This is a genomic window from Asaia bogorensis (genome assembly GCF_900465345.1).
In the GTDB taxonomy this organism is placed as follows: Bacteria; Pseudomonadota; Alphaproteobacteria; order Acetobacterales; family Acetobacteraceae; genus Asaia; species Asaia bogorensis_A.
Genome location: NZ_UEGO01000028.1, coordinates 1 through 111,599, shown reverse-complemented (window position 1 = coordinate 111,599; position 111,599 = coordinate 1). Strand labels below are relative to the sequence as shown.

Here is a 111,599-nt window from a genome sequence, read left to right as displayed (position 1 = left end):
AGTTGTCGGGTGGATCAGAAGACCTGGTGGCTATGGCGGGAGACTTCCACCCGATCCCATCCCGAACTCGGCCGTGAAACGCCCCAGCGCCTATGATACTGCATCTCAAGATGCGGAAAAGTCGGTCGCCGCCAGGTCCCCTGATCCACCCCACAAAACACACCACCACCCCCGCGGGGTGGAGCAGCCCGGTAGCTCGTCAGGCTCATAACCTGAAGGCCGCAGGTTCAAATCCTGCCCCCGCAACCAGTGAATAAGCGTCTGAAAAGACTAAAGAAAAGCCACCCAGAAGGGTGGCTTTTTTTGTGCCCAATTCCTCGCGCAGGAAACACATAGGAAACAAACGGAAAAGTAATCAGGCGCGTTTTTGTCGGTTTTCACGTTCGCGTGATGTATCAATGAACGCATTGTCCGTCGGTTTGCCGGGTCGGGGGAAGTCCAGCGTGACATTGTTGACATAAGCCCCTAGATCCAGATCGCGCGAAACGAATTCCGAGCCCTGGTCGACCCGGATCGTCTTCGGGTAGCTCCGTCTTGAACGTCGCGATGCACTGATCGTTGATGGTGGCAATGTTGTTCGATTTGGGTGATCGCGCAAGAAATGCTGGAAAAATAGGATGCTCATCTTTCCAGTTTTCAGAGATTTTCCGGCAGTTTGAAAGCTTCGCATCGCTCGCTATAGCGGTCGGTTAGATAATCGGTCCGATCCCGCAGCAGCCACGTAAATTTCATCAGCTCTTCCATGACATCCACCACGCGGTCGTAGAGTGGTGACGGTATCATGCGGTCATCATCGGCGAATTGCGTATAGGCCATCGGCACGCTGGACTGGTTGGGAATTGCGAACATCCGCATCCAGCGTCCCAGAACCCGTAGGGCATTCACCGAATTGAAGCTCTGCGATCCGCCGGAGACCTGCATGACCGCCAACGTACGCCCCTGCGTCGGACGAATAGCCCCTTCGGACAGGGGCAGCCAGTCGATCTGGTTTTTGAAAACAGACGTGATGGTACCGTGTCGTTCAGGGCTGCACCAGACCTGCCCTTCCGACCAGATCGAAAGCTCGCGCAGTTCCTGAACCTTGGGATGGGTGACGGGTGCTGAGTCCGCCACCGGAAGGCCAGTCGGATTGAACACTCGCGTCTCTGCTCCCAGCAGTTTCAGGATACGTTCTGCTTCCAGCACAAGCAGGCGACTGAAGGAGCGGGAGCGCAGGGAGCCATAAAGCAGGAGGATACGTGGTGGATGCTCAACACGTGGCTGAGGCTCAAGTTGAGCAAAATCGACCTGCTTAAGATAATCTGAATTAAGGGCAGGTAGGTCAGGAGCAGTCATAGCGTCATCGGTTCCTTTAATCGTCATGGCTGTTTCACGACGGGCAGCCAGCAGGCGAGCGCAGCAAGCGTAATCAGTAGGACGGGCGGCGTGAGGACCAGCCCGACCTTCATGTATTGCCCCCATGTGACCCGATAGTTTTTGGAGGCCAGCACATGCAGCCACAGCAATGTTGCCAGACTGCCGATCGGGGTGAATTTGGGGCCGAGATCGCAGCCGATGACGTTGGCGTAAACCATCAGGTCACGGGTCAGTGGCGTGATGTCCTGCGCCTGCCCGATCGCCAGTGCGCCGACCAGCACACTGGGCATGTTGTTCATGACCGAGGACAGGATAGCCGCCACAAAACCGGTGCCGATCGTGGCGATAAACGGCCCTCGGTGGCCAAGCCAGACCAGGGCTGTCGCCAGATAATCGGTCAGCCCGGCATTACGCAGCCCGTAAACCACCAGATACATGCCCAGTGAGAAAATCACGATCTGCCACGGCGCACCGCGCAGCACGCGGCGGATGGGAATGACACCACCATATCCCGCGACCCCCAGCAGGGTGCCGGCGGCCAGGCAGGCCACGATACAGACCGGGATATGCAGCGGGGCGGTCAGGAAATAGGCGGCCAGAACCAGGGCCAGCAGGGGAAAAGCCGCGCGGAACACATGGCGGTCACGAAGGGTCGTGGCAGGTGCGGGCAGTTCAGTAACGGGGTAGGTCTGGGGCACCTGCCGCCGATAAAAGAGCCACAGCACGGCAAGTGTTGCACCAAGGGCGGCCAGATCGACCGGGACCATGATCGCGGCGTAACGGTCAAACGGAATGCCGAAGAAATTGGCGCTGACGATGTTCACCAGATTGGAAATCACCAGTGGCAGGCTGGTGGTATCCGCGACGAAGCCCGTGGCGATGATAAAGGCCAGGGCGGCGGCGGGGCTCAGGCGAAGCTGGGTCAGGATGGCGATGACAATGGGCGTGAGCAGCAGGGCCGCGCCATCATTGGCGAACACGGCCGCGATGGCCGCACCCAGCACCACGATCAGAGGAAACAGCGTGCGGCCCCGACCCTTGCCCCAGCGCACCACATGCAGGGCGGCCCAGTGGAAGAACCCGGCCTCATCCAGCAGAAGCGAGATGATGATCAGTGCGATAAAGGTAAAGGTCGCGTCCCAGACGATGTGCCAGACGACGGGGATATCGTGCCAGTGGATCACGCCTGTCGCCAGGGCAACAGTGGCACCAGCCATCGCACTCCAGCCGATGCCCAGACCGCGCGGCTGCCAGATGACGAATACGAGCGTGGCAATGAAAATAACAAGGGCTAGCATCAGACGATCCGCTTTCCGGCCTCATCCACGATCTTCTCCCCATCCTCTTTGGAGAATGCGCCACGCTGCGAAGAAGGAAGGATATCCAGCACCGTCTCGGACGGGCGGCAGAGCGCGACACCGAGCGGGGTGATGACGATGGGCCGGTTGATCAGGATCGGATGCGCCATCATGGCGTCGATCAGCGCATCGTCGCTCAGGGCTGGATCATCAAGGCCGAGTTCGTGATAGGGCGTGCCCTTTTCGCGCAGGATCGCGCGCACCGGTACCCCCATGCGGCCGATCAGATCGACCAGTTCGGCGCGACTGGGTGGGGTTTTCAGATATTCGATGATCCGGGGCTCCTCGCCGCTGTTGCGGATCAGCGCCAGCACGTTGCGCGACGTGCCGCAGGCCGGGTTGTGGTAGATCGTAATGGTCATGGGCAGGATTCCGGGGACGGACAGCAGGAGGACAGGGTCGCGACCAGGGGCGCGCAGAGTTCGGGACTGCCCGCACAGCAGTCCCTAACCAGGAAAAGCATCAGGTCGCGCAGGCGTGCCAGGCAGGCGCGATAGACGATCAGTCGGCTGTAGCGCTGTGAGGTCAGCAGGCCAGCGCGTGTCAGGGTGGCGAGATGGGCCGATATGGTGTTCTGCGGCAGATCGAGCTGACGGGCGACTTCACCGGCAGGCAGGCCGTCCGGTTCATGGCGCACCAGCAGACGAAAAATTTCTAGTCGCGTAGACTGCGAGAGGGCATTGAGCGCGGCGATGGCAGAATCGGTATCCATATATCAACTATCATGGATATATTGGGCGGGGTCAAGGGCGCTACACAGGTCTCACTTGACACCTGTTTCTGCGTTACACGCCGAACAGGTGTCCGATGCCGCCGGTGACGATCATTGCCATAATACCCCAGAACGTCACGCGCAGCGCCGGGCGCAAAGGGGCTGCGCCACCGGCGACTGCACCAACGATACCTAGAACGGCGAGAACCACGACGGATGTCAGGGAGACACTCCAGGACACCCAGGCCACGGGGGCCAGAACAGCCGCCAGAACGGGCAGCACCGCCCCTGACGAAAAGGCAGAAGCCGAGGCGAAGGCCGCCTGGATGGGTCTGGCCGCTGTGGCTTCCGAAAGGCCCAGTTCATCTCGGGCATGAGCGCCGATGGCATCATGCTGCATGAGGGCGACGGCCACCTTGTGGGAGAGATCTGCATCCAGCCCACGCTGCTGATAGATCCCTGCCAATTCAGTCACTTCTCCGTCCCAGTCCGTGGCCAGTTCCTGTTTTTCACGGGCGATGTCGGCTTGTTCTGAATCCCGCTGGGAGCTGACCGAAACATATTCCCCGGCCGCCATGGAGAGGGCGCCAGCCACAAGCGCGGATAATCCTGCGATGAGGATACTGCCGTGTGTCGCGTGAGAACTGGCAACACCAACAATCAGGCTTCCGGTGGAGAGTGTTCCATCATTAGCGCCGAGGACGGCGGCGCGCAACCAGCCCAGTTTCTCGACAGCATGACGTTCAGCGAGAGGATGAAGTCGCGACATAAGATTATCCGTTAGCAATCTGAATTGTGTTCACGAATAGGTCTTCAATTTCCGCATGACAACAAATAATTAATTCTAATACTGAGAGTTATTTTCAATAGAATTTATTATTTATCATTCCTGTTTGTTCAGGTTCCTGTCAGGTTTGGTGTGATATGAACTACAGTTTCTTCACCATTATCTGGGAGAAGGTGCATGCCTGACGCGATGCCGGATATCACGCAGACCCTGCGCTATGACAGGCCGACGATCGTCCTTCATTGGGCGACTGCCTTTCTGGTGCTGTTTCTGTTCGCTCTTGGCGAAAGCTGGGGCTGGCCTGCAAAACCGATTCACCATCTGATGGTCGTTGCGCATCTGACAGCGGGTATCCTGCTGACGGCAATCATGGGGTTCCGCATTGCCTGGCGCCTGACGAAAGGCCGGCATCTATCGGACCTTCTGCGGCCGCTCGACCGTCTCTTTGCGCTGGGCGTGGAATATACGCTCTATGTCCTGCTTCTGGCTGAAATCGTGCTCGGCTACCTCTGGCGATGGGGGGCAGGGCAGGCCATGAGTTTTTTCGGCCTCCTGATGCCCACACCATTTGTTCGCTTCCCCGTGCCACTTCTCCATTGGATTCAAAACATCCATCACTGGAACGCATGGTTGATTGTCGCGATTGCCACAGCGCATGGCATGGCGGCGATTTTCCATCAGGTCATTCTGAAAGACGGTGTTTTAGGACGTATGCTGCTGCGTGGAGATCAAGGCTGTTCACACAAAAGCCGTAAGGCCGTGCTTTCTTCCTGAACTTCATATGGAGGTGCCTATGACAAAACGATTCACGACAACTCTCCTGTCAGTCAGTCTGCTTATGACCTGTTCCGCTGCCTATGCAGACCCTCCCTGGGCACGCGGCGAGCATGATCATGGTGGTCATGACCATCATGGTGGGGGACATGGCTATGGCCACATGAAACACTGGCAGAGAGGCGACTATTATTCCGGTCCGCGTGAGCAGCGCTGGATGGTCAGTGACTGGCGCGGGCGGCGGGGACTCTGGGCACCTCCCGCGGGTTACTACTGGATGCAGTCAGGCGGACAGTATCTTCTGATGGCCGCAGCGACCGGCCTTATAGCAGGGGTTGTTGCTGCGACCGTTGGTTCCGCAGCGCCAGCCTATCCGACAGCACCGGGTTATGTTCCGCCTTATTGAGGGAGAGATAATTACGATTCTTCGCTAGATTTATGTAGACTTTTTGTGATTGATGAAGTCGATCATGCCAGCCTGACGCTCTTAAAATGCGCATGATATCTGTCTCGCACCTATCCGGAAGACAAAGGGGCCAACCCGATGACCATCGTGCCCTTCGGCGCAGCGCCAGAACGTCAACGGATAGCCGCAGCATGGGAAGTGCTGTTCATCTTCCTCAGGCTGGGCGTTACCTGCTTCGGCGGACCGATCGCGCATATCGGGTATTTCCGTGACGAATTTGTCGTCCGGCGCCGGTGGCTTGATGAGCGCGCCTATGCGGATCTCGTGGGACTCTGTCAGTTTCTGCCCGGCCCGGCGAGCAGTCAGGTGGGATTTTCCATTGGCCTGATGCGGGCGGGCTATCTTGGTGGCGTCGCCGCGTGGACCGGCTTTACTCTGCCTTCGGCGTTCGCCCTTGTTCTCTTTGCCTATAGCGCGAGCGCACTCGAGGGGCCGATTGGCCTCGGCCTTTTGCATGGATTGAAGCTCGTCGCCGTGGCAATCGTCGCACAAGCCGTGTGGGGCATGGCACGAACACTGTGTCCGGATCGGGTCCGTGGTTCCATCGCGGTGATAGCCGCACTCATCATTCTTTTTGTCACCTCGCCCTTTGCCCAAATCGGCGCTATTGCCCTCGGGGGCGTTGTCGGCCTGTGGTTCTGTCGCGCTCTTCCGACGTCGGACAGCGGACATGTCGCCGTGCCCGTATCGCGCCGTGTCGGGGCTGCTGCGCTTCTGGTCTTTGTGGTGTTGCTCTTCGCTCTCCCTATTCTCGGAGGCCATGGCGCGCCTGGGGGATTTTCACTGTTCGATGCCTTCTACCGGTCTGGCGCACTCGTGTTTGGCGGCGGTCATGTGGTGCTGCCATTGCTCCATGAAGCCTTTGTGACACCAGGTCTGGTCAGTGACGACGCCTTTCTTGCCGGTTATGGCGCTGCACAGGCGGTTCCGGGACCACTCTTCACGTTTGCCGCCTATCTCGGTGTGATCGTCAAGTTGCCACCCCACGGTGTAGCGGGTGCCTTCCTGGCTCTGCTCGGCATCTTTCTGCCAGGGATCCTGATCCTCATCGGGGTATTACCCTTCTGGGATTCCTTGCGTAGTCGTCCAGCAGCACAGGCGATCATGCGAGGTGTCAATGCCGCTGTGGTGGGCCTGCTGGGCGCTGCGTTGTACACGCCGGTCTGGACGAGCGCCGTCAAATCGTCGGGCGATTTCGGGCTTGTGCTTGTCGGCTTTGTTTTACTGACAGTCTGGCGGGCGCCCCCGCTGGTCGTGGTCGCTATCAGTGCAGTGGGAGGAATTGTTTTGGGACAAGCTGCGTAGTGAAAAGTCAGGCATGGACTCTACGGTCAAAGTGAAATGCGCGGTGTGGATACTTCATCTTCAGTATTCTGGTGCAATACTTGGCAAGCGCTGGGGCGTCTGGGAATATTTGTTCGGATGATTGCCGAGACAGCGAAAAAATCCGCTGAACCACAAACGGTCATAATTGATGCGACCTAATCTTATGGCGCACTGCACGACCTCGAGTCTGCATATACTATGGAGAAAAAAGATTTTCTTTCCGGGATTTTGATGGATAGAGCCTCAGAGTTTCTGGTCTGTTCAGATGCACTCCTCGATCTCGCTGATCTGCAATCGAACTGTCACCAGAACACCTCTGGTCGTTCCTGGAATAGGCGAACTCACGGTCATATCGGCATGCAGTTGCTGTGATATCTGCCGCGCGATCGCCATGCCGAGACCGCTGCCTTCGGCATCTGTCTTTCCTCTGACGAAAGGCTTTTCCATATCCTGCAATACGTCAGATGTAAGCGGTTCGCAATCATTACAGATCAGGACTTTATGATCTTGCGAGATGACCACACTGACGGCTTGTGCAGATGTACCATGAAGAACAGCGTTTTCGAGAAGGTTGCGAAAAAGGATGCCTGTTGCATCCATATCGCCCTGGATCATGAGATGAGATAATCCCGAAAATTCAATCGGTTGGTCTTTTTCCCGTTCAAGTTCTTCTGCGAGAAAGCGAATGACAGGCACCAGATCGAACATGTTTCCTGCCAGAGCGATCCCCGATGTTGCGCGTGAAAGCTGAAGCAACTTTTCCATCATCCGGCCAATTCTGCGGGCCTGCTGCATGATGGTCGTTATCCGCTCTTCATAATCCGATCCTATAAGGAGTTTTCTGAGAACCTGAACCTGGGCAAGAAGCCCACCCACCGGATTACGCAGTTCATGCGCTGCATTGGCAGCAAAGGCGCGCTCGGCTGAAAGCGCCATTTTCAGGCGTTCCAGCAGGAGATTGACGGCGGAGTGGATGGACACAAGTTCTTCGGGAAGATCCAGTGGCGGAACAGGGGCCAGATTCGATCCTCCCCGGCTCCTGATTTCCTGCTGAAGGCTGGTCAGAGGACGCATGGCGCGACGGACACGCCAGCGGACCAGAAGCCAGATCGCAGGGAAAAAGATCACCATTGGCAGGACTGAAATCAGAATGGCCCGCCTGACGGCTTCATTTCTGTGAAAAGTTGGCTCACCCACCAGAATGTAATGGCGACCAGACGCTGATGGCACGATATATACCCTGAATAACGGGATGTTGTAAAATCCTGGCTTCAGACGTGGTACGAACAGCGTCTCCGGCGCATTCTGCGACCTGACCTCAAGGCGACCGTCCGGCGTGGTGATCTGGTAGGCCAGTGTCCGCCGGTTCACTCCGGGGAGCTGCGCGATCTGACCACCTGGAGTGGCGGAACCCGGATCGGTTCTGTCCAACTCACTGATAACAAATTCCAGACGTTCGGCCACTTCCTGTAGCGAGTTGTCGAGACGCTCCGTGACTTCGTAACGGGTAAAGGCCGCAACAAGAATACTGAGAAGCACCAGTGCACCAAGCACGATGATCAGTGTCCCAGACACGATACGGGACGCCAGGCTCCAACGCTTCATCGGGACGCATTCTCCGCGAGACAATAGCCTCTACCCCTGACTGTAATGATCAGGCCCGGTCCAGTTTTTTTCCTTATCCTGCTGATGAAAACTTCAATGGCGTTACTTTCCACGTCGTCACTGAGGCCATACAGAGCATCTTCAATCTGCTCACGACTGCACACAGCGCCGGGACGACGTGCAAGAAGTTCGACAATGGCCCATTCACGCGCAGATAGATCAACTGTCTGGCCATCACGTTCAAGCTGACGGCGCGAGAGGTCGATCCTGATAGTATCAATGATGACCTCGTTGTCTGGCAACGCCGCGTAACGCCTGGCAACAGCGTCGATGCGAGCAACGAGTTCATCGAGATCATAAGGTTTGACAATATAATCATCCGCACCTTCTGATAGCCCCGCTATCCTGTCACTGACCTGGTCCTGAGCTGTGGTGATCAGGATGGCCAGAGACGAACAGTCCCGCCGGATTTCCCGCAGTAGATCCCGACCATTACCGTCTGGAAGACCAAGATCCAAAAGCAGGAAATCATAAGAAGAGGCGATCAGGGCCGCACGAGCATCGGTTATGGTTTTAAACCAGTCGACGACATGTCCTGCCTGGCGAACGCGGTCTCTTACCGCCGAGCCCAGGGCGGGTTCATCTTCGATAATCAGGATTTTCATGAAATACGATTTTTCATAACACGCGCGTACAGGGAGGGCAGCACAAGAAGCGTCAGAAGTGTCGAGGAGATCAGACCACCGATGACGACCGTAGCCAGCGGGCGCTCGACCTCGGCGCCAGCACTGGTTGAGACCGCCATGGGGATAAAACCCAGACTGGCGACCAGAGCCGTCGCCATGACCGGACGGAAACGCTCTTCCGCGGCTTCATACGCGGCACGTGCAGCTTCCCGGCCTGCTACACGCAGGGAATTTATGGCGGTGATAAGTACCACGCCGTTCAGCACAGCCACACCGAACAGGGCAATAAATCCGATCCCGGCCGAGACACTGAATGGCAGGCCACGCAGAGCGAGAGCCAGAATACCACCTGTCGCAGCAACTGGCAGATTGACGAAAACAAGCCCAGCCAACCAGACGGAATTCAGCGCGATAACGAGCAGGGCAAAAATCAACACCAAAGCAATCGGCACGACAACTCCCAGACGGGCCATGGCCGAGCGCAGATTCTGGAACTGACCCGCCCACACGATGCGATAACCGGGAGGCAGGATGACTTTTCTGCTGACCGCCTTCTGCGCCGCTGCAACGAAGGAGCTGAGGTCACGTCCGCGCACATTGGCCTGCACAATCAGACGACGGCGGATATTGTCCCGGCTGATACGGGGAGGACCGTCCTGCACCGTGACCTTAGCGACCTCTGAAAGCAGAACCGCCCCCCGCCCATCGGCGCGGCGTATCCTCAGACGGGCGATCTGGTCGCGGGTGCCAGCCTGGGCAGGATCGAAACGGACCTGCGTGCTGATCAGGGCGTTACCGACCGTGACGGGCCGTCCAATATGACCGCCGACCGCTTCAACCATGTTCAGAAGCTCCTGCTGGGAAATACCCAGCCGCGCCGCCTTCCGACGATCAATGTCGATATGGATGAAAGCAACGGTACCGTCTCCCTGTGGAGCCACGTCAGCCGCGCCGGGAATGGTTTTCATGACGCTCGCGACCCTGTCCCCCAGACGCACCAGCGTAGCGAGATCATCGCCATAGATCGAGACGGCAATCTGGGTCCTGACACCGGACAGGAGATCATCCATCCGCATCTGCACGGGCTGGCTCCATGACTGTTCCATTCCGGGTAGTTCAGTGCCGAGCACCTGACTCATCGCCGTGACGAGCCCCTCCTGTGTATGCGCCGTGGTCCACTGTGATGGCGGCTTCAGAAAGATGAAACTGTCTGTCTCGTTAACCCCCATCGGATCGGTAGGAATGGCCGATGTTCCCGTATTGCTGACAACGCTGGTGACCTCGGAAAACCGGCGTAGGATACGCTCCTGAAGGCTGACTTCTTTTAGAGCTTCGGGCAGTGAAATGCCGGGCAGTCGCGTCGTCGTCACCGTCAGGGCGCCCTCGTCGAGAGACGGAATGAACTCGCCACCCAGATGCAGACCAACCCAGACAGAAAATGCAAAAATCGCTAAAGTCGTGCCAAACAGGGTCCGTGGCCGGTTTTCGCACCAGTTCAGTAGGGGACCGTAACCACGACGAAGAAAGGCAACCAGACGGGTATCTTCATGGCGGCCAGAAGACTTCATCACCAGAGCTGCAATCACCGGTATCCCGACTACACAGTAGAGCAGTGAGGCCAGCAGGGCCATGATGACTGTCTGCGCCATGGGCCGGAACATCTTGCCCTCGATATCCTGCAATGTCAGGATCGGCAGATAGACCATCACAATGACAAGAATGCCGAAACTCACGGGCCGGAGCACTTCGGTGGCCGCCGAGACCACGAGGGTAGCCAGCGGCGTATTCTGTCCGCTGGCCCGGTCGCGCGCACGATGGGTCATGAGGTTTTCCACCACGACCAGAGAACTGTCGACGATCATGCCGAAGTCGATGGCGCCGAGGCTGAGCAGATTGGCGGAAATGCCGAACCATCGCATTCCTGCCATCGCACAGACGAGTGCAAACGGGATGACGGACGCAATAACCAGAGACGCCCGCCAGTCACCGATGACCACGATCAGGACACTGATGACCAGGAGTGCTCCAACAACAAGATTTTCCTTCACGGTCCTGATGGTGCTGTCTGTCAGGGTCGAACGCACGTAATAAGGATCAAGCGTCACACCTTTGGGAAGAGACTGACGAATGCCGGGAAGTGCCGCGTCGATGGCGGCTAACGTGGCGTCGGAACTCGCTCCCATGCGCATCATGATGACGCCTATGACGATTTCACCCTGACCATCCCGCGTGACGGCGCCAAGCCGTGTTCGCGGCCCCATGGAAATGCGTCCGGCATCCCGCAGAAAGATTGCCGAACCGTTGGCGTTGGTTCGGACGGGAATGGACCCAAAGTCATCAAGCGAGCTAATCAGGCCGCGTCCGACAACGATCTGCTGTTCCTCTCCATGCTCGATCCAGCCGCCGCCCGATGCGGAGTTGTTACCGTCCACCGCCCGGAAAACGTCATCGACCGACACACCGAGTGCAAGGAGACGTGCCTGATCGAGAGCGACCTGAAACGTCTGTTCGGCGCCGCCATTTACGTTCACGTCCACGACGCCTGGAATCAGCTTCAGTTGAGGCGCGACAGTCCACGTCATCAGGCGGTTCAGATCCATCAGCGAATAGCCATCGCCTTTGATCTGCAACTGCATGATTTCACCAAGGCCTGTCGCGAGCGGCCCGATGTTCACGCTGACCCCCGGCACGGATATCATGCCTCTCGCCTGCTGAATCCGTTCTTCCACACGGGCGCGATCGAGATTGATATCTGTCTCATCCGCGAACTGGATGTAAACGACCGAGACCCCGGAGCGGGAGACCGAACGGAGATCGGTCATTTCCGGGATACCCGCCATGCTGGCCTCGATTGGAAAGGTGATCAGCCGTTCGACTTCTTCCGTAGCAAGGCCCGGAGCAACAACAGAAACGAGCACCTGCCGGGGCGAAATGTCGGGCACGGCCTCCACGGGAAGGCCACGCACGATCATACACCCGGCGATGAACGTCAGGCAGATTACCCCAAGGACCAGCCAGCGTCGGGTCTGCAGGGCGGAGAGAACGCTACGCATGACGCTCTCAGTCTCCATCATTCATATCTGACACCAGCATCACCGCCTTCAGGGCGAATGCGCCTTGCGTCACGATCCGCTCACCTGCGGAGAGGCCAGAGGTAATGACTTTCTGTCCATTGCCCGTAACACCAACATGCACTTCCTGTGGTCGAAACCGGTTTGAACTCACCGGCACAAACACAGTGCTTACGCCGTTGATTTCTGTGACAGCGTTCTCCGGCACAATGATGCCTGCCGTCTTTTCGCGTGTTGGCAGATGGGTATTGAGGAACATGCCTGGATGAAGACTGCCATCTGGATTGGAGGCCGTGCTTATGACGCGGACGAGGCCTGTGACCGGATCCGCCATGCTCCCTACTGAAGTTATTTTCGATTTCAGTAATGTCGTCCCTGTGTCCGATGTGAGTTCGGTGGTCTGCTCGCCGCCCTGGACCACCTGAGCGGCATCCTGAGGCAGGATGTCAGAAACAATCCATACCGATGACATGTCTGTCAGGCCTATCAGTTCCGTCGCAGGGGAAATGTCGTCAGCAATGCCAACGAACACGCTCTGTACTTCTGCTATGGTCGGCGCAATGATTGACGAAGTCTCGTCCAGCGGACTGGTCTGGGCTTTATCTGATTCCGTAACGGAGTTGTATTCTTCTTCAAGTTGATGCTTCAGCGTATCTACATCAGCCTGTCGGGCTATAACGTCGTCTTTTGCTGCCTGGAATACGGCCAGGCGGCGCCTGGTCTCTCCTGCTGCAACTGTTGTTCCTTCCAGTTCATGCCCCCGGTGGTAGGCTGACGCTGCATTCTGAGAGGCCGCATACGCTGTCGTCAGTGCCGCCTGTGCTCTTGTCATTTCAAGGCGGACCAGGTGTAATGAATGATCCTGATAGGTAAGAAGCGTCTCTCCTTTGTGCACATGCTGACCAGGTACCACAGCAACATTCAGAACTTTACCGGACCCTGCCGGGTGAATACGGACGACATGCCCCGCCTCGGCTGTGACGGTTCCCATTGCATCCAGATTTTTTGCGAGTGTACCACTCCTTGCGATCGAGATTACCAGAGCAGAATTCTTCTGCGCCGCCTCTCCCATTACGACAATCGGCGCACTGTCGGCGGCTCGTGCAGGCGACACAGTAATGCGAAAAATAATCATGACACAGAGTAAATATTTCCAGTCTTTCATGGAGGCAGATGAAGTAGTCACTGGAATTCTCCTGCGGCGATCAATGTTCGTATGATGGCGGCGTGCCAGGCAACTTCCGCCTGATTGCGGAGCTGCAAAGCACTGCTGGCAGCGGATCTGGCTCGTAACAGTTCGACCAATGATGTCTCACCGACCTGCCATGATCGATTCATCTCATTTGCGCGACTGTTCATATTCTCAGCGGACAGAACAGAATTTCTGAACATGTCTTTCGTGGCCGTCAGATGAGAAAAAACCTGAGCAAGTTCCTGCCTGACATTGCGGCGAGCCTGCTGCTCCTGACTGATAGCCGCTGCCAGCTTGTTGCGGGCGTCCGCTTCCATGGGGACGTTGCGGACATCGCTGGGAAGCGGGATGGAAACTGTTACCCCCACGCGGTCGTCCCACGGGCTGCCATACTGTTTTTCGTGAATTGCAGCTACGCCAACTTCAGGGTTCGGCATGAAGGAGGCTTTGGCGAGATGCACGCCAGCTTCCGCTGTATGCACGGCCTGACGGGCGGCTCTGACGCGAGGATCATTATTTTCGAGAGCTTCGGCAGAGAAGAGTCCGTCATGCGCTAACGCCACATTGTCAAAAGAGAGGATATCGGGGACGGCCGGGCGACCCAGCAAGATACGAAGCGCTGAGGTCGCTGTCTCGACCTGCTCTTCCGCCAGAGAATATTCGCTGGCGGCGTTTGCCACTTCAGATGACACGATCTGCTGATCGGCAAGAGGCATCTCCCCGGCATGTACACCACGACTTACAGAAGCATGGATTTTCTCCAGCATCTCTTTCTGGATGCGTGCGATTGCCAGCCAGCGCTTGGCTATAATGACGTTGGCTGATGAATCCAGAACTTTCATAGCCACCGTCATTCGCGCCACATGTAGACGTTCCTGAATGGTCAACGCTTCGGCTCTGGCGACTCCAACGGTCGCACTGCCTTGTCCCGGAAGCCAGAGCGGCACAGACACTCCCCCTTGGTAGGTTGTGTATCCTTCGTTGCTGCCTATGGCATGATCATCGAAATACTGACCCGAGACAGTTGGGCCGCCGGCAAACCAGGAACCGGCTGCTTCTGCTCTTGCTGCTGCTGAGCGATAGTTTGTATTCAGTTCAGTCCGACTGGGATCGGCAGCCCACGCTGCTTCAACAGCTTGGGCGAACGTAATATTTTCTGCTTTCGCTTCTGAAAGTAGAATAGGGGAAAGTAAAATAAATAAGATATAATATATATATGTATGTTTTATATTTTTTCTCATTTTTTTTGATCTGGAGCGCGAACCCAGATAATAAACATCACGATCACACATAAAATTATGCTGCCTGTATGTATTAACACGTGAAAAAAACTGCGACATGTCCGATATCATACCAGATGAAGCTGACAGTTCGCTGAACGGCATCACTGAAATGAATACAGCAGAGAACATAAGTGGTGAGGGGGGGATATTTAAGTCGAAACGGATGCATTCAACCCTATGCACGGAAAATAGACGGATATCGGTATTTTATGCCAAAGAGTATATTCGCTGATGGAAAATTTTTTCGGATTTTTGTTTGAAATAGAAGATTGACTCCGAAGAATTCGATGTTTTTATCTTCCTTTTGAGAGGCTAAGGCAAATTGGCTCTGGGGTCGTAGACTACTTATTGGACTGTTTTAACTACAGGTCGTTTACCTGTGCTTTACGCTTTCTGTCGCCTTTGCGCACATAGCACGGATGGTTGTTGACCTTATCCTACCGGAAAAGTGGGTGGGGGGGTGTTTCGGTGTGAACACCAGAGTCAGAGGGCTGCGCGAATTTTCGTGACGGGTTGAGAGGGTAGGGGAGAGTCTCCTGTCCGCCCGTCATGGAGTTTTTCGCCATGGCGACCACTATTCCCAAAATCAGCCTCAGTTCGTCCCGTGACATCCCGTTCAATCGTCTGGTGCTGTCCCAGTCCAACGTGCGACGCGTGAAGTCCGGCCTGTCGATTGAGGAACTCGCCCGCGACATCGAGCGCCGCGGGCTGCTGCAGAGCCTGAATGTCCGTCCCATGCTTGATGGCGAAGGGGCCGAGACCGGCACTTACGAAGTCCCAGCCGGCGGACGGCGCTTTCGCGCGCTCGAACTGCTGGTGAAGCAGAAGAAACTGGCGAAGACCGCCCCGGTGCCCTGCGTGGTGCGCGAGGCCGGGTCGGCCATTCTCGCCGAGGAGGACTCTCTGGCCGAGAACGTCCAGCGGCTGGCCCTGCATCCGCTGGACCAGTTCCGGGCCTTTCGTGACATGCTGGAGAAGGGCATGTCCGAGGAGGAAATCGCAGCAGCGTTCTTCGTCGCACCGGCCGTGGTTAAACAGCGTCTGCGGCTGATGACCGTGTCCGACAGGTTGCTTGAAATCTATGAGCAGGACGGGATGCGGCTGGAACAGTTGATGGCCTTTTCCATCAGCGATGATCATGTCCGCCAGGAACAGGTCTGGGAGATCGTGTCCCAGAGCCATAACCGCGAGCCCTACGTCATCCGCCGCATGCTGACGGAAAAGACCGTCCGGGCATCGGACGCGCGCGCCCGCTTCGTCGGGCTGGACGCCTATGTCACGGCCGGTGGCCACATCATGCGCGACCTGTTCGAGGCAGACGACGGGGGCTGGCTGCAGGATCCGGCCATTCTGGACCGGCTGGTCATGGAAAAACTGCACGCTGCCGCCGAAGATATTCGTGCCGAGGGCTGGAAATGGGTGGAGACGGCCCTGTCATTACCGTGGGGGCACACACGGCAGTTCGCGGAAATTGATGGCACGGAAGTGTCGCTCTCCGACGAGGAAGCCGCCCGTCTCGAAGTCCTGCGTGCGGAGCAGGAAACCATCGAGGCCGAATATGCCCAGGCCGATGAATATCCAGACGAGGTGGATGCAAGGCTGGGCGGGATCGAACAGGCCATCCTTGTCCTGGAGGAACGACCTCTGGCGTTCGATCCTGCCGACATGGCGCGGGCAGGCGCTTTCGTCAGCCTCGCCAGCGATGGCACATTGCAGGTGGAGCGGGGCTTCGTGCTGCCCGAGGACATGCCGACCGAGCCCGAAGAGACCGATCATGCTGCGTATAATGGGCGGGATGAACGTCTTGCTGATGATGGCGGTGACGGGGGCAGAGGGGGAGATAGCACTTCTCCCGACGTTGAGCCCGAGGAAGAAGACGGGATCAAACCACTGCCTGACCGGCTTCTCACCGAACTGACGGCCTGGCGCACGCTGGCCCTGCGGGATGCCTTTGCCAGCAATCCGCACATCGCCCTGACCGAATTCCTGCACACACTGGTACGCGATGTTTACTGGCAGACACCGGGGGCTGACTGCCTTGAAGCCTATGTCCGGGAAATCCCGCTGCCCGTTCATTCACCTGACATGCCGGGCAGTGTGCCAGCCCATGCGCTGCGTCAGCGTAACGAGGGCTGGAAGCACGATCTGCCTGAGGACGAGGATGCGCTGTGGCGCTGGATTGCTGGGCTTGATGATACCAGCCGCATCGCCCTGCTGGCCCATTGCCTGTCCTTCGGCGTTAACGCGCTTTATGAGCGCATGCCCTCCTATGGCGCGGTGTCGCAGCGCAGCGTGACCGAGCGCCTCAAACGGGCAGACCGCCTGGCATCGGCCCTTAGCCTTGATCTGGTGGAGGCGGGCTGGCAGCCGACCGTCGAGAACTATCTCGGCCGGGTGACCAAGACGCGTATCCTGCAGGCGGTGCGGGAAGCGCGCGGCGATGAGGCGGTCGAGCGCATTGCGCATCTGAAGAAGCCCGACATGGCCCGCGAGGCCGAGCGACTGCTTGATGGTTCGGGCTGGCTGCCTGAGGCGTTGCGCACGGCAGGAGGCGCAGAGCAGGTGCCGGTTGAAACGGCAACGATGGACGCTATCGCTGCCGAGTAGCCTTTATGAGGTTTGGAACTTTGAGACAGCGGCTTCCGGTGCCCGGAAGCCGCTTTTTTCATGTCCGGCGCCCCGGAAAGAGGGAGAGGGCGGCTTCGCCTTTTGTGCCGAATAACCGGCATAGAGGAGAGTTTTCCATGACCACGACCACCATCCTGCCCCCTGCGTCCCGTGGCGCCGCGTCCGGTGGCTTCCGCATCGATCCGTCGCGTGGCGAACGCAGCGCCCGCGTCTCGTCCGAATGGTTCTCGCGCCCCGATGACGAGCGCTACCTGTCCCTGTCAGCCTTGCATGCCGCCACGCTTGCCCGTGCAGATCGCGCCACGGCCCGCACGGTGGAAAGTCGCGGTATTCGCGTCGAGGCCTCGCGCGATAATGCCGAACGCCTGACGCTGACCGTGCCGGGACAGAATGAGCCGATCGCACCCACACACTGGGCGTTCGGCCAGATGTGCAGCCTGGTCGGCGCGCCGTCGTCCTACCTGCGCAATCTTCCAGCGCCACTCGCGGCGATCAACCTGCAGCATGGGCTGCTGTCGCACCGCGCCGAACTGGTCAAAACACTGGAGACGGAAGACGGACGCGTGGAACTGCGCGCTGTAACTGGTCCGGATTACGGCCGCATCTGGGACCATGAACTGGTGGGCGCGGTGCGCAAGATCGCGGGGAATGGCACAGGCGATACAAACTGGAAGGTGCCCGGTGTGATCGACTGGGCCACCATGACCCATAATCCCTATGTGGATATCACCAAAGAAACCACGACGCTCTATGCGTCAGACAGGGATGTGTTTCTGTTCCTTGTTGACGACACCCACCCGATTGAGGCGGGACGCTTGCCCAATGGTGATCCCGATCTCTATTTTCGGGGGTTCTATGCCTGGAATTCGGAAGTCGGCAGCAAGAGCCTTGGTATTGCGTCGTTTTACCTGCGCGGAGTGTGCCAGAACCGCGTTTTGTGGGGCGTGGAAAATTTCGAACAGATCACGATCCGGCATAGCAAGTTTGCGGCTTCGCGTTTCGTGCACCAGGCCACGCCTGCGCTGCGGAATTTCGCCACGGCCAGTCCGGCCTCGTTCATCTCGGGCATTCAGGCCTCGCGTCGGGCGCTGGTGGCAAAAACCGATGAGGATCGGGAAAGTTTCCTGCGCCGTCGCGGGTTCTCGAAACCGGAAACCGCGAAGATCATAGAAACCGTGCTGCATGAGGAAGGGCACAAGCCCGAGAGCGTGTTTGATTTCGTGCAGGGCATCACGGCGCTGGCCCGCACCAGGGCCAATCAGGATACGCGGCTGGATCTGGAAGAGAAGGCCCGCAGGCTGATGGAACGGGCGTCCTGAAAAACGACTGCACGCTTTTCCGCCAATACGGGGTCGGTACACAGAACGGACCCAGATATACGCTCTCATGACTGCCATCCGAGATGCTGACCGAGTTTAGTCCTTCGCTGGCCGCGAGACCAGCGGTCGCATTGACCTTGGCGGGTGTGCCGCGGGCGCCTGATCGACGACGATTGATCACGCTCTCATCCGCGGGTTGGTTACCGCACTACCCGTATCCGTCGCTGGGCCTATCCTCCGTCTAAGTTCGGGCGTCGGACGAACCTGCCCCACCGTACACCGTGGATTGCCCATCACAGTCGGGTGCCCGCGGCACGCCGGCCAAGGCTATGCAGATGGTGCGCTGGCGCCTCCTCTCACTGCTGGTTGGAAGATCAAGTGGCGACCGCCGGTGGTACGCGTCGGGCGATGTCCCAAGCATAGCCGACCAGTTCACGCGCGATCGCGGTGGTTACCTTGGGCTGGGGCTTGCCTGCGGCCGCGAGGCGACGGTAGCGCTGGCAGAGACGAACCTGCGCCTTCCATCCAATCGCCTGGATCTCTTCGGGCAAGTCGATGACGCGCTCACGATAGCGGCGTTCCTCGCGAGCGGGCAGTCGATACGACCAGCCAGCCTCGATCAGCATGGTGCGTGCCTGCGCGTTACCCGCGCGCGTGATCCGACCACGCTTGGTCCGGGCACCGCTAGAATGCTCGGACGGCACCAAGCCGACATAGGCCATCAACTGCTTGGGATTGTCGAAGCGGGTCAGATCACCGACCTCGGCGACCAGCGTCGCGGCGCTGACCAGCCTGATGCCGCGCAGGACCTGAAGATTGCGGACCAGCGGCGCGAAACGCCATGCATCTACCGCGTCGCCCAGCGCCGCCTCGAGCCGTCCAACCCGCGCCTGCGCCTCGAGCACCCGCTTCTGCATCTCCTCAAATGCCAGCTGCTGATGGGGGAAGTCGAACCGCTGTTCGGACAACCACCGCCAGTACATCTTCGTCCAGGCCGCCTTGCCGCCGAAACGACGATCGTGCCGCAGCAAGAAGCTGCGCACGGTCTGTTTGGCCCCGGTGGCATCTTCCTGTGCGCTGCGTCGGGCGCGGATCAGATCACGCACCGCCTCGTGCGCTTCGTCCGGAACCCAGATCGCGGTAAGCTCGCCAGCACGCAACAGTCGGGCCAGCGTCATTGCGTCACGCCGGTCGGTCTTCACATGATCGCCCGGCCGTCGTGGCATCATCGAGGGGGCGATGACGATACAAGCCTGCCCAAGTTTCGTCAGCAGCCGGTGCAGGCCATAGCCGCAAGGGCCAGCCTCGTAGCAGACGCTCAACCTCACGCCCGGCGCCGTCAGCCGCTTGACCAGCTTTCTGACCGCGTCGTCCTCGTTGGCGACCGTGCCAACAAAACGCACCTCGCCTCCGCGCTCTCCATCGGCAACCGCGACCGCGATGGTTTCCTTATGCACGTCCAGACCGACGTATTTCACTGCTTCCGTCATGACTCGCCTCCAGTGCTGACAAATCCATCGTCAGCATCTCAGATTTGAGCCCCCGCGGCTCCGGCAGTCATGGGGTCTAAGGTTTTGCCGTGCCTTCGACGGCGCGCATCTGGCGAAGCGGTCTGAGCGCGGTGGATGGCGCATCGGGATCGGTCCAGAGGTAATCGCCGGTGAGATTGATATGCTGCCAACCGAGCGGTGATAGGTGTTGCAGCAGGTCCGGCGGGACCGGCCGGCCGAGGTTGGCGAGATGCATCCGGGCGGCTTGCAGGTAGGTCGTGTTCCACAGGACGATGGCACCGGCGACGAGGTTCAGCGCGCTCGCCCGATGGCTTTGGGCTTGCAGCGCATGATCGCGGATACGGCCGATGCGATGGAAGAAGATGGCGCGTTTCAGGGCATTTTCCGCTTCTCCCTTGTTGAGTTCGCGGGTGGCGCGGCGACGCTGTTCGGGCTGCTCGATCCAGTCGAGCGTGAACAGGGTACGCTCGACGCGACCGATCTCGCGCAACGCCAGTGCCAGGCCGTTGGCGCGTGGATAGGAGCCGAGCCGTTCCAGCATGATCGAGGCGCTGACGACGCCTGTGCGGATCGAGGTTCCCAGTCGCAGCACGTCGTCCCAGTGTGCCTCGATCAGACCTTCGTCGATGCGGCCCGCGACCAGCGGCGCAATATCGGGGCCGGGTTCGATGCCGTTAAACAGGTGCAAACGGCGTGCGGCGATATTCGGGATACGCGGCGCGAACCGGAACCCAAGCAGATGACATAGCGCGAACACATGGTCGGAGACGCCCCCGCCATCGACGTGATGCTCTTCGATGTGCAGATCGGCGCCGTGGTGGAGCAGCCCGTCGAGCACCTGTGCCGCCTCGCTCGCCGAAGCGGAGATAACTGTGGAATGGAACGGCGCGTAGCGATCCGAGACGTGGCTGTAAAAGGAGACAGCCGGCTCTGTCCCCTTGTGCGGATTGACTGCGCCGGTTGCCTGGGCGCGGCGGTCGAGCGGAAAGTTCTGACCGTCTGAGCTGGACGAGGTGCCGGACCCGAACAGCGCGGCCAGCGGCGCGGTGTGTTGGGCGTCGACAAGCCGGGCGAGCGCGCGACCGTAGGTTTCCTCGCGCAGATGCCACGAGGCGAGCCAACCGAGTTGGCGCTGGGTCACGAGATTGCAGGCTTCCGCCATGCGCGTATGGCCCAGATTGGTGGCATCGGCGAGCACCGCCGTGAGGATCGCACGTGGTTCATCCGCGGCACGGCCACTTTGCAGATGCGTGAAGCACTGGCTGAACCCGGTCCATCGATCGACTTCGGCAAGAAGGTCGGTGATGCGGATCGCGGGCAGATGCGCATAGAGCGGCGCAAGGGCGGTATCGGATTCCTCGGGAGTAATCGCCTTCAAGGGCGAAATCCGCAGCCTGCCCAAGCTGAGCTGCACGTCTTCCAGCGCGTCCGTCTCCGCCTTTCGCTCGACCTCGGCCAATCGACGGGCGAGGCGGGCGCGTCGTTCGGCCAGCCAGATATCGGCCGTATCCGGTGCCGGTATCGGCAAGGGGCCGGCCGCGCGCATGTTGGCGAATACGGGGGCAGGAATGAGTTGCTGCTCGACAGCACGATAGCGTCGGCTTCCCTCGACCCACATGTCGCCGGCGCGAAGCCGGTCGCGAAGCTCGACCAGCACGCACAATTCATAGATCCTGCGATCGGGAATGCCGGTGCCGATCGCCCGACGCCAAGCTTGCCGGATGAAGCCGACTGGCGTGCCTGCAGGCAATTTGCGCAGATGACCAAAATGAAGGTCGCGCATGATCGCGACCGCTCGCGCGAGCGCATGGCAGGCTGGCACCGCCCCGAATGTGAACGAGGCGATGAACGAGGGACCGACCTGTCGGAGGACGGGGTAATTGGTCGCGGCGACCGCGACGGGATCGACCGAATCGGGGCGGATCAGCTTGCGGGCTTCATCGACCTCGCGGCCGAGATCATTCCATCCGATCGCTGCCTCGACCGCAGCGCCGATATCGCCACCTGATATCTTGGCGGCGAGCAAGGCAGCGCCGAGTTGGGCAAGCAGCCGGATTTTGCCGTTGATGGTGCGCCGGTTGCGCTTGAGTGTCGTGTCCGCGCTGTTCTGTTCGCGCCGGAACATCTGCCCAAGCAGGCGATCGAACATCAGCACCGCATCGTCGGTGAGGGTAACGATGGTTTCGAGGATGGTCGCCACCAATGTGGCGCGACGCCGCGTCGCTTGCAGCGTCCGAACATGTTGCGCGGTCAGCCGCACGCCTTCCTGGCACAGGCGTCGGAGGCGCTCGGGATGGACGCCTACGGCGATATCCGGATCGATCCCGATGGCCCGAAGCAGTGTCAGTCGCTCGATGATGGCGGCGAATGTCTTTCGGCCGGGCTTGCCGGGTGACTGCCGCACCCAGGCCAGATCGCTCAAGTTCGTGCCTGTGTGGGGCAGGAGAAGCGCATCGAGCAGCCGGCGCTGTCGAGCATCGAGTCCTCGGGTCAGATGCTCGGCGACATGGCGTTCGGCATCGAGCAACGCCTGTGCGACCATCCGCTCGACCGAACTGATGCCCGGCACAATGATGCGCCGTCGCCGGCACTCATCCAGCATCACGCGCGCCAGCCTAGCCCCGCTGGTCGTCGTCAGCGCGATCGGCAGGAGCCATTCCTGCAACGTCGTTCGCAGCGGCCGACTGAGCGGCATGAAGCCGAATGCATCGCGCAGTGCATCGAGCTGTTCGTACCGGGTCGGGCCGCGCGTCGCGTAGTCGGCCAGCACCTCGGGTCCGACCTGCAATTGCTCTGCGACGAACGCGAGCGGCGTATCAGGGATCAGTTCACCGGGTCGCAGGAAACGGCCAGGATAGCGCAGCGCGCAAAGCTGGATCGCGAAACCCAGCCGGTTATGCGGTCGCCTCCGGCGGACGATGATGGCCAAGTCGTCCCGGCTCAATGTCCAGTGCTGGACGAGCAGGGTTTCGTCGTCGGGAAGCGCGAGCAACGCCGCGCGTTGCTCGTCCGACAGGACGGCGCGACGCGGCATCGGCTTAGACCTTGGCCGGTGCGGTCCAGCCGATCCGGGCAAGCGTGCCGAGAAGGGTCGAACGCGGCACCTTGAAGGTCCGGCAGACGGACGCCTTGCTGGCCCCGCCATCCAGCGCGGCGGTGATCCGCTCGAGCGTTTCGGCGTCGATCATCGGCGGGCGGCCACCTTGGCGTCCCCGGCGTTTGGCAGCAGCCAGTCCCGCCATCACCCGTTCGCGCGTGAGCGCACGCTCATATTGTGCCAATGCACCGAACAGCGAGAACAGCAATTCGCCGTGCGGCGTGGTCGTATCCATCTGCTCGGTCAGCGACCGGAACGCGATGCCGCGCGCCTTCAGATCGGTGACGATCGTCAGCAGGTGCGGCAGCGAGCGTCCGAGCCGGTCGAGCTTCCACACGATCAGTGTGTCGCCCGCGTTCAGATAGTCGAGGCAGGCTTTCAGGCCTGGTCGGTCGTCGCGCGCGCCGGATGCCTTGTCGGTATGGAGATGCCGATGATCGACCCCGGTTGCGACGAGCGCGTCCCGCTGGAGATCGACCGTTTGGCGGTCATCGGTCGTTGACACCCGCATATATCCGACCAGCATGTACGACAAACCCTCGAAAGCATGTTTTCGAACACCCTATCAAAGCGACAGGGTTTGTCGATCGTTATGGGCTGAGGCGGGTATGGTTCGGCAAAAGCGCAGGTCCGGAGCGTCGCCTATCACCTGTTTGCCGTCACGCGTCTGCTGTCCGTATGGACGCAAGTAGAAGGCACGCTGATGCCGCAAGAAGCACCAGGTCCTTCAACAGGAACTGTCCGGTTCCGGCCGAAATCGCCGGGAACCCGCCAGCGGTCGGCTCGGCGACGCCAGGCGTGCTCAGGAAAAACGTCAGTGTCACGGCATAAGTCAGGCATGACATCGCCGCGCCGAGAGCGGAGGCCGTCTTGTTGAAAGCACCGATAATCAGCGCAGCGGCCGTCGCGAGCTCGACGGTGCCTATAAAATAGCTTCCACCCTGCACCCCAAAAACGGCCGGAATCCAGCTCATGATCGGACTGTTCTTCATCAATGGCGCGATGCCCATCGCTTCATAGCTCGTGAATTTCATGCAACCGAACCAGAGAAAGATGACCACCAGCGCCCAGCGCAGCAACGCGAGAGACCCGCGAGAGCCGGTCGTCTTTTCAGCTATGTGTAATGTCGAAAACATGGTGCCTCGCTTTCATCATGGCGCATGACCTGCCTTCATGCTTAGACAGGCGTGATATATGCGCTGCGCATACACTATACGCCGTCAATGAATGAGGCAACCCTTTGAACGTACTCTCGGACCGGCTCGTCAATCTGTTCGGCGCCCTCGCAGTGGGCATCACCGATCGAATTAAGAAGGCGGCATTCGACCCGACGATACCCGGCGGTGGCGAAACCACCGCGGCGATCGTCGTCATCGGTCACGCGACCGGTCTTTCGATCGACGAATTAGGACGGGTGCTAGGCTTGTCCCACGCGGGGACGGTGCGGCTTGTCGATCGATTGGTTGCAGCCGGGTTCGCCGTTCGATCCAAAGCGCTACGGGACCGTCGTGCAGTAGCGCTGATGCTCACTGAGGCAGGCGAGACTCGCCTATCTGCGATCCTGCAACGAAGAAACGAGACTTTATCCGAAATCCTTAGCCATGTCTCGAATGCTGACCGCCTCGTGCTGGAACGTATTGCCGAGACAATACTTGCGCAGATGTCTGACGACGCTGTCTCGGCGCTGACGATATGCCGGCTCTGCGACGAGAGGCGATGCTACAACTGTCCGATGGATGCCTTTGGAATGCTGGAGTCGTCGACGCATAGAGTCGACCCATAAGTGCGCGCAGAGACGCTTAGACCCCATGACTGCCGGAGCCTTGGAGGCTCGAATCTGAGATGCTGATGATGGATTTGTCAGCAGCGGAGACGAGTCATGACGGAGGCAGTGAAATACGTTGGTCTGGACGTTCATAAGGAAACCATCGCGGTCGCGGTTGCCGATGGGGAACGCGGAGGCGAGGTACGTTTCGTCGGCACGGTCGCCAACGAGGACGATGCGATCAGGAAGCTGGTCAAGCGGCTGACGGGACCGGGTGTGACGTTGAACGTCTGCTACGAAGCGGGACCCTGTGGGTATGGCTTGCATCGGCTGCTGTCGAAGCTGGGACAGAATTGCATCGTCATCGCCCCCTCGATGATGCCGCGACGCCCGGGCGACCATGTTAAGACGGACCGGCGTGACGCGATGACCCTGGCGCGGCTGCTACGCGCCGGCGAACTCACCGCGATCTGGGTGCCGGACGAAGCGCACGAGGCGGTACGCGATCTCATCCGCGCGCGACGCAGCGCGCAGGACGATGCCATCGGGGCCAAGCAGACGGTGCGCAGCTTCCTGTTGCGGCATGATCGTCGTTTTGGCGGCAAGGCGGCTTGGACGAAAATGTACTGGCGGTGGTTGTCCGAGCAGCGGTTTGAGTTTCCCCACCAGCAGCTGGCATTCGAGGAAATGCAGAAGCGGGTGCTGGAGGCCCAGGCACGGGTCGCGCGCCTGGAGGCGGCGCTGGCTGAAGCGGTGGATGCGTGGTGTTTTGCGCCGCTGGTCCGCAATCTGCAGGTCCTGCGCGGTATCAGGCTGGTCAGTGCCGCAACGCTGGTCGCCGAGGTGGGCGACCTCACCCGCTTCGACAATCCCAAGCAACTGATGGCGTATGTCGGCCTGGTGCCGTCCGAGCACTCCAGCGGTGCCAAGACCAAGCGGGGCCGGATTACCCGCGCGGGCAACGCGCAAGCACGGACGATGTTGATCGAGGCGGGCTGGTCGTATCGGCTGCCCGCTCGCGAGGAGCGACGCTACCGTGAACGGGTCATCGACTTGCCCGAGGACATCCAAGCGATCGGGTGGAAGGCGCAGGTTCGCCTGTGCCAGCGCTACCGTCGCCTGGCGGCCACCGGAAAGCCCCAGCCCAAGGTGACCACCGCGATCGCGCGTGAACTGGTCGGCTATGCCTGGGACATCGCCCGTCGAGTGTCGCCAGCGATAGCCGGCTGATCCACACAGAACAATTCCAGGAGGAGGCGCCAGGGCACCAACTGCATAGCCTTGGCCGGCGTGCCGCGGGCACCCGACTGTGATGGGCAATCCACGGTGTACGGTGGGGCAGGTTCGTCCGACGCCCGAACTTAGACGGAGGATAGGCCCAGCGACGGATACGGGTAGTGCGGTAACCAACCCGCGGATGAGAGCATGATCAATCGTCGTCGATCAGGCGTCCGCGGCACACCCGCCAAGGTCAATGCGAACGCTGGTCTTGCGGCCAGCGACAAGGTAAACTCGGCCAGCGTCTCGGATGGCAGTCATGAGAGCGTATATCTGTGCCCGTTCTATGTCCTGACCCCAATACGTTTTTACGAGCCCGGCCCCTGCGCCGGGCTTTTTCGTTTCGGGGGTCATTTCGATGGCTGATTTTTTCACGCATTTTTCCTGCGTTCTCGACGTGGGCACGGTGGACAATGCCGCAAAGGCGCTCGATCTCTACAACGCGTTCATGGATGAGTTGGCGGCGGAAGATCCGCCCTCTGACGGGTTCCGGCTTTCCGTAGAACCGGAATATGGTGGCACCAGGCTCTGGATGCGCGATGACGTGACCGGGGATCCGCAGCAGATCGTGGAATTCGTGCTACGCTGCGCACGGGCATTCCGATTGCGGGGGCGATGGGGATTTCAATGGGCCAATACGGCCTCACGCCCCCGGATCGGCGCGTTCAGCGGCGGCGCGCATCTGCTTGACCTTGGCAGCCGCAGGACGATTTCATGGATGACGACCGATCGCTGGCTGGCGATTGCTGTGGATGGAGGCAATCCCGATACAGGAGGGCAGGGCGATGATCGGACATGATGCGGGCGATCTCGCCCGCCGTCTGGCGGAGAACGCAGAGGCGGTGTGCCGTCGGTATCTGTCCGCCGGTCGCCGTCACGGCAATTACTGGTTGGTCGGAGATGTGCACAACACGCCCGGCCGGTCGCTGTTTGTCCGGCTGCATGACACCGCCAATGGCAGGGCCGGTAAGTGGATGGATGCGCAGTCCGCCGAGCATGGCGATCTGCTCGACGTGATCCGCGAAAGCCTCGGTCTGGTGGATTTCCGCGACGTGGCCGATGAGGCGCGTGCGTTCCTCAGCCTGCCACGTCCCGACCCGGCATCGTCGTCACAGGATCGTCCGGTCCGTGACCGTGGCTCCGCCAATTCGTCGGAAGCCGCGCGTCGGCTCTGGGCCATGTCCGGGTCGATCACGGGCACGCCCGTAGAAACGTATCTCCGCAGACGCGACATGACGCTTTTGCACGGAACCGAAGCCCTGCGCTTCCATCCGCGCTGCTTTTACCGTCCGGACGAGCACAGTCCGACGCAGACCTGGCCCGCCATGATCGCCGCCGTCACCGATCTCGAAGGCCGCGTGAGCGGCGTGCATCGCACCTGGCTGGCGCGCGACGGACGTGGCAAGGCGCCTGTCGAAATGCCACGCCGGGCGATGGGCGACCTGCTCGGCCATGCCGTGCGCTTTGGCACGGTGTCTGACGTTCTGGCAGCAGGCGAGGGGATCGAGACGGTGCTGTCACTGCGGCAGGTTCTGCCCGATCTGCCGCTGGCCGCCTGCCTGTCCTCGGCGCATCTCGCCGCCATGGCGTTTCCGTCCACGTTGCGCCGCCTCTACGTGCTGCGCGACGACGACCCGGCCGGAGACCATGCGGCGGCGACCCTGATGGCCCGGACGCAGGAGGCCAGGGTCGAGTGCCTCGTGCTGTCATCGCGTCTGGCGGATTTCAACGATGATCTGCGCTACCTCGGGCGTGGCGCGATGCGGGCGCTCCTGCATCCCCAGCTTGCCCCGCAGGACGTGGTGCGGTTCCTGCAACCCGTCGCGCACTGAGGCGGGCCGGGAAGGGAGAGTGCGGGTCTTCTTCTTTCCAGTGTGGCGCGTGGCTGTCCTGTTTCCGGATAGGGCGCGCCTGCGGCCTTTCGTGGAGGGGAGCGGGCGTCAGCCAGACCGGGCCTGCAATGGCGGAGCCGGCTATTTTCCGCCGCGCGGGACTGCGTCCGCGCTTTGCATCGCGAAGCAAAATAGCCGGCTCCTTGCCATCCTTCACTGCGTTGCGGCCGCGCGTTGCGCGGTTCCGGCCCGGCCTTCGTCTGCCGCTATCCGCCCCCGGAAAGGCCGCGAGGGGCGCGGCCAGAACCGGAGGACAGACCCATGACCCGCACACAGGACGATTTCGAACCCGCACACGCCACCTCTTCAACCGCCCACGTGCTGGCGGAACTCCAGCTTTACGGCCACCGTCCCTTCGAGGATGAGCCGGATCCGAGGCCCTTGCCCGACGCCAGCCAGATCGAGGGCGCGGTTACCGATATCTTCGATGCCCTGTCGGCCACGCTGACCGACACACGGTTGGAGCCCGATCTCGAACCGCTGCTCTGGTCCACCGTCAATGTCTTTCACCGCATGGTCGGGCAGGTCGAACGCGATCTTGACCGCAACGAGACGGCGCAGAAACGCAGCCAGCAGGAACAGGATGGCAGCGAGATCCGCTCGGTGGAACTGGAACGCCTCATTGCCGAGGGGCTGACCCTGCTGGAACGACGCAACGCCTACGAGATATTCCGCGACCTCGCCTGCGACCAGTTCGAGCGCCTGACCATGTCGCCCTGGCGACCGCGCTCCGGCTCGCTGGTCAGTCGCAGCACCCTGACGGCGTCGATGATCGACAGCCGCGATTTCCTCAATGCCCGCCGCAAGGCCGAAACCGAACTGCTCGTGCCGCCGGGACCAAAAGTCGCGGTGACCGGCGGTCTCGATTACGAGGACCATCATCTGATCTGGAACCGCCTCGACAAGGTGCGCGAGAAGCACCCCGACATGGTGCTGCTGCATGGCGGCTCACCCAAGGGGGCGGAATTTATCGCCTCCCGCTGGGCCGATCATCGCGAGGTCGCGCAGATCGCCTTCAAACCGGACTGGAACCGGCACGGCAAGGCTGCCCCGTTCCGGCGGAACGATGCCCTGCTGAAAGTCCTGCCCGTCGGCGTCATGGTGTTTCCGGGATCGGGCATTCAGGACAATCTGGCCGACAAGGCCAAACAGATGGGTATCCCCGTCTGGCGGTTCCGCAAGGACAGTGGCGCGTAAGCGCCATTGTCTCTTTCGAGCATATCTCTAAAACGATAATCGCTGCTCCCGATTTTTCGCATGACGCCGATCGATCAGAACTGTCCGTCGGGCTCCCCGTTGCCCGCGCTGCCGGTTGAAGCAAACGGGGTTGATCGCGCCGGAAGGCCCCGCCCGGAGAGATCGGGTGCGGGGCGTGACCTTTTTCCCCATTCCGGCTGCAGGGACGATGGATGAGGGAGCGGTGGTCCCCTTCCTTATCGGTGAACAGATCGAAACAGCCATGGCGAAGGAGGGATCGTCCAGCGGGCAACTGGCTGGCCCGCCTTCGTTGGAACGACGGGTCCATAGGATGCGGCCCGAACCGTTCGCAGCAGGGACGCGGCAGTCGGGGGCGGGTGTCAGGCCGTGATCCGCGCCACCAGCATGGAAGACGGTCGCACCGGGCGAGCGCGATATCCTCCTGTGTCGCACGTTTCCCACCTGTCGGACCGGTCATGCCGGCATCGTCTCTCCATGGGGCTGGCGGGTCCGCACACCATGGCCTCTGTCGGATGGCTGATCTAGCCGAAGACCGGCTGTGCCTCGATCGGCTGGCCGCAACGGCGTTCCAGAACTTTCTTCCCCTGTCGGCTACGCCGCCATTCCTCGCGAGCCAAGAAAGTTCCGGCCCTGCCGTCCTCCGCTGCGCTGCGGCCCTGAAGGGTGCTCTGCCGCTCGCCTCCGGCTGGTCGATCGCCATCGAGGCCACGGTGGTCGCGGCCCGATAACAGCATGGAGATACGACAATGGCTAACATCGGTTCCTTCAAGAAAGTGGGCGAAGGCTTCGAAGGCGAAATCGTCACCCTGGCCCTGCAGGCCCGCAACGTCCGTCTGGTGGCTGAAACCAACCGGGCCAACGACAACGCCCCCAACTACCGCGTCTACCTCGGACGGGTCGAACTCGGGGCCGCATGGACCCGCCGCTCCAGCGAAGGCCGCACCTATCTGAGCCTGAAGCTGGACGATCCTTCCTTCGCCGCCCCGATCTTCGCCAACCTGTTCACCGACGAGGAAGGGGAAGGCTACACCCTCATCTGGACCCGGCCGCGCAGCCGGAACGGGGAGTAAGCTCCCCACCACCAACCCCGCCCGGTCTTACCGGGCGGGGCCTTCCCGGTTTTCTTTTCCCACGTGCTTTTCCGGGGCGCGGGCGGCAGCGCTGGTCGCCCGACGTGAGACGCAGGAGGAATAGGGGGCTTTCCCTTAGCCTTCCCATTGTACCATGCGCGAGGGCGAACCGCGTCAAGGACGCATGGTCCCCCCAATTTTGCCCGACGCACCCCTGCGGGCGCGCCGAACAAAATCGGCTCCCCCACGCGCCGGCGAGCCGGTCGCCTGCGGCGATCCCTGACCCGGTCCGCCCCGGCATGAGCCGTCCGTCCTGTCTTCAAGAAATGAAAGGAGCAGGACGATGACCACGTTACACGACCACATCCAGATGCTGCGCGCCGAACTGACCAGCTTTTACCTGAGCCGCCGCGAGCGCCGGCAGATCGAGCGCGAACTCAAAGAGGCGCTTGCCCGACGCGATGCCGAGCCCCCCGCCTGACGGGGGGCTTCGCAGCCCTTCTTCTTGTGGTCAGCCCAGCTTTCAGTGCTCACGATATCGTCATGGTGCCATCATTCAAGGAAGCACTGCCTCGTTTTCCAACACGCGTACCAAAGGCAACCCGGCTGACAGATCCACCTGAAAATAGTGAGCTTTTATCGAAAAACAGTCGTGCTCGTTGGCAAATCGAAGGAGGGTCTATTAAAAACATTCCGGTTATGCATCATCTCGGGATGCAGCGCTTTCCTCGCGGCATCTATGACGTGCTCTGGCCATCTCGGTAGTTCTGGCGGGGAATGGGAGAGAACTGCCATGGACAAACAGCCCGACTGGCACGATCCACGTTTTCGCTCACATCTGCACCACCTCGATGCGCCCGGGCTTGCGCATGAACTGTTGCGCCGGATTCCTGCTTACGTCACGGGATATCAGTCTCTTGGTCGGCAACTCGGGATGCTTAGGAGTATTCGTTCGCGACATGAACTGGTGGAGCAGTTTGCTCGCCACTGGGGGTTATCCTGTACCGGCTGAACCGGAAATCCCCGCATGGATAGAACCGGCGCTCTGGGCTCCGGAATTTTATCCCGGTGTCACAGTCATCGTGGAAGCACCTACTGGCTTTGATTCCCGTAGGTTGCCAGTCATTCTCTTTGCGTCCATGGCCACAGAACGACAGGGATTACAGAGCAAATCTTTCGCCCTGCATCACGACGGAAACACCTACCGTGTCCAGATCCGTGATGCGAAAGCACGTGATCGCGCTGCAGTCCTCATTCCTCTGGACGGAGGTGAAGAACTGCGGATTGCAGAAGTGCGCAGGTTCATTCGCTATCTTTCCGGAATGCCCGTTCCGCCTTTATCCCGGGCGCTGGGGCTGCCGCTTTACCGTGCGCGTTTTATCGCAGATGCCATCTGTGCCTATGCCGGACGACGAACTGGTGCCTCCCATCGCGATATCGGTGTGGTTCTTGATCCGTCCGTAAGACACATGAACGCACGGCAATGGGACACCTCTTCCCAGCGTGGACGTGTTGGGCGCCTGCTGCGTAAGGCAACACGGCTTGCCGAAGAGCGCGAATATCTCACCCTTCTCAGACCAGCCCGTTTCCGTCTCTCCCGGTAGATTGCTTCACCGTCCGGACGATGCCGCCCGGCACGTACGCCCATAGACGGCCCCAATCTGCGTACGTCCCCGCCACGACAGTTCCCGTCCACGCTGCGCCCAGTCACGCCCGAACCGACGGAGGCCAGCATGACGCCGTCACACCCGCGTCAGGACAATTTTCTCGACGAACAACTGCTCACTACCCCACAGGCCGCCCACCGGCTGAACATCTCGCCACGAACGCTGGAGCGCTATCGCTGCCGGGGTAGTGGGCCCGTCTTTCGCAAGATGGGCGGCCGGGTTCTCTATCATGTCAACGACATCCGGCACTGGATCGAGAATGTCGCCTGCAAATCCACATCCGAAGAGTCCTATGAAAAAGCCCGTGTGATCGGAAGCCGCAGGCTGGAGCGTCGGCCATGAGTGCGCGTCCGGTGCCACCGGTTCTCTCGCCCTGCCTGCTGATCGATCTCATGTCATGGCCGTTCTTCAGCCTGAGCAAATCCCCCCGGCATGTGCCTGTCAGCTTTGTCATGGGGCGTGTCACCATGCAGGTGTCAGGTCGCGATGACGGTCCGATGGCAACCATATGGGATGCCGATATCCTGATCTGGGCTGTGTCCCGGCTGGTGGCCGCGCGCAGGCAGGGTATTCCGGTCTCACCGCGCGTGCAGGGCAGCATGAGTGAGGTGCTGCGCTTCACCGGGCGCGACCCGGCTGCCATTCGTTATGAGCGCCTTCGGACGGCGCTGGACCGGCTGCACGGAACCCAAGTGACGACATCGCTGCGCCAGACCCGTGACGGCGCGCAGAGCTTCTCGTGGCTGATCGCCTGGCAGGAACGGCGTGGAGAACTGGACCTGATCCTGCCCCAATGGCTCTGCGATGCCATCGGTCGACGGGGCGTGCTCACGCTTGATCCCCGTTACTTCGCCCTGACCGGCGGGTTCGAGCGCTGGCTGTATCTCCTCGTTCGCCGTCATGCCGGTCGGCAGTCCGATGGCTGGGCGTTCGATCTGCCCCATCTCTACCGCAAATCCGCATCCCGCTCTCCTTATCCCCGGTTCGTTTTCGAAATCCGTCGCCTTATCGCGGCGGACACCCTTCCGGGCTACCGCCTGCGTCTGGAGACCGATGCCAGCAATGTGCCGGTTCTCCGCTTCTCCCCTGATCCCAGCAAAGAAACTTACCCACAAGAGCTTGTGGATAACCATGTGGAGGACTCCTGATGCCCATCGACCTATCAGGAATCGGATTCTCGACCTATCAGGAACGGGAAATCCCTCTAACAATTTGGAATAAAAGGAGAAATTCGCGCTCTCTAAAGGTACTAAATATTATAACTATTCTGTACTTGTACACCGCGCTGGAGCGCGTGCGTGAGTCTTCGACTATCATAAAAACCGACGATTCTGTCGCGACATTTTCCGACAGTTCTGCGCAGTGGTCCATGGCGGCGGGCAGATGCGGCGGTATGGAGCGGGGGATTTGGTCATGACCCTCCTTTGCGGCGATTGCCGGCTCCTGATGCCTGATCACGGGCCTTTTGATCTGATCATCGCTGATCCGCCCTATGGCGAGACATCGCTGGCGTGGGATCGGCACGTGCGTGGATGGCTGCCGCTGGCGGCAAAGGCATTGAAGCCTCACGGCTCGCTCTGGGTCTTCGGCTCTCTGCGCAGCTTCATGGCTACCGCGCCGGATTTCCGGGCGGCCTGCTTGAGGCAGGCTCAGGAGATCGTCTGGGAGAAGCAGAACGGTAGCGTCTTTCATGCAGATCGTTTCCGTCGCGTGCATGAACTGCTGGTGCAGTTCTATCCGGAGGCTAGCCCTTGGCGCGACATCTACAACGTCGTTGCCACGACAGACGACGCGCGGGGGCGGGTGGTGCGCCGCAAGATGCGCCCCACCCATACCGGCGCGATCGGTGCGGCATCGTATCGCAGCGTCGATGGCGGCCCCCGTCTTGCCGGTCGCCGCTACGTCGGTTGTGAGATCGACGCCGAGATGGCGCAGCGCGCCCTTGATCGTCTCGCATCCCTTCTTCCATTCCCTGCCGGAGAACGCGCATGATGCACCCATCGTGCGAGGTGCTGACGCATCTCGAACTGACCTGGCTTGAGAAGCGCATCGAACAGTGGCTTCGCTTCGGGCACGCTCTGGAAACACACCCGATCGATCGCTATCGCCGTCGTCTGAGCTTTGCGCCCGGTGCGGTCTTCGCCCTGTTGCGCTGGACGCAGGCGGATTGCGGGACGACAACCTGCTGCATCGATATCATCAGGGCGCCGCTGGCTGGCGAGCCGCGCGACCGCCTGCCGTTCGTGCCCACAGGTGCGGAGCGTCTGCTGCTGTTCACGGGCTGGCCGCAGGTGCGCGCCGTGCTGTCTGTGATCGAGACGGTGGAACGGCAGGGCATCAATCCCGTCGATGTTGATCCGGAATACTGGCGGCAACTCGGGCGGTCACGGCCTGATGGTCAGGGTATGTCCGGCTATACCGCGACCCGACATGCTGCGTGGCTGCGTCGGAGGGCCGTGCCATGACGCGGCGGGGCTGGTTCTTCACCACGTATTTCGCCGCACTCGGTGTCGGTCTGTCGATGGCGCTGCATCCGACGCCGCGGCTGATCTGGAACGTGACCGCCAGCGTGCCCGTAGGGCTGTATCGTCTGCACCCGGTGCGGGCTCCTCATGTCGGGGATCTGGTCGCACTCCACCTGCCGGAACGCGATGCGGACATGCTGGCGCGGGGCGGGTATCTGCCGCGCAGTGTGCCGTTGCTCAAACCCGTGGCGGCGGTCGGCGGACAGACAGTCTGCCGCTCCGGCAGTCACATCACCATCGACGGTCGGGCTACGGGTGATGCGTTGCCTGTCGATCATCGGCATCGTCCCTTGCCCGTCTGGCAGGGCTGTCACCGTCTCGGTGTGCGTGAACTCTTCGTCATGAACACGCACGAACCTCGCAGTCTCGACGGGCGGTATTTCGGTCCTCTGCCGGTCAGCAGCGTGATCGGACGCGCGACACCGCTCTGGGTTGGTGCAGGCCCTGCGCCTGCCACCAGCCCGCCTGCTTCTCATACCTCAGAGGATTACTGACATGGCGCAGATTGGACTCTTCACGCGCACGGCTGATGGCTTTTCCGGACGTCTGCGCACACTCGCACTGGATGCCGAACTGACGCTGGTGCGTGTCGAGACACCGGACGGCGGTAACGCACCGGATTATCGCATCCATCTCGGTGACAGTGCCGAAGGCCCGGAAGTTGGCGCGGGCTGGACACGCACCGGCGAACGGGCTGGCGAATACATCGTCGTGGTGGTCGATGATCCCTCTTTGGCACAGGGCCTGCGCGCGAGCCTGTTCCAGTCGGGCCGGGGGGGACGGGTCTGGCAGCTTGTCTGGAACCGCCCGCAGAAACGTCAGGGAGCACGAGAATGATGCGCCTGGTTGCAGGAGCAGGACGGGGTGGCCGCAATGCCAGCACGCGCATCCGGTTCAGCCTTGCCCGGTTGTGCTGCACAGGGCTTACGGCTTCGCTGGTGGTTCTGATGCATCCTGCCAGCGCGCAGGACATCGAGGGAATGATCCGTCAGGCGGCAGAGCGGGTTGCCCTGCCACCCGAATGGATACGGGCGGTGATGCAGGTCGAAAGCGGTCGTGATGCCCACGCCATCTCCGCCAAAGGGGCGATGGGCCTCATGCAGATCATGCCTGCGACATGGCAGGAGTTGCGGCGCGATCTTGCGCTCGGAAGCAATCCTTTCGACCCGCAGGACAACATCCTTGCCGGTGCCAGCTATCTCCGCCTGCTGCACGACCGCTATGGGGATGCAGGATTTCTGGCGGCCTATAACGCAGGACCCGGCCGTTACGAGGCCCATCTTGCAACGGGTCGGCCGCTCCCACACGAGACACGGACCTACGTTACCTCCGTCGCTCACCTGCTCGACCGGCGCACGTTTCCTGCGAGCGGTCTGCACGAAGCCGGCGTCTCCGTTGTGCGCGACCAGCCTAAAGAGACGCTGTTTGCCGGCCATTTCCCGCACACGCCCCGGGCATCAGTCGGCATGTCCGAGGCGCTGTTCGTGCCCGTCTCCATGGAGCAGGCGCCATGATCGGGCACGCGCCAATGCCGATGGTGCGGTGGGCCGGGAAGACGGGGGAACGGCGATTGCTCTGGGGATCGGGTCTTTGGGGGCTAATGCAAGATAAAAGCCACAAGGTGCGGCATGGTTGGGGAGGGCGGTTTTTCTGGGGTTTTCACAAGGTCATTTTCCCATCCCAAGGTGTCCGATCGCGTGATTGGCTTGTTTTCAATGTGTTAGCGCAAGGTCGCGGTCTTTATGGCCCGCGATGACGATTTCCGGGTCCGGCCGGGCCGCATCCGCTCTCCCCGTGCCCGCGAGAGACGGTCTTTCATTGGACGCGTGCTGGCTGCCACCAACCGGGCGGGGGGCATGGGCCGTCCTGGCTCGGGGCGCGCCGGAAAGGGACCGTCCACTTTCGGGCGGGGCAGGGGCGCGGCAACTCGCGCCAACCGTCTTCTGTCTCGTCGCACCCGGCTTGCCATAGTCAAGGCGCGAGTGGTCCGGCATGGCGTTCGGGCGAGCCTGCGTGCCCATCTGTCCTACCTCCAGCGCGAGGGCGTGACGAAGGACGGCGAGAAGGCGCGGTTGTTCGGGGCAGAGCGCGACCATGTGCCCGCACGCGAATTCGCCGAGCGAAGTCAGGACGACCGGCATCACTTCCGCTTCATCGTGGGACCAGAGGATGCGGCCGAAATGGCGGACCTGAAAACCTTCACGCGGGAACTGATGACGCAGGCCGAACAGGATCTCGGCACGAAGCTGGATTGGGTTGCCGTGTCGCATTGGAACACCGACAATCCGCATATCCACATCATCGTGCGGGGCAAAGACCAGGACGGCGAGGATCTGGTCATCTCCAAGGATTACATTCGCGAGGGACTGCGTGCCCGCGCCCAGAACCTGGTCACGCTTGAACTCGGGCCGCGCACCGACCATGAAATCCACCGCAACGTCGAGCGTCAGGTCGAGGCGGAACGCTGGACCCAACTGGACCGCCAGTTGCAGCAGGACGCGAACCAGCACGGCATCATCGACATGGCGCCGTCGCCTGACCGGCAGCCTGACGCGTTCGCGGTCATGAAGGTCGGGCGGCTGCGGCGACTGGAACGGATGGGCCTTGCCCATGAGGTTGGGGGTGGACAATGGCGGCTGGAGGAAACGGCGGAAGCCACCTTGCGCGAGATGGGTCAGCGCAATGACATCATCAAACGCATCCACCGTGGTCTGAGCGAACAGGGGATCGAACGGGCCTCGTCGTCATGGGTGCTGGCCGGGGAAGACCTGGCCGAGCCGATTATCGGGCGTCTGGTCGCACGCGGTCTGGATGATGAGATGAAGGGAAGCGCCTATGCGGTGATCGACGGTGTGGATGGGCGCACGCATCATGTCCATCTGCCATCACTGGAAGCGGCTGGAGATGTGCCGCACGGTGGGCTGGTTGAACTGCGGACCTATGAGGATGCAAAGGGGCAGCGGCGGGCGACACTTGCGGTGCGCTCCGATCTGTCGATCGGGGAGCAGGTGCGGGCGCAGGGCGCGACATGGCTGGATCGGCAGCTTGTCGCCCGTGAACCGGTGGCGCTGGGAGAGGGTGGTTTCGGGGCGGACGTCCGTGACGCGCTACGCCAGCGCAGCGCTCACTTGGTCGAGCAGGGGATCGCACAGCAGGACGGAGCGCGCGTGCGCTATCCGCGTGGCATGGTCGCCTCCATGCGGGCGCAGGAAATGCGGGACGTGGCCGGGCGTCTGGCCCGCGAAACCGGTCAGCCCATCCAGAGTGTCGAGGCCGGCGAGTATGTCAGCGGAACTTACCGGCAGCGCCTGACCCTCGCATCAGGGCGCTTCGCCATGATTGACGGCGGCCTCGGGTTCCAGCTTGTCCCCTGGACGCCATCGCTGGAGAAACAGATCGGTCGTCATGTCTCGGGCGTTGCGCGGGAGGATGGAGGCGTGGACTGGTCGTTCGGCCGGAAACGGGACATGGGGATCGGGATTTGATGGTGTTCGCGGCTTTGGAAATGACCAGACCGATTGGTTTCACGAATGCTACGCCCTTACGGTTTTCATCCACCCAACCATAGAACAATCCACAGACGTTCCTATGGTTGGGTGGATTTCAACATTGTATCGACAAGGACGGAATATTTCGATGTGTGCCGGGCTTATCTTGTGCGTGATGATCCATGCTGTGGCTACATAATCGGGGATAGAGGAAGGTCTGCTTCGTGGTAAAAATTTTATACTGGAAACTAAATTTACGTTTTACGTGGCCATTTTGCGTGCTGGTCGTCGATTACGTAGGAATGCGCGTGTTGGCCACTCTCCAAATCTTTAAGATGTGGATTATCCTCAGAGGAGGAGACGTGTCCGTGTATCAAGGTGTCAGGATCCTGTCTGGGCCAGACGAGCAAAGCTATAACAACGCCCGCTGCTGTCAGTAAACAAAGCAGGAGTGCGGAGACAGGTAATCCATACGCGGCACCAACACGCCCCGCGAGGGGGTAGGCGATAAGCCAGCAAACATGTGAAAGAGCGAACTGGGCAGCAAATAGCGCAGGTCGATCTTCGGCATGAGCGGAACGACGAAGCAGTCGCCCGGTCGGCGTTTGAGCACTGGAATAGCCTATTCCCAGTAATATCCAGAGCGGCAAAAGCCAGTTGTAGGTGGGGAGGAAGATGGCGAGGCCTGAGCCGACTACAAGCAAACCTGCGCCGCCGAGCATGACGGTGCGATCTGCTATACGGTCCAGGATGCGCGGCAGACCGAACGCTGCCAGCATCGAGCCACTCCCGAAGCAGGCAAGAGCCAGAGCTGTAGCACGCTGACTCAACCCAAAGTGTCCCTGGACATACACGACTGTGTTCACCAGAACGATTGAGGCTGCCGCTGCCACAGCAAGATCGATCGCGAGCAGGCCACGCAGGCGCGGCGTCGCAAGATAAAGTTTCATGCCACGTGTCGTACGCTCATAAATGCTGCGCGGTTTGGTTGGCTTCGGGCTGGGCAAGGCGACTGAGACAACAAGAGCTGCAGAACACAAAAATCCGATCGCAGTGCCGACGAACAGAAGGTTGAATGACACCAGCGTCAGAAGTGCTGCCGCCAGAAGCGGGCTGACGACACTCTCCATGTCATATGCGACACGAGAGAGGGAAAGAGCATCTGTGTAATCATGTTCATCGGGTAGGATATCGGGGATCGTCGCCTGAAAGGTCGGTGTGAAAGCGGCCGATGCTGATTGTAGAATAAAGATCAGAGCATAGATTTCCCAGACCGTGCTCACGAACGGAAGGTAGGCGGCGACAGCACAGCGTATAAGGTCGAGTGATACCAGCATGACCCGTCGCGGCAGGCGTTCGGTGAACGCGGCGGCGACCGGCGCCACGCCAACATAGGCAAGCATTTTGATGGCCAGTGCTGTACCCAGCACGGCGCCAGCGTTCTCACCTGCCACGCGAAATGCGAGAAGACCCAGAGCCACAGTCGCAAGCCCGGTACCGATCAGAGCTATAACCTGAGCCGCGAATAGATGTCGGTAACTACGGTGCCGGAGAATGTTCAGCATGACACTCTTTCCTCCCTTGGATTGCAGTCTGTTGGTCTCATCAAGGCGCACTGCCTGTGGAAGATTTGCGGCCGAAAGCCAGCGCATAGAGTGAGGGGAGAACCAGCAGCGTGAGAATGGTAGAGGAGACGAGGCCACCGATCACGACGGTCGCCAATGGCCGCTCCACTTCCGCTCCGGCACTTCCGGAAAAGGCCATCGGGAAAAAGCCTAAACTTGCGACTGATGCAGTGGCGATGACGGGACGTAATCGCACGCGGGCCGCTTCGAAGGCCGCTTTGGCCGCAGTCATGCTCTCACCCCGGTAGATCCGGATCTGCGACATCAATACAACGCCGTTCAGGATCGCAACGCCGAACAGCGCGATAAAGCCGATCCCCGCTGCGATGCTGAACGGCATGCCGCGCAGGACCAGCGCCAGAATGCCGCCTGTTGCTGCAACCGGCAGGTTGACGAAGACCAGCGCGGCGGCGCCGACCGATGACAGGGCTGCAACCAAAAGCCCGAAGATCAGCGCAAGCGCGATTGGCAGGACGACGGCAAGCCGCCGGGACGCTGATTCCAGGTTACGGAACTGTCCAGCCCAACTCATGCGGTATCCCGGCGGAAGATGTACCTGTCGTGCTACGACCTTCCGGGCTTCGGTGACGAAACTGGCGACGTCCCGACCGCGTATATTGGCCTGGACGATAATCCGCCGCCGTAGACTGTCACGGTCGATACGTGAGGTTCCATCCAGAACCGAGATGTGCGTGACATCTCCCAGAAGAACCCAGCCCGTGCCGTCGGTGCGACGCACCTGTATTCGGCCAATCCGGTCCATTGAGCGAACAGCATCCCGCGCGAAACGCACCTGCGTCGGGACAATGGCTTCGTCCAGCGTGACGGTGGTGCCAATTCTCCCCCCTACGGCCTCGACTGTCTGGAGAATGTCGGGAACCGCGACGCCAAGACGCGCCGCAGCGTCCCGGTCAACATCGACATGCATGTAGGGAACAGTGCCTTCGCCAGCTGACGTCACGTCGGCCGCACCCCGCACGCTCTCCAAGGCTGTCACCGTTTCGTCCGCCAGATGTGACAAGGTCGCCAGATCATCGCCGTAGATCGAAATGGCAAGCTGGGTCCGTACGCCTGACAGCAAATCGTCCATGCGCATCTGGATGGGTTGAGTCCATGAATATTCGGCATCAGGCAGACGTTCAGCCAGAGCCGCACTCATCTTATCGACCAGTCCTGCTTCGGTGCGCGCTGTTGTCCACTGCGCGCGTGGCTTGAGAAAAATGAAAGTGTCGGTTTCCCCTGTCCCCATCGGGTCGGTGGGGATCGCCGAGGTGCCGGTATTGCTGACGACCGTAGCCACATCGGGGAAGCTCTTGAGAATACGTTCCTGCTCCGTTACGCCTCGGATGACGGTATCCAAAGATGCACTAGGCAGGCGCAACGAGGTCACCAGCAGCGCCCCTTCATCAAGCTGCGGTACAAATTCTCCACCCAGTCGCATTGCCAGCAAGACCGCGACGGCAAACGTGCCTGCCGTGACTGCGATCAGCAGACGACCGTGATGTTCGCTCCAGGCCAGGGCAGGTTCGTAATGGCGGCGAACGAAGCGTACGAACCGCGTTTCGCGCTCTTCTCCCCCGAACCGGATCATCAGTGCAGCCAGGGTTGGTATGCAGACGATGCAGTAGAGAAGCGATGCCAGCAGGGCCATGATGACAGTCTGCGCCATCGGCCGGAACATCTTGCCTTCAATCCCTTCGAGCGTAAGGATCGGCAGGTAGACCAGGATGATAATAAGGATCGAGAAACTGACCGGACGGATGACGCTGGTCAGCGCACTTCCAGCCAGATCCTTGAAGGTGCGCTGGTCGTTTGCCTGGCCACGTGTTGTGAGAAGATGCTCAACTACCACAAGGGAGCTGTCCACGATCATGCCGAAATCGATCGCACCCAGACTGAGCAGATTTGCCGAAACGCCAAACCAACGCATGCCCGCCATGGCAAAAATCAGGGCCGCGGGAATGACTGAAGCGATGACGAGTGCCGCGCGCCAGTCGCCCAGCACCACGATCAACACGACAATGACGAGTGCGGCCCCGAGCGCCAGGTTTTCCTTGACGGTTCCGATCGTCTCTGACGTTAGCGTCGCACGCGTATAGAATGGGTCCAGCGTTACGCCCGGGGGCAGTGATTGTTGGATACCTGGAAGCGCGGCGTTGATCGCCGCCAGCGTTGCATTCGAACTGGCGCCATTCTGCATCAGAACCACGCCGTTGACGATCTCTCCCTCTCCGTCACGCGTGACAGCCCCCAGGCGCGTGCGCGCGCCGATACCCACAGTTCCCATGTCACGGACACGAATGACGTGGCCGTTGTGCCCCATCTTGACTGGAATGGCACTCAAGGTCTCCAGCCCCGCGACGCGGGCGCGAGCAACGATAACCTGTTGCTCGTCATGGTGGGCGATCCACCCGCCGCCCGAGGAGGCGTTGTTGGTATCGATCGCCTGCATGATATCATGGACAGACACACCGAAAGCGACCATCCGAGACGGATCGAGTGTCAGCTCGAAGGTCTCCTCGGCGCCACCATTGACGTTGACATCCACCACACCGTTCACCAGACGCAGTTGTGGCACCACACTCCAGGTCATCAGGCGGTTGAGGTCGGTCAACGAATAGCCAGCACCTTTGATCTGGATTTGCATGATCTCGCCCATACCAGTGGCGAGCGGTCCCATGGAGATGACGATCCCCGGAACGGATATGGCCTCCCTCGCTGCGGCAAGGCGCTGGCTGACACGCGTGCGATCGAGATCGATGTCGGTTGAATCAGCAAATTGAAGATAGACAGCGGAAACGCCTGTACGCGAAATGGAGCGAAGATCCACCACTCCAGGTATCCCCGTAAGGCTGGATTCCAGCGGAAAAGTAATCAGCCTCTCCACTTCTTCCGTCGCGAGGCCTGGAGCGGTAACTGAGACCATGACCTGCTGCGGCGAGATATCCGGGACGGGTTCCACCGGAAGGCCGGGGATCGTCATCAGTCCGCCGATCAGTAGCGCCGCGACAAGGCCGAGCAACATGAAGGCATTTTTTTGGATGAATTCCAGCATGGGTCTTAGCCGCCGCTCTGATCGGCAAGGAGTGCTGTGCCCTTGAGAGCGAAGCTGCCCGCGCCAACCACCTGCTCGCCGGCATGCAGGTCGCTTTCTATGACCGCCTGATCGTCCGTCGCCAGAAGGATGCGTATTTCATGAGCTTGGAACGCGCCTTTTCCGTCAGGCACATAGACGATGCTATGTCCGGCAATATCCTGGATGGCTGTGGTTGGCACGATAAGTCCCGATACACCATGCGTCGTCTCGATCTGTGCATCGAGCATCTCTCCAGGGCGCAGGGGGATAGTATGATTTTCCACGACGCTGACCACACGTAATAACCCGGTTGCCGGGTCGGCCATGCCGTCGATCGTACTGATCGTCGTAACCAGCGGCGCAACGTTTGCGTTTCCGGACGGACGGACGGTGACGCGGCCTCCGACGGCTAGCATGGCAGCATCCTGCGGTCGGATCTGTGCCACGATCCACACCGTCGACAGATCCGTCACGACCGCGACTGTCTCGCCTGCTGTAACATCTGCTGCAACCGCCGTGGCAAGGCTCTGCACCACACCGTTAACAGGAGAAATCAGCCGCGAATCCTCGCCATGGCCGATGGTCTCCGTCACGGACGTGAATTCCTCGTGCAGGCGATGTTCGATCGTTCCGATGTCGGCCTGACGAGCCGCGAGGGCAGCTTCGGCCTGCTGCCTTGCTGCAAGACGCCGCTGCACCTCGCCGGTCGACACGGTACTACCGTCCAGGGCACGTCCGCGCTGATAGGCTTTGGTGGCTTCGGTTAAGGCCGCTCGCGCAGAGGCTAGCGCGGCGCGGGCCTGATCCTGCTGGAGGTAGAGTTCGTGAAGGGTATGATCCGTGTAGGTGATCATGACCTGCCCCTGACGGACCTGCTGGCCGGGCGTGATCGACACGTCAGTGACCTTACCGCTTCCAGCAGGCCGAATGGCGACGGATCGCGCCGTGTTGCTGGTCACCGAAGCCATCGCCGGTATACTGGCCTGCAGTGTGCCGGATACGACCTGAATGATGGAGAGTTTTTCGCTGGCCTGCGCGGCCGCGTCCAGATGCACGGAGCGCATCCAGATGGCCGTTTCGGCCCGACCGGGAGCTAGCGTGACGACAGACGTGCCCATCAGCAAGGCTGCGGTCAGAAGATATCTGGTTTTCAAGGAAGCGTTCCTGTCGAAATACCGGTTCGGATGATGGCGCCGTGCCAGGATACTTCCGCCTGATTGAGCGCGAGTAGAGACCGCCACGCGTCGGTTCGGGCGCGCAAGGCTTCGATCAGCGGGGTTTCACCCAAGGTCCAGGAATGCTCGATGGCGTCGGCACGCCGCATCGTCTGCGCGGCGCTCGTACGAGCCTGAAGAAGGGCTTCCCGCGTTCCGGCGAGGCTCGCCATGACCTGGGCGAGTTCGTCATGCACGGCCCTTCGGGCCTGGATTTCAGCGCGCGTTGAGGCTGCCAAACGATCACGCGCGGCCGAGATCTGCGGGGTATGCGTCACATCACTTGGTAGGGGAATGCGGAAGTTGACCCCGACCTGCGTCGCCCACGGGCTGCCGTACTGTCCCTGATCGATTGCATCAACGCCGATTTCCGGGTTCGGCATGAAACTGGCGCGTGCCAGGCGCATCTGTTCCTGCGCGGCGATGACCTCTCGATGCGCTGATTGCACGCGGGGATCCTGCTCCTCGATCTTGCGCGTGTCACCGAGGGGAACCCGGTCGAGCCATCGCGGATCGGCAGCCATCAGATCTGGCACACCTGGGACGCCCAGAAGCGTTTGAAGGCGGGAACGGGCACTGGCCAACTCGGTGTTCGCCTTCGCGACCTCGCCGCGTGCGTCCGCGAGTTGCGCCGTCACCGCCTGCAATTCCACCGTGCCCACCTCACCATGTCCATGGGCACGTGCTGTCAACTCGGCGATATGCTCGAACGAACGCACGATCGCATGTCCTGCAATGACCCGACGTTCAGAGAGGATGACGGCACCCGTTTGTTCGAGAACACGAACCGCGACAGCCATCCGCTCGACATCGACGCGCGACAACGCCGTCTTGGAATCAGCTTGCGCCACGCGCTCTGTCGCGCTGCCCTGGCCGGGGAGCCAGAGCGGGACGGACACGCCGCCTTGCCAGGTGATGTAGCCGAGATTGGTGCCTGCGGCGCGGTCGTCATAATAACTGCCGGTCAGGACGGGGCCGCCCGCGAACCAGGACCGCGCCGCCGCAGCGCGCGCGTCCGCCGACTGAGTATTCGTCGCCAGTTCGCGGCGAACCGGATCGTTTTCCCATGCCGAGACCAGCGCAGCATGAAACGGAATGACCGTGTTGTCAGCCGCGAGAGAGACAGGGGGCCGCAGGAGAGCGGCGCCCACGCAGGACAGGACACAAATCCTGCCGCCCCACGATCCAGGATAAAACCGCGAGGAGATCATGCTCGATTGCTCAAAAATATTTGGTGAGGAAGGAAAATTCTTGCATCGCATCTTCACGGGTCATTTTCCCGTCCGCGATGGCGTCGATGATGCAGTGCTCAAGATGATCCTGAACCAGCAGTCGCTTGGCACCTCGGATCGTACTTTCGATCGCTTCGAGTTGCTGCGCCAGGTCTGAACATGACCGCCCGGCATCCATCATCTCCATGACTTTTGCGAGGTGCCCGTGCGCCTGTTTCAGGCGGCGTTTGATGAGAGGGTGAGTTTCATGTGCCATACATATACCTACCCTATAGGGGAGGGTATGAGTCAATCAAAAATAACGGAGAGCTTGATCGGGTTTTCGGGAGGGGGGCTTAAAATATTATCTCTATGTTAATGGATAGAAAATTAGTTGGTATATGTAAATGTAATGTGGTAAAAAATAAGTATTGAATATGTATTTAACTATCATATAAATAGAATTTATTGTTGGAATTGCCGTCCGTGTTCTGTATTTTTCGAGATGTAATTCGATTTATTTTTCCTCCGAAATTTTTACGCCCGACTGCGCAGGGGTAGCAATCGGTATTGAAAATAGCTTTTAGCCGGATGTTTTCTTTCTCCTGCCTTTTGCGGGGAGAAAATTACCATGTCCGGATCGCGGATTTTATGGGGACAGGTGAGCGTCGTTATGCTCATGCTCATCCTCTCTTGGTGGGGGGCGACACAGTGGGTCGCTTGGAAACTGGGTTTCCAAACTCAGTTAGGCATTCCGTGGTTTGTTGTTTTCCAGCACTGGCCCGTTTACTGGCCACCGATGATCTTCTGGTGGTGGTATGCCTATGATGCGTATGCCCCGGATATCTTCGAACAGGGCGGGTGGATTGCAGGAAGTGGTGGTGTGCTGGCATTGACGTCTGCAATCACGTTGTCGGTTCGCCGCGCCCGTGAGGTGAGACGGGCGGCGACCTACGGAAGCGCACGCTGGGCCAGTCGAGAGGAATTGCAGCAATCCGGACTGCTTGATCCTGACGGTGTCATTCTTGGGCAGTATGGTCGGGATTATCTCCGCCATAACGGCCCCGAGCATGTCCTCTGTTTTGCACCGACCCGATCCGGCAAAGGGGTAGGGCTCGTTATTCCCACCCTTCTGACATGGCCCGGATCAACTATCGTCCACGATATCAAGGGTGAAAACTGGCAGATTACGGCGGGTTTCCGTGCGCGTTTCAGCCGGGTCATTCTGTTCGACCCAACCAACCCAGCTTCTGATCCATACAATCCGCTGCTTGAGATCCGCCAGGGGGAATGGGAGGTCCGGGACGCGCAGAATGTCGCGGACGTGCTCGTCGATCCCGAAGGATCGCTTGAACGCCGGAATCATTGGGAGAAAACATCACACTCTCTGCTGGTGGGCGCCATCCTCCATGTTCTGTATGCCGAGAAGGACAAGACGCTCTACGGTGTCGCCAACCTGCTTTCCGATCCGAAACGCTCGATTGAAGCCACGCTTGCTGCGATGATGCAGACAAAGCATCTGGGCAAGGATGGTCCGCATCCGGTGGTTGCATCTGCCGCCCGTGAACTGCTGAACAAATCTCCCAACGAACGGTCTGGTGTGCTTTCTACCGCCATGTCGTTTCTAGGCCTGTATCGCGATCCGGTCGTTGCGAAAGTTACCTCGCGTTGTGCCTGGCGGATTGCTGATATTGTCAAAGGGCATCGGCCCACCACGCTTTATCTCAGCGTGCCACCCTCGGATATCAGTCGCACCAAACCGTTGATCCGTCTGATGCTAAACCAGATCGGGCGCAGGCTGACCGAGGATCTGAACGCGCATAAGCACAATCATCGCCTGCTGATGATGCTGGATGAATTTCCCGCACTCGGGCGGCTCGATTTCTTTGAAAGCGCTTTGGCGTTCATGGGAGGCTACGGCATCAAGGCTTTTCTGATCGCCCAGAGTCTCAATCAGATCGAGAAAGCCTACGGTCAGAACAACTCGATCCTCGATAACTGCCATGTGCGGGTCAGCTTCGCTACCAATGATGAGCGGACCGCCAAACGGGTTTCGGATGCGCTGGGGACCGCCACTGAAATCCGGTCGCAGAAAAACTATGCCGGGCATCGCCTGTCACCCTGGCTGGGGCATCTGATGGTCTCGCGTCAGGAAAGCGCGCGCCCGCTCCTGACGCCCGGTGAAATCATGCAGCTTCCACCAGCCGATGAAATTGTCATGGCGGCTGGCACCCCACCTGTTCGAGCAAAGAAGGCACGCTATTACGTCGATACGCGCTTCAAGGAACGGCTGTTGCCTCCGCCCAAATCAGGCGACGCAACGGCGTCAACACCAACCCATTCAGATGACTGGACCCTGCGTCCCTTGCCGGAAGCAGCCGGACATGGCTCAGCTCCCACACAGCCAACGAAGGAAGAGGAAACACCTCTGGGGGCGGGGCACAAGCGCACTCCGGATGCCGACCCCAGTGATATTCCACCCCGTGATGAGACGGATGAACAGCCCGAACAGACCAGACCACCCGAGGCCGGCCAGCGCGGCACACGGTGGGACCGGGACTTTCTCGATCTGCAGAAAGTCGTCCGGCTGGCCGCCATTGACCGCGATGATGGCATGGAGATCGGTGGACCATGAAGCGCGCCCGCAAGAAGCAGCAGATGACGGTCTATCTTGATCCCGATCTGTTCAAAGCCGTCAGCGAGATGGCCATCCGCCGCCGTCAGTCCGGTTCCCTCGTGGTCGAGACGGTTCTGTCTGTCTTTTTCTCGCCCGAAGAGGGGACCGGGCAGGCCGCACTGACCCGACGTCTGGACCGTGTCGATAAACGCCTGTCACGGCTGGAGCGCGATACCGGGATCACCGTCGAGACATTGGCCCAGTTCATCCGCTTCTGGATGATCATGACGCCCGCGTTGCCGGAAAGCTCGGCTGCTGCCGCACGGGCGCAGGCGGCCGAGCGTTATGAAGGCTTCATCGAGGCACTCGGCAGGCGTCTGGCAACCGGCCGTCGGCTGCATGAGGATGTTCTTCCGTCAAATCCCACCGGAGGGGAGACAGATCCATCGTAACGAAAACTGCGTCTCTGATTACTGCTGAATTTGACGGCACGCCTGAGGTTGAATCGACACAGAAATATATGTCTCTTCGGATTACGGCAGAACCGACTTTTCATAGCGTCGGACCAGCCTGAATGGTGCTTCCCGCCGATAATTATACGCCTCGTTGCGCCCCTTTACGCAGTTCGATGAAACACTGTTGAAAACTGGCGGAATGGTCCCTTCTTAATACTTCCCGCGCCTGTGATCTGTGTCTCAGGTCTCAAAAAAGCGGGGATTTTCATGACAGTTCATCAGCCTTTGTCCCCCGGGACGGTGCGAAGCTCCGCCATGCTGCGTACGGCGATGGGGCTGGCGATTGCCGCGCATCTCTCCGATCCTGCCACGATCGAGGTCATGCTGAACCCGGATGGTCGGCTGTGGACTGACCGTCTGGCCGGCGGAATGACCGACACGGGGGAAATTCTCTCCGCCGCCGATGCCGAACGCATTGTGCGTCTGGTCGCTCACCATGCAGGAGCCGAGGTGCATGCTGGTGCCCCCCGCGTGTCAGCCGAACTGCCGGGTGGGGAGCGGTTCGAAGGACTACTGCCACCAGTCGTGACAGCACCGAGTTTCGCCATTCGAAAACCGGCCGTCGCGGTCTTCACGCTCGGGGATTATGTCGCGGCCAACATCATGACAGAAGCGCAGGCGGAGTGGCTGCGCACTGCCGTTACGGCCCGCAGGAATATCCTTGTGGTCGGTGGTACATCGACCGGCAAGACCACGCTGACCAATGCGCTGCTGGCCGAGGTCGCAAAAACAGAGGATCGCGTGGTCCTGATCGAGGACACGCGCGAACTGCAATGCACGGCGCCCAATCTGATCGCCATGCGTACAAAGGATGGTGTCATCACACTGTCCGAACTGGTCCGATCAGCACTCCGCCTGCGCCCTGACCGTATCCCGATCGGCGAGGTCCGTGGTCCCGAGGCTCTTGATCTGCTCAAGGCCTGGGGAACCGGTCATCCGGGCGGGATTGGCACTCTGCATGCCGGATCGGTGCTGGCTGCCCTGTATCGGCTAGAACAGTTGATCCAGGAAGCAGTCGTCACCGTGCCACGCGCCATGATTGCCGAAACCATCGACGTGGTCGCCGTACTGTCAGGGCGTGGCACCGCCCGTCGCCTGACGGAACTGGCCGAAATCGACGGTCTTGATCCCGCCACAGGCGCTTACCGCATCCGTCCGGCCAGCCTGTCATCCTCCGAAACACCATTCTCCGGGAAGGAAGAGGCATTATGATGTCCCGTTCACGGCTCCATTCCGTCGCCCGTTCTGCTCGCTGCCTGCCCGATAGTCGTGTGATCGGCACAGCGATGCTGCTGTCGCTCTGCTTCGGGTCATCGGCCTGGGCATCGGGGGCCGGCATGCCATGGGAAGAGCCGCTCAATCAGATCCTGGAATCCGTGCAGGGGCCGGTCGCCAAGATCGTCTCGGTGATCATCATCACCGTGACCGGCCTGACCCTCGCCTTTGGGGAAAGCTCGGGCGGCTTTCGTCGCCTGATCCAGATCGTCTTTGGACTCAGCATCGCTTTTGCCGCCAGCTCTTTCTTCCTGTCCTTCTTCTCCTTCTCGGGCGGGGCACTGATCTGATGGCTGCCGGATATGACGATGATGCAGTGCCCGGATTTCATGTTCCGGTGCATCGCTCCCTGACCGATCCGATCCTGCTGGGTGGGGCACCGCGCGCCGTGGCGATCGCCAACGGCACACTGGCGGCGGCCATCGCGCTGGGCCTGCGGCTGTGGCTGATCGGCGCGGCATTCTGGATCGTGGGGCACACGCTCGCGGTCTGGGGTGCGAAACGTGATCCGTTGTTCATTGAGGTGGGGCGGCGGCACCTCCGCTACCCCGCCTGGCTGCGGGCATAGGGAGACCGGCCATGATGTCGCTTGGCGAATATCGTAATCGTGCTGCGCTTCTGTCGGATTTCCTGCCTTGGGCCGCTCTGGTTGAGAAGGGTGTGGTCCTGAACAAGGACGGTTCATTCCAACGCACGGCAAAGATACGTGGTCCGGATCTGGATAGCGCCACACCTGCCGAACTGGTGGGTGTGACGGGGCGATTAAATAATGCCCTGCGGCGTCTTGGTTCAGGTTGGGCTGTGTTCGTGGAAGCTCAGCGTGTGCCGGCGACCCTCTATCCCGACAGCGATTTTCCCGATGCGGCCAGTCAGATGGTCGATCTCGAACGACGGGAGCAATTCGAAGATGAGGGCGCGCATTTCGAAAGCCGGTATTTCCTGACCGTGGTCTGGCTGCCACCTGCGGAATCTTCCGATCGGGCAGCGCGCTTTCTCTATGAGGGGCGGGAACGCGACGGCCCCGATCCACACGGCATACTGAATTCTTTCATTGACCGCAGCGACCGTCTTCTGGCGTTGCTCGATGGGTTCATGCCCGAAGCGGCGTGGCTCAATGACGGCGAGACGCTCACTTACCTGCACAGCACCATTTCGACGCGGAACCAGCGGGTCCGGGTGCCGGAAATCCCGATGCATCTCGACGCGCTGCTGGTAGATCAGCCGCTCTCTGGTGGACTGGAGCCAAAACTCGGCGATGCGTATCTGAAAACTCTGACCATCACGGGTTTCCCATCACGGACCTTTCCTGGAATTCTGGACGACCTGAACCGGTTGGCGATGCCCTATCGCTGGTCCACCCGTGCGACCCTGCTCGACAAGACCGACGCTACCAAGGTGCTGACCAAGATCCGTCGCCAGTGGTTTGCAAAGCGCAAGAGCATTGCGGCCATTGTCCGCGAAGTCATGACCAACGAAGCATCCGTTCTGGTGGACAATGATGCCGCCAACAAGGCGGCCGATGCCGATCTGGCGCTTCAGTCGTTGGGTGCCGATGATGTGGGGCAGGCTTACATCACCGCCACCGTCACGGTGTGGGATGGCAGTGCCGGTATTGCTGCTGAAAAACTCCGTCTCGTGGAAAAGATCATTCAGGGCAGCGACTTTACCTGCATGACGGAAAGTCTGAATGCTGTAGAGGCGTGGCTGGGATCTCTTCCCGGACATGTCTACGCCAATGTGCGCCAGCCCCCGGTCTCGACGTTGAACCTGGCGCATATGATCCCGCTCTCCGCCGTGTGGGCGGGACCGGACCAGGACGTGCATTTCAAGGCGGCGCCGCTGTTCTACGGCAAGACCGCTGGGGCCACGCCGTTCCGGTTCTCGCTTCATGCCAGTGATGTCGGTCACACCTTGATCGCGGGACCGACAGGGGCGGGTAAGTCGGTGCTGTTGGCTTTGATGGCGTTGCAGTTCCGTCGCTATGTGGGTGCGCAGATCTTCGCCTTTGATTTCGGTGGCTCGATGCGTGCCGCCACGCTCGGCATGGGCGGAGACTGGCATGATCTCGGTGGTGGTCTGACGGATGATAATTCTCAGTTTCCTGCCGTCTCACTCCAGCCGCTTGCGCGGATCGATGATCCAGACGAGCGCAAATGGGCCAGCGAATGGCTGGGGCAGATCCTTGCCGGCGAGGGGGTAACGCTGACGCCCGACGTCAAGGCGTATCTCTGGTCAGCCCTGAACTCCCTGGCGTCTTCACCCATGCAGGAGCGAACCCTATCCGGGCTGGTGGCATTACTTCAGTCCAACGCCCTCAAGCAGGCGCTGGCCTCATACTGCCTGGGTGGTCCATATGGTCGCCTGCTGGATGCGGACGCCGAACGGCTGGGTGATGCCGATGTCGTCGTCTTCGAAACGGAGGGTCTGATCGGTTCCGGGGCGGCGTCTTCCGTGTTGTCCTACCTGTTCCACCGCATTGAGGGGCGGCTGGACGGTCGTCCGACCCTACTGGTCATCGACGAGGGATGGCTCGTTCTGGACGACGGGAATTTCTCCGGCCAGTTGCGGGAGTGGCTGAAAACCCTGCGCAAAAAGAATGCCAGCGTCATCTTCGCCACGCAGTCGCTTTCCGACATTGCCAATTCTCCCATAGCCCCGGCAGTGGTGGAAAGCTGTCCGACACGGATCTTCCTGCCCAACGAGCGGTCCATCGAGCCGCAGATCATGGCAATTTATCGCGATTTCGGCCTGAACGACCGTCAGATTGCCATCATCGCCCGCGCGGCCTCGAAGCGGGAGTATTACTGCCAGACCCAGCGTGGCAACCGGCTGTTTGAACTCGGCCTCGGTCCCGTCGCTCTGGCCCTGTGCGCTGCGTCCGGCAAGGACGATCACCGACTGATCGATGCGGTGCTGGCGGAACACGGCCGCGACGGTTTTCTCCCCGCGTGGTTTGAGGCGCGTGGCGTGTCATGGGCGGCGGATCTTTTGCGTGAAGACCTCCGATCGGAGGGCGTGCCATGACGGAAAAATCTTTCCGGCTCTGGGCTGAATTTTTCGGTCGCGTGAGCGAAAAACAGTTCCGCCGAGGTGTCCTTCTCACTTCTGCACTGCTGACGGTCGGCGGGACGTTCTCTCCCTTGCGTCCGGCGCACGCGCAATGGGCCGTGTATGACGGGGCGAACCATGTCGAGAACGTGCTGATCGCAGCTCGTACCCTCCAGCAGATCGACAACCAGATCACCTCTCTCGCCAACCAGGCCCAGATGCTGGTCAATCAGGGGCGGAACCTCGCAAGCCTGCCACTCTCGACATTGTCGACGCTGCAATCAACGATTTCCCAGACGACGGCTCTGCTCGCGCAGGCGCAGAATATTGCCTACAGTGTCCAGTCCGTCGAACAGCAATACCAGCAGGCGTACACATCTGTCTCGTCGGGTATGTCCGACAGCGGCCTGTTTTCTCAGGCGCAGACCCGCTGGCAGAATTCCGTCGGTGGGTTTGAGGATGCCCTGAAACTTCAGGCTCAGGTGGTGGGCAATATCCCCAGCGACAGCAGCGCCATGAGCCAGCTTGTCTCCTCCAGCCAGACCTCTACGGGCGCGTTGCAGGCCGCCCAGGCCGGAAACCAGCTTCTGGCCCTGCAATCCCGCCAGTTGTCCGACATCCAGGCGGAACTCGCCGCCAACGGCCGCGCCACCGCCCTGCAACAGGCACGCGACGCCGCGACGGAAGCCGAAAGCGAGGCGCAGTATCAGCATTTCTCCCGGCATGACGTCTACGTGCCCGGTACGGTGTCGATGTTCGGCAGCAGCGGGAACTGACGGTCATGGCGATGGGCGATGTGGGCGTTATCGACACCTTCCTGAATACCTTCACCACCACCATCGACAGTGGGTTCGGTCTGGTGAAAGGGAACGTGATTTCCTTGGCCGGAACGCTGTCCGTGCTGGATATCGCGCTCGCCGGACTGTTCTGGGCCTGGGCGGCGGATGAAGACATCATCCAGCGTCTGGTCAAGAAGACGCTCTATATCGGCTTCTTCGCCTGGATCATCAACGATTTCGATGCGCTCTCGAAGATTGTTTTCGACAGTTTTGCAGCTCTCGGTCTGAAAGCCGGAGGTGGCACGCTGGCACTTTCGGATTTTCTGCGTCCCGGTCGTCTGGCCTCGACCGGTTTCGATGCGGCCCGCCCCTTGTTGGACTCTGCCCATACTCTGCTTGGTCCGGTCGCCTTCTTTACCAACTTCATACAGATTTTCGTGCTCTGCCTGTCCTGGCTGATCGTGCTGGCGGCGTTCTTTATTCTGGCGGTGCAGCTCTTTGTCGCCCTGATCGAATTCAAGCTGACCACGCTGGCAGGCTTCGTGCTGATCCCCTTTGCGCTATTCAACCGCACGGCCTTTCTGGCGGAGAAGGTGCTGGGCAATGTCGTCTCGTCGGGGGTGAAGATCATGGTGCTGGCGGTCATTTCCGCCATCGCTTCGGTGCTCTTCAAGCAGTTTACGACATCCTACGGCGATGCTGTTCCCACCGTCGGACAGGCGACCTCGGTGGTGCTGGCCTCTCTTGCAATTGTCGGCCTGTCGATTTTTGGCGGCAGCATCGCCAACGGGCTGATCTCCGGCGCACCCCAGCTTGGGGCAGGGGCCGCTGTCGGCACTGGTGTGGCGGTGGGCGCCATGGGGGCTGCTGCCGTAGCGGGCGTTGGAGCCGTCGCTTCTGGCGGTGCCGCAGCCGTTGGCGCGACCGCCGCTGCTGCACGTGGCGGGGCTACGATCGCCGGGGCCGCCACGTCAGCCTATTCGGCTGGAGCGGCCGGTGCATCTGGTGGCGCGGGCAGCATGGTTGCCGGGATCGGAGGTATGGGCCGGGCTGTCGGCGGGAATGTCGCGAATGCCGCCAGAGGGGCGGCCTCGCGTGCAGGCTCATCTCTCAAGGAAAGTTACGCCGCCGGCAGCCAATGGGCCGCGCAGGGCATGGGGGGCGGGAAGGGTGGTGAAACCGGTGGCTCTGACGGCGGTGGGCCCCCGCCATCCGGGGATAATCCCTCAGGAGGAGGAGGTTCTCCGGCCGGTGGTGGCCCGGCAGGTACCGGTCCGTCCGGAGGTGGTGATGGTGGTGGAGAGGGCGGGGCTGGCTCTGGTCGCACCGACGGTGAGCCGCCGCGCTGGGCGCGCACCATGAAGCGTCGCAACGCCGCCACCCATGCCGCCGAGGCGGCCCATGTCATCCGCGCCGCCGATGGCGGAGGCGGATCGGCGTCCATTGATCTGTCAGAAAAGGAATGAGGACGATGTTCCGTCGCTCCACCACGCGCTACGGGGCAACACCCGAGCCGGTCACACCTTATCAAAAAGCGGCGCAGATATGGGACGAGCGCATTGGCTCCGCCCGCGTCCAGGCGCGGAACTGGCGACTGATGGCGTTCGGGTCGCTGTTTCTGTCCGCAGGACTTGGCGCGGGACTGGTCTGGCAGTCCGCGCGCGGCACAGTCACGCCGTGGGTCGTGCAGGTCGATCATCTGGGCGAGGCGCAGGTCGTCGCCCCTGCAACAGCGTCCTACAGGCCTACCGATCCACAGATTGCCTGGTATCTGGCCCGCTTCATTGAGGATATCCGCAGTCTGTCCTCCGATCCCGTGGTGGTGCGGCAGAACTGGCTGCGTGCGTATGATTTCACCACACCCTCGGGTGCCGTCGCTCTCAATGACTATGCGCGCCTGAATGACCCTTTTGCCCGGGTCGGGCGTGAGCAGGTTGAACTGGATGTCTCATCGGTCATCCGTGCGTCGCCCACGAGTTTCAGGATTGCATGGGTCGAGCGGCATTATCGCGATGGGGCTTTCGTTGGCACAGAGCGATGGACCGCCATTGTTGTGATCAGGCTCAACACGCCGCGTGACGCCGACCACCTCCGAAAAAATCCTCTGGGGATTTACGTCTCCGCCATCAACTGGTCGAAGGAGCTGGGCCAATGATCCGTCGTGCTCTTCGTTTTCTGCCACTGCTGATCCTGCCTCTGGCCGGCTGCGCACAGCAGTATCATCCACCCGTTATCCGCTATGATGATGCCGTGCAGGCGACACGTCTGCCGGATCCGCCGAAGCCGGTTCAGGTGGTTGAAGTCCCGAAACCGCTTCCCTTGCCCGGGCAACTCAAGCCTCTGCCATCACGACGAGCGGTCCATCCGTCCCCCGAAGTCGCCGACCCGACTGCGCGTGTGACGCAGGCCAATCTGGCAGCGCGCATTCAGCCCACGCGGGCCGGATTTATCAATGCCGTACAGGTTTATCCCTACAGTCCGGGCGCACTCTATCAGGTCTACACCTCGCCGGGTGAGATCACCGACATCATGCTCCAGCAGGGCGAAAGGTTGGTCGGCACGGGGCCGGTTGCCGCTGGGGATACGGTGCGCTGGATCATCGGCGATACCGAGAGCGGGACAGGGGCGACCAAACGCATCCATATTCTGGTGAAGCCAACACGGCCGGATCTCACCACCAATCTGATCGTCAATACCGACCGACGGACCTACCTTGCCGAATTGAGGTCAACGCCAGCTACCTATATGGCATCGGTCTCCTGGAACTATCCCGAAGACGATCTGATTGCTTTGCATCGGCAGGATAGCGCTGCCGATGAAGCTGCGTCGGTGGATGCGGGGCTGGATCTGAACGCCCTGAATTTCCGTTATGCCATCCAGCCGGTAAAAGGCGGCACGCCGCCCTGGCTTCCCAGCCGGGCCTTCGATGATGGGCATAAGGTCTATATCGCCTTCCCATCGGGAATAGGGCAGGGAGAACTGCCACCCCTGTTCGTGCTGGGGGCCGATGGCGGCCCTGAACTGGTCAATTATCGGGTTCGGCAGAACTGGATGATCGTGGACCGTCTGTTCGCCGCCGCTGAATTGCGGCTGGGCGACAAACAGTCTGAACAGCGTGTGCGGATTGTCCGTACCGATGGACGGCGCTCATGACGGGCGAGCAGGACGCGGACCGCGATGCAGGAGGGGTAGGGGGAATGGACAGCGGGCGCCCGGCGGTTCCGCCCTCTACGCCAGACCTCCGTCTGCGGGCGGTACGGCCAAAGGTCGTCCGGCTGTCACGCTACGTCGTCTGGGGGCTGGCCGGCACCGCGATGATCGGGATTGGGCTGGCGCTGGGCTATGCGTTGCAGAATTCCGCCCGGCAGGGACCAACGTCCGCCGTGCAGGATTCCGATGCGCGCCCCTCGGCCGAAGGGCTTGATGCCTTGCCCAAGGATTATACCGGCGTGCCGAAGCTGGGTCCGCCGTTGCCTGGTGATCTGGGTAAACCGATCCTGAAAGCGCAGCAGGAAGGGCGCGCTGGTCCTGTCTCCGGCATGGGCGACCATCGCGCCGAACAGGAAGTCGCGGCTGCCATCGCCAGCAAGCTGTTCGTGCAGACACGTGATGGCGGACGACAGGACAATGAACGCCCCATCGTCGCACCGGCAACCGGGGGTAACGCAACGGCTGCACAATCTGGCGCGAATGACCGTCAGGCTGCCAACCGTGCCTTTCTGGCGGGAGAACCTGACCGTGTCACGGTCAGTCCCGATCGCCTGGCTCCACTGACTTCGCCCTATGTGATACAGGCCGGGACAGTGATTGCAGGCGCACTGAACACCAAAGTCAGTTCCGACCTACCAGGCCAGCTCATTGGGCATGTGACGCAGAATGTCTACGACAGCCCGACCGGCCGTTATCTTCTGGTGCCGCAGGGCAGCACGCTGTTCGGGAGCTACAACAGCAGCATCTCATTCGGGCAGCAGCGCACGCAGATCATCTGGACGCGACTTATCCGGCCTGATGGCGACAGCATCGTGTTCGACAGGATGCCCGGCGCGGATGCGATCGGCCAGACCGGCCTGAAGGATCTGGTGGACCAGCACTGGGGCCAACTCTTCAAGGCCGCTCTGGTCACGACCCTGCTCAGCGTCGGCTCGGAAGCCGGCACATCATGGGGTGAGAATAACCTGTTTCAGGCCATCCGCAGCGGGGCCAGCAACGGGTTCTCCATGGTGGGCAACCGTCTGATCGACCGGAGCATGGACGTGCAGCCTACGCTGACTGATCGGCCCGGCCTGCCGTTCACCCTGATCGTCAATCGCGACCTTGTCCTCAAACCCTGGCATCAGCAGGAAGGAGCATCCCCATGACCAAACTCCGTATCAGTGCCATCCCCGACAGTCGGCCTGTGAAGCTCACGATCGAATTGCCAGCGGAGATCCATCGGGATCTGCTGCTCTATGTTGAACTGGTCTCGGGCACTACCGGTGAGCCCTCAGACGCCGTAACTGATGCGGCCAGACTGGTGCCGCTTATGGTTGGACGTTTCATGGAGACGGATCGGGCGTTCCAGAAACAGCGTCATGCGCGGGTAGCTCGGGTGAAGTCGGCGGGATCAGGTCAGGGTAACGCTCCCTGAGCAGGGAGAGGAAGGAGGTGAGGGGGCGGCTTGGGTTGCTTCGCAACCAGCAGGCAGCGAACCGCAACTCGCTCGGCGCGTTTTCGAAGCGTAGCTCCCGGTAGACAACCCCCGGCAACGTCTCGCCTGTGCTGCTTTCACAATCGATCATGATCCCTCGGTCCTCACTGACAAAAGGCCGCAGAGACGCCAACGGGATATCATGCTCAATCAGGGTGGGATGATGACTGCCGCGGCCCAGACATGAACGAATGATCCGTGTCAGTTCCTGACCTGGATCCAGACTGCTGACCAGAAAACGCTCCTTTTTCAGCATCATCCATTCGAGCATCGCTTCGCCAGCAAGAGGGTGTTTCGCGGGTAAGACGGCAATGCATCGCTCTGGCCACAGCGGAAGAGACCCTTCCGGCCAGTTCAATTCACCGGCTGTCACGATGGCAATGTCAATATGACCCCGTTCAAGTGCCGCCAGAAGTTCACGCCGGGTGCCCCCAACGAGCCGCCACTGGAGGTCCGGGTAACGATTGCGGAATTCGGTCAGGGTGGCGCGCAGGTTACCGGTCGAAACAGAGCTATAAAATCCTATGGCAATGCGCTCGCTTCTCTTATGGCGGCTGGAGCGCGTATGGGCAGTCAGACTCTCCATGTCCTGAAGGATACGTCGTGCGGCCTGCATGAAAGTGGTGCCATCATCAGTGGGGTGAACGCCGTCTCGCCTCCTTGTAAACAGGGAATAGCCGACATGGTTCTCAAGCGCCTCGATGTGTCGCACAACAGTCATCTGCCGCACGCCAAGTTTCAGGGCGGCTTTTCTGATGCTCCCTTGCTCAAGGGCTGCGATCGCATATCGCAGGTGCCGGGTTTCTATCGTCATTACCCGAGGTTAGCAGGGTCTGGTTCTAGAAATACAGCGTTACAAATCTATATCGCTTCTGCACGAATTTGTGAGAAAATGTCAGTTAGCTCTCCTCATGATGTGAGAGTTTAGGTTTTGTATCATGATGCATGTCGTCTTTAGCCGACCGCTGAGCTTTTCGTGATAGCAGGACAGTTCAGTGATTACACCGGGGCCTCTGTTCAGCTGGACAGCCTGCCTATGGCGCAATGGACACTGGCGGACCGGGATTATGATGCTGACTGGTTCAGAGATGGCTTGGAGGAAAAAGGGATCAGACCTCGCGTCCCGGGACGGCGATTCCGCAGAGAACCAGTCAAATACGACAAGCGAGAATACAAACGTCGCAACCTCATCGAAATCATGTTCGGTCGCCTCAAAGACTGGCGACGGGTCATCACGTGCTATGATAGATGTCCGACCGCCTTCTTCTCCGCCGTGTGTCTAGCTGCAACCTTCATGATTCTGGCTATAAATCCTGATTCTAGCTCAAAAGTCTCGATTCCAAACGCTCCGTCTCGATCATCCGCAGGTCAAAGATCGCAAGATCATTTCTTGCCGCAATGCCGCCCTCGTCCATCCACTGTACGCCTGCGTCACGAGCCTGTGGATCAAATCCTATTGGCAGACCTACCAGCATGGCGGGCTCCTCAAGGCGACGAGCTCGATCCTGCTCACGTTGAACAAGGTCGAAGTCTTCTTTCGTCCGTATCGGGCGCACCCCGAACCGAGTGATGAGCGATATGAGGTAAGCACCTTCATGGCCGGTTTTCTCCTGCGGGCGCGGCTCCAACGCTGTTCGATCGGGGTAGATGTTGGCCTCTGTCAGATTATCCTGCTGCCTTCTGGAGATACGCGGTGTAGTAACCGATGTCTCAAATTGATGCGTAGCCTGGGTAAAGGCGCCAAGGTCTCTAAGATTGTCGATCTCGTCTAAGTCCTCAGTTACAGGCCATTCCATCTCCGGTGGGACTGGCCCAGGCTTGGTCATTACGACCACGGCTTCCCGACCGCGCTCCTTCGACAACAGATCTTCAGCAGAGTGCCACCCCAGTCCAGGTGCGATGCTTGCCAGCCAAGCCCGGCTCATTGCACCTCGATGGCGGTTCGCATCCTCCGGGGAGAATGGTCGATAATCCGAGGGTGGATCCCATAAGATTGTGGTCGGCTTTACTTGGCGGTGATCGGTAGCCCAGCGGGTGGCGGCAACCCACTTGGCGGGATGAATTTCCGTTGTGCCGTCGAACGTCTTAACTCGCTCGAACTGCGATTTCCCATCATGCGCGCACTTCGGACCGCCTGCGGACAGGAAGTCGTTTGAGGTGAGGCTACCCTTGGCTTCGCAGAGCACGAAGCGCGACGCCTGATCATCCCAGGCTATCCAATCGGGTATGTCGCCAGTAACCTGACGATCGACGCGAACGGACTTTGGAATCACTAGGCCGTTTCTCTTCAACGAAAGGAAGCGCGTCAAGCCAAGATGGTGCGTCAATAGCGCACGGGCGAAGAACCTACCGTACAGTCCAGAATAAGCGCGCCGCAATTCGGCACTTTCGGCAAGATCATCGCGCCATCGCAACCAATAGCGGTCATGCTGACTGACTTGCGTGCTAAATAACTTCAGCCATGCGCTCACTAGTGGTGAACCCTGTAGGGTTTCCTCCGCAGCAGCACGGGCTACGCCTAACAGGCTGATGGCGGATAGTCCGGTCTTATCATTACCAGCCGAGTCAAAGACCCGATGACGTGTCCAACGGTATGCCATGTGCCTTACAAACGATTTGAATTTCACGATGAATTTAAACCTGAAAAGTGCCTATGGACAAGCATAATGCCGGTCCGGGGCGACGATCAGGTTAGGTGTCTCCAGCCACCCATGTTGTGCTGGCGGCAGTAACTACATCGTCTACAGCGGCTGGAAATGTGTTCGACGCCAAGTGGGGCAACTTTGTTCGGATGCGGGGTTGTTATCGCTCAAGCTGTCTGTCAGTTTCTGCTAAGGTATATGAGGACCGGGATAGGCGCGTTGCAGGCAGACAGGTTTATATCCGCCGAACAGCGGATATGAGGCGCAAGTCGTGTCTTGGGTTTGTTCTTCGAACATACAAGCAGCTAAGGAGGGTGAACGGAATGTCGGCTTTAGGGCTGGCCCGCAGTCTAAGCTCTTTGTTTATTTACTTGGGATCGCGCCCAATAGCTGAGCTTAAGTGATCAGAAAGGCGAACACCGCAGGCAGACCATCACGCCCACCTGAAGCCGCTATGTTGGCTCAGGAGGCATCGGTAGCGATACCACATTCTCAGCGCCAAATAGATGTGCCGCTGCAGCAAGCGCCTGTGGTCCAAGCGTTTGAGTTGCTAGAATGGCAAGTCGCTTCTTCGGCCGCGAGATAGCGACATAAAAGAGGTTCCGCCATCGCGCGAAGCTCGCCTGGTCCTTGGAAGGGATGTTTTCGGCTTGCAGGCATTCGAGAAATTTCGGCCAATTGTAGTGGCTCCACCCGGCGCTGAGAATGACGAGCACATTCTCAAATTGGGCGCCCTTCACGCTGTGCTGCGTAGCAAACGGGGTGAAGCCGTTGATGAATTCCACGAGCGCGACCAACTCGCGATAAGCCACGTTTCGTAGCGCGCGATGTCGCTTGAGTGAGTTGGATTCGTCCGGTGTCTCATTGGGGCCAAGGGCTGTGATCTCGGATTCGCGTTTGGTAACCCGATCCGTAAGACGCGGCCGTTGTGTACTTTTGAGAAGATCGATAACTTCGCCGATCGTGCCGCCAATACGAAGCGCAACGAGCTGGTCCATCTGCGCACGCCATTCTGTCTTGTCGGCGGATTTTCGGATCGTGGGAAGACTGCCCATAAGACGGAACATCTCGCCATAATTACCGGCGATGTAGGCTTGGCAGATCGGCTCAACAGTATCAGCAAGGAATGCGATAGTCGCGTCCTCCTTCTTTGAGAAGGCCTCCTTGTGCTGGAAGATGTTAGCAAGGTTTGGGTATCCACGCTCAGCCGCGATGGCGTTATGCGTGAGCATCAGGATCTTTGTTTTTACCGGATCGAAGTCCCACCCCTCCGCCTGCAATCGCATCTTGAGGCTGTCGATGAAGCGCACGGATAGCTCCGTGGGCAGCTCTGCTTTTCCGTTTCGGGAATCCAATCGCTCGCCCGTATAGGCATTGCAAAAGAAGAAACGCGCCTCGCCTTGTGCAGCTTCGTCATCCACCTGTTGAAGAAGCTCAGGTCGGAGTTTGTTCAGAACGTCCACGATGACCGGGGCGGAGCGGAAATTGGAGCCTTTGTCGATCAGCTCGACGTTGGGAAACTCGGCGAGTTTATAGTCTTTACGATAGATCGTCTGCCAGTGATCGCCGAACAGGCCGATAGTCGGCCCCGTGCCGGTTGCGAAGAAATTATCCGAGAGCGCGGTCATAACGACCGGGTCAGTGTCCTGATACTCGTCGATAAACAGTACGGGATGCAGGCTGCTAAAAATCCTCTGAAACTTCTTATTTCCGAGCAACGCAGCGAGATATCTCGGGATATCATCGTGATGGAGAGAGACTCGCTTATCGTCGATCCCGAAGTAGCCGAGGCTGTATTCGACTGTCTGATTATGGATACCCCCGGCGAGCTTGATCGCTTCCTGACGGTTCTCCTGAGCAGCGACGAGATTGCGAAGCTGCTTCTGAAACGGTGCGATAAAGGACCATCCGAACCCGTGGATTGTGTTCACGAGAATGGCTGGATGCTCCTCAATCTCCTGAGCGATCTCGTTACGAGCTACCTCGGTGTAGGTGATACAAGCCACTCTCTGTCCAGCGCTCACCAAGGCGGTACCCCGCTCAGCGATAAGCTTCCGTAGAGCCGCGACCAACGAATAGGTTTTACCTGCTCCCGCGCCCGCTTCGAGACGAAAGTCCTCTCCGGCCTCTAGGCAGGCTTCGAGTCTCTCTTGTGCATGCTGGGCCGCGATGACCGCTGGCGACGGGGGCCGAAGCGTCATATCGCTGACTCCTCCGGCTTGTCGGACGGAACGATCGGCGGCGGAGCAGCAGATGGCGGTGGTGGCTCCGACAGCCAAATTAGTCCTTCGCGGATGTACCGAGGCACGTTCCAATTCTCTTCACGGACGGCAAATTTGATCGCCTCCTCCGACTTCTTAAAATCCTGCGCGGTCTCCCACGCATTCTTGGCGGCCTCTGCATCATCAGATATCTGAAAGTCGGCAAGATTAGCGAGAATGAGCGCGTCCTCGTAGCTTCTCGCACAATGAGGTGATCCGTCCTCCGGCATTTGATAAGCGATGCGACAGAAACCTCTCGTCTTGTCGGCTGTGGTCTTCGCGATTAGGTCGTGGACGGAGATATGAGGTTCGTTGAACCATGCTCTGAGCGCCGAATTTGACGTACGTTCGCCGTCTGCGCACGGACACTTCCGCCATTTAGAATTCAGGAGTTTCACTGCATCGAGATCTGAGATGATGAGTGTCTTCAACTCCAGAAACTCAAGGAGCGGATAGAAGACTTGTGCGTGCGCGCCGCCCGCCTCAATGGTAGTAATATATTGGCGACTGAGCTTGTTTTTCGCGGGTAGGTCTACATCCACTATTTTGGAGATGCGCGGCATCAGGATCCGTTCAGTAGCTCCCTCTACGAGGATGGCCTTGTCTGCGAAATACAGATCGCACTTGGTGAGAGTCATGTACTGTTGGAGGAAACGGCGGTCCTTAGTGCTGATCGCTTCAGCCCCGCGGCGGAAATCCTTCACCTTGGTTCGGCGAACACCGGCTTGCGCAGTCGGCTCGTTCAGAAAATAGCGGATCGCATCAAATTGAGCTGCATTGGCAAGGTGCGAAGAATGGGTCGAAACTATAAACTGTGCCTGCCAGAGCGGCTCGCCGGGATATTTTTCGGAGAGCGTGGCGACGGCCGCATTGAGTTGGCCAATAAACACTTCCTGCATTTGGGGGTGGAGGTGGGCTTCTGGTTCCTCGATGAACACGAGATGGGTCGCTGGCCGTATCGCGGAGCTGCGATAGGCCTTATGCAGTGCCTCAAGCTGGAGTAGAATATAAATGAGGTTGCGAGTACCCAGTCCGTTGTAACCTTCGGGCAAATGAACGCCGTCGGCACCGGTATAGAGAATGCGGGTGTTGTCGGTGAGAAGGCTCTCCACATCGATCGTCGTCTGAGGTCGCAACTCGGTATCGTTGAGGCTCGGGAAGCCGAAAATGTTGAGCGCGGGCAGCAAGGCTTTCAGGCGCTCGTCAAAGTCTCCTTGCATCGCCTGCTCGAGATCGGCCACCGATGCAGTGAGCCCGTGGGCAATATACTGATCATCTACGGATGCGGTCGGCGTGTTGGCGGTCTTGAACAGCTTGTTGAGAAGCTTCCCAATTACGTCGGTGTCGCCACGTTTGCCAAGATCGAGAGTTCGCTGAGCCTTGATAAAGCCAGTATGGATCAATGACGTGAGTTCGGCTGTTTTATCGAACGCGCGTCGGTTGGTTGCGTCGGTAGGATCAATCGCAAAGCAACGAATAGCATAAGCCTTGGGGATAGCATCCCGCAAATGGTGAGAGAGCCTCTCCTGGGCAGTCACCCCATCTTCTAGGTCCGGCAGGTCGAGTAGGATCGGGACCGTATTAAGTGCCGGCGAATATTCGATTCTGGCGATGGCAGTGACGCAATCAGGATCGAGATCGATGACGAAAGGCGACAGCGCGCCGAGATCGTCGGCGGACGGATCATAGGTGAAGGTTAGCGTGAGTGCGATAACCGGCAAATCCGTAAGCACGGCCTCGGCGGTGGTGTCCTCGTCATCTCTAAGCGCTTTCGCTGAGAGAAACTTTGGTCGGACTGCAGCGGCAAAATCTTCAAGGCGAAACTTGCCTGCCCTCTCACCAAGGAACCGATCGAACACTTCTGTAAGGGAGGTCTTGCCGCTATTGTTGCGACCGACAACAACAGTCGTACTCGCTTCCACGGCAATCTCGATATTTTCGAGAAGACGAAAACCCTCGACATGCACATTTGTAAGTTTGATCATCTCACCCCCTGAATGCAACCTACTCTATCGGTAGGTTCGCTTAGTCCCAAGAGCCAGTTGATCAGATGCCAAATTAATCCAGCGAAAAAAATGCAGCGAATCCAATTTGCAGACGGTTAGCCGATGGTGTTCAGATGGTTGCTGAAAAGCAACTCGATCAGCCCGTGCGCCTCCTGCATTGGTAGCTCTGAGATTGCATCGCTGATCAATGTCTGTCTGACCCACTCACTCTGGCGGTGCGGAATGGCCGAGCTCAATCGCCTTTTTGCGCTGGGCTGAAGTCAGCGCTTTCCAGATACGATGGACGTTGCGCCTAGGCATTGCGCCAAGATTGCTTACATAGCTCGCCTTATCTAGCCGCACCTTGAAGAATGTGGGGTCGTGGTCAATCGCGTTGGCCTGCAAGCGCCAGAACACGACGTTTGCGAATTTTGGCGTCAGCGATTTATGTAGCTGGTAGTATGCAAGCGCACTAGAAAGAATGTCATTCGCTTCAGCTGCGGCGAGGCGTTCCAGCGCGCGCAGGCAGCTTTCGAGCCGCATCAGCCGCATCCTCTGAGCAAGGGCTTTACGTGCCTCGTCCGGTCTGAGCTCGCGGCCCTCCTCGAAGACTGCAACCTGGAATTTAAGAATGCATTCGGAACCGACGTTGAGGCTATGACCCGTTTGATCGTTTCGGATCTCGAAATGGTATCGAAGACCCTCCTTATCGCAAAGACGGCAGGTCTCCACCGGCACCTCGTGATCAATGGTTTGGCCAGTGAAGTGCCATTCCCTGAAGGCAATGGGCAAAGTCCCTGCGACCGACAATGGAAGGATATTCTCGGCTACGCGTTTCGGGAAGCTACCCATGCTCGGCATCATCACCATCCTCTTCGGGAAAATAACGGCAAATCGACACGATCAGAAAATATATGAACGTCTGCCACTCCGGAAAGCCGTTGAAGCCATATCGTAAGGAACGGCGGCTTCGTCCTCAACTTGGCCGACATGAAGGCGAGAGTAGCATAGCCGCTTCGGATGCTTCGACTAATTCTTTCGGCCGTCAGTTCGACCGCGTGCGACACCGCTGTGGGCTTGAAGCAGTCGTTAGTACAGGATGCCATCGCTCTGAAAGTAAACTTTCGGAGCATGGTCCAAAGCAGTGAACCGACCTTCCTGAAGGTCTGGTAGGAAGCGTCCTGTGAAGCCGTTTTTATAGCTGCCCGACCTTTGTGCCTCGTCTCCAGATGCAAGACGGGATCACGGCATATGCTGCGGAGTTACCGTCTGGGTTGTGGAGTCCTGAGCGATTTTTATCCCTGATCATGGGAGAAATTCCCCGTTTACGAGACGACGAAAACGGTTATGGCCCATTGGGACGAGGCTTCATCCCACATGTCGACATTCCTGCCGAAATTGAATCTGCTTATCAGCATGTTTATGGACTTTTAAATAATCATGAAAAAACGTAGGGCCGCATCCTCACATGACGGGCGTGTTTACCGGGAGATGTCCTGAATTCATGTGTGAATTACAAACCTAAGGGACGAACTTCCCGGATAAGATCGATCAACAGGCGCAAACCGAGCGGGACCTGCCTTCGGCTGGAATAGTAGATTTGATACCCTTCACCTCGGGCAGCCCATTCTTCAAGTACAATCTGAAGCCCGCCACCTTTGAGGTAGGGGGAAAACACGGGCTCAACACAGTACATAAGACCGGAGCCAGCCAACGTCATGGCCAACATCGTGGGACGATCATTCAGGACAAACTGGGTCGGAACCGACATTGAAAACTCGCCGTCAGGTCCTTCGAATTCCCATTGATAGATACGCCCGTCGCCTAATCGCCCATTGATACAGCGATGATTTTTAAGGTCGCTCGGTGTCTGTGGGATACCGAACCGCTGAAAATACGCTGGAGCTCCTGCGACAATCCACCGCAAGTCGCCTGAAATACGCTGTGCCACCATGTCTTCCGGCACGGTCCCACTGACACGGATACCGGCATCGAACCCCTCATGGGTGATATCTACCAGACGGTCCGTAGCTTCAATTTCGATTTTTATTTCGGGATAGCGCTCTGCATAGAGTGCCAGAACAGGGGGTAAAATCGTGTGTGCGGCATCCACCTGCGCGTTAATTCGGATGCGTCCTTGGGGGCATTCACGATGTTTGTTCAGCCGTTCCACGGCCTGATCGATATCTTTCAGCGGCACTTCAATTGAATCACGAAACTCTTCACCTGCGGCGGTCAAAGTCACGCTGCGGTTCGTTCTGTTAACGAGACGCACGCCAAGCTTTGCTTCCAGCCCCTTTAGCGCATGACTGATCGCCGAGGGGCTCACCCCCATTTCCAGACCGGCCAATCGAAAGTTGCGATGTCTGGCGATGGCTAGAAAGTAGGTGAAATCGGTGAGCTGGGAGCGTGCTACGGACATGTTTCGGATTTCAGCCTTTCTTGCCGGCACGTGCCACAATCTTCTTTTCTTCAAACGCTACGGTATTGATCACGAAGGCAATCAAGCCATAAATTTTTTTGGTCGATTACCTCCACGCCTGGGGCTTTTCCACCTTGCCGTTCTCGATAAGCCACGCAATTGATTCCTTGACGCCAGCTATGCTGCTGTAGGCAGGCTCATAACCGAGTTTCCGGCGGGCTTTTTCGATAGACAGGCACGAACTCCGCGCAAAATGCTCCCAGGAGTGATGGGCTTCTTCTGGCGTGGGCTGCAGCTTCATCCATTCCTCATAGGGAGCATAAGCAATCTTCGGTTCAAGACCAAACCACGTAAAGATCGTCTCCGCGTAGCCTCTCAGGTTCAGCGCCGTATCTGAAACTGCGTTGAACGTCTCGCCAATTGCAACGCTGCGATTTGTCATTGCACGCTGGATCAGTTGCGAAATGTCGGCCGCGTGAACATGGTTCACCGTCTCCAGTCCGAGATTGGGAAGGACGATTTCTTCCCCACGAGCCATTTGGGAAAAGACGTCTGCCTTGTCGTTCGCGAGGGGCGTAATAGGGGTCCATCCTTCGCCAACGATCTGACCGGGGCGAAAGATTGTCGCGGGGAAGCCGGTGGTACGCGCCTCGTGCATAAGCCATTTTTCAATTTCAGCCTTCTCGATACCGTATTCGCCGAAGGGATTAAGAGGCTCGTCCTCACCCGCTGGTACTGCGGCGGTATGTCCGTAAACCCAGAGCGTGCTGCAATGCAGGAAATGTTCGATCTTACCACGCAGCGCTTCGACCAGTGGCCGGGTGCTTGCCAGATTGAAAGAAATAAGGTCGATGACGATGTCCGGTTTCAATCCGACGATGCGTTCAACGAACGTGCCAGCTTTTTCTTCCTCTTGGCGATCCACCGTGACTTGCTCGACGCGATCCCAGGCGGTGTTATGGACATAGCTTTTGGCCAGTCCCCGGCTGACACTGACCACGTCGTGCCCTTGATCAACAAGCGCTGGCACAAGATATGTTCCGATATGGCCCGTGCCGCCGATGACGATCATTCTCGACATTGTCATTCTCCCGATCTGTGTGGGCGCGCGTTTACGCATGGTCTGTGCATTGGAAGATAACGCTTATTTCTTCATTTCCCTTCCCCAATACCTTTCAATGACGTGATGAAAATATTTCATCAAAAGATATAGAATTCCCTTTTAAGGGTTTGATGAAATTTCTAAAATAAAAAAACTCCCTTTTCAAATTGATTTGTTAATATTTAGATACATATTAACGATATATATTCTATCATTCGAAACTAGAGGAGATTTTTCTGTATTGATTGTATTTTAGCGACCCAAAAGCGCCAAGGAGATTTTCTCGGACACAAGGTTGGTTGAGAGCCTCACGTTCTCCCGCTTTAAGTGAGCGTAACGAGCTGTCGTCTTGATATCGCTGTGTCCCAGCATACGACCGATCATCGTCAGGTCAGCTCCCATTTCCAGTGCGTCAGAAGCGAAGGAATGGCGCAGATCATGAATCCTGACGTCGTCCAGACTCGCGGCTTTGCGAATGCGGCGCCAGGGTTTTTGCAGGTCAATCAGATAGCCACCTTTTTTCCGTCCGGTAATGACATAAGGATTGTCCTCTAACCGGGGGATGGATTTGATTACGTTCATGGCCGCTTGTCCGATCTGGACGATTTTGGCCCCGGTTTTACTGTCAGGCAGCCTCAATTCAGATTGGTCGAAGAAAACGTAGCTCCATTGCAGAGTCTGGATTTCACGTAGCCGGCAACCTGTCAGGACGAGCAGACGGATCGCCCAGACGGCCTCTGGCATATCCTCTGCTTCATTGAGTGTGGCGCCGAGGCGCGCATATTCTTGTTGGGTTAGATAACGCTCGCGCTTCTCTTCCTTATAGCGCTGAACGCCGCGGCACGGGTTGAGACCGTCCGTCCGAATACCCCAGAGGTCTGCCAGACTGAACATTTTGGACAGTACGCCGAGCGTCCGATTGGCCTGATAAGGGATATGTCGTAGATCCCCGTGAAATTCGGAGACGTCCGCACGCGATATATCTGCCATCCGCCATGTCCCGAATTTCGGAACGATGAACAGATCCACAGATCTCTTATACTCGCTCTGGGTCGTTGGTTTGAGGTGGACATCCACATATTCGTCCAGGAAACGATTACTAACTTCCCTGACGGTCATCGCTTTGCGTTCTTCTACGCGAGTATCCGAGGGATTTTCGCCGCTATGAACCCGTGCAAGAACCTTGATGGCTTCTTCACGCGCGAGATCGGCCGTCCATGGGCTCCCATGTTGCCCAATCGTGTAGCGGCGCATGCGGCCGCCGGAGCGGTAATGGATGACGTACACCTTTCGGCCGGACGGCCACACCCGGACTGCGAAGGCTGGAATGCTGTCATCCCAGAGGAAATAATCCTTCTCTGCCGGTTCGGCAGCGGTGACAGTTTTCTTGCTGAGCTTGGCCATGCTTGCCTCCATCGCAGGAAACACATAGGAAACAGATGAATGCGAAACCGGGCGTAGCCGGTACGACAATTGCGTAGCCTGATGGGACAGTTTTTCAAGGAAAATAAGGGGTTCTGCGTGGTTGGGCGTAGTTCTGTCGGCTCGGGCGGGGAGGGGCGTAGGCCCAAATCCCTAACTCATAACCTGAAGGCCGCAGGTTCAAATCCTGCCCCCGCAACCAAATATCCCCACATCATACCAACACAACGCCTCAGCTTCACAGCACAAGGCGTCTTTGGCGTTCCCGGCTTCACATCCCAAGCCCGCGTCTGACAGCGCATTCAATCTGCCCCCTCTTGTGCTCTTGTGCTCTTGTGCATCACGCACAACACACTTTGCAGTCTCTCCAAAGATACATATGCGCGTGCACCACCCGGCATGCGCAGGGCCAGTTATGGAGCATTTAGGCCGACAGGTCCGCTGCGACGGCTTCGATAGGGGCGGGGGAGAGCAAAAGCTAGATCTAGACGAGAAAGATGATCCGAGTGCTCATTCGTTCTCATGATCGTCCTACTCAACAGCCCGTCGCTTGGGCGATCCAAAATCATTCTGATAAGCGCGGTGACCATGCGTCAGTCACCAGCGTCTGGCTGGCCTCGTCGGCAGACATAATCGTCCGGGACAAACCTATGTCCGCCTATAGACCGTCGCCTCGAACGTCACCTGATTTCGTGCGGGTTTTGGTCTGGCCGCAGCGCAGATCGGAGGAGAAGCCTGAGCCTAAACGTACAATATTCTCTTCCTGCCGCCCCGATCAGATGCACATCTCCTTACGCAATGCCTCACACGAACTCACGCCCATCAGTGACATGTCGGTATGCAACTCACGCTGTAAAAGACCGATCGCATGACGGATCGACGCCTCGCCGCCCAGGCAGGCAGCATAGAGGAAGGGGCTCAAATTGCTTCTAGCGCACACGCTACTGCAACTTATTACCATGATAGTCCGAGAAGGCGCGGTTTCGTGCAATAACCATCAGCACTTTTGTTTCTTCGGGCTATGGGCTGCACGACATCCAGAAGCGCAATATCAGAGGCGATGAATTACCGCCTCTGATTGGTCTTGTGTAGTTTCGCGATAGCGTTGGGAGCTTCCGGCCTAGAGGAAGAATCCTGTTTTGGAACGCGCAGCAAACAAAATATTCGAGCATATGTGTCTAGGTATGTCATCGCCGGTCACCCACGCATTGATCATCTAGGTCTGGGCTTCAGGATATGGAACATGGGGCCGGTGAGCACGGTTGAGATAACAGCCAGAACCATGAGCGATGCGAAAGCAAATTCAGACAACATGCCCTGCTCATTCAGGATGGTCGCAGCGACAATCTCCATTAAGCCCTTGCATTGCAATAATGCCCCAAGGCTGAGGGTCTGACGTTTTGAGAGGTCCGACGAGGGGGGGATGAGATAGATCGACCCCATCTTCGTCACGATAGAAATCAGCACAAGCGAGAAAGATGCCAGGACGGATGGCCAAGTCAGCGCATCTCCGTCGATGCGTAGACCACTATGGCCAAAGAAGAGCGGTGCCAGCCAGATGAGGCAGAATGTGGAAACAGCCTCGAAAGGCAGACGTCGCACCCATGAGGGCGGCATGAATGCGCCGGCAAAATACGCGCCGATCAATTCATGCAGGCCAAGCGTCATGCTGGCCCATGACCCGATGACAAGATAGATGGGTACAACGCCCCATATGACAGCCTTGGGCGGATTTCGTATGTGACGCGAAGCCAGAGAGCCAATAACACCAAGGCCGATCAGGAGAATAATCGCGAGACACTGTTTAAAACCCCAGCTATGCATAGCCGATTGGCGCTCAGCCGCAAATTGAAGAAGAGCGAGACCGATCCAGAGCGTGGCGTCATCTATGACGGCGAGCTTGAGTGCCAGCTGCCCGATCGGCTTGTCCCTCACCGGCAATTCGCGGACGATGCCGATAAGCACCGGTAACGCACTGACGGCGACGCATAGGCCGATCGAAGCTGCGCCGATCAGTGGTGAGACAGCAGGAGCGTGCCACCCGGGCAGAGGCAGAAAAAAGTAGTAAACGAGAACGGTACCAATAAGGAATGGTCCGCCCAAGGCTGAAGCCGCCCCTCCAAACAGGCGGGGCAAACCTGGCGCGGGAATCTGGCCCTCCGGTTTGTCACCCTCGGGGTGCTGCCACATCTCCATTCCCGCTGTAAAAGCCAGCACAAGAACGGCAACCCATCCAATAGTGTCGCCGTAGAAGGAGGGAACACCGATAGACTTGAGAGGTATATGCCAGACTGCGGCAAGGATACCAATGAGGATCGGTATAACCGCTATCGGTATGGCGCGACCGAGCAGGCGCCAAAGGACCCAGGGGACAAACACGAACAAGCCCAGATCCGCGATGAGCGCCGTAAAATCGTTCATACCTGTCCTTTCGGTTGAGCACGAAAAGATAGCTTAATACCTGCTTCAAGGGAAATCATCGCCACGGTCTTGCGACGGCGCAGGCGCTCTATGCCGCATATCTTCGCTTGATACGGTAAATCACATGCAGTTTCGCGCTTCTATTGTTACGGTCGGCCTCGCTTGTCGAACAAACCAATAAGAATAGAGGCGCTGGAACGCTGTGAAATCTGAATTGAGAAAATATCGTCACTCCAGAGAAGTGCTGTATGGTGGGGTACTGACCGCCTTCGGCATCATCATCTGGGTTCTCGTGTTGGCGGCCTTTATTGTGGCGGCGCTGGCCCGTCCAGGCGCGGCGGTTCACCTCGTGGTTCTCGTGATCTATCTTGGCGTGTTCTGCGTCGTTAGCCTTGTCGCTGCGGCGCTCTATCGTGCATATGCGCTCGGCAACATGGTCGCGCTCTCACCCAAGCAGTTTCCCGATCTTTACGCGACGTTTGCTGAGGTCAGTCAGACACTCGGCTTGAGTGAAATCCCACGCGCCTTCATCTATAACTCCCATGGTATCACAAATGCCTTTGCCATACGCCTGCTTCGTGGACGCTATGTGTTCCTGACCTCGGCCATCATCGAGACAGATACAGATGCGCAGCTTCGTTTCATCATGGGTCATGAAATCGCCCATCATGTGCTTGGGCATCTCAACGGCTTCAAGACCTTGCTTCGTGCGCCGGCCTATCTGGTACCGTTCCTTTACCGTGCCTATTCACGCGGACGCGAATATAGCTGCGATGCCGTAGGTGCATCGATCCTGCCGGATTATCGCGACGGCGTAGGGGCGTTGCAAATGCTCGCCTGCGGAGCACGACGCCTCAATACGTCGATGAATGCTGAGGCTTTCGCCGAGCAGGAGGCACAAGTGCCAGGCATGGCTGGCTTCATGGTGGAGATCATGTCGACCCATCCACGCCTCACGCGACGGGTTTCGCGTCTGATCGCGCTTTTCGCGACCCCCGAACAGAAACATGGCACTTTCTGACCCGTCGCGCTCTATCGACGGGCCTGATCGGCTTCAATGACACAGGGGACGTTCAGCAAGGGGAGGTGATCCCTTCCTGGATAACGAGGGAGGCATTCGCCTCCCACGCCTTCAAAAGGAGGCCTGCATGCTGATCGTGAATGAGCGCGGCGCGCCGATCAGTACCTCGCTTGGATAGCTGGTATCGGCCCATTGCACGTAATGCTTGTTTGCAAGATTATCTATACGACCATACAGGGTGATCCCCTTATAGACGTGCCAGCCAGCAAACACGTTCACAAGGGCATAGTCCTTGAGCGTAAGGGTATTGGCATAATCACCCTTGCGTGCCGAGACGTAACGCATGCCCGCGCCCAGATCGAGCGGCAGGTCGAGAACGCTCGACCATACGCCCCATAGATTGGCCGTTACCGCCGGGACGTCGGGAACCTGATTGCCGCTCGCATCGGTCGAGGCATTCGGGAAGAATGTGCCGTAACGGGCATAGGTATAGGCCACATTTCCCGAGACGCTCCAGTGCCGGTCAATGCGCCAATCGGCCTGCCACTCCAGACCACGCGATTTCTGGCTGCCAGCTGTCGAAACGCTATCCTGTCCGGTCTGGACCAGCACCCTCGTCCTACGGATATCGAAGAAGGACAAGGTTGTGACGAGCCGTCCCGAAAGAGCGCTTGCTTTGAGCCCAATCTCTCCCTGACGCGAGTGACTCAAGCGGGAGAATTGCCCTCGATTGGCAAGGAAAAGATTGGAGCCCGGTGGGTCCTCAGCCGTGGTATATACCCCATACAGGCTCAGATTGGGCAAAAGGTCGAAAACCGGACCGATGCGGAAATTGGCCGGATTGTAATGCCCCCTGAAGCTGGTAGATGCGTTGAACTGGCCATTCTGGTTGAAGTTCTGCCTGTCGAGCGAAAGCCAGTCATATCTGAACCCTCCCACCAGCCGCAGCCTGTCGGTGATCGAGAGGGTATCCTCAAGAAACAGCCCCGCGTCGATCATGGTCGTGGGAGATTTACGGTAGGGATACTCCCCGGCAAATGACCCGAGTGCGCCGCCTTCAGGGCTCGTCAATGAGACGCTGTCGGCGTAATCCGCATCGGGAAAGCCGCGATTGCGGATGAAGCGAATGTAGTAGGCATCTCCGCCAATCACGAGGCGATTGCGTAACCCGAACAGGGGGTAATCGAAACGCGCATCAACGCTGTCTCCAAGCTGATGCTGGTTCTGATAGACATAGAAACGATCGCGGCCGATCCGGCCGGGCATGATTGCCTGTCCGCTCGCATCAGTGGCGCCGGGTGACGCGATATAACTGTAGGTCTCGGCATTGTCCCAGCGACGTTTGGCATAAAGGAAATAGGCCTTGTCATGCAGTGAGACATGGTCACTGGCAGCCCAGTCCAGATGCAGCGTCGGCGTCGCATTCACGGAGCTGGCCCGTGGGTTGGCCACGTTATAGTTGCGCCACAGCGAGGCTCGGCTGATGACAAGTCCCTGAGTGGAATGGAGCAACCCACCAGCTGCGTCTTTTACAGCGGAGCCCGGTACAAGCGGCGCTCCGTAATAGGTCGAGAGATTATCGGTCAGGTAATCGACGGTAAAACGTGCCGTGAACTTCGCGTCCGGATGCCACAGAAGCGTGGTGGTCCAGTCATTGCTGCGCGGGTTGGCGCCTTTGACATAGCCATCAGATGAGGTCCGGCTGAAATCGCTTCGTATCGCCAGGGTATGGGTGAGGGGCACTGACCCGCCAATGCCAGCATTCCAGCTATTGAAGCTCCCGTAGGAGAGCAGGGCGTTGGCACGCACATGATCCATGTCCGGCGTGCGCGTGCGCATATCCACGGTACCGCCGACGGCACCCTGGCCATAAAGAACGGAGGAGGGGCCTTTCAGGATCTCGACCGCCTCGAGATTGAAGGCGTTGAGTGGCCGGTTCACCATGGTTGTGGGCCCGAAATAGAAACCGTCGCGCAGGATCAGCACCTGGTTGCCGCTGAAACCACGCATCATGAGCTGGGCCGGGTTGCCGGGCGAGCCACCGGAGGTCACACCCGGTGCGAAATCGGCAGCATCTTCAGCATGCACATAGCCGCGCTGCGAGATGATCTTCTGATTAATGATCGAGATCGAGGCCGGATTATGCTGGAGGCTGAGTCCGAGCCGGCCTCCTATGGCTGGGCGTGCCTTGAGACCGGTACTCTCACCATGAGCCGTAATATACTCGTCGTTACTGCCTTGCTCCTGAGCGAGGGCAGCAGGTGAAAGTGGTGGAAGGCCAAGTGCAGGCGCGAGCGAGATACCTGTCAGAAGACAAGCCCTGAGTGAGCGCATGGGGCGCATGATATGTGTTCTATCCCGTGTTCACGTCACTACGATGGGCAGTGTTTCCCCTGCCACCTGCAGGACACCCCGCCCGCCGGTTTTCGTCCGTGACCCCGTGTGATGGCAGGTCTCCTGACTTGTGCGTCATGATGTGCGAACTGGCCTTCCCGGAGGGATAGTCCCAGTGGCTGAACCCTTGGCGGGTCCACGTTCGCACACTCTTCACCTACAGTTGCGGGGGCAGTCATGGCGTTCGACCATGTTCCCTTTTCATCCCGTCTCCGGGACACCATCGGGTCGGACCCTAGCTTTACAACTCGTGCTGTCAATGCTGAGTGGATCCCGGTCTATAGTTTGGCTTGTCCTTGCGTCTATTTTACGACAGCGCTAACGGCCTCGGGTGTGCAGGCCCGCGACAGCACAACCGTTCCTTACGCGCTCGGGAGAAAGGGTCGCGCCTTCATGAGGTCCTGTCCCTGTTCTCGCAACTATGGCTGTGTCGTTCTCGCTAACGATTACTCACGTCGTTTTCCTGATGAGACAGGCTTTCAGGCCGGGTTCCCACGCCCGAAATGCGGGTCCGACCGGCTGGGCGATCCGTTTTCGACATGACCCGCGAGAGAGAGAACAAGCTTGCCCGAACGGGTGACGCAATCGGCGTGATACCAGTGGTCACTGGCGGCAACCGGTATGGTGTGGTGCAAAACCTGCCCCGGTTGCAAGGAAAGGTCGTGTCGCTGCCCGGTATAGTGATCGATGAGCGAGAGCACGACGGGTTCGTTTGCACCGGTCCCCTGTCCCGCGCAGTTCAAGGACAGATGCAGGCTGTTACCGTTCGCCTGCGCAGTCAGGCCAATGCCGCTTTCGGGATCATGGAGACGGTAGAACCCGTTCGGCCCGTAGATCTCGACCGTGCCTGAGGCAGCACAGTGGAACATAGTGGTTGTCTTGCCTGCAACGGTCAGATGTTGGCTTGCTTCACCCGTCTGACGGATACGAAAAACTACACCCTGCTCAGCCGGGTTGGCAAAAACCAGTTTCGTCGGCGCATCGGCATGGCTGGTAACAGCGAAGCGATAAGGCAGAGCCCGGCTCGGACGCTGACCGGCCTCCTGCAGGGGCAGGCTGCCATGCTCTGGTACGAGCGGAGGCGGGTGTGCACAGGAAATTCGTGTCTGGGGCAGATACGCGCTCGTATCAGGAAGAGCCACGGACCACTTCGCATCAGGCTTGCTGAAATCGAAGGCAGAGGTCAGATCGCCGCAAACCGCACGGCGCCAGGGTGTAATGGTCGGGCAGGGAACATTGAATCGCTGCTCCAGAAACCGGATGACCGACGTATGGTCGAACACCTGCGAATTGACCCACCCGCCTTTTGTCCAGGGCGAGATGATCAGGGCGGGTACGCGGGGCCCGAGGCCGACAGGCTCGCCGTGATAGGCCTCACCGTCCGGAAGCTGGCCAGTTGCTGTCTGCGATGAAGGAACAGGCGGCGGTACGTGGTCGAAAAACCCGTCATTCTCATCATAATTCAGAATGAAAACAGTCTTGGCCCATGTGTCGGGGTGTCGAACGAAAATGTCGATCAGCTTGGAAATCAGATGCTCGCCAAAGCCGGGCGGCGCTTCGGGATGCTCCGACAGGGCCGCCGGTGGGACGATCCATGACACCTGAGGCAGCGTTCCATCGATAATGTCCTTCTCGAAGGCCTCCAGCAGGTAGCGCCCCTCCAGTTCGTGCATGTTCTCCTTGTTTGAGCCCGGAACGACAGCGCGCGCCTGACGATACCGCCAGTCCTGCTTGTCGAGATTACGGAACTGCCTGAAGGAGGCGAGGGGATTGTCGCCAAAATTGTCGTATTCCTGGTAGAATTTCCAGCTCACCCCGGCCTCCTCAAGGCGCTCGGGATAGGTCGTCCAGTCAAAAGGTGTGAAGGCGGGATTGTCGTGCGCCATATCGGCTGACCAGTTGCCGTCATCGACATTCTCGACCGCCTGTTTGCCATCAGCGCCGACGGCAAGGCCGTTTGTACCGGTAAAGAAATAGAGGCGATTGGGATTGGTCGGGCCGAAAATGGAAGCGTGATAGGCGTCGCAAATGGTGAAGGCGTCGGCCAGTGCGTAGTAATAGGGAATTTCTGCGCGGGTAAAATACCCCATCGTCATCGGGCTTTTATGGGGGACCCAGCCATCCCACTCGTTCCATGCGGACTGGGTGCCTTTCCAGCTATGGTCAAGGCTTTTGAGGCAGGCCGCCGAGGTATGGATCGTATCGAACAGGAAAGGCCATATGGCCCGGCCTGTTGCGTCCTTCTGGGCAAAGACCGGGCTCCCATCCGCCTGCTTTTCGGCGCGGGGGTCGCCAAAACCACGCACGCCACGCAAGGTGCCGAAGTAGTGATCGAACGCCCGGTTTTCCTGCATCAGGATAACGACATGCTTGACATCCCTGATCGTGCCGGTTTCACGATTGGCAGGGATGGCGAGGGCCTGACGCAGGTTTTCTGGCAACATGGTCCCCGCCAGCGCGGCAGCACCGAGATGAAGGAAATGCCGACGGCTGGGTTTCATGCTGACTGCTCCGGAACTCAGTTGAAATGCTTGCGGATCGTGAAGAAAACCATGCGCGGGGCTGCGGCCTGAAGCGTCTGGAATGTGCCGGACGGATCGGAATTGATAAAGCCGTTGCTGCCCACTGTCGCCACATAGCGCTTGTTGAACAGGTTGGAGACGTTGATCTGCGTATCCAGACCGCGGAGCCAGAAATTATGGCTCTTGAAGCGATAGCCGAGATTCAGGTTGAACACGTCATTGGCCGGCACATAGGCATCGTTCGTATAGGTGTAGTAACGTCGATCCTGGATCTGCATGAGCACGTTGCCCCAGATCTGCCCGTCATCATAGCCAAGCTGCACATTGGCCAGATTGCGCGGCATGCCGACCACGTTCTTGCCCTTGATGGCGGCCGAGACCTTGCCATCAGCCATCACATCATCCTCATAGAAGGAGTTGTTGAAGGCATAGGAAGCGAAAATCGACCAGTTGGGCGCGAACTGCCAGTTCACGGCGGTATCGATACCGCGTGAGATCACCCCGCCGACATTCGACAGAACAGAGGCGTTACCCTGAATACCCACACCCTGCGTCACAGCCAGCAGGCGATTGCCGAATTCGACATAGTAGCCGGTCACGGTCGCCTGGAATGTCCTGGTGTGATAGCGGTAGCCGAGTTCTTCCGTGTTGGACATTTCGGGCTTCAGCTTGCCCTGAAGCGCCTGGAAGCCGGCAACTGTGGTCGAGAACGGCCCCGAGGTCTGGGCGCTATCGAAGGCAGCCATGTTGCGCGCATAATCCACGAAGATTTCGTGGTTATGGTTGAACCGATAATTCGCGCCGATTTGAGGGAGGAAGCCATTGGTGGCGTTGAGCGAGCCCGAGGGATAGGCCGTGGGCATGGGGGTGCCAAGATAGCTGCCGTTCATGGCGCGTGCCGTGTTGTCCACGATCAGCGACTTGAAGCCGTAATTGACCTTCAGCTTCGGTGTGATCTTCCAGGTATCACCCAGATGGACCTGATAGGTCTTGGTGTTGAAGGCACTCTGCCACTGCGTTGCGAAGGCGTTGTCACGATACCAGTGCGTCGAGGAGGGTGAGCCATCCAGCGCCAGCGGGTAGAAGCGGCGTGCCTGGTTGAAATTGTTATTTTCGAACCAGAACCCGCCTTCGATGGCGTGGTTGGCGATCTTGTATGTCAGGCTGCCAATGAAACCGGCGCGATGGATATCGTATTCTGTCGTGCGGGTGGAAAGAGGGGAGCCACCAAGCTGTGTGGGTGTTGCCGTATAGGGCGTAACCCACACGCCTTCACCTGTGTTGGTGTGGCCATAACCCATGACATAGCCGGACAGGCGATTATTGATCCGGAAATCAAGCTTGCCATATCCCATGGCGTCCTCGCGCAGGCCGCCTGCATTATAATAGACAGTATCCTGATTTTCGATGCCTTTCGGAAAGGCGGTGCCATTCTGATAGGCATAGGCAATCTGCTTCGCGAGGGCGTAGTTGCCTGTGATATTGTCGAGATTATAGCCGTAAGTCTTGATCTGAGCGAGGGAGAGATCCTGATAGTCATTTTCGGCGCGCTTGGACCAGTCGCCAAAAACAGTCAGTTTCAGGTTGTCTCCCAATGGCTGGACATATTTCGCATTGGCCTGGTCCTGGCGCTGCACGCCGTCACCCTTCCATTTATTCGCGTCCTGATGGTCATAGGACACATAGAACTTGCCGCCGCCCTTGAGCATACCGCTATTGATGCGGGCGAAGGTACGCCAGGTGGAGGCGGAGCCGATCGTGCCACTGACATCGGCGCCGAATTTGTCTGACGGATCAATGGAGGTGAATTGAAGCGCACCACCGAGGTCATTGGATGCTGCGACACCCACAGCCCCTGCGCCCTGCGTTAGCGTGGCGGGGCCGTTATTCTCGGTTTGCAAGGCGCGACCGATAGAAAGCCCGTTATCATTGCCATAGGCCAGATTGCCGAGCGGGACGCCATCAAAGGTGAAGCCAAGCCGGCTCTGGTCAAAGCCACGGATGATGATCTGCTGCGACCATTCATAGGAGCCCAGCGGATCGGACGAGGTGAACATGACCCCCGGCAGTTTAGACAGCGCCTTGAACGGGCTCGTACCCGGTGTGTATTCCTGAATGGCCGTGCGGGAGATCGTCTGTGTTTCGCGGGCCTGACCAGCGCCGAGAACAATGATCGATTCAGGCGATTTTGCCTCGACCGCGGTTTTTGGCTCGGCAGCTGTCGCAGTTGCACGCTTGCGGGCTGGCTGGGCCTGTCGCGTCTTTTTTTTCTGGTTTGGCTGTGCCGCGTCACGCTGGGCGACCGTAACATTCTGGGCCATCGCCGCGGGGTGCATTGCGACAAGCAGGGCAGGGAGGCTGGCCGAGATAATGAGACGATGTCTGAGTTTCATTGATAGGAGCCGTTTCGTCCGAGAGGGTCACGATGCGGCTCGTCATTATCGTGACAGGACGTGTCAAAGTATTATGGTTTTATTAAAATCAAATCGGAAACAAAACATTCATCACTCTGTCATATAGTAAATCTCCAACCTTAGTTGTGCTGTGTTGATTTCAGCGCAAGCGTTGTGACCAGAGCAAACGCAATTCCCGTGATGTAGGCGATCAGATTGAGCCACGAGAATTGTTGGCCTAGCAGGAAATGTCCCACACTATTGCGCCGTAGCGTCTCCAGAGCGTCACAATGAGCCAGCTTGATGCACTCGCTGGCGCCGGCTCCAAGGGCAGCGAGAAGGAGCGTGACCCGCAAGGATTTCCCACCTGTGAGCAGCAGGGCAAGGAACCAGAACATGGCCCCCCAGAGAATGGATCCGCTCCATTTCCTGAACATCGGAGGCAAGCCGAGAGGGGCGAGGCGACAGAACAGACCCAGCGTCATGACAAGCAGGCACAGCCCCAGTGAATGGAGACGTCCCGGAATCTCATGCCGGGGAGGGAGCAAATCTCTCTCTGCCAGTCTCACCGCCCTCCTGCCTCCACGGCGTTTTCGAGTTCTCGCGGACGATCAGGCCGCAGAAGCATTGTGACCGTGATGAAAGCAACGTAGAGCAGCAGATACCACGAAACGAGTTTCTGGGGATGGACGACCCATGTGAAATCACGCTTTGCGTAAAGCCATGTTCCCGTAAAGGTGCCGATATTTTCCGCAATCCACAGGGCTATACTTGAGAAAAAGGCGGCCAAGGGCAATGGCATACGCCAGAACACATCGACGATCCGATAATGGATGACGCAGTGCCGGTAAAGAAGAACGGTCGCGAGGACGAGCAGCCAGCGCAGGTCCGGAAGATAATGGTGCGTGAAGAAATTGGCATAGATGGCAAGCGCCAGCAGCAGTGAAAGCCTGAAATCCGGATAAGGCTCAAAGCCCATATCGAACAGGCGTATGACACGCGCCATGTAACTGCCTACCGAGGCATACATGAAGCCCGAAAAGAGCGGCACATGAAGGATCTTGAAGAAACCGGGCTCGGGGTAGGCCCATGATCCGGCGGACACCTTGAACCACTCCATGGCCGTGCCCGTGATATGGAAAGCCAGAATGATCAGGGCTTCTCTTCCGGTTTCGAGCCTGAAGAGAAGAAACAGGATCTGGGTCGCGATGGCGAACAGGAAAAGCGCGTCGTAACGGGCAATCGCCCATTGCGGTAACCAGATCCAGTGTGAGACCAGAATGGCCGCCAGCATCAGCCCGCCAAACAGGCAGGCCCAGCCCTGCTTGAGGACGAAGAGAACAAAAAGACCTGAGAATCCATGAAGATATTTTCTGACCACACGCCCGAGTTCGTGCTCGAGATTGGCTGTTGCGCTGGCATCGGGTTGGGACGGGGCGTTCATGGCGCGGCTCCTTGTCGTTTGCCGCGCCATTGCCGCACCCCGTGCCCAAAGGCAAGAGGCGCATCCCCCGCTCTCAATACCTAGCGAGGCAGGAAGCTGCGCTCAGCGGGAAAGAGCGAAATTGAGCCCCCCCATAACGGTCAGGCCTTGATTGGGAATGGTCGAGATCTGGCTCGTATAATAGCGACGATTGGTGATGTTATCGGCATTGATGAACGCCTGAATCTGATGGGTGATCTGGTAAGAGCCGAACATGTCGAACACCACATAACCGCCTTGCTTGGGGTAGAGCGCCGTGCTGCTTGAGGGTCTGCCGAGCGTTTGCGTAGCGGCCCGAATACGGGCACCGAGCGAGAGCTTGTCGTCGAAAAGATGCAGCCCGACCGTCCCTGCCAGAACTGAACGTGGCGGCGTGGTGAGCATGGCGCCGAAGCCGGTGTAATCGGCGCGCGGCAGCTTTGTGGTCGTGTTGGTGTAGGACAGCGTTGCAAAGACCAGGCGGTTATCGTAGCGCGCCTGCCCCTCGAAGCCGTGCGTGAAGGTGTTACCCGCCATGTTCTGGTAGAAATACCCGTAGGTCGGGATATAGGAGCCAGCCGCCGGACGCCCGATCACACGCGTCTGGGCGATATAGTTCTTGATGCGCGTGTCGAAATAATCGCCGTCGAATGTTACCTTGTCGCCATCCGTCAGCACGTCACGATAATGTAGCTTGGCACCAATTTCCCAGCCATAGGTCTGCTCAGGCGCGAGATTGGGGTTGGGAATGAATTTGAGGAAGCCAAGGCCCGGATGCGAGCTGGCCATGAACATCTCGGTGACGGCGGGCGGGCGAAAACCGAGACCGTAGCTCCCATAAAGCTGCAGGCCATGCACCGGCGTAACGGCCAATGTTACCTTGGGATTGACGGCATCGGCGCCTCGGGAGGCGCTGAAGGCACCCGCATTGACGGACGTGAAGCCTGAGGCCTGATTAACCCCGCTGCCAGAGGCATGATAGGTGTCGTAGCGCAGGGCGCCCGTCAGCTGCACGATCTTCCAGTTCAGGGCGAGCTGGGTGAAGGCGCTGCCAACCCCGCGCCCGCCTGAAGGGGTGGACCCCTCATAGCCCGTCTGGTCCTTCGTCTTGACGGAGTCATGATAGTATTCGCCGCCATAATTGAGCGAGGCGAGCACGGGGCCAATCGGGAATTGCGAGGTGTTGTCCGCCTCGAAGCCCAGCGTGGTCAGGTTGTATTTCGTCAGATTGGCCGCAGCGAGGGTGCTGGCGCGATAGGCCGGCATGGCATTGTCCAGCCCGGTGGAGACCACATAGCCCTTGACGTGCAGCAAGATGAGCTTGTTGTCGTGCGGTGTGAAGCGTTACTCCAGATTGCCCTGGTTGTTCTGTATCTTGTTGCCCGCGTAGATGCCTTCGGTGCCCTGTCCGAATTCATTGTGATAGATGACTGTCCCCAGGGTCAGGCTCTGGTCCATGCCGGGCTTGATGTCGATCTTGAACAAGCCGGACTGCATACGCTGGTAGGTATCGGGAATGCGCGTGCCGGCGCCATCCTCGTAATCGCCTGAGCTGCGCATGCTGAAGGCTGCGGCCAGACCCAGCCAGGGGCGCACCCTGACACCTGCGCCAACCACGCCCGAACCGTCATAATTATTGGTGCCGCCCAGTGCGCGTGCCATCACGCCATAGCGTTTACCTGAATCGACCAGATCATCAACGCCCAGCGTGTGCATGTTCACAACGCCCGCGATGGCACCCGCACCATCAGCGGTCGAGACCGTGCCACGAGAGACATCCAGCCCCGCGAGTAAGGCCGGGTCGACGTAGACACTGCCATTCGCGCCATGGCTGCTGGTCTGGAAGTCCTGCCTGGCGCCATCCACCATGACATTTACACGTCCGAAATCCTGCATGCCGCGTATGGAAATCGCGAGGGAGGGGGAGCCATCATTCTGGAAATAGACGCCTGGTAGCCCTGTGAGGATCATGTAGGGCTCGGTAGGGGCGACACGGAGCATGTCATTGCGGGTCAGTGTTGAGCTCGCCTGCGGCACGGCGATTTCGTTCGTTCCGTGAACCTTCACGCTCGGCAGGGTGATCTCGTTGCCATTGCTGCGGGTTACGGTGCCGGACCGTGCTTCTGCGCGCGCCAGTTGCGTGGCTCCGGTCGCGGTCGTTGTGCTCGCTGCCGCACGCGCTGATGGGGGAGAGGCGTGTGCGCTGCCAGTCGGCGTGTGCCGGTTTTGCACCTTTTGAAGCGCGTGAGGTCCCAGATCCTGACCGGTAGACGGGGCATTGCCTGTCTGGGCGCGTGCCTGAACCGGAGCGAGGGTGATCAGGGCGAGTGACGTCGAAAGAGAAAGTACCCGGCGGGTAGTGATCATGGCGTTGGCCCTGCGAGTCGATGAATGATGTTGCGAACGGTTATTGAGAATGACTCGCACTTGCAAGACGTAAAAACATCCTTTAAATCACCGCTCCATCGGGTGAGGGAAACCGGCCACACAGCCCCCATCTCCCCGCAGAAAAGGGTCAGGAACCATGAGCATCAGGTTGTTTGGACGGCGTCAGTTCGGGCTCTCGGCATTGGCAACCGGCGTTTCCGGAGCCGCTTCGCGCGCTGCGCGGGCCGGTGAGGCCCGCCCCATACGCGTAGAGGATTGCCGCGGTCGTCATGTCACGCTGGGCACCATGCAGCGCATGGTTTCGATCGGTGGCACGATTACCGAGACGCTTTATGCGCTTGGTGTCGGAGAGCGGATCATCGGGGTCGATATTACCTCGACCTACCCGGTTGCAGCCCTGCGCGAAAAGAAATCGGTCGGCTATATGCGGCAGCTTTCATCGGAAGGGGTCTTGTCCTTACGGCCCGATCTGGTGCTCGCGATGAATGATTCCGGGCCACCCAACGCGCTCGACCAGCTCATGGAATCACCTGTCCCGATCGTTATGATCGATTCAACGCCATCTCTCGAAGGTGTGAAGAACCGCATCCTGAGGCTCTCGCGCATCGTGGGTGCCGAGGAGCAGGGGGCGTCGATGGTGGTGCGTTTCGATAACCAGCTGCGCACGCTTAAGGCATGGAAAGAACTGCACCCCAAAAAGGCCCGCGTGCTGTTTGTCATGCGTGTGGTCAATGGACGACCTATGTCCGCTGGAACCGGGACGGCGGCCGATGCCATCATAACGCTCGCGGGCGGTATCAACGCCGGAAGCGGCATGCAGGGCTACAAGGCGTTGGAGCGCGAAGCCCTGATCGGGCTGCAACCGGACGTCATTCTCATGATGAGTCAGGGCGGACAGTCCATGCGGGATGCCCTCCTTGCGGATGAGGCCGTCAAACTCACACCCGCCGGGCAGAGAGGGGCGATTATCGACATGGAGGGGGAGAAGCTCCTTGGCTTCGGGCCGCGTACTGCCGAAGTCGCGCTCGAGCTGGCTCAGGAAATTGCCCGCCACGCGCTGCCTGCATGAATGTGCGACGTCTCAACCCGGTCTCGGCCTTCGTCCTGCTGGGGCTCGGGCTTGTGTCGAGCTTTCTTCTTGCTCTGGCCTCTGGCGCGACCGGTTTCGGCTTTTTCCCCCACGGCGTGAGCGATCCGCAGGTCATGCGGCTTGTCGTCATGGGCATCCGTCTGCCGCGTATCGTTCTGGCCATCCTCGTTGGGGCGGGGCTCGGGGCGGCAGGGGCGGTCATGCAGGGCATGTTCCGCAACCCGCTGGCTGATCCCGGCCTTATTGGTGTGTCGTCAGGTGCAGCGCTGGGGGCGACGCTGATGATCGTTCAGGGCACATTATGGTTTGGTGACACCGCTCTGGCCCATTGGGGTATTCCGGCTGGCGGCATGATGGGCGCCTGCGTGATGACTGCCGGGCTCCAGGCGTTTGCAACGCGCCAGGGGCGTCTTTCGACCAGTCGTCTCGTTCTTGCAGGTGTGGCACTCGGCGCTCTTGCCTCGTCCGCGACCGGCATCCTGCTTTACAGGGCCAATGATACGGCGTTGCGCGATCTGACATTCTGGACCATGGGCAGTCTCTCTGGCGTACGCTGGCCCGAGATCGAAATTCTGGCGCCGCTCACCATCGTCTCTCTTCTGTTGCTCTGGGCGCTCTCACGACCGCTCAACCTGCTGCTGGCCGGTGAGGAGAATGCCGCGCTCATGGGGTGCCATGTGAGGCGGGTGAAATATCTTTGTCTGTTCGCCGTTACGCTTGCAGTGGGGCCGGCCGTATCGTTTTCGGGCGTGATCGGGTTTGTCGGGGTGATCGTGCCTCATCTTGTTCGCCTTGCGAGCGGGCCCGACCATCGGATCCTTATCCCGGCCAGCGCCATGCTTGGCGCCATTCTGCTGGTTCTGTCCGACACTTTGGCCCGCATCATTGCGCCTCCTTCCGATGTGCCGGTCGGCATTATCACGGCGGCGCTGGGTGCGCCTGTTTTCATCTGGCTTCTGATGCGCAGCAGTGATCAGGAGATTCCGGCGTGAGTCTGATGCTCGATAGTGTCTCTGTCGTTCATGACGGGCGTTTGTTGCTCGAGAGTGTGTCCCTCACGCTCTCGCCGGGGGAGATGATTGCGGTAATCGGGCCCAACGGAGCAGGCAAGACGACGCTCATGCGTGTTGCTTCCGGATTGCTCGCGCCAAGTTCGGGCCATGTCACACTCGACGGCACGCCGCTGCATCGTTTCTCCCCCGCCAGCCTCGCTGCCCGACGCGCCATGCTGACGCAGGACCAGAACCTTGATGCCCGCTTTTCGGTGGGTGAGCTGGTGAGGTTCGGGGTCCAAGCTCGGGGCCCGTCTCGCGTGAGCCTCGACGCGCTTGTTACCCGAACCCTTAAGGAAGTCGGTCTGGCTGCGTTCAGTGAGCGTGACATCACCAGTCTTTCGGGTGGGGAGCGTCAACGCGCGCATCTTGCACGTATTCTGGTGCAGCTGCGCTGGCATGGCCATGAAGGATACCTGTTGCTGGACGAGCCCGTTTCAGCACAGGATATCGCTCGTCAGGGGCAGGTTCTGTCTCTCGCGCGGGCGTGTACGGGCAAGAACGGCGTGTGCAATGGCAGAAAGGCTGCAGGCAATGGCTGTCTCGCCATCTTACACGATCTGAACTGGGCCGCCGCTTTTGCCGACAGGGTTGTGGTGCTTGCACGGGGGCGGATTTACGACGCCGGCCCTCCTGAGGACGTCATAACACCTTCCATGCTCCGGGACGTATTCGGTCTGACCGATGTCGTTCCGGGGTGCCATCGTGAGACAGGGCGGCCATTTCTGCTGCCGCATGATCTCGTTCCGCCCCGTTTCTCATGAGTAATATCAATAAGATTGTGAAAGTATCGTCGATGTATATCGCCATGAACAGGTTTCAGGTTTTGCCCGAGAGCGAGGAGGCCTTTCGCCAGCGCTGGCTTGACCGCGAGGTCCTGCTGACAACTGTGCCAGGGTTTGTCTCGTTTTCGCTTCTGCGCGGGCCGGTCAAGGATGACCATATTCTCTGGTCATCTCACACCATCTGGTCATCCGAGCAGGCATTTCGTGACTGGACCCAGTCCGAACAGTTTCGCAAGGCGCATGCTGGTGCGGGTGGCAACAAGCCCCTGACACTGGGGCCGCCGGTGTTCGAGGGCTTCGAGGTCGTCCAGCATATCGATAACTGAAACTGGTGCCTCCGGGCGGAAATCCTGACCGGCATGACTGCCTGATGCCGGTTCGGGATCTCTCACCCTCGGTACGCTGTGCGAACCGAAGCGGGGACTGATCGCAAGACGCGTTGCGATGCCTTATCTCGCGCGTGCCACGCACGAGATCAGGCATCTGCATGGCGTGTGCTTATGTGCCGAGGCGCGTCAGGATCAGGTCGAAGGCACGCTCGACCGTGGCCGCGCGCACATCATTGCGGTCACCGGAGAAATGAGCCGTTTCCAGTACGGGATTTCTGGTCCCCTCCATGACACACAGGCAGACCGTGCCGACGGGCTTGTCCGCCGTGCCGCCCGCCGGACCGGCTATACCGGTGACGGCAACAGCGATGGTCGCGTTTTCGGCACGGTCGAGGGCGCCCATGGCCATCTCTGTTGCGACAGCCTCGCTGACGGCACCGTGACGTTCGAGGGTACGCTCGGCAACATCCAGAGCATCCATCTTCATGGCGTTGGAATAGCTGACGATCCCGCCCTCGATCACGTCTGACGATCCTGCAAGCGATGTGAGCATCGCCGCAATCAGCCCCCCTGTGCAGCTCTCTGCGGTCACAAGGCGTGCCCCACGCTGACGCAGGAAATCAAGAACGGCTTGCGCCTTTTCTGTCAGGCTGGTTGGAACGAGAGCTGATTCAGCCATGATGATTGACCTCCAGCACACGATAGAGCGCCATGTTTTCCTCGACGCGCTGGATATAGGAGCGTGTCTCCTCGTAGGGCAGGCTCTCGATCCAGTCGACCATCCCCTCCTGGGTAAGGGGCTGGGGCAGGGGGAGGCTGGCCAGCCATTGATCGGTGCGATGAGGCCCCGCATTATAGGCGGAGAGAACAACAGGCACGACATTGCCGAAGCGCTGCAAAAGCTGCGCCAGATAGGCGCGCCCCAGCGTGAGGTTCGTTGAAGGGTCCCGCAGGCCACTGGCGCTCGTATCGACCCCGGCAAGACCTGCACGACGGGCGACATCCCGTGCTGTGCCTGTCTGAAGCTGCATCAGGCCGATGGCCTTGGCCGGGCTCGAAACATGCGCGTCAAAACTGCTTTCCTGGCGCGCTACAGCAAGGGCGAGCCCATGTGGCAGGCCGTCCCCCTCGGCCTGCACGCCATCGAGAACGGGCCAGCCTTCGGGATACAGCGCTGCGCCCAGACGACCTGTGCGACGCGCTGCGAACACAGCAGGCTCAAGCACATCAATGGACAGGCTGAAACGTGCCAGGGCTGCCTGACCGGCGGCATCCTGCACCTGGGCATAGCCCATCATCAGGAACTCACGGGCGTGGTCATCGTCTCCGCGCTCATGCAGCAGGCGGGCGGCTTCGATGAGATCACCGCGCGAGACCGGGCCGCTGGAGAGCGACGGCACGCGTGCGAGGGCCTGAGCCAGACTGGGCACGTCACCGCCATCGGGGAGCAGTGTATCGCTTTTTCCTGACAGCGCGGCCTGTGCCAATTGCCCGTAAAATGTCGTGGGCATTGTGGCCGCCTGACGCCATGCGGCATTGGCCTCGCTCTGTGCACCCTCCGCGGCGTAGGCGCGTCCGAGCCAGTAATAGCCGCGGCTTCTGGTGATCAGGCTCGTCTGACGGGTGAGGGGAGAAAACGCCTCCCGTGCCAGGACAGGGTTTTTGACAAAACGCAGGTCGATCCACCCACGCAGGAAGCGCGCCTCCAGCGCGGGGGCGGTACTGAGGGGTAATGTCGTGTCATCGGCCAGGATACGCGCCTGCGGTACGTTGCCCTGCACGAGGAAAGCGCGCGCCAGGCCAAGGCGCTCATTGGTCCAGTCGGTTGATGGTACGTGCTTCTGGGCGGCAAAGCCGTTGCTTTGCCAAAGGGCGAAAGCGACATCCGGCGTCTCGTAGCGCCGAAGCTGCCGCAGGCGCGCCAGCATGATCTGTGGCTCGGCGCGTTGTGCGTCGGTAAGGGAAGCGAATTGCGCCGCTGAATCCGGGGCGTTGGAAAGCAGCGCGATCAGCACACGCGCTGTTCCCTGCCGGGAGGGAGCCAGTAGCGAAACCTGTCGCCCTGCTGCCGTGAACTGGCGTGTGCGCAGTAGGCGCTGGAAACGCGCCCAGTGATCGTCAGGGGTCAGGCTCGTTGCGTATTCCGCAAGGATGAGGCTGGAATCGGTCTCCCGATCCGCGCCGTTACGCCAGATGCGACGCGCCTGACTGGCAGCGTCGGGCAGAAGGGTTGCGCAACGCATGAAGGCCTGTACGCCAGTAAGCGGCTCACGTGGGCAAAGTGACGCCAGTTCGCTGTCGCTCGTACGCGTTGCCAGTGCCTGCTGGTAGCGCGACAACATGACGGAGCGTTCGGGCCAAGCGGGGGTGATATCCAGAAAATCGGCATAGGCGCGCGCCGAGATGCCGGGATCCGGTTTGATCAGAGCAAGCCAGGAGTCGAGGCGTGAGGCGACATCCCCCGGTGCACTGGTGACAGGAGGCACGATCGAGGATGTCGCCGCGCTATCACCGCCCTCATCTGGAGCTGCGGCCTCGGTAATCGGTGGGGTGGGCTCCTGGGCGTGAGTGCTGCAGCCGCCAAGCAGAAGAAGCGTGCTGGTCAAAAGGAGAGATTTAGCCCGCGACATGATGCACCACCTCGATACTCCCCTTGTAGATCAGCTCACAGGCGACAAAGGCCACAATGGCGAGACCCAGCCACGCAATCCAGCGATAGCGTTCGAGCAGCTTTGCCACGAGCGTCGCCGCCACACCCATGAGCACGACAGAGAAGGCGAGACCAGTCACAAGCACGTAGGGATGACCTAGCGAGGCGCCTGCAACCGCAAGCACGTTGTCGAGGCTCATGGATAGATCGGCGAGGATGATCCGGAAGATCGCCTGACCCAGCGTGCCGCTGCGCGTCTCCCCCTCGGCGGGTTCGGGGTGGCGCATCTCCTGGTACATTTTCCAGCAAACCCAGAGCAGCAACAGCCCGCCTGCAAGGGTGAGGCCAATAACGGCCAGTAGCTGCGACGCCACAAGGGCAAGAACGATACGCATGAGCGCCGCACTCGCGACCCCCACGATGATGGCCTTGCGTCGCTGGGCTGCGGGCAGGCCGCGCACCACCATGCCAATAACGACGGCATTATCGCCCGCCAGGGTGATGTCGATCATGACAACCTGGGCAAGCGCGATCAGGGCGTGCCAGGTGAGATCAGGCGCCACATTATCCTCCACATATCTTCAGGGCCCGGAGCCTAGCGGCCAGACGGGGTGCGCGCAATTATACGCACCCCAACGCAGGGTGTTCGTCTGGAAGGTGTTCGTGACGTGCGTATTGCGGTAAGAGGGCCCGATCCGGACTCTCCGCTCTCGCAGCGTTTTCTTCCCGAAGGAGCCTTACCGTCATGGTGCCACGCTATAGCCGCCCTGAAATGACCGCCATCTGGTCGCCTGCCAACCGCTATCGTATCTGGTTCGAGATCGAGGCGCTGGCCTGTGAGGCGATGGCAGAGCTGGGCGACATGCCGAAGGAAGCGGCGCAGGTCATTCGCGAGCGTGGTGACGCCGCCATGGCCGCGTTCTCGGACGAGGATCTGGCCCGTATCGACGAGATCGAGGCCGTGACGCGTCATGATGTGATCGCGTTCCTGACATGGCTGGCTGAGAAGATCGGCCCGGAGAGCCGCTTCGTGCATCTTGGCATGACGTCCTCCGACGTTCTGGATACGTGCTTTTCAGTCCAGCTCGTTCAGGCAACCGATCTGCTGCTCGAAGATCTTGATGCTGTACTGGCCGCACTGAAGAAGCAGGCTTTCGCTCACAAGAACACCGTCACGATCGGCCGCTCGCATGCCATTCATGCCGAGCCGACCAGCTTCGGGCTCAAGCTCGCTGGCCATTATGCCGAGTTCGCCCGCAATCGTGAGCGCCTGCTGGCAGCCCGCAAAGAAATTGCCATCTGCGCGATTTCAGGCGCTGTAGGCACCTACGCCCATATCGACCCCCGTGTGGAAGAATTCGTGGCAGCGCGTCTTGGCCTTGCCGCCGAGGATGTTTCGACGCAGGTCATCCCGCGCGACCGTCATGCCGCATTCTTCTGTGCTCTTGGCGTGATTTCGAGCGGTATCGAGCGTCTGGCTGTCGAGGTGCGTCACCTCCAGCGTTCGGAAGTGCGCGAGGCGGAAGAATTCTTCCATCCCGGGCAGAAGGGCAGCTCGGCCATGCCCCACAAGCGTAATCCGGTGCTTTCAGAGAATCTTACCGGTCTGGCGCGTCTGATCCGTTCGCACGTCATCCCGGCGCTTGAAAACGTGGCCCTTTGGCATGAGCGCGATATCAGCCACTCCTCTGTCGAGCGCAACATCGGCCCCGATGCCACGATTGGCCTCGATTTCGCACTGATGCGCCTGGCAGGCATGATGGACAAGCTGGTGGTGTATCCCGAGCGCATGATGGCCAATCTCGAATCGCTGGGTGGTGTCGTCCATTCGGGCGAGGTCCTGCTCGCTCTTGCCCGCTCGGGCATCTCGCGTGAGGACGCCTATCGTATCGTGCAGCGCAATGCGATGGAGACCTGGACGAAACTCGGGACACCGGAAGCTCGGAGCTTCCGTGAGAATCTGGATGCGGATCCCGAGGTCGCTGGTCGGGTCGATTCAACGGTGCTGGATGAGGCTATGGACAGCACACGACATCTTGTTGCCGTAGACCGCATATATGACAAGGTTTTTGGTTGAGATCCCACATTATGTGTTGACCTTGTGGCGTCTAATTGTGGAAGTAACGTGTTTGTAATCTCAAGCACGTTCATCCGGACCAAGACGAAAGCTGACCAATGGCTTCCACATCGCGCCCACGAGGGCATGCACTAACGAACTTCATCGCCGTTATCGCGGCGACGGGCGGCCTCCTTTTCGGGTATGATACTGGCATTATCTCGGCCGCCCTGCTTCAGCTCACGCCGCAATTCCAGCTGACCACGGAAAGCGCCGAGATCGTTACCTCGGCCGTTATTCTCGGTGCGCTGATCGGTTGTATCTCGGCAGCACCGCTTTCGGATCGTCTGGGTCGTCGTCGTACGATCATCGCTGCGGCGACACTGTTCCTCATCGGAACGGTGATCGTGACCTTCGCGCACACCGTCGCCATCCTGACCTTTGCCCGCCTTATCCTTGGGCTTGCCATCGGTGCCTCCTCGCAGATCGTGCCGATCTACATTGCCGAGATCGCGCCGCCCGAGCGTCGTGGTTCGCTCGTGGTCGCGTTCCAGTTTGCCATTGCCTTTGGTCAGCTTATCTCCTTCATCACCGGCTATCTGCTTCAGGATTACTCCTGGCGCCTGATGTTCGGCCTGGGTGTCATTCCGGCGGTCATCCTTTTTGTCGGTATGCTTTTCCTGCCCAACAGCCCGCGCTGGCTGGCCATGCAGGGTGAATTCGAGCGTGCTCGCACCGTTCTGCGTAGCGTGCGTCGCACCGATGCCGAGGCTGACCGCGAACTGCAGGAAATTCAGGACCAGCACGACGAGAAGGCCCCGCTTTCCGAAGTGTTCAAGCCCTGGGTTCGTCCGGCTACCATCGCGGCCGTCGGTATTGCACTGCTGTGCCAGCTTACGGGCATCAACGCGGTTATGTATTACGCGCCGACCATTTTTGCCGATGCTGGATTTGGTCAGTCATCCGCTCTGCTGACCTCGGTTGCGGTCGGTGTTTCGATGGTTGGCACGGTCGCGTTCGGCGGCTGGGCTGTCGATGCCTGGGGGCGTCGCACCCTGATGCTCCGCATGATCCCCGGTGCTGTCGTCTCGCTCGTTCTGCTGGGCTTCATGTTCTTCACCGGCCAGACGCATGGTTGGGGTGCATTTGTGACTGCCGCTGCCGTCGTGGGTTATGTCGTGTTCAACGTCGGCAGTCTGTCGGTGGCGATCTGGCTGGTGGGTGCCGAAGTGTTCCCGCTGTCCTGCCGTGGCACGGGCATGAGCCTTGTTGCTGCCAGCCACTGGGGCGCAGATCTGATCATCTCTCTCACGACGCTCAGCATGGTGAAGGCGCTCGGCGCTGGCGGGACGTTCTGGCTCTTCGCAGCCGTGAATGCCGTCTCGTTCTTCTTCGTGCTGCGTTATGTGCCCGAGACACGGGGCCGTTCGCTCGAACAGCTCGAGGCATCCCTGCGTGACGGCACCTTTGCGCCCATCGCTCGCGCCAAGGCTGCTGCTGCCGAATAAGACGACAGGCGCTCTCCTGTCATGGCGACAGGGGACGATCATGGGTATGAACGGCGTTGCTCCGCTGCTATATGCGGGACAACGCCGTTCACCGTTTTTGAAAGATCGTCATGGCACGCCGTCGTCAGCTCTATGAAGGAAAAGCCAAGATCCTGTTCGAGGGGCCAGAGCCCGGCACACTCGTTCAGTATTTCAAGGATGATGCCTCCGCCGGCAACGGCGTGAAAAAGGGGATCATTACCGGCAAGGGCGTGCTGAACAACCGCATCAGCGAACACCTCATGCTCCGCCTGCATGAAATCGGTATTCCGACTCATTTCGTTCGTCGCCTGAACATGCGCGAGCAGCTGATCCGCGAAGTCGAGATCATCCCCCTCGAAGTCGTTGTGCGCAACGTGGCTGCGGGCTCGATTGCCAAGCGCCTAGGCCTTGCCGAAGGCACGCGTCTGCCCCGCTCGATTCTCGAGTATTACTACAAGAACGATGCGCTCAACGACCCGATGGTGTCGGAAGAGCATGTCACCGCCTTTGGCTGGGCCAATGCGCAGGATCTTGATGAGATCAACGCCTACGCGCTGCGTACCAATGATTTTCTCACGGGCATGTTCCAGGGCATCGGCATCCAGCTTGTCGATTTCAAGCTCGAATTCGGTCGCCTGTGGGAAAACGACGAGATGCGTATTGTGCTCGCCGACGAAATTTCTCCCGATAACTGCCGCCTGTGGGACACCAAGACGAGCGAGAAGCTCGACAAGGACCGTTTCCGTCGGGATATGGGCCGTGTCGAGGAAGCTTATCAGGAAGTCGCCCGCCGCCTTGGCATTCTGCCCGAGGCCGGCAACGGCGATCTCAAAGGACCGGAGGTCATGCAATGAAAATTCGCGTCAATGTCATGCTGAAGGAAGGCGTGCTCGATCCGCAGGGCAAGGCCATTGGTCACGCCCTTGAGGTGCTGGGCTTTGCCAATGTTGGCGAAGTGCGCGTGGGCAAGACCATGGAACTCGAGATCGCGACCGAAGATCGTGAAAAGGCACTCGCCCAGGGCGAGGCGATGGCCCGTGAGCTTCTGGCGAACCTCGTGATTGAAGATTTCGCTGTCGAGGTTGTTGGATGACCCGCAAGCTGGCTCTTCTGGCGGCAGTTGCTCTTGCACTGCCAGCAGGCGGCCTGGCCGGTGTGGCTCAGGCTGATGAGCATCGTCTCTCTTCCATGCAGGCTGGTCGCTTTGGCGCCATCTGCTCCAAGCCTCAGGGCAAGGCCGTCTGTGATGCCTATATTGCTGGCATGGCTGATTCTGGTGCGCTTTCAGCCCTGAACGCCAAGAGCAATGGCGATAGCGGCACGGTGGTCGGTTTCTGCGTTCCTGACGCCGAAACAACCGATGCCATGCGCAGCAAGGTGCTGTCCTGGCTCAAGGCTCATCAGGACGTCCTGAAATTCCCTGTTGGCAAATCCGTTTTTGCGGCTCTGCACGAGGCCTATCCGTGTTCGGGCCAGGGAGGGAAGCCATGAAGGCCGGTATCGTCGTTTTCCCCGGCACGAACCGTGAGCGCGACATGGAGCAGGCGCTTCGTCTCGTCAGCGGCAAGGCGCCCACCATGCTCTGGCATCGTGATACGAGCCTCCCCGATCTGGACCTGATTGTCCTTCCGGGCGGATTCAGCTTTGGCGACTATCTGCGTTCGGGCGCCATGGGCGCCCATTCGCCGATCCTGCGCGAGGTGCGTGCCTTTGCCGAGCGCGGCGGGTATGTACTGGGCGTGTGCAACGGGTTCCAGATCCTGACCGAAGCCCAGCTTCTGCCAGGGGCGCTCCTGCGTAATGCAGGGATGCGTTTCCTTTCGCAGGACGGGTTCCTGCGCGTCGAGACGCAGGATACGGCCTTCACGCGCGACTGGTCCAAGGGCGATGTCTTCCGTGCGCCGCTGGCTCATGGTGACGGCAACTACACGGCCTCGGAAGCCGAGCTCGATCGCCTCGAGGGTGAAGATCGCGTGGCTTTCCGCTATGTTTGCGCCAAGGGCACGCTCGATGCCGCGAACCGCGTGAGCAACCCCAATGGCAGCCAGCGCTCCATCGCAGGCATCCTGAGCGCCAACAAGCGCGTCTGCGGCCTGATGCCCCACCCTGAAAACCTGGTCGATCCCGATCTTGGCGCGACAGATGGCGTGCCTCTGTTCTCGGGTCTGGTGAAGAGTCTCGTCGCATGAGCATGATCGTCAACGCTGAACTCGCCGCCCGCTTCGGTCTGTCTGCCGAGGAATACCAGAAGGTTCTGGACATCATGGGCCGCGTGCCCAGCCTGACCGAACTTGGTATCTTCTCGGTCATGTGGTCGGAGCATTGCTCCTACAAATCATCACGCGTGCATCTCAAGACCCTGCCCACCACGGCCCCCTGGGTCATTCATGGCCCCGGCGAAAATGCCGGTGTTGTGGATATCGGAGACGGTCTCGCGGCTGTCTTCAAGATGGAAAGCCACAACCACCCGTCGTTCATCGAGCCCTATCAGGGCGCGGCGACTGGTGTGGGTGGCATCCTGCGCGATGTGTTCACGATGGGCGCGCGCCCCGTTGCCAATCTGAACGCACTTCGCTTCGGTGACCCGTCGCTTCCTGTGACGCAGCGCGTGATTGACGGCGTGGTGCGTGGCATTGGTGGCTACGGTAACTGTGTTGGCGTGCCCACGGTAGGCGGTGAGATCAACTTCCACCCGGCCTATAATGGCAACCCGCTCGTCAACGCCATGACCGTTGGTATCGCCCGTCAGGATCGCATTTTCCTCTCGGCTGCTGCGGGTATCGGCAATCCGGTGGTCTATGTGGGCTCCAAGACCGGGCGCGATGGCATCCATGGCGCCACCATGTCCTCTGCTGAATTCGACGAGCATGCGGCGTCCAAGCGCCCGACGGTGCAGGTGGGTGACCCGTTCACCGAGAAGCTGCTGATCGAGGCCTGTCTCGAACTGATGGCGACCGACGCTATCGTGGCGATTCAGGATATGGGTGCGGCTGGCCTCACATCCTCTGCTGTCGAGATGGCGGGCAAGGGCGGTGTCGGTATCGAGCTCGACCTCGATAAGGTGCCGCAGCGTGAAACGGGCATGACGGCCTATGAGATGATGCTGTCGGAGAGCCAGGAGCGTATGCTCATGGTGCTCAAGCCTGAGCGCACTGACGTGGCCCGCGCCATTTTCGAAAAATGGGACCTCGATTTCGCTATTGTGGGTGTGCTGACAGATACGGCGCATATCACGGTCAAGCATCTTGGCAAGACGGAAGCGGATATTCCGCTTGCGCCACTGGCTGATGAGGCACCGCTCTACCATCGTCCCATGACGCACGCTGCAAAGCCGGCGCGTCTGGGCACGGTGGCCGATCCTGCGGGTGTCGAACATGCGCTGCTGACCCTTCTGGCCTGCCCGGATCTCGCATCGCGCGCCTGGGTCTGGAACCAGTATGACAGCGGTGTAGGTGGCCAGACGGCCCGTCGCCCCGGTGCGGCCGATGCTGCCATCGTTCGTGTCGAGGGCACGAAGCGCGGTCTTGCCATGACGACCGATTGTACGCCGCGCTATTGTCAGGCTGACCCGCATGCGGGTGGGGCTCAGGCCGTTGCAGAAGCCTGGCGCAATATCACGGCAACGGGTGCACTGCCGCTGGCCGTGACCGATAACCTGAACTTCGGCAATCCGGAAAAGCCGGAGATCATGGGTCAGTTCGCCGATGCCATCAAAGGCATGGGTGAGGCCTGCCGTGCGCTGGATTTCCCGGTCGTGAGTGGCAATGTCTCGCTGTATAACCAGACGAGCCATCCCAGCGGTCTGAGCCAGCCGATCCTGCCGACGCCAGCTATCGGCGCTATCGGTGTGATCGACGATGTGACCAAGGCGATTGGTCTTGGCATGCCTGAGCAGTGCGAGCTTGTGCTGATCGGTGAGATCCGTGGTGAGCTCGGCCAGTCGCTATGGCTGCGTGAGATCTGCCATCGCGAAGATGGTGCCCCGCCGATCATCGATCTTCACGCCGAGCGTCGCAACGGTGACTTCGTGCGCAAGATGATCGGGGAGGGGCGCATCGAGGCCTGCCACGACATCGCCGATGGCGGATTGCTTGTGGCCGTGGCGGAGATGGTCATGGCGAGCGGCGTTGGCTGCCATCTTGACAAGCCGCATCACGGCACCAGCCTTCATGCCTACTATTTCGGCGAGGATCAGGCCTGCTACGTGGTGGCCACCAAGCATGCTACCGCGCTGATCGACGCAGCTGAAAAGGCTCATGTGCCAGTGCGCCATCTCGGACGTTCAGGGGGTGATTCACTGGTTCTGACCGACGGTATGAGCCTGTCGGCCGAGCGTATGCGCAAGGTCAATGCCGAGTTCTTTCCCAAGCTGATGGAGCGCTGAGCCATGCCAATGAGCGCCGAAGAAATCGAACGCACCATCAAGGCTGCCCTGCCTGACGCCGTGATCGAGATCCATGATCTCGCGGGTGATGGGGACCATTATGCTGCAACCGTGACCAGCACCGCTTTCGCGGGGCTGCCACGGGTGCGCCAGCACAAGCTCGTCTATGACGCGTTTGGTGGTCGTATGGGGACAGAGCTGCACGCTCTGGCCCTCAAAACACAAACCCCCTGACAATCGAGACCGGTTGGGTCTATAATTAAGTGATTATTGACCCAACGCGCATCTCGCGCACAGGAGCGATCCATGGCCGAAGCTACTTTCCAGCAGATTCAGCAACTTATCGACAACAATCACGTCATGCTTTTCATGAAGGGTGACAAGCTGTTCCCTCAATGCGGCTTTTCCGCACGCGTCGTGCAGATCCTCGGGCACATGGGCGTCGATTTCGAAACGGCCAATGTGCTTGCCAGCCCGGAACTGCGCCAGGGCATCAAGGACTTTTCGCAGTGGCCGACGGTGCCGCAGCTTTACATCAAGGGTGAGTTCATCGGCGGCTGCGATATCGTGACCGACATGTTCCAGAGTGGCGAACTGGAGTCTCTGCTGGAGGAAAAGCAGATCGCCAAAAAGGTGTCCTGATCTGCCTTGATTAAGCCATAAACTTTGCGCGCTGCCACGGTTTCGTCTTAAACTGTGGCAGTATTGCAACGGTAAATCTTCTTGTAAAAATTTCTTCTTCAGACCTCTTGTTGTGCTTTCGCAGTCCTGACTAACGTGGCGGAAGTCATTCAGAGGGAAGAAAAAATGCGGCGTCTATCGGGTCTCAAACTTGCAGCTTCAGTCGTCGCCGTCGGGGCAGCCTTTGCCTCTCATGGTGCAAGCGCAAGAGAGATCACCGATTGGGAAGCCTCCAAGCTGACGCTTGATGCACTGACCGCTACGCCCGTCTATCACCGCCCCGTCACAACCTATACGCATCACCACAGCGCAGCCGTTCATCAGGTGGCCGCCCGTCACGTGTCAGCGCCGTCGCGTCGCGCCCTTGTCCACACCGTGGTCTATCACGCCAAGGCACCGGCAAGCAGCAAGCATCACGCTCGCCGTCACGGCTGATCGACTGGGGCGCTATTGCGCCCCGCTTAAACTGCCTTCCTGCGCGGTTGGTATCTGATTTCCCCTGCAAGGAATCTTATCGGAGCCGGTCTCCGCTAATGAACTCCGTTAGCCAATCAGACCGTCATCCAGGCGTTTCCCGCCGACTATTTCCGACCGCCATGCTATGCAGCCGCGGTCGCTCCCCGAGGGCTTCTGTCTCTCATCCAAGGCGGGTCCGGAGCAGCGGCAACTGCGCTGTTCGACGGTTGGTCTAACCGTCCCTCAGAATATCCTCGATCCATCCGACATTCCCAGCGACGTCATATATCATGAGGTCACACCGGGTGTTTTCGCGTCGCCATGACGGCTGTGTCTGAAGAAGAAACTCCGCAGCGGCCAGAAGACGGCGCTGTTGAGGGAGCCTCAGGGCGTAGGCGGCCTCATCCAATGTGCGGCGCTGCTTGACCTCGACGAACAGGGTGAGACTGTCATTCGCCGCTACGAGATCGATCTCGCCATATGGGGTGCGGCATCGCTCGGCAAGAAGCACGAAGCCCGCATTTGCAAGCGTTTCGCGCGCGTGAGCCTCTGCCGCCATTCCGGCGACGAAAGCCCTGCCGCCGCGCCTTTGGCGCGCGGTCGTCACAGCCTGCTACGGAGCAACCTTGCAGCCTCGACGGCAAAATAGGTGAGGACGCCATTACAACCGGCACGCCGGAACGCAAGCAGGCTCTCAAGTATGGCGCGATCGCGGTCCAGCCAGTCATTCTGGATAGCCGCCATCAGCATCGCGTATTCACCCGACACCTGATACGCGAACGTCGGAACGGCGAAGGTTTCGCGTACCCGATGGATGATGTCCAGATAGGGCATGCCGGGTTTGACCATGACCATATCTGCGCCTTCCTGGATGTCGAGCGCGACCTCGCGTAGCGCTTCATCGGAATTGGCAGGGTCCATCTGATAGGTTTTCTTGTCGCCCTTGAGCAGTCCCCCGGACCCCAGAGCGTCACGGAACGGACCATAGAAGGCAGAGGCATATTTGGCCGCATAGGACATGATGCGCACGTTGTCGTGCCCCGCTTTGTCCAGAGCGGTGCGTATCGCGCCGATGCGACCATCCATCATGTCAGACGGAGCAATGATGTCGATCCCGGCTGCGGCTTGGTTGATGGCTTGCAGGGCCAAAATCTCTACCGATGCGTCATTGACGACGTAATCGCCCTCGATAAGACCGTCATGGCCATGATCGGTGTAGGGGTCGAGCGCCACATCACCGATCAGCCCAAGGTCAGGATACAGGCGCTTGATTTCACGCGCAGCCTTGCAGATCAGGTTGTCCGGGTTGGTGGCCTCACGGCCCGTCGCATCCCTGATGTCTGTCGGGGTGATCGGGAAGAGGGCCACAGCGGGGATACCGAGACCGATGGCCTCGGCCAGATGAGCCTCAAGCAGGTCCACGCTCACGCGTTCGACCCCTGGCATGGAGGCGACACTGCTGCGCTGCTCTTTGCCATCACAGACGAAGATCGGCCAGATCAGATTGTCGATCGTCAGCGTCGTTTCGGCTACGAGGCGGCGCGTGAAACCGTCGAAACGGTTACGTCTTGGACGGCTGAGTGGAAAGGATCCGGTGATCATCGCGTTGTTCCCTCGGCGGTAAGCTTGCTCTTTTTGATACCATACAGCGCATAAACGACCAGTCCGGCGATCAGCCAGACCACCATGCGTAGCCAGGTAAGCGCATCCAGCGACACCATGACCGCGAGGCAGCTCAGGATACCGCAGACCGGGGTGAACAGCCCGCCGGGTGCACGAAACGCGCGGGGGCGGTTTGGCTCACGAATGCGCAGGATCAGGACACCCACGCAGACCAGCACGAAGGCGAGCAGGGTGCCGATTGAGGTCATGTTGCCGAGCACAGAGATCGGCACCAGCCCTGCCAGCAGGCAGGTCACCACGAGAAAGATCAGGTGAGACACGGCTGGTGCCCGCGTGCGTGGGCTGAGGCGGCCAAATATCGCCGGTAGCAGGCCGTCATGCGACATGGCATAGAATACGCGCACCTGACCCATCATGAGCCCCATCAGCACCGAGATATAGCCAAACAGGATGCTGAACTTGAGAGCGCCCTGCAGCCAGAACAGATGGGTGATATCGATGGCGGTGGCCACAGGGCTGCCATCGCCCTCAAGCTGGCGATAATCAACGACACCGGTCAGCACGAAGGCGAAGGCGATATAGATGATGGTGCAAATAAGCAGGCTGCCCAATATACCAATAGGCATGGTCCGCTCTGGATTGCAGGCCTCCTGAGCGGTGGTGGCGATGATGTCAAAGCCCAGATAGGCGAAGAAGATCATGCCAGCAGCCCGCATGATGCCCGAGACGCCAAAATGACCGAACTCGCCTGTGTTGGGCGGAATGAAAGGGGTGAAATGCTCGGGCTTGATGAAGGGCGAGCAGAATATGATGAAGGCGCCGACCACTCCGAGTTTGAGCACCACGACCACAGCATTGATGCGCGTGGACTCGGAAATGCCGCGCAGCAGAAGCATGACGATGAAGACAATTGCCGCCATGGCGGGAAGGTTGATCCAGCCATGAGCCATGCTGCCATCCGGCAGCTTCACCATGCTCATCGGGGATGCCATCCAGCGCGGGTCCGGATGCAGGTTCCACTGACCCAGAATCGAGGCCAGATAGCTTGACCAGCTCGAGGCTACGGCTGCTGCCCCTACGGTGTATTCCAGCACAAGGTCCCAACCGATAATCCATGCAACCAATTCGCCAAGCACAGCATAGCTGTAGGAATAGGCCGAGCCGGCAGAGGGGATCATGCTGGCCAGTTCGGCATAACAGAAGGCAGCAAATCCGCAGGCAATGGCAGCCACCACGAAAGCAAGTATGACCGCGGGCCCCGCATTCTGGGCCGCAGCAATGCCTGTCAATGAAAACAGGCCAGCCCCGACGGTCGTGCCCACCCCAAGGGCAATCAGTGAAAACGGTCCGATAACGCGGTGCAGCCCGTGTTCGCCTTTTTCGTCGGTTGCCACGTCAATCGGTTTGCGCCGCCACAGGGCGGCGAGGGGCTGGGCCATTCAGTCTTCCTCTAAAACAACTCTCCCGCGCTAAACGGGTTGGCGGCGGGGGGAAATCTGGGATATTGCCCATCGTGATACGCCATTTTCCGCGTCTGTGCGCCCCCTCCGGGAGAGAAAAGAATGACTACTCGCGAGAACATGTCCCCCCAGCACGATTTCTATCATCGCGGTCTGAATGAAGCAGACCCCGAGGTGGCAGAAATCATCAACGCCGAACTGATCCGTCAGCAGGATGGCATTGAACTGATCGCATCCGAGAACATCACCTCTTTTGCCGTTCTTGAGGCGCAGGGCTCGGTCCTGACAAACAAATACGCCGAAGGACTGCCCGGCAAGCGGTATTACGGCGGGTGCGTCGATGTCGACCGCGTGGAAAATCTGGCGATTGAGCGTATCAAGGCGCTGTTTGGCGTCGAGTTTGCCAACGTGCAGCCCCATTCTGGCGCGAACGCCAATCAGGCCGCCTTCATGGCGCTCGGCAAGCCGGGTGACACCGTGCTGGGCATGAGCCTCGCCGCTGGTGGACATCTGACGCATGGTGCGGCACCGAACTACTCAGGAAAGTGGTTCAACGCGGTGCAGTACGGTGTGCGTGCCGAGGACGGAACCCTCGACTACGAGGAAATGGAGCGCCTTGCACGTGAGCACAAGCCGACGATCATTGTCGCAGGTGGCTCGGCTTATCCCCGTCATATCGACTTCGCGCGCTTCCGTCGTATCGCAGATGAGGTGGGCGCCTATCTGATGGTGGACATGGCGCATTTCGCCGGTCTCGTCGCGGCTGGTCTTTTCCCGAGCCCCGTGCCCCACGCGCATATCGTGACCAGCACCACGCACAAGACGCTGCGCGGCCCGCGCGGTGGCATTGTGCTTACGAATGATCCGGACATCGCCAAGAAGGTCAATTCCGCCGTATTCCCGGGCCTTCAGGGTGGTCCGCTCATGCATGTCATTGCTGGCAAGGCTGTGGCCTTTGGCGAGGCCCTTGGCGAGAAGTTCAAGGCGTATCAGGGCGCGGTGGCTGAGAACGCCCGCGTTCTGGCTGAGGAGCTTGTGGCACGCGGCTTTGACATCGTGACCGGTGGGACGGATTGCCACCTCGTTCTGGTCGATCTGCGTCCCAAGAAGGTAACGGGCAAGATTGCCGAGGCGGCTCTCGAGCGCGCCGGGATCACGGCCAACAAGAACGCTATCCCGTTCGACCCCGAAAAGCCGTTTGTGACCTCTGGTATCCGTCTGGGCAGCCCGGCCGCGACGTCACGCGGTTTTGGCGTTGAGGAATTCCGCACGATCGCACGTATGATCGATGAAGTGCTGAGTGCCTACGGAACGCCGGAGCAGGACAGCGTCGAGCAGCGCGTTCATGACGAGGTAAAGGCGCTTTGCCGTCGCTTCCCCATCTATGACGTCGCCTATCCCGGCGCTTGAGGATAGAAGAGGGGGGGGCGATGAGCCCCCCTTTTTTTGCCCGCGCGGGGCGATTGCGGTGGATCGTATGACCGGGTTTCGCCGTGATCGTGTCAAGGGTGTCGTCTGGCTGTGGCGACCAGATAGGGTCTATAGCCTGCGCGCGAGCCTCACCGCCAGTTGTCCTCTGCGTACACACAGATTGGGCATGATGAGGACGCATTGGTCGTATGGCGTACAGATTTCATCATCACCATCCAGCGCGATAACTGTGCCCGCCTTTTCGATCACTTGACCACCGAGATAACTCTCGGTGAACCCGAAACTGGCGCTTCTGGCGACGACATTGTCGGTCACCATTGCCTGACGTGAGACGGTGACTGGCTCGTCCCGGCTCCCCCAATGCACAAACCCTGCATTCTCAACAAAGTGACGAATCACGCGTGCGCTGGTCTCGACCGTTTCCGGTCGCCAGTGCTGACCTGCCTCAAGCAGCACGCTGCGCCCTGTGCCGCCGGGAGCCATGAAACGCTCCTGCTCGATCAGCCTTGCGCCTCCCACATGCCCTAGATCGGTGAGGGTCAGAAAGGGTGTATCGGCCTGCGACGAGAGGAGACCCGCCAGTGTGATCGAGCGCTCTGTCTGCGGCGAGATGAAGAGAGGCGACGAGTCCCACAACATGGAATGAAGATCGAGCAGCATGTCGCTGCGCTGGATGACGGGCAGCAACTCCTGCGCCCGCGCCATTTCAACCGAACCAGGCTTCTGGCTCAGCCTGTCATTGGACCAGACACGATTGAGATCTTCACCGATAAAGCGCGAAGCCGTCGGGTTTGATGGGTCGAAACGCTCGAAGGCGGCCATATTGGCAAATACGATGCGCAGTGTTCCGCAAAGGGGCCTGATATCCTTCCTGAGCAGACGGTCGGCAGCGGCGGCGCCAGCGAACTCATTGCCGTGAATAAGGGAAATCACCGCGATTTCCGGCCCCGGTACGGGGCTCTCGCGCTCGATGACACCGGGTATTCCGTTATTGCCGGCCCGCCACGGTGAGAGATCAGGTGGGTCGATCAGGATTGGGAATTCGGGAAGGCGACGCGGCAGCGCCAGGCTGGGCAGGAGGCGCTGCCGCCGCCTGCGGACAGGGTGATGATCACGCGGTGATGCCCCGCAACTCATGCGGCAAGACAGATCTGTCTGACAAGGCGGTCGATCATGGTTTCACATCGCGCCAGCTGGTCGATTGTGATCCATTCATCGGGTTTATGCGCCTGGGCGATATCACCGGGGCCACACACGATCGTCTCGAGCCCGGCCTGTTGATAGATACCGGCTTCCGTCCCGTAAGAGACATAACCCGCACTGTTGCGCCCCGTAATCTGCTGCAAAAGCGAGACCAGGGGCGATGTGGGTGAGAGGTTCAGGGGCGGGAGGTCGACGAGAGGCGTCAATGTCAGCCCGCAAGATGGATCGGCCTCGCGCAGGGCTGCGTCGATTGGCGCAAGACGCTCCGTAATGGACTGGAAGATTGCGGCGTTATCGTCACCCGGTACGGCACGCCATTCGAGCTCGAAACTGGCTTGTTCGGGCACGATATTCAGAATGCTGCCACCACTGGCGAGCCCTACCTGCATGGTTGTGTGATCGGGCAGGAAACCGCTGACATGGGGGCCATCGCGTTCAAAAGCGTCGCTCATATCCGCAAGTGCTGTGATGGCACGCCCCATGGCGTGAAGCGCGTTGACGCCCAACGCAGGCTGGGAGGAATGGGCAGGGCGGCCCCGGATATCGACGCGCACCGTGAATCGCCCTTTATGGGCGATGATCGGTGCGAGCATGGTCGGCTCACCAATCACGCACAGATCGGGCATCAGGCCGCGTGAGATGACATCCTCGATCAGATAGCGGGCACCGTTGCAGGTGATTTCCTCGTCGAAGGTGAAGAAGAGATGGACAGGCTTGCGCAGGGGCAGGCTTTGGATGCGGGGTACGGCGGCCAGCATGGCGGCCACAAACCCCTTCATGTCGGTGGCACCGCGTGCGTAGAGTCTCTCGTCCTGCCGGGTGAGGCTGAACGGATCACGAGACCAGTCCTGTCCCTCGACGGGCACGCAATCGACATGGCCAGACAAGGCCAGACCACCGGGCGCTACCGGGCCGATAATGGCATGCAGGTTCCATTTGCCGTCTTCTGGCCCACGACTGCGCGTGTAGGGCACATCCTGCTCATCAAGCAGCGCAGTAATCCAGTCGATGAGGCGCGCATTGGCATGACGGCTTGTCGTATCGAACGAGACAAGCTTTTCCAGAATCGCAATGATGTCCATCGTCTGGGCCTTGGGAGCGGTCATGAGGAGAGTTTAGACCCTGCCTGTCAAAAACCTCAAGGCCGTGTAACTCAGGAAACGATGCTGATACGGTAGCCGATCTCCTTTTCGATCGCCCTCAGCAAAAGCCGCTCATCACGCGTGCAGCAGAAGGACAGCGCCGCGCCGCGCTTGCCTGCCCGCGCCGTGCGGCCGATGCGGTGCACGTAGGTTTCGGCCTTCTCGGGCAGATCGAAATTGAGGACGAGCGCCACATCATCAATGTCGAGCCCTCGGGCTGCGACATCCGTTGTGAGCAGGATCATGGAGCGCCCGCTACGCAGGGCCTCTACCGCCTTCTGTCTTGCGCCCTGTGCCAGATCGCCATGCAGCGTTGTAACGGGCAGACCTGCCTTGCGCAGGTGCTTTCCAATCTGGTCCACCGAAGCCTTTGTGCGCAGGAACACGATCTGGCGTCCCTCGGTTTCGGTACACAGGCGGGTGAGGGTGGCCAGCTTTTCCTCGGCCTCAACAAACATGGCGCGCTGCTTGATACGACGCGGCGTGACGGTCTGGCTTTCGAATTCAAGCGTGACGGGTTTGTGAAGCAGGCGACTGGCCAGGGCGCGGCCCGTGGGCGGCAGCGTGGCAGAGCACAGCATGGCCTGACGTTCCTGCGGCAAATGCAGGATGATATCATCCATTGCTGCAAGGAAATCCTCGTCCAGCATCTGGTCTACCTCATCCACGATCAGCATGCTGACAAGGTCGAGCCTGCAGGCGCCGCTGGCGAGGAGGTCGATCAGACGGCCAGGGGTTGCAACCGCAATATCCACGCCTTCCGCCAACGCCTCGATCTGCGCATCCTTGGGGAGGCCGCCGCAGAGCAGACGCGTCCGAAAGGGCAGGCGTCTGCCGATCTGGCGGCATACACCGGCGATCTGGGTCACGAGCTCACGGGTCGGGGCCAGAATCAGTACACGGGGTGCGCCGGGCTGACGTTCCGCGGAGAGCGACAGAAGGCGCTGGAAGGCGGGCGCTGCGTAAGCCGCGGTCTTTCCAGAGCCGGTCTGTGCCACAAGAAGCACATCGCGCCTGTCATTCAGTTCGGGCCAGACGCGGGTCTGCACCTGATTGGGTTTCTCTATGCCTACTTGCTTGAGGCCCGCGCTGACCAGCGGGTCGAATGGAAAGGCGGCAGGATCTTGAACATCACTCATGGATGCTTCTTGCCAAAGTTCTGCCGGTGAAGGAATTACCGAGTTATGAGTGTAGCCATCATTGCTGAAGATTTTGCCGGAATGCGCGCCCAGGCGAGCGGTCTTGTCGAGCGTGCGGGGCTGGAATGGCATTTTCATCCCGTGCGGATCGGAGGAGTCTGGCGCCGTATCCCCACGAGATTCTGCCCCGATCCGCTGCGTGCTACGGCACCGATCGTGCTGCCGGGCGACACCCGCCTGCTTGTCAGCGTTGGCGGGACAGGCGGGGCAGTCGGGGCAGCGCTGAAAAAGCGCACTGGCCTGCCGCTGGTGCAGATACAGAACCCCCGCATGGATGCGGCTCGCTTTGACCTGATTGTGGCCAATGTTCATGATCGCATGGCCGGACCCAATGTCGTGGCGGCCCGAACCGCCCTGCATGGCGTAACCCCTGCAAAGCTGTCTGACGCCCGGACCCTGTGGGAGAGCAGGCTGCGAACAGGCAAAAAGGCCCTCTTGTCCGTTCTGATTGGCGGCGCGAATGGCCGGTTCAGTTTTGGCGTCAATGAAGCCGCAACACTCGGCGCACAGCTTGCCGGGATCGCCCGGACGCAGGATGTAACGATTGCCCTTACACCCTCACGCCGAACCGATCCGGCAGCTTTGGCGGTGTTGCGCGAGGCGCTGGATCCGTCACGCGCCATGATATGGGACGGGCAGGGCGATAATCCTTATCTTGGTATGCTTGCCTGCGCCGATATGATTGCCGTGACGACGGACAGCGTGTCCATGATCTCGGAAGCCGCCGCCACGACAGCGCCGGTCCTGATCATCGATCTGCCGGGGCGTTCACGGCGTATCCGGACCTTTGTCGAGACGCTGGCCGAGGCCGGGCGCGTCCGTCCGTTCACGGGGGCGTGGGAGCCGTGGGCTATAACGCCGCTTGACGATACCGGCAGAGCGGCCGATGAAATGCGTCGGCGTCTCGCTCTCTGAACAAGGAGTGGCGGGGTCCGTAATAAAGAAAACGGGTACAGGACGACCATGCTCGATATCATCACCTTCGACGCTCAGGGCGGCGGAAACATCCTCTACAAGGCGCTTGCGCATCCCTTGGCGAGCGAGGCTCTGAGGCGACTGGAAGCGACACTGGCGGCTGGAGGTGGCTTTGCGGTTTATGACCCGGGCAATGTGCTGCGTACGCTGGTCGCCCTGTACCCCGGACTCACGCCTTCCTGCGGTGTCTACACGCATGACAGCGAGCAGGTGGGCAAGGATGATGGGCTGGGCGGCGAGAAGCTGGCCCTGACGGATCTTTCATCCTCCGAGGCCAGGCAGGTGCTTGCCCTCTCTTTCGAGCATGAAAAGATGTTGTCGCGCCTCGCGCGCGTCACCCATGCCGATCAGCAGATCTTCTCTCTGGAGCCCGCAAAATTGCCGGACTCCATGCTGAGCAATCCGCGTAACTATCTCGACAAGCTCAATTTCGCGACGAATTTTGCGTTCTTTCGTGATGATGAGCGCTTCAGCACGCGGCTCGTCACGGCGAATTACTGGTGCAATTACGACGCGACCGATGTGCGTTACTGGTTCCGCCTTTATGACGACAAGGGCGAGATCCTGGCTGAATGGGAAGAGGAAATTCCCGACGCGCCTGCCGGTATTGTTGTGGACAGTACCGTGGTGCGGGCGCGTTTCGATCTGCCGGCTTTCTGCGGTCAGCTTTTTGTTCATGTGCTCGGTGCGCGTGGGCATGATGTCGTGAAATATGCGCTAGACACTTATGGCAAGAATGGCGAACCCAGCCTCTCGGTCACGCATGACGCCAATGCCTGGCCATCACCGCGTTTTGCAACGCTACCAGCACCGCGCCCCGGTGAGACGCTGGTCCTCTGGATCCAGAACAGCCACGCAACGCCCATTCCGGCGGGTGCCATCACGCTCAATCAGATGGGCGAGGAGACGCATTTCCCGATCACGGTCGAGGTTGGCCCATTCTCCACCTATGCGCTCGATGTGGGCGCGCTTGTGAAAGATATTGTTTGGCCGGCCCAGCTTGAGTTGCGTTCGGGTAATCACATCGTACGGCCACGCTACGAGATTACCGAAGGGGCCCTGACCCGTATCGCCCATCTGAACGTGGAGCGTCGCGACCTCGTACCCGAACCAGCATTGCGCAAACTCCCGCCTTCGATGGGCCGTGGGTTTGTGTTGCCTTTCCCCATTCTCGACCCCAGGCGCTTCACCAGCGTGGTGCAGCCGAACCCGATGTCGGAAAAGATCACCAGCCTCCCGCTGCGTCTCGATGTTTTCGACGATGAAGGGACGCTCATCACCCAGAAGTTTCTGGGCAATCTGCCGCGCAACCATGAGACGGCTATTGCCCTGCATGAGCTGACCGACTGCGCTGGCCATGCCGACCTCGTGTATGATTTCCGCGACGGTGGCGAGGGGGATGGCTGGATGCATGCCCTCATGCGCTATGAGAACCGCGAGAACGGTCACGCGGCAGAGACCAGCTTTGGCGGGCATATCTTCAACACGCTGATGACGTGGCGTAGCGAGCCGCAATCCTACGCCGGTCCGCCGCCGGGTCTGACGACACGTCTTTTTCTCAAGCTCGGTCAGGAGGGCCATGAAAGCTTCTCCTGCCTGATTCATCCGGCCTCGGTGGAGGGGACAGCGCCCTCAGAGACGATTCTGCATCTCTATTCGAATGATGGCGTCGAGCTGGAGCGCCGCAGGATCAGCATCAATCCGTCGGGCTCCTATATGGTCTGGCCGCATGAGATCTTCGGTGCCGAGAAACTGGCCGAGGCTGGGATTGGCGGCTATGTCCTGATCCGTGATCTGAGCTGCCGTCTGTTCGGCTATCACGGTCAGCGCAACGCTTCGGCAGGGTTCTCGCTCGACCACATGTTCGGGTTCTGATCCTTTTTTTCATTTTCCGCCTTGCCGCGTCTTCGGGCCTTTGCTAGAGACGCGGCACCGCAGGATGGGTGCGTAGCTCAGCGGTAGAGCACTGCCTTCACACGGCAGGGGTCACAGGTTCAATCCCTGTCGCACCCACCATCCTCACCCGCAGAAAACTGCCGTTTTTGACGATCGCAGGGCGGTGCCCCTGCATCTTCTCGATCTAAACCGATCTATTACGGTCTAGAGTCGTCCGGCCCGATCCGTGCAAAATCCGTGCAGTTTGTTCGTGACTTGTTCTCGTTAGGCGCGAGTCGTTTCCCCTTGTACTGACCCGACAGATCGTGCGATTCTGCGAGGGCTGCGGCGACCCGAGAAGAGCGGTGTGGGATGCGCTCCCTGCCGGGTCGGTGAAACTCCGAATAAGCCGCAGCACTCATTCCTCGTCGTCTAACCGGTAGGACAACGGATTTTGATTCCGCCAATCTTGGTTCGAACCCAAGCGAGGAAGCCAAAAATTCGCCGACTATATCCACGCAATGGCGCTTGTACTTACCCGCAGGTTTGTGCGACTCTACGCGGGCTGCGGCGGCGTGGATGGACACGCGGGAGAGGGCTCTCCCTAAGCGAGATCATGCGGCTCACCAGCCCAAAGCAAGCATGTCAGACGGTTAATCGGTGGAAAGGCCCCACCAGCGCGTGAGCGTCCGTCAGCGATAGCCGGTATCAAGCCCGGCACGCAGCGATCATCGTGGTGGTGATAGGCAGGGGCGGCTTTCGGGCCGCCCTTTGCTTGTGCGGGCGGTTTTAATTGACTCCCGCCCTTGTTCGCGTTCTGTTCTCGCTCATGACAGACCTGACCCCAGCCTCCGAAGAAGACGTGACATTCGCCATCCGCATGTCGATCTCGCTCGACTACCGGGGTAAGCCAAGGCGCGTGAACGCGAAGATGACCGGGGCGGAGATGGACGCACTGGCCCAGAAGATCACTGAGCAGTTGAAGCGCTCAAACATGTGGCCGCATCGGGGGCCAGGAGCGCCCACGCATCAGGCGCCGGATTACTCAGTGGCTTGGCGGGAGGAAATTGATTGAGCAGGCGCGTAAAATCAATATCGGGATGCTCTTCAATACAGTTAATTA

Annotated in this window: 99 protein-coding genes, 3 tRNA genes, 1 rRNA gene, 3 pseudogenes and 1 riboswitch; of the genes and pseudogenes, 60 read left to right on the top strand and 46 right to left on the bottom strand. The window is 59.5% G+C overall.

Annotation, left to right across the window (positions count from 1 at the left end):
* The first annotated feature begins 22 nt into the window (after window positions 1-22).
* Together rrf and ED655_RS09790 are read left to right on the top strand one after the other, a co-directional pair.
* Window positions 23-137: ribosomal RNA gene (gene rrf, locus ED655_RS09795) — 5S ribosomal RNA — on the top strand.
* A gap of 35 nt (window positions 138-172) precedes the next feature.
* Window positions 173-249: transfer RNA gene (locus ED655_RS09790), tRNA-Met, on the top strand.
* Between the two features lie 130 nt (window positions 250-379).
* On the opposite strand, the pseudogene ED655_RS15580 reads toward ED655_RS09790, so the two are convergent.
* The 6 genes and pseudogenes from ED655_RS15580 to ED655_RS09760 all read right to left on the bottom strand — a co-directional run.
* Window positions 380-526 (bottom strand): annotated as a pseudogene (locus tag ED655_RS15580) (IS3 family transposase); the annotation flags it as partial.
* 110 nt (window positions 527-636) lie between these two features.
* On the bottom strand, window positions 637-1,335 hold the full coding sequence (gene arsH, locus ED655_RS09780) for an arsenical resistance protein ArsH (protein WP_077929752.1): 699 nt from the start codon (window positions 1,333-1,335) through the stop codon (window positions 637-639).
* Window positions 1,336-1,358: 23 nt separating this feature from the next.
* Complete coding sequence (locus ED655_RS09775; RefSeq protein ID WP_077929753.1) at window positions 1,359-2,654, bottom strand: arsenic transporter; 1,296 nt, start codon at window positions 2,652-2,654, stop codon at window positions 1,359-1,361.
* Window positions 2,654-3,076, bottom strand: a complete 423-nt coding sequence (arsC, locus tag ED655_RS09770) for an arsenate reductase (glutaredoxin) (RefSeq protein ID WP_077929754.1) — start codon at window positions 3,074-3,076, stop codon at window positions 2,654-2,656. The genes ED655_RS09775 and arsC overlap by 1 nt, the downstream gene beginning before the upstream one ends.
* Complete coding sequence (locus ED655_RS09765) at window positions 3,073-3,426, bottom strand: ArsR/SmtB family transcription factor (protein WP_077929755.1); 354 nt, start codon at window positions 3,424-3,426, stop codon at window positions 3,073-3,075. Before ED655_RS09765 ends, arsC begins: the two co-directional genes overlap by 4 nt.
* Before the next feature lie 73 nt (window positions 3,427-3,499).
* Window positions 3,500-4,195, bottom strand: a complete 696-nt coding sequence (locus ED655_RS09760) for a VIT1/CCC1 transporter family protein (RefSeq protein WP_077929756.1) — start codon at window positions 4,193-4,195, stop codon at window positions 3,500-3,502.
* 195 nt (window positions 4,196-4,390) lie between these two features.
* Between ED655_RS09760 and ED655_RS09755 the strand changes: the two genes are divergently transcribed.
* The 3 genes from ED655_RS09755 (at window position 4,391) to chrA (ending at window position 6,758) form a co-directional block, all read left to right on the top strand.
* A complete protein-coding gene (locus tag ED655_RS09755) occupies window positions 4,391-4,987 on the top strand; it encodes a cytochrome b (RefSeq protein ID WP_077929757.1) in 597 nt (198 codons plus the stop codon).
* A gap of 19 nt (window positions 4,988-5,006) precedes the next feature.
* Window positions 5,007-5,393, top strand: a complete 387-nt coding sequence (locus ED655_RS09750; RefSeq protein ID WP_240993598.1) for an RcnB family protein — start codon at window positions 5,007-5,009, stop codon at window positions 5,391-5,393.
* A 138-nt stretch (window positions 5,394-5,531) separates the two neighbouring features.
* Entirely contained in the window at window positions 5,532-6,758 is a 1,227-nt protein-coding gene (gene chrA / locus ED655_RS09745) for a chromate efflux transporter (protein ID WP_077929758.1), read from the top strand.
* A 282-nt stretch (window positions 6,759-7,040) separates the two neighbouring features.
* Here chrA and ED655_RS09740 read toward each other — a convergent pair whose 3' ends face one another.
* From ED655_RS09740 to ED655_RS09720, 5 genes are read right to left on the bottom strand one after another with little or no spacing between them, the layout of a single operon-like run.
* A complete protein-coding gene (locus tag ED655_RS09740; protein ID WP_122049994.1) occupies window positions 7,041-8,384 on the bottom strand; it encodes a sensor histidine kinase in 1,344 nt (447 codons plus the stop codon).
* Window positions 8,381-9,049, bottom strand: coding sequence for a response regulator transcription factor (locus ED655_RS09735; RefSeq protein ID WP_122049993.1), 669 nt, complete (start codon window positions 9,047-9,049; stop codon window positions 8,381-8,383). The genes ED655_RS09740 and ED655_RS09735 overlap by 4 nt, the downstream gene beginning before the upstream one ends.
* Entirely contained in the window at window positions 9,046-12,123 is a 3,078-nt protein-coding gene (locus ED655_RS09730) for an efflux RND transporter permease subunit (protein WP_122050006.1), read from the bottom strand. The genes ED655_RS09735 and ED655_RS09730 overlap by 4 nt, the downstream gene beginning before the upstream one ends.
* A 7-nt stretch (window positions 12,124-12,130) precedes the next feature.
* Entirely contained in the window at window positions 12,131-13,327 is a 1,197-nt protein-coding gene (locus tag ED655_RS09725; RefSeq protein WP_240993597.1) for an efflux RND transporter periplasmic adaptor subunit, read from the bottom strand.
* A complete protein-coding gene (locus tag ED655_RS09720; protein ID WP_240993596.1) occupies window positions 13,324-14,673 on the bottom strand; it encodes a TolC family protein in 1,350 nt (449 codons plus the stop codon). The genes ED655_RS09725 and ED655_RS09720 overlap by 4 nt, the downstream gene beginning before the upstream one ends.
* 507 nt (window positions 14,674-15,180) lie before the next feature.
* Here ED655_RS09720 and ED655_RS09715 point away from each other — a divergent pair.
* Window positions 15,181-17,223 carry a ParB/RepB/Spo0J family partition protein gene (locus tag ED655_RS09715; RefSeq protein WP_077931581.1) on the top strand — a complete coding sequence of 681 codons (2,043 nt, stop codon included), beginning with the start codon at window positions 15,181-15,183 and terminating at the stop codon, window positions 17,221-17,223.
* A 137-nt stretch (window positions 17,224-17,360) separates the two neighbouring features.
* Window positions 17,361-18,563: a DUF932 domain-containing protein gene (locus ED655_RS09710; protein ID WP_077929762.1), complete on the top strand. Its 1,203-nt coding sequence runs from the start codon at window positions 17,361-17,363 to the stop codon at window positions 18,561-18,563.
* A 374-nt stretch (window positions 18,564-18,937) separates the two neighbouring features.
* Here the strand turns inward: ED655_RS09710 and ED655_RS09705 are convergent, their stop codons facing one another.
* From ED655_RS09705 to ED655_RS09690, 4 genes are all read right to left on the bottom strand, one after another.
* Entirely contained in the window at window positions 18,938-20,053 is a 1,116-nt protein-coding gene (locus tag ED655_RS09705; protein WP_122049992.1) for an IS110 family RNA-guided transposase, read from the bottom strand.
* A gap of 76 nt (window positions 20,054-20,129) precedes the next feature.
* Complete coding sequence (locus ED655_RS09700; RefSeq protein WP_012449407.1) at window positions 20,130-23,108, bottom strand: Tn3-like element ISMpo10 family transposase; 2,979 nt, start codon at window positions 23,106-23,108, stop codon at window positions 20,130-20,132.
* Between the two features lie 4 nt (window positions 23,109-23,112).
* On the bottom strand, window positions 23,113-23,697 hold the full coding sequence (locus ED655_RS09695) for a recombinase family protein (RefSeq protein ID WP_010339849.1): 585 nt from the start codon (window positions 23,695-23,697) through the stop codon (window positions 23,113-23,115).
* 133 nt (window positions 23,698-23,830) lie between these two features.
* Complete coding sequence (locus ED655_RS09690) at window positions 23,831-24,307, bottom strand: YkgB family protein (protein ID WP_010339850.1); 477 nt, start codon at window positions 24,305-24,307, stop codon at window positions 23,831-23,833.
* Between the two features lie 104 nt (window positions 24,308-24,411).
* Between ED655_RS09690 and ED655_RS09685 the strand changes: the two genes are divergently transcribed.
* The 19 genes from ED655_RS09685 (at window position 24,412) to ED655_RS09595 (ending at window position 38,071) form a co-directional block, all read left to right on the top strand.
* A complete protein-coding gene (locus tag ED655_RS09685) occupies window positions 24,412-24,954 on the top strand; it encodes a MarR family winged helix-turn-helix transcriptional regulator (protein ID WP_010339851.1) in 543 nt (180 codons plus the stop codon).
* Window positions 24,955-25,050: 96 nt separating this feature from the next.
* Window positions 25,051-26,166, top strand: coding sequence for an IS110 family RNA-guided transposase (locus ED655_RS09680; protein ID WP_122049991.1), 1,116 nt, complete (start codon window positions 25,051-25,053; stop codon window positions 26,164-26,166).
* A gap of 195 nt (window positions 26,167-26,361) precedes the next feature.
* The gene (locus tag ED655_RS09675; RefSeq protein WP_122049990.1) at window positions 26,362-26,580 is read left to right on the top strand and encodes a hypothetical protein; all 219 of its coding nucleotides are present in this window, start codon (window positions 26,362-26,364) and stop codon (window positions 26,578-26,580) included.
* Window positions 26,573-27,013: a hypothetical protein gene (locus ED655_RS09670; RefSeq protein WP_122049989.1), complete on the top strand. Its 441-nt coding sequence runs from the start codon at window positions 26,573-26,575 to the stop codon at window positions 27,011-27,013. Before ED655_RS09675 ends, ED655_RS09670 begins: the two co-directional genes overlap by 8 nt.
* Window positions 27,000-28,046 carry a DUF7146 domain-containing protein gene (locus ED655_RS09665; RefSeq protein WP_122049988.1) on the top strand — a complete coding sequence of 349 codons (1,047 nt, stop codon included), beginning with the start codon at window positions 27,000-27,002 and terminating at the stop codon, window positions 28,044-28,046. The genes ED655_RS09670 and ED655_RS09665 overlap by 14 nt, the downstream gene beginning before the upstream one ends.
* A gap of 321 nt (window positions 28,047-28,367) precedes the next feature.
* Complete coding sequence (locus ED655_RS09660; RefSeq protein ID WP_077929765.1) at window positions 28,368-29,303, top strand: DUF2493 domain-containing protein; 936 nt, start codon at window positions 28,368-28,370, stop codon at window positions 29,301-29,303.
* A gap of 533 nt (window positions 29,304-29,836) precedes the next feature.
* Complete coding sequence (locus ED655_RS09655) at window positions 29,837-30,052, top strand: hypothetical protein (protein WP_077929767.1); 216 nt, start codon at window positions 29,837-29,839, stop codon at window positions 30,050-30,052.
* 18 nt (window positions 30,053-30,070) lie between these two features.
* On the top strand, window positions 30,071-30,394 hold the full coding sequence (locus ED655_RS09650; RefSeq protein ID WP_077929768.1) for a DUF736 domain-containing protein: 324 nt from the start codon (window positions 30,071-30,073) through the stop codon (window positions 30,392-30,394).
* Window positions 30,395-30,737: 343 nt separating this feature from the next.
* Window positions 30,738-30,875, top strand: a complete 138-nt coding sequence (locus ED655_RS15575) for a hypothetical protein (RefSeq protein WP_162993473.1) — start codon at window positions 30,738-30,740, stop codon at window positions 30,873-30,875.
* A 258-nt stretch (window positions 30,876-31,133) separates the two neighbouring features.
* The gene (locus ED655_RS16085) at window positions 31,134-31,406 is read left to right on the top strand and encodes a transcriptional regulator domain-containing protein (RefSeq protein ID WP_406586838.1); all 273 of its coding nucleotides are present in this window, start codon (window positions 31,134-31,136) and stop codon (window positions 31,404-31,406) included.
* Window positions 31,354-31,998, top strand: a complete 645-nt coding sequence (locus ED655_RS09640) for a DUF2285 domain-containing protein (RefSeq protein WP_162993472.1) — start codon at window positions 31,354-31,356, stop codon at window positions 31,996-31,998. The genes ED655_RS16085 and ED655_RS09640 overlap by 53 nt, the downstream gene beginning before the upstream one ends.
* A 129-nt stretch (window positions 31,999-32,127) precedes the next feature.
* Window positions 32,128-32,403: a helix-turn-helix transcriptional regulator gene (locus tag ED655_RS09635; protein WP_077929770.1), complete on the top strand. Its 276-nt coding sequence runs from the start codon at window positions 32,128-32,130 to the stop codon at window positions 32,401-32,403.
* Window positions 32,400-33,209, top strand: coding sequence for a replication initiator protein A (locus tag ED655_RS09630; RefSeq protein ID WP_077929771.1), 810 nt, complete (start codon window positions 32,400-32,402; stop codon window positions 33,207-33,209). The genes ED655_RS09635 and ED655_RS09630 overlap by 4 nt, the downstream gene beginning before the upstream one ends.
* A gap of 265 nt (window positions 33,210-33,474) precedes the next feature.
* On the top strand, window positions 33,475-34,053 hold the full coding sequence (locus tag ED655_RS09620) for a DNA methyltransferase (protein WP_077929773.1): 579 nt from the start codon (window positions 33,475-33,477) through the stop codon (window positions 34,051-34,053).
* On the top strand, window positions 34,050-34,526 hold the full coding sequence (locus tag ED655_RS09615) for a DUF2840 domain-containing protein (protein ID WP_077929774.1): 477 nt from the start codon (window positions 34,050-34,052) through the stop codon (window positions 34,524-34,526). Before ED655_RS09620 ends, ED655_RS09615 begins: the two co-directional genes overlap by 4 nt.
* The gene (locus ED655_RS09610) at window positions 34,523-35,080 is read left to right on the top strand and encodes a S26 family signal peptidase (protein ID WP_077929775.1); all 558 of its coding nucleotides are present in this window, start codon (window positions 34,523-34,525) and stop codon (window positions 35,078-35,080) included. Before ED655_RS09615 ends, ED655_RS09610 begins: the two co-directional genes overlap by 4 nt.
* A gap of 1 nt (window position 35,081) precedes the next feature.
* On the top strand, window positions 35,082-35,423 hold the full coding sequence (locus tag ED655_RS09605) for a DUF736 domain-containing protein (protein WP_077929776.1): 342 nt from the start codon (window positions 35,082-35,084) through the stop codon (window positions 35,421-35,423).
* A complete protein-coding gene (locus ED655_RS09600; protein WP_077929777.1) occupies window positions 35,420-36,100 on the top strand; it encodes a lytic transglycosylase domain-containing protein in 681 nt (226 codons plus the stop codon). The genes ED655_RS09605 and ED655_RS09600 overlap by 4 nt, the downstream gene beginning before the upstream one ends.
* Window positions 36,101-36,328: 228 nt before the next feature.
* Window positions 36,329-38,071: a relaxase/mobilization nuclease domain-containing protein gene (locus ED655_RS09595; RefSeq protein WP_122049987.1), complete on the top strand. Its 1,743-nt coding sequence runs from the start codon at window positions 36,329-36,331 to the stop codon at window positions 38,069-38,071.
* 257 nt (window positions 38,072-38,328) lie between these two features.
* On the opposite strand, the gene ED655_RS09590 is transcribed toward ED655_RS09595, so the two are convergent.
* The 5 genes from ED655_RS09590 to ED655_RS09570 all read right to left on the bottom strand — a co-directional run bounded on the left by ED655_RS09590 (window position 38,329) and on the right by ED655_RS09570 (window position 45,477).
* Window positions 38,329-39,639 carry an MFS transporter gene (locus tag ED655_RS09590; RefSeq protein WP_122050003.1) on the bottom strand — a complete coding sequence of 437 codons (1,311 nt, stop codon included), beginning with the start codon at window positions 39,637-39,639 and terminating at the stop codon, window positions 38,329-38,331.
* 40 nt (window positions 39,640-39,679) lie between these two features.
* Window positions 39,680-42,754 carry an efflux RND transporter permease subunit gene (locus tag ED655_RS09585; RefSeq protein ID WP_122049986.1) on the bottom strand — a complete coding sequence of 1,025 codons (3,075 nt, stop codon included), beginning with the start codon at window positions 42,752-42,754 and terminating at the stop codon, window positions 39,680-39,682.
* 5 nt (window positions 42,755-42,759) lie between these two features.
* Window positions 42,760-43,929 carry an efflux RND transporter periplasmic adaptor subunit gene (locus ED655_RS09580; protein WP_336763666.1) on the bottom strand — a complete coding sequence of 390 codons (1,170 nt, stop codon included), beginning with the start codon at window positions 43,927-43,929 and terminating at the stop codon, window positions 42,760-42,762.
* Window positions 43,926-45,140, bottom strand: coding sequence for a TolC family protein (locus tag ED655_RS09575; RefSeq protein WP_240993595.1), 1,215 nt, complete (start codon window positions 45,138-45,140; stop codon window positions 43,926-43,928). The genes ED655_RS09580 and ED655_RS09575 overlap by 4 nt, the downstream gene beginning before the upstream one ends.
* Window positions 45,141-45,210: 70 nt before the next feature.
* Window positions 45,211-45,477: a metal-sensing transcriptional repressor gene (locus ED655_RS09570; RefSeq protein ID WP_062106603.1), complete on the bottom strand. Its 267-nt coding sequence runs from the start codon at window positions 45,475-45,477 to the stop codon at window positions 45,211-45,213.
* A gap of 354 nt (window positions 45,478-45,831) precedes the next feature.
* Here ED655_RS09570 and ED655_RS09565 point away from each other — a divergent pair, with 354 nt between their 5' ends.
* The 12 genes from ED655_RS09565 (at window position 45,832) to ED655_RS09510 (ending at window position 58,061) form a co-directional block, all read left to right on the top strand.
* Window positions 45,832-47,835 (top strand): conjugal transfer protein TraG, encoded by a 2,004-nt coding sequence (locus ED655_RS09565; protein WP_122049984.1) that lies wholly within the window; start codon window positions 45,832-45,834, stop codon window positions 47,833-47,835.
* Window positions 47,832-48,269: a CopG family transcriptional regulator gene (locus ED655_RS09560; protein WP_122049983.1), complete on the top strand. Its 438-nt coding sequence runs from the start codon at window positions 47,832-47,834 to the stop codon at window positions 48,267-48,269. The genes ED655_RS09565 and ED655_RS09560 overlap by 4 nt, the downstream gene beginning before the upstream one ends.
* Window positions 48,270-48,587: 318 nt before the next feature.
* Window positions 48,588-49,544, top strand: a complete 957-nt coding sequence (gene trbB, locus ED655_RS09555) for a P-type conjugative transfer ATPase TrbB (RefSeq protein ID WP_122050001.1) — start codon at window positions 48,588-48,590, stop codon at window positions 49,542-49,544.
* Window positions 49,544-49,897: a TrbC/VirB2 family type IV secretion system protein gene (locus tag ED655_RS09550; RefSeq protein ID WP_408735665.1), complete on the top strand. Its 354-nt coding sequence runs from the start codon at window positions 49,544-49,546 to the stop codon at window positions 49,895-49,897. Before trbB ends, ED655_RS09550 begins: the two co-directional genes overlap by 1 nt.
* Window positions 49,897-50,175, top strand: coding sequence for a VirB3 family type IV secretion system protein (locus ED655_RS09545; RefSeq protein ID WP_122049981.1), 279 nt, complete (start codon window positions 49,897-49,899; stop codon window positions 50,173-50,175). Before ED655_RS09550 ends, ED655_RS09545 begins: the two co-directional genes overlap by 1 nt.
* Window positions 50,176-50,186: 11 nt before the next feature.
* Window positions 50,187-52,631: a conjugal transfer protein TrbE gene (trbE, locus tag ED655_RS09540; RefSeq protein ID WP_122049980.1), complete on the top strand. Its 2,445-nt coding sequence runs from the start codon at window positions 50,187-50,189 to the stop codon at window positions 52,629-52,631.
* Window positions 52,628-53,431, top strand: a complete 804-nt coding sequence (trbJ, locus tag ED655_RS09535; RefSeq protein WP_122049979.1) for a P-type conjugative transfer protein TrbJ — start codon at window positions 52,628-52,630, stop codon at window positions 53,429-53,431. Before trbE ends, trbJ begins: the two co-directional genes overlap by 4 nt.
* Window positions 53,432-53,436: 5 nt before the next feature.
* Window positions 53,437-54,900 carry a P-type conjugative transfer protein TrbL gene (gene trbL / locus ED655_RS09530; RefSeq protein WP_122049978.1) on the top strand — a complete coding sequence of 488 codons (1,464 nt, stop codon included), beginning with the start codon at window positions 53,437-53,439 and terminating at the stop codon, window positions 54,898-54,900.
* 5 nt (window positions 54,901-54,905) lie between these two features.
* Window positions 54,906-55,589 (top strand): conjugal transfer protein TrbF, encoded by a 684-nt coding sequence (gene trbF / locus ED655_RS09525; RefSeq protein WP_122049977.1) that lies wholly within the window; start codon window positions 54,906-54,908, stop codon window positions 55,587-55,589.
* Window positions 55,586-56,587 (top strand): P-type conjugative transfer protein TrbG, encoded by a 1,002-nt coding sequence (gene trbG, locus ED655_RS09520; RefSeq protein ID WP_122049976.1) that lies wholly within the window; start codon window positions 55,586-55,588, stop codon window positions 56,585-56,587. The genes trbF and trbG overlap by 4 nt, the downstream gene beginning before the upstream one ends.
* Window positions 56,584-57,792 carry a TraB/TrbI/VirB10 family type IV secretion system protein gene (locus ED655_RS09515; RefSeq protein WP_122049975.1) on the top strand — a complete coding sequence of 403 codons (1,209 nt, stop codon included), beginning with the start codon at window positions 56,584-56,586 and terminating at the stop codon, window positions 57,790-57,792. Before trbG ends, ED655_RS09515 begins: the two co-directional genes overlap by 4 nt.
* The gene (locus ED655_RS09510) at window positions 57,789-58,061 is read left to right on the top strand and encodes a DUF2274 domain-containing protein (RefSeq protein WP_122049974.1); all 273 of its coding nucleotides are present in this window, start codon (window positions 57,789-57,791) and stop codon (window positions 58,059-58,061) included. Before ED655_RS09515 ends, ED655_RS09510 begins: the two co-directional genes overlap by 4 nt.
* Here ED655_RS09510 and ED655_RS09505 read toward each other — a convergent pair.
* Complete coding sequence (locus ED655_RS09505; RefSeq protein WP_122049973.1) at window positions 57,970-58,935, bottom strand: LysR family transcriptional regulator; 966 nt, start codon at window positions 58,933-58,935, stop codon at window positions 57,970-57,972. The two genes, ED655_RS09510 and ED655_RS09505, sit on opposite strands and share 92 nt — an antisense overlap.
* 159 nt (window positions 58,936-59,094) lie before the next feature.
* Here ED655_RS09505 and ED655_RS09500 point away from each other — a divergent pair.
* Window positions 59,095-59,431: pseudogene (locus tag ED655_RS09500) on the top strand (transposase); the annotation flags it as partial.
* A gap of 9 nt (window positions 59,432-59,440) precedes the next feature.
* On the opposite strand, the gene ED655_RS15570 reads toward ED655_RS09500, so the two are convergent.
* The 9 genes from ED655_RS15570 to ED655_RS09455 all read right to left on the bottom strand — a co-directional run bounded on the left by ED655_RS15570 (window position 59,441) and on the right by ED655_RS09455 (window position 72,376).
* Window positions 59,441-60,748 carry a hypothetical protein gene (locus ED655_RS15570; protein ID WP_162993471.1) on the bottom strand — a complete coding sequence of 436 codons (1,308 nt, stop codon included), beginning with the start codon at window positions 60,746-60,748 and terminating at the stop codon, window positions 59,441-59,443.
* A gap of 467 nt (window positions 60,749-61,215) precedes the next feature.
* Window positions 61,216-62,964: a UvrD-helicase domain-containing protein gene (locus ED655_RS09495; protein WP_122049972.1), complete on the bottom strand. Its 1,749-nt coding sequence runs from the start codon at window positions 62,962-62,964 to the stop codon at window positions 61,216-61,218.
* Window positions 62,961-65,009, bottom strand: coding sequence for an ATP-dependent nuclease (locus tag ED655_RS09490; protein ID WP_205836023.1), 2,049 nt, complete (start codon window positions 65,007-65,009; stop codon window positions 62,961-62,963). Before ED655_RS09490 ends, ED655_RS09495 begins: the two co-directional genes overlap by 4 nt.
* A gap of 225 nt (window positions 65,010-65,234) precedes the next feature.
* Window positions 65,235-65,873, bottom strand: a complete 639-nt coding sequence (locus ED655_RS09485) for a hypothetical protein (protein WP_205836022.1) — start codon at window positions 65,871-65,873, stop codon at window positions 65,235-65,237.
* 649 nt (window positions 65,874-66,522) lie between these two features.
* Window positions 66,523-67,431 carry a LysR substrate-binding domain-containing protein gene (locus tag ED655_RS09475; protein WP_122049970.1) on the bottom strand — a complete coding sequence of 303 codons (909 nt, stop codon included), beginning with the start codon at window positions 67,429-67,431 and terminating at the stop codon, window positions 66,523-66,525.
* Window positions 67,432-67,537: 106 nt separating this feature from the next.
* Window positions 67,538-68,512, bottom strand: a complete 975-nt coding sequence (locus ED655_RS09470; protein WP_122049969.1) for an NAD-dependent epimerase/dehydratase family protein — start codon at window positions 68,510-68,512, stop codon at window positions 67,538-67,540.
* Window positions 68,513-68,785: 273 nt separating this feature from the next.
* Window positions 68,786-69,937 carry a site-specific integrase gene (locus ED655_RS09465; RefSeq protein ID WP_122049999.1) on the bottom strand — a complete coding sequence of 384 codons (1,152 nt, stop codon included), beginning with the start codon at window positions 69,935-69,937 and terminating at the stop codon, window positions 68,786-68,788.
* A 793-nt stretch (window positions 69,938-70,730) separates the two neighbouring features.
* Window positions 70,731-70,916, bottom strand: coding sequence for an alpha-hydroxy-acid oxidizing protein (locus ED655_RS16080; protein ID WP_122049968.1), 186 nt, complete (start codon window positions 70,914-70,916; stop codon window positions 70,731-70,733).
* 251 nt (window positions 70,917-71,167) lie between these two features.
* A complete protein-coding gene (locus ED655_RS09455) occupies window positions 71,168-72,376 on the bottom strand; it encodes a cation:proton antiporter (protein ID WP_122049967.1) in 1,209 nt (402 codons plus the stop codon).
* Between the two features lie 202 nt (window positions 72,377-72,578).
* Here ED655_RS09455 and ED655_RS09450 point away from each other — a divergent pair, with 202 nt between their 5' ends.
* A complete protein-coding gene (locus ED655_RS09450; RefSeq protein WP_122049966.1) occupies window positions 72,579-73,397 on the top strand; it encodes a M48 family metallopeptidase in 819 nt (272 codons plus the stop codon).
* 111 nt (window positions 73,398-73,508) lie between these two features.
* On the opposite strand, the gene ED655_RS09445 is transcribed toward ED655_RS09450, so the two are convergent.
* From ED655_RS09445 to ED655_RS09415, 7 genes are all read right to left on the bottom strand, one after another.
* The gene (locus tag ED655_RS09445) at window positions 73,509-75,740 is read right to left on the bottom strand and encodes a TonB-dependent receptor (protein WP_240993593.1); all 2,232 of its coding nucleotides are present in this window, start codon (window positions 75,738-75,740) and stop codon (window positions 73,509-73,511) included.
* An 87-nt stretch (window positions 75,741-75,827) separates the two neighbouring features.
* A riboswitch (cobalamin riboswitch) is annotated at window positions 75,828-76,031 on the bottom strand.
* A gap of 239 nt (window positions 76,032-76,270) precedes the next feature.
* Complete coding sequence (locus ED655_RS09440; RefSeq protein WP_122049965.1) at window positions 76,271-78,292, bottom strand: phosphocholine-specific phospholipase C; 2,022 nt, start codon at window positions 78,290-78,292, stop codon at window positions 76,271-76,273.
* Between the two features lie 17 nt (window positions 78,293-78,309).
* Entirely contained in the window at window positions 78,310-80,706 is a 2,397-nt protein-coding gene (locus ED655_RS09435; RefSeq protein ID WP_240993592.1) for a TonB-dependent receptor, read from the bottom strand.
* A gap of 140 nt (window positions 80,707-80,846) precedes the next feature.
* Window positions 80,847-81,254, bottom strand: coding sequence for a DUF2809 domain-containing protein (locus ED655_RS09430; protein ID WP_122049964.1), 408 nt, complete (start codon window positions 81,252-81,254; stop codon window positions 80,847-80,849).
* Window positions 81,255-81,271: 17 nt separating this feature from the next.
* Window positions 81,272-82,150 (bottom strand): DUF817 domain-containing protein, encoded by an 879-nt coding sequence (locus ED655_RS09425; protein ID WP_122049963.1) that lies wholly within the window; start codon window positions 82,148-82,150, stop codon window positions 81,272-81,274.
* A 102-nt stretch (window positions 82,151-82,252) separates the two neighbouring features.
* Window positions 82,253-83,482 carry a TonB-dependent receptor domain-containing protein gene (locus tag ED655_RS09420; RefSeq protein WP_122049962.1) on the bottom strand — a complete coding sequence of 410 codons (1,230 nt, stop codon included), beginning with the start codon at window positions 83,480-83,482 and terminating at the stop codon, window positions 82,253-82,255.
* Between the two features lie 30 nt (window positions 83,483-83,512).
* Window positions 83,513-84,535: a TonB-dependent receptor plug domain-containing protein gene (locus ED655_RS09415; protein ID WP_122049961.1), complete on the bottom strand. Its 1,023-nt coding sequence runs from the start codon at window positions 84,533-84,535 to the stop codon at window positions 83,513-83,515.
* 157 nt (window positions 84,536-84,692) lie between these two features.
* On the opposite strand from ED655_RS09415, the gene ED655_RS09410 reads away from it, so the two are divergent.
* The 4 genes and pseudogenes from ED655_RS09410 (at window position 84,693) to hmuQ (ending at window position 87,809) form a co-directional block, all read left to right on the top strand.
* Window positions 84,693-85,625, top strand: a complete 933-nt coding sequence (locus tag ED655_RS09410; RefSeq protein WP_122049960.1) for a heme/hemin ABC transporter substrate-binding protein — start codon at window positions 84,693-84,695, stop codon at window positions 85,623-85,625.
* On the top strand, window positions 85,622-86,638 hold the full coding sequence (locus ED655_RS09405) for a FecCD family ABC transporter permease (RefSeq protein WP_122049959.1): 1,017 nt from the start codon (window positions 85,622-85,624) through the stop codon (window positions 86,636-86,638). Before ED655_RS09410 ends, ED655_RS09405 begins: the two co-directional genes overlap by 4 nt.
* Before the next feature lie 35 nt (window positions 86,639-86,673).
* Window positions 86,674-87,462 (top strand): annotated as a pseudogene (locus ED655_RS09400) (ATP-binding cassette domain-containing protein); the annotation flags it as partial.
* A 32-nt stretch (window positions 87,463-87,494) separates the two neighbouring features.
* A complete protein-coding gene (hmuQ, locus tag ED655_RS09395; RefSeq protein ID WP_031241083.1) occupies window positions 87,495-87,809 on the top strand; it encodes a heme-degrading protein HmuQ in 315 nt (104 codons plus the stop codon).
* 172 nt (window positions 87,810-87,981) lie between these two features.
* Here hmuQ and ED655_RS09390 read toward each other — a convergent pair whose 3' ends face one another.
* The 3 genes from ED655_RS09390 to ED655_RS09380 are packed head-to-tail and all read right to left on the bottom strand — an operon-like array spanning window position 87,982 to window position 91,025.
* Window positions 87,982-88,491, bottom strand: coding sequence for a CinA family protein (locus ED655_RS09390; protein WP_122049958.1), 510 nt, complete (start codon window positions 88,489-88,491; stop codon window positions 87,982-87,984).
* Window positions 88,484-90,442, bottom strand: a complete 1,959-nt coding sequence (locus tag ED655_RS09385) for a lytic transglycosylase domain-containing protein (RefSeq protein WP_122049957.1) — start codon at window positions 90,440-90,442, stop codon at window positions 88,484-88,486. The genes ED655_RS09390 and ED655_RS09385 overlap by 8 nt, the downstream gene beginning before the upstream one ends.
* Entirely contained in the window at window positions 90,429-91,025 is a 597-nt protein-coding gene (locus ED655_RS09380; protein ID WP_122039668.1) for a TerC family protein, read from the bottom strand. The genes ED655_RS09385 and ED655_RS09380 overlap by 14 nt, the downstream gene beginning before the upstream one ends.
* Window positions 91,026-91,207: 182 nt before the next feature.
* Between ED655_RS09380 and purB the strand changes: the two genes are divergently transcribed.
* The 10 genes from purB (at window position 91,208) to ED655_RS09330 (ending at window position 99,547) form a co-directional block, all read left to right on the top strand.
* Entirely contained in the window at window positions 91,208-92,539 is a 1,332-nt protein-coding gene (gene purB, locus ED655_RS09375) for an adenylosuccinate lyase (RefSeq protein WP_122049956.1), read from the top strand.
* 98 nt (window positions 92,540-92,637) lie between these two features.
* Window positions 92,638-94,026: a sugar porter family MFS transporter gene (locus ED655_RS09370; RefSeq protein ID WP_023979207.1), complete on the top strand. Its 1,389-nt coding sequence runs from the start codon at window positions 92,638-92,640 to the stop codon at window positions 94,024-94,026.
* A gap of 110 nt (window positions 94,027-94,136) precedes the next feature.
* Window positions 94,137-94,901, top strand: a complete 765-nt coding sequence (gene purC, locus ED655_RS09365) for a phosphoribosylaminoimidazolesuccinocarboxamide synthase (RefSeq protein WP_025886165.1) — start codon at window positions 94,137-94,139, stop codon at window positions 94,899-94,901.
* The gene (gene purS, locus ED655_RS09360; RefSeq protein WP_062164730.1) at window positions 94,898-95,140 is read left to right on the top strand and encodes a phosphoribosylformylglycinamidine synthase subunit PurS; all 243 of its coding nucleotides are present in this window, start codon (window positions 94,898-94,900) and stop codon (window positions 95,138-95,140) included. Before purC ends, purS begins: the two co-directional genes overlap by 4 nt.
* Window positions 95,137-95,538, top strand: a complete 402-nt coding sequence (locus ED655_RS09355; protein WP_122049955.1) for a Rap1a/Tai family immunity protein — start codon at window positions 95,137-95,139, stop codon at window positions 95,536-95,538. Before purS ends, ED655_RS09355 begins: the two co-directional genes overlap by 4 nt.
* Entirely contained in the window at window positions 95,535-96,236 is a 702-nt protein-coding gene (gene purQ, locus ED655_RS09350; RefSeq protein ID WP_023979211.1) for a phosphoribosylformylglycinamidine synthase subunit PurQ, read from the top strand. The genes ED655_RS09355 and purQ overlap by 4 nt, the downstream gene beginning before the upstream one ends.
* Window positions 96,233-98,431, top strand: coding sequence for a phosphoribosylformylglycinamidine synthase subunit PurL (gene purL, locus ED655_RS09345; protein WP_122049954.1), 2,199 nt, complete (start codon window positions 96,233-96,235; stop codon window positions 98,429-98,431). Before purQ ends, purL begins: the two co-directional genes overlap by 4 nt.
* A 3-nt stretch (window positions 98,432-98,434) precedes the next feature.
* Window positions 98,435-98,665 (top strand): BolA family protein, encoded by a 231-nt coding sequence (locus tag ED655_RS09340; RefSeq protein WP_031241086.1) that lies wholly within the window; start codon window positions 98,435-98,437, stop codon window positions 98,663-98,665.
* Between the two features lie 72 nt (window positions 98,666-98,737).
* Window positions 98,738-99,073, top strand: coding sequence for a Grx4 family monothiol glutaredoxin (gene grxD, locus ED655_RS09335; RefSeq protein ID WP_122049953.1), 336 nt, complete (start codon window positions 98,738-98,740; stop codon window positions 99,071-99,073).
* Window positions 99,074-99,238: 165 nt separating this feature from the next.
* Window positions 99,239-99,547: a hypothetical protein gene (locus ED655_RS09330; RefSeq protein ID WP_162993469.1), complete on the top strand. Its 309-nt coding sequence runs from the start codon at window positions 99,239-99,241 to the stop codon at window positions 99,545-99,547.
* A gap of 253 nt (window positions 99,548-99,800) precedes the next feature.
* Here the strand turns inward: ED655_RS09330 and ED655_RS09325 are convergent, their stop codons facing one another.
* The 3 genes from ED655_RS09325 to ED655_RS09315 are packed head-to-tail and all read right to left on the bottom strand — an operon-like array spanning window position 99,801 to window position 102,630.
* The gene (locus tag ED655_RS09325) at window positions 99,801-100,127 is read right to left on the bottom strand and encodes a YraN family protein (protein WP_122049951.1); all 327 of its coding nucleotides are present in this window, start codon (window positions 100,125-100,127) and stop codon (window positions 99,801-99,803) included.
* A 44-nt stretch (window positions 100,128-100,171) separates the two neighbouring features.
* Window positions 100,172-101,170 carry a porphobilinogen synthase gene (gene hemB / locus ED655_RS09320; protein WP_122049950.1) on the bottom strand — a complete coding sequence of 333 codons (999 nt, stop codon included), beginning with the start codon at window positions 101,168-101,170 and terminating at the stop codon, window positions 100,172-100,174.
* The gene (locus ED655_RS09315) at window positions 101,167-102,630 is read right to left on the bottom strand and encodes an APC family permease (protein ID WP_122049949.1); all 1,464 of its coding nucleotides are present in this window, start codon (window positions 102,628-102,630) and stop codon (window positions 101,167-101,169) included. Before ED655_RS09315 ends, hemB begins: the two co-directional genes overlap by 4 nt.
* A gap of 123 nt (window positions 102,631-102,753) precedes the next feature.
* On the opposite strand from ED655_RS09315, the gene glyA reads away from it, so the two are divergent.
* Window positions 102,754-104,061 carry a serine hydroxymethyltransferase gene (gene glyA, locus ED655_RS09310; protein ID WP_122049948.1) on the top strand — a complete coding sequence of 436 codons (1,308 nt, stop codon included), beginning with the start codon at window positions 102,754-102,756 and terminating at the stop codon, window positions 104,059-104,061.
* Between the two features lie 129 nt (window positions 104,062-104,190).
* Here the strand turns inward: glyA and ED655_RS09305 are convergent, their stop codons facing one another.
* The 3 genes from ED655_RS09305 to ED655_RS09295 are packed head-to-tail and all read right to left on the bottom strand — an operon-like array spanning window position 104,191 to window position 107,566.
* Window positions 104,191-105,219: a M14 family metallopeptidase gene (locus ED655_RS09305; RefSeq protein WP_122049947.1), complete on the bottom strand. Its 1,029-nt coding sequence runs from the start codon at window positions 105,217-105,219 to the stop codon at window positions 104,191-104,193.
* The gene (argE, locus tag ED655_RS09300) at window positions 105,216-106,391 is read right to left on the bottom strand and encodes an acetylornithine deacetylase (RefSeq protein WP_122049946.1); all 1,176 of its coding nucleotides are present in this window, start codon (window positions 106,389-106,391) and stop codon (window positions 105,216-105,218) included. Before argE ends, ED655_RS09305 begins: the two co-directional genes overlap by 4 nt.
* A 47-nt stretch (window positions 106,392-106,438) precedes the next feature.
* A complete protein-coding gene (locus ED655_RS09295; protein ID WP_122049945.1) occupies window positions 106,439-107,566 on the bottom strand; it encodes a DEAD/DEAH box helicase in 1,128 nt (375 codons plus the stop codon).
* Window positions 107,567-107,611: 45 nt separating this feature from the next.
* Here ED655_RS09295 and ED655_RS09290 point away from each other — a divergent pair, with 45 nt between their 5' ends.
* The 5 genes from ED655_RS09290 to ED655_RS09270 all read left to right on the top strand — a co-directional run bounded on the left by ED655_RS09290 (window position 107,612) and on the right by ED655_RS09270 (window position 111,551).
* Window positions 107,612-108,541, top strand: coding sequence for a mitochondrial fission ELM1 family protein (locus ED655_RS09290; RefSeq protein WP_122049944.1), 930 nt, complete (start codon window positions 107,612-107,614; stop codon window positions 108,539-108,541).
* Window positions 108,542-108,589: 48 nt separating this feature from the next.
* Window positions 108,590-110,476: a hypothetical protein gene (locus tag ED655_RS09285; protein ID WP_122049943.1), complete on the top strand. Its 1,887-nt coding sequence runs from the start codon at window positions 108,590-108,592 to the stop codon at window positions 110,474-110,476.
* Between the two features lie 66 nt (window positions 110,477-110,542).
* Window positions 110,543-110,617 (top strand) — tRNA-Val (locus tag ED655_RS09280).
* 280 nt (window positions 110,618-110,897) lie between these two features.
* A tRNA-Gln gene (locus ED655_RS09275) sits at window positions 110,898-110,972 on the top strand.
* Window positions 110,973-111,269: 297 nt separating this feature from the next.
* Window positions 111,270-111,551: a hypothetical protein gene (locus tag ED655_RS09270; protein WP_162993470.1), complete on the top strand. Its 282-nt coding sequence runs from the start codon at window positions 111,270-111,272 to the stop codon at window positions 111,549-111,551.
* Window positions 111,552-111,599 lie beyond the last annotated feature (48 nt).

Bases quoted from the DNA above. Each gene is read 5' to 3' on its own strand.
- arsH (WP_077929752.1), bottom strand. From the start codon at position 1,335: ATGACTGCTCCTGACCTACCTGCCCTTAATTCAGATTATCTTAAGCAG.
- ED655_RS09775 (WP_077929753.1), bottom strand. From the start codon at position 2,654: ATGCTAGCCCTTGTTATTTTCATTGCCACGCTCGTATTCGTCATCTGG.
- arsC (WP_077929754.1), bottom strand. From the start codon at position 3,076: ATGACCATTACGATCTACCACAACCCGGCCTGCGGCACGTCGCGCAAC.
- ED655_RS09765 (WP_077929755.1), bottom strand. From the start codon at position 3,426: ATGGATACCGATTCTGCCATCGCCGCGCTCAATGCCCTCTCGCAGTCT.
- ED655_RS09760 (WP_077929756.1), bottom strand. From the start codon at position 4,195: ATGTCGCGACTTCATCCTCTCGCTGAACGTCATGCTGTCGAGAAACTG.
- ED655_RS09755 (WP_077929757.1), top strand. From the start codon at position 4,391: ATGCCTGACGCGATGCCGGATATCACGCAGACCCTGCGCTATGACAGG.
- ED655_RS09750 (WP_240993598.1), top strand. From the start codon at position 5,007: ATGACAAAACGATTCACGACAACTCTCCTGTCAGTCAGTCTGCTTATG.
- chrA (WP_077929758.1), top strand. From the start codon at position 5,532: ATGACCATCGTGCCCTTCGGCGCAGCGCCAGAACGTCAACGGATAGCC.
- ED655_RS09740 (WP_122049994.1), bottom strand. From the start codon at position 8,384: ATGAAGCGTTGGAGCCTGGCGTCCCGTATCGTGTCTGGGACACTGATC.
- ED655_RS09735 (WP_122049993.1), bottom strand. From the start codon at position 9,049: ATGAAAATCCTGATTATCGAAGATGAACCCGCCCTGGGCTCGGCGGTA.
- ED655_RS09730 (WP_122050006.1), bottom strand. From the start codon at position 12,123: ATGCGTAGCGTTCTCTCCGCCCTGCAGACCCGACGCTGGCTGGTCCTT.
- ED655_RS09720 (WP_240993596.1), bottom strand. From the start codon at position 14,673: ATGTCGCAGTTTTTTTCACGTGTTAATACATACAGGCAGCATAATTTT.
- ED655_RS09715 (WP_077931581.1), top strand. From the start codon at position 15,181: ATGGCGACCACTATTCCCAAAATCAGCCTCAGTTCGTCCCGTGACATC.
- ED655_RS09710 (WP_077929762.1), top strand. From the start codon at position 17,361: ATGACCACGACCACCATCCTGCCCCCTGCGTCCCGTGGCGCCGCGTCC.
- ED655_RS09705 (WP_122049992.1), bottom strand. From the start codon at position 20,053: ATGACGGAAGCAGTGAAATACGTCGGTCTGGACGTGCATAAGGAAACC.
- ED655_RS09700 (WP_012449407.1), bottom strand. From the start codon at position 23,108: ATGCCGCGTCGCGCCGTCCTGTCGGACGAGCAACGCGCGGCGTTGCTC.
- ED655_RS09695 (WP_010339849.1), bottom strand. From the start codon at position 23,697: ATGCTGGTCGGATATATGCGGGTGTCAACGACCGATGACCGCCAAACG.
- ED655_RS09690 (WP_010339850.1), bottom strand. From the start codon at position 24,307: ATGTTTTCGACATTACACATAGCTGAAAAGACGACCGGCTCTCGCGGG.
- ED655_RS09680 (WP_122049991.1), top strand. From the start codon at position 25,051: ATGACGGAGGCAGTGAAATACGTTGGTCTGGACGTTCATAAGGAAACC.
- ED655_RS09675 (WP_122049990.1), top strand. From the start codon at position 26,362: ATGATCAATCGTCGTCGATCAGGCGTCCGCGGCACACCCGCCAAGGTC.
- ED655_RS09670 (WP_122049989.1), top strand. From the start codon at position 26,573: ATGGCTGATTTTTTCACGCATTTTTCCTGCGTTCTCGACGTGGGCACG.
- ED655_RS09665 (WP_122049988.1), top strand. From the start codon at position 27,000: ATGATCGGACATGATGCGGGCGATCTCGCCCGCCGTCTGGCGGAGAAC.
- ED655_RS09660 (WP_077929765.1), top strand. From the start codon at position 28,368: ATGACCCGCACACAGGACGATTTCGAACCCGCACACGCCACCTCTTCA.
- ED655_RS09655 (WP_077929767.1), top strand. From the start codon at position 29,837: ATGGCTGATCTAGCCGAAGACCGGCTGTGCCTCGATCGGCTGGCCGCA.
- ED655_RS09650 (WP_077929768.1), top strand. From the start codon at position 30,071: ATGGCTAACATCGGTTCCTTCAAGAAAGTGGGCGAAGGCTTCGAAGGC.
- ED655_RS15575 (WP_162993473.1), top strand. From the start codon at position 30,738: ATGACCACGTTACACGACCACATCCAGATGCTGCGCGCCGAACTGACC.
- ED655_RS16085 (WP_406586838.1), top strand. From the start codon at position 31,134: ATGACGTGCTCTGGCCATCTCGGTAGTTCTGGCGGGGAATGGGAGAGA.
- ED655_RS09640 (WP_162993472.1), top strand. From the start codon at position 31,354: ATGAACTGGTGGAGCAGTTTGCTCGCCACTGGGGGTTATCCTGTACCG.
- ED655_RS09635 (WP_077929770.1), top strand. From the start codon at position 32,128: ATGACGCCGTCACACCCGCGTCAGGACAATTTTCTCGACGAACAACTG.
- ED655_RS09630 (WP_077929771.1), top strand. From the start codon at position 32,400: ATGAGTGCGCGTCCGGTGCCACCGGTTCTCTCGCCCTGCCTGCTGATC.
- ED655_RS09620 (WP_077929773.1), top strand. From the start codon at position 33,475: ATGACCCTCCTTTGCGGCGATTGCCGGCTCCTGATGCCTGATCACGGG.
- ED655_RS09615 (WP_077929774.1), top strand. From the start codon at position 34,050: ATGATGCACCCATCGTGCGAGGTGCTGACGCATCTCGAACTGACCTGG.
- ED655_RS09610 (WP_077929775.1), top strand. From the start codon at position 34,523: ATGACGCGGCGGGGCTGGTTCTTCACCACGTATTTCGCCGCACTCGGT.
- ED655_RS09605 (WP_077929776.1), top strand. From the start codon at position 35,082: ATGGCGCAGATTGGACTCTTCACGCGCACGGCTGATGGCTTTTCCGGA.
- ED655_RS09600 (WP_077929777.1), top strand. From the start codon at position 35,420: ATGATGCGCCTGGTTGCAGGAGCAGGACGGGGTGGCCGCAATGCCAGC.
- ED655_RS09595 (WP_122049987.1), top strand. From the start codon at position 36,329: ATGGCCCGCGATGACGATTTCCGGGTCCGGCCGGGCCGCATCCGCTCT.
- ED655_RS09590 (WP_122050003.1), bottom strand. From the start codon at position 39,639: ATGCTGAACATTCTCCGGCACCGTAGTTACCGACATCTATTCGCGGCT.
- ED655_RS09585 (WP_122049986.1), bottom strand. From the start codon at position 42,754: ATGCTGGAATTCATCCAAAAAAATGCCTTCATGTTGCTCGGCCTTGTC.
- ED655_RS09570 (WP_062106603.1), bottom strand. From the start codon at position 45,477: ATGGCACATGAAACTCACCCTCTCATCAAACGCCGCCTGAAACAGGCG.
- ED655_RS09565 (WP_122049984.1), top strand. From the start codon at position 45,832: ATGTCCGGATCGCGGATTTTATGGGGACAGGTGAGCGTCGTTATGCTC.
- ED655_RS09560 (WP_122049983.1), top strand. From the start codon at position 47,832: ATGAAGCGCGCCCGCAAGAAGCAGCAGATGACGGTCTATCTTGATCCC.
- trbB (WP_122050001.1), top strand. From the start codon at position 48,588: ATGCTGCGTACGGCGATGGGGCTGGCGATTGCCGCGCATCTCTCCGAT.
- ED655_RS09550 (WP_408735665.1), top strand. From the start codon at position 49,544: ATGTCCCGTTCACGGCTCCATTCCGTCGCCCGTTCTGCTCGCTGCCTG.
- ED655_RS09545 (WP_122049981.1), top strand. From the start codon at position 49,897: ATGGCTGCCGGATATGACGATGATGCAGTGCCCGGATTTCATGTTCCG.
- trbE (WP_122049980.1), top strand. From the start codon at position 50,187: ATGATGTCGCTTGGCGAATATCGTAATCGTGCTGCGCTTCTGTCGGAT.
- trbJ (WP_122049979.1), top strand. From the start codon at position 52,628: ATGACGGAAAAATCTTTCCGGCTCTGGGCTGAATTTTTCGGTCGCGTG.
- trbL (WP_122049978.1), top strand. From the start codon at position 53,437: ATGGCGATGGGCGATGTGGGCGTTATCGACACCTTCCTGAATACCTTC.
- trbF (WP_122049977.1), top strand. From the start codon at position 54,906: ATGTTCCGTCGCTCCACCACGCGCTACGGGGCAACACCCGAGCCGGTC.
- trbG (WP_122049976.1), top strand. From the start codon at position 55,586: ATGATCCGTCGTGCTCTTCGTTTTCTGCCACTGCTGATCCTGCCTCTG.
- ED655_RS09515 (WP_122049975.1), top strand. From the start codon at position 56,584: ATGACGGGCGAGCAGGACGCGGACCGCGATGCAGGAGGGGTAGGGGGA.
- ED655_RS09510 (WP_122049974.1), top strand. From the start codon at position 57,789: ATGACCAAACTCCGTATCAGTGCCATCCCCGACAGTCGGCCTGTGAAG.
- ED655_RS09505 (WP_122049973.1), bottom strand. From the start codon at position 58,935: ATGACGATAGAAACCCGGCACCTGCGATATGCGATCGCAGCCCTTGAG.
- ED655_RS09495 (WP_122049972.1), bottom strand. From the start codon at position 62,964: ATGACGCTTCGGCCCCCGTCGCCAGCGGTCATCGCGGCCCAGCATGCA.
- ED655_RS09490 (WP_205836023.1), bottom strand. From the start codon at position 65,009: ATGATCAAACTTACAAATGTGCATGTCGAGGGTTTTCGTCTTCTCGAA.
- ED655_RS09485 (WP_205836022.1), bottom strand. From the start codon at position 65,873: ATGATGCCGAGCATGGGTAGCTTCCCGAAACGCGTAGCCGAGAATATC.
- ED655_RS09475 (WP_122049970.1), bottom strand. From the start codon at position 67,431: ATGTCCGTAGCACGCTCCCAGCTCACCGATTTCACCTACTTTCTAGCC.
- ED655_RS09470 (WP_122049969.1), bottom strand. From the start codon at position 68,512: ATGTCGAGAATGATCGTCATCGGCGGCACGGGCCATATCGGAACATAT.
- ED655_RS09465 (WP_122049999.1), bottom strand. From the start codon at position 69,937: ATGGCCAAGCTCAGCAAGAAAACTGTCACCGCTGCCGAACCGGCAGAG.
- ED655_RS16080 (WP_122049968.1), bottom strand. From the start codon at position 70,916: ATGGTAATAAGTTGCAGTAGCGTGTGCGCTAGAAGCAATTTGAGCCCC.
- ED655_RS09455 (WP_122049967.1), bottom strand. From the start codon at position 72,376: ATGAACGATTTTACGGCGCTCATCGCGGATCTGGGCTTGTTCGTGTTT.
- ED655_RS09445 (WP_240993593.1), bottom strand. From the start codon at position 75,740: ATGCGCCCCATGCGCTCACTCAGGGCTTGTCTTCTGACAGGTATCTCG.
- ED655_RS09440 (WP_122049965.1), bottom strand. From the start codon at position 78,292: ATGAAACCCAGCCGTCGGCATTTCCTTCATCTCGGTGCTGCCGCGCTG.
- ED655_RS09435 (WP_240993592.1), bottom strand. From the start codon at position 80,706: ATGAAACTCAGACATCGTCTCATTATCTCGGCCAGCCTCCCTGCCCTG.
- ED655_RS09425 (WP_122049963.1), bottom strand. From the start codon at position 82,150: ATGAACGCCCCGTCCCAACCCGATGCCAGCGCAACAGCCAATCTCGAG.
- ED655_RS09415 (WP_122049961.1), bottom strand. From the start codon at position 84,535: ATGATCACTACCCGCCGGGTACTTTCTCTTTCGACGTCACTCGCCCTG.
- ED655_RS09410 (WP_122049960.1), top strand. From the start codon at position 84,693: ATGAGCATCAGGTTGTTTGGACGGCGTCAGTTCGGGCTCTCGGCATTG.
- ED655_RS09405 (WP_122049959.1), top strand. From the start codon at position 85,622: ATGAATGTGCGACGTCTCAACCCGGTCTCGGCCTTCGTCCTGCTGGGG.
- hmuQ (WP_031241083.1), top strand. From the start codon at position 87,495: ATGTATATCGCCATGAACAGGTTTCAGGTTTTGCCCGAGAGCGAGGAG.
- ED655_RS09390 (WP_122049958.1), bottom strand. From the start codon at position 88,491: ATGGCTGAATCAGCTCTCGTTCCAACCAGCCTGACAGAAAAGGCGCAA.
- ED655_RS09385 (WP_122049957.1), bottom strand. From the start codon at position 90,442: ATGTCGCGGGCTAAATCTCTCCTTTTGACCAGCACGCTTCTTCTGCTT.
- purB (WP_122049956.1), top strand. From the start codon at position 91,208: ATGGTGCCACGCTATAGCCGCCCTGAAATGACCGCCATCTGGTCGCCT.
- ED655_RS09370 (WP_023979207.1), top strand. From the start codon at position 92,638: ATGGCTTCCACATCGCGCCCACGAGGGCATGCACTAACGAACTTCATC.
- purC (WP_025886165.1), top strand. From the start codon at position 94,137: ATGGCACGCCGTCGTCAGCTCTATGAAGGAAAAGCCAAGATCCTGTTC.
- purS (WP_062164730.1), top strand. From the start codon at position 94,898: ATGAAAATTCGCGTCAATGTCATGCTGAAGGAAGGCGTGCTCGATCCG.
- ED655_RS09355 (WP_122049955.1), top strand. From the start codon at position 95,137: ATGACCCGCAAGCTGGCTCTTCTGGCGGCAGTTGCTCTTGCACTGCCA.
- purQ (WP_023979211.1), top strand. From the start codon at position 95,535: ATGAAGGCCGGTATCGTCGTTTTCCCCGGCACGAACCGTGAGCGCGAC.
- purL (WP_122049954.1), top strand. From the start codon at position 96,233: ATGAGCATGATCGTCAACGCTGAACTCGCCGCCCGCTTCGGTCTGTCT.
- ED655_RS09340 (WP_031241086.1), top strand. From the start codon at position 98,435: ATGCCAATGAGCGCCGAAGAAATCGAACGCACCATCAAGGCTGCCCTG.
- grxD (WP_122049953.1), top strand. From the start codon at position 98,738: ATGGCCGAAGCTACTTTCCAGCAGATTCAGCAACTTATCGACAACAAT.
- ED655_RS09330 (WP_162993469.1), top strand. From the start codon at position 99,239: ATGCGGCGTCTATCGGGTCTCAAACTTGCAGCTTCAGTCGTCGCCGTC.
- ED655_RS09325 (WP_122049951.1), bottom strand. From the start codon at position 100,127: ATGGCGGCAGAGGCTCACGCGCGCGAAACGCTTGCAAATGCGGGCTTC.
- hemB (WP_122049950.1), bottom strand. From the start codon at position 101,170: ATGATCACCGGATCCTTTCCACTCAGCCGTCCAAGACGTAACCGTTTC.
- ED655_RS09315 (WP_122049949.1), bottom strand. From the start codon at position 102,630: ATGGCCCAGCCCCTCGCCGCCCTGTGGCGGCGCAAACCGATTGACGTG.
- glyA (WP_122049948.1), top strand. From the start codon at position 102,754: ATGACTACTCGCGAGAACATGTCCCCCCAGCACGATTTCTATCATCGC.
- ED655_RS09305 (WP_122049947.1), bottom strand. From the start codon at position 105,219: ATGAGTTGCGGGGCATCACCGCGTGATCATCACCCTGTCCGCAGGCGG.
- argE (WP_122049946.1), bottom strand. From the start codon at position 106,391: ATGACCGCTCCCAAGGCCCAGACGATGGACATCATTGCGATTCTGGAA.
- ED655_RS09295 (WP_122049945.1), bottom strand. From the start codon at position 107,566: ATGAGTGATGTTCAAGATCCTGCCGCCTTTCCATTCGACCCGCTGGTC.
- ED655_RS09290 (WP_122049944.1), top strand. From the start codon at position 107,612: ATGAGTGTAGCCATCATTGCTGAAGATTTTGCCGGAATGCGCGCCCAG.
- ED655_RS09285 (WP_122049943.1), top strand. From the start codon at position 108,590: ATGCTCGATATCATCACCTTCGACGCTCAGGGCGGCGGAAACATCCTC.